Raw genomic sequence first — 113,010 nt, forward strand, 5'->3', positions numbered from 1 at the left:
GCGGCCAACCAGCCGCGGACCATCGCGGGCGGGACGATCGCCGAGGATTCCTTCCTGGTCACCAAGATCCTGATCGGGATCAATCTGGCCGTCTTTGTCGCGGTGCTGGCGCTCGGGGACCGCTTCGTCGACGAGCTGAGCCTGATCGGTCTGGCGTACAGCCCGCTGCTGGACCAGGTCGTGGGTCTTGCCGACGGTGAGTGGTACCGCCTGCTGACCTCGGTCTTCCTGCACCAGGACCTGTCCCATATCGCGTTCAACATGCTGGCCCTCTGGTTCCTGGGCCGGATGGTCGAACCGGCGCTGGGCCGGAGCCGCTTTCTCGCGGTCTATCTGCTCTCAGGGCTGGGCGGCGACGTCTTCGTCTATCTGCTGAGCGAGCCCAACCAGGCCACGATCGGCGCCTCCGGCGCGATCTTCGGTCTGGTGGGTGCCTTCGCCGTGCTGCTGCGGCGGATGAACCTCGACCTCCGGCCGGTGGGGCTGATCATCGCGATCAGTGTGGTGCTGACGGTGGTACGGCCGGGGGAGATCTCCTGGCAGGCCCATCTCGGCGGACTGCTGACGGGCGGGCTGCTCGCCCTGGCGATGGTCTACGCGCCCCGGGCGCACCGGAACGCGGTGCAGTGGGCCGCGGGTGCCGCGGTGCTGGTGGCGATCGTGGCGGCGCTGGCCGCCCGGACCGCTTTTCTCACCTGAGCCGGTCCGGCCCGGGCAGCGAGCCCGAGCCGCCCGTCCGACCCGGCTGCGGGTCGGGCTGTGGGCCGGGCCGGAGGGCGCGGCCGGCCTTCCGGGGATTCCGCCCGGCGGTGCGGCCGACCCGCTGGGTATTCGGCCGGACCGGGTATCCGGTTGGACCGCTGAGCAGGGTTTTCTCCCACACCCCGGATAGTTGTCCACAGCATGTGCCGGATCTTGTGCACGGTGTGGTAAAGCGAACCGCCCCTTGTCCCGGCCGGGCTGCTGCCCAGCGGGGACAAGGGGCGGAGGGTGGTCACCGGGATGGCGGACGCCGACTCGTGCAATCACACCGGCGTCAACATCCGGAAGGTTATCCACAGATCGTCTGACCTTTTCCCCACTGTGGACAACTTTGTGGAAAGGTCTGTGGATAACTTGATGGGTAACTTGTGGAAGTGGCCCTGGAGGGGCTACTTCCACTGGGTCGAGACGGCGAAGCCCGCCGCGATGAACCCGAAGCCCACCACGATGTTCCAGTTCCGGAGGTCCTCGATCGGCAGGCTGCCGTCGGTCACGTAGAACAGAACGATCCAGACAAGACCGATCAGAAACAGTGCAAGCATGACCGGTGCTACCCAGCTCCGGTTGGTCAGCTTGATGGTCGTCGCTTGCTTGCCCGCAGGCGGCGTGAAATCGGCCTTCTTGCGGATACGTGACTTCGGCACGAGGGACTCTCCTGTCGATGCGCTGCGTTACCGCGCAGGGAACGGTGGCTGGCGCCCGGTCCGGAGGAAGCGACGGGGACCACTGCCTCCCCCGGGCGTCCGTTAGCGTAGTGCTTCCGCGGCGCCTGGTGAGATAAGGGTACGCTGAGCAATTCTGCCGGTGGGCAGGGGCGCGGGGACAGGGGGCTGACCGGGATGTGGACGAACGGCGCGGCGTACGGGCCGCCGGGGCCTCCGCCCGTGATCACGTGATGGGGCCCCGCCGGGTCGTGCTGCGGTCGCTGACCGCCGCCGTCTTCGCCCTCGCCGGGCTGATCTTCGTCACCAGCTTCAACACCGCCAAGGGCACCAACCTCCGCACCGACGACTCCCTGCTGAAGCTCTCCGATCTGATCCAGCAGCGCAGCGACCGCAACGGCGAACTCGACGAGTCGACGGCCGAGCTGCGCGACGAGGTCGACTCGATGGCCCGCGGCGACGACGGGTACACCCGTGAGGAGGACGCCCGGCTCGGCGCGCTGAAGCGGGCCTCGGGCACCGAGAAAGCAGCGGGCCGGGCGCTGACCGTCACTCTCGACGACGCTCCGCCGAACGCCCGCGCGGCCCCCGGCTACCCCGAGCCCGGGGCCAATGACCTCGTTATCCACCAGCAGGACCTCCAGGCCGTCGTCAACGCTCTCTGGGCGGGCGGAGCCGAGGGCATCCAGGTCATGGACCAGCGGCTGATCTCCACCAGCGCGGTGCGCTGTGTGGGCAACACCCTGATCCTCCAGGGCCGGGTCTACTCGCCCCCGTACAAGATCACGGCGGTCGGCGACCAGGACGCGCTGCGCCGGGCGCTGGACCGCTCCCGGGCCGTCCAGAACTACCAGCTCTACGTCAAGGCGTACGGGCTCGGCTGGAAAGTGGACGAGCACGACACCGTGACTCTTCCGGGGTACTCCGGCACAGTGGACCTCCATTACGCGAAGCCTGTCGCCCCGTCGAGCTGAGCGGACCGGGCGGAGACCGGGCGGCCGGGCGCCGGAGCGGCCACTCACCCCTGGGGGTCCGCGGTGTCGGTGCGGCTGATCGTCCGCAGCCTGAGCGAGCTGTGCATCACGGCCGGCACGGTCGTCGTGCTGTTCACCGGCTATATCGTCCACTGGACCGGGGTGAAGGCCGCCGGGGCCACCGACGGGCAGATCGCCCAGCTCCAGCGGGAGTGGGCCCGTGGCACGGTCGAACCGCCCGGGCTCCCGGCCGCCCCCGGCGGCGCCTCCCCGGCACCGTCCACCACGGAAGCACCGGCCGCCGGGCCCGCGGAATCCACCGCTCCGGCGCCGGGACCCGGCTATCGGCCCGGTAGACCCTTCGCCGTGATGTACATCCCCCGCTTCGGCCGGGAGTGGGACTGGCCGGTGCTGGAGGGCACCGGGACCGGCACTCTGAAGAAGGGCCTCGGCCACTACCCCCGGACCGCCGCCCTCGGCCGGACCGGGAACTTCTCCGTGGCCGGCCACCGCCGTACGTACGGCGACCCCTTCAAGGACTTCCCGCGGCTGCGGCCCGGGGACGCGGTCGTCCTCACGGACGGTACGACCTGGTACACGTACCGGATCGCCGCAAAGCCCTACCGAACGGTCCCGACCGATATCGGAGTGGTCGATCCCGTTCCGGAGAAGTCACCTTTCGTACAACCGGGGCGCTATCTCACCCTGACCACCTGCGAGCCGGAGTGGGGCAGCAGCCACCGGCTGATCGCCTGGGCGCGGCTGGCCGCCACCCGCCCTGTGACGCACGGCAAACCGGAAGCTTTGCGCGGCTGACCCGCAGCTCCGCGCCGCCCCGTAATCTGGACCGGTACCGAAACGAAAGGGACGGCATGTACGGCTGGATCTGGCGGCATCTGCCGGGCAACGCGTGGGTGCGTGCCCTCATCTCGCTCGTCCTGGTCCTGGGAACCGTCTATCTGCTGTTCCAGTACGTCTTCCCATGGGCCGAGCCGCTGCTTCCGTTCAACGACGTCACGGTCGACGGAGCCGGGTCCGGAACCGGAACCGAAGGGACCGAGGGGGCCACCCGATGAGCGAGCGGCGCGCACGCATCCTGGTCGTCGACAACTACGACAGCTTCGTCTTCAACCTGGTCCAGTACCTGTACCAGCTCGGCGCGGAGTGCGAGGTCGTACGGAACGACGAAGTCGCGCTCTCCCACGCGCAGGACGGCTTCGACGGCGTACTGCTCTCTCCGGGCCCCGGCGCGCCCGAACAGGCCGGTGTCTGTATCGACATGGTCCGCCACTGCGCCGACACCGGCGTGCCCGTCTTCGGCGTCTGTCTGGGGATGCAGTCGATGGCCGTGGCGTACGGCGGAGTGGTCGACCGGGCTCCCGAGCTGCTGCACGGCAAGACATCGCCGGTCGTCCACGAGAGCAAGGGCGTCTTCGCCGGGCTCCCGTCGCCGTTCACCGCCACCCGCTACCACTCCCTGGCCGCCGAGCCCGCGGCGCTGCCGCCGGAGCTGGAGGTCACGGCCTGGACCGCGGACGGCATCATCATGGGGCTGCGCCACCGTGAACTGCCGGTCGAGGGAGTTCAGTTCCACCCCGAGTCGGTGCTCACCGAGCACGGGCATCTGATGCTCGCGAACTGGCTGGAGCAGTGCGGGGACACGGGGGCGATCGGCCGGTCGGCGGGGCTGGCGCCGGTGGTGGGCAAGGCCCTGGTGTGACCGGGCGGGAGCCGGACCGGGGGGAGGGGCTCTCGCCGTGGTTCACGGCCGGTGCCCGGGTGACCAGGGACGCCGCCGACCGGCAGCAGCCCGCCGGGGCCGCCGGACCGTCCGCCGCGGCCCCGCAGTACCAGGAACACCAACAGCAACAAGAGCAGCAGCAGTACGCGCCCGCTCAGCAGCCGTCCGGACCCCCGCAGCCTCAGCCGTACTCTCCGCGGCAGTCCGACCGGGAGCACCCGGGTGCCCCGGACCCGGCGCGGCCCGCGGCCCGGCCGCGGGCGCGTGACGCGGGGGACACCGCGGTCATGCCCGCGATCGGCGACGGGCCCGGTGCCGGCGCTGCCTCCGGTGTACGCGGCGCACCCGGGGGATTCCCGGATCCGGCGCCCGCCGAGCCGCTGCCGCCCGGCCCCGGCCGGGCCGAGCGCCGCCGGGCGGCCGCCGCGGCCGCGCGGAAGGGCCGGGGGCGCGGCCGCCGGCAGCCGTCCGCCGCGGAAGGACCGGCCGCCGGGGAGCCCGGCCGTCCGCTGACCCGGGTCGAGGCCCGCCGGGCCGCCAAAGCGGCCAAGGACAGCCCGGCGGTGATCGCCAGCCGCGCCATGGGCGAACTCTTCATCACCTGCGGTGTGGTGATGCTCCTCTTCGTCACCTACCAGCTGTGGTGGACCAATGTCCGCGCCGGGATGGAGGCGGGCAAGGAGAAGGAGCGCATCCAGCAGAGCTTCACGGACACCGCGCGCGACCCCGGGGCCTTCCGGCCCGGCGAGGGGTTCGCCATCATGTACATCCCCAAGCTGGACGTCGTCGTCCCGGTCGCCGAGGGCATCGACAAGAAGAAGGTCCTCGACCGCGGCATGGTCGGCCGCTATGCGGAAGGCCGCCTCAAGACGGCGATGCCGTCCGACCGTACGGGCAACTTCGGGGTCGCGGGCCACCGCAATACCCACGGCGAACCGTTCCGCTACATCAACCGCCTCAAGCCGGGCGATCCGATCGTCGTCGAGACCCGGGACGCTTACTACACCTACGAGATGGCGAGCATCCTGCCGCAGACCGCGCCGTCCAATGTCGCGGTCCTCGACCCGGTACCCCGTGGCTCGGGCTTCACCGGACCCGGCCGGTACATCACCCTCACCACCTGCACGCCCGAGTTCACCAGTACGTATCGCATGATCGTGTGGGGCAGGATGGTCGAGGAGCGGCCGCGCAGCAAGGGCAAACCCGACGCCCTCGTAGGGTAGTGCCGGACCAGCGGCCCGTCCGGGCCCCGTCCACCGCATCAGGGGCCACAAAGGAAACAGACGGGAACAGGTGCAGCAGTGTCACGTGCACGCAGCCGGATCGCCGGTGCCATCAGTGTCCTCGGGGAGCTGCTGATCACCGCGGGCGTGGTGCTCGGTCTCTTCGTCGTCTACTCGCTCTGGTGGACCAATGTGATCGCCGACCGCGAGGCGGCCCGCCAGGGCGGTGAGGTGCGCGACGGCTGGAAGGCGAACAACGCGCCGCGCGGCCTCGACACCAAGGACGGGATCGGCTTCCTCCATGTACCGGCCATGAAGAACGGCGAGGTGCTGGTGAAACGGGGCACCGACCCCGAGGAGCTGAACGACGGGATCGCCGGGTACTACACCAAGCCGGTCAAGTCGGCGCTGCCGTGGGACGCCAGGGGCAACTTCACCCTGGCCGCCCACCGGGACGGCCACGGGGCCAAGTTCCACAATATCCACAAGATCAGGACGGGCGATCCGATCGTCTTCGAGACCAAGGACACCTGGTACGTCTACAAGGTCTACAAGACGCTGCCGAAGACCTCCAAGTACAACGTGGACGTGCTGGACCCGGTGCCCGCGGAGTCCGGGAAGAAGAAGCCGGGCCGGTACATCACCCTCACCACCTGCACCCCGGTCCTCACCTCCGACTACCGCTATATCGTCTGGGGCGAGCTGGTGCGCGAGGTCAAGGTCGACCGGGACCGCACCAAGCCGGCCGAACTGCGCTGAAACGATCCGCGGACCGTACGTTCCGCGGCCGCCGGTGGGATACGGGGAGGGCCCCGGCACCCTGATGGGTGCCGGGGCCCTCCCCGTACTCCGTACGCTGCCGGTCACTCCGGCCCGGGGTCAGTCGCCGCCGTCGCTGCCGACGATGAGGCCGCCGCCGCCGTTGCCGCCGTTTCCACCGTTCCCGTTGCCGCCGCCGAAGTCCTGGGTCTGCACATTGACCTTGTCGCCCTGGTTCAGCGGGGTCCCGACCTGCGGGTCCTGCTGGACGATCCGCGCGTTGTTGCCCCGCGGGCCGTTGATGTCGCCCAGTTCGAGACCCTGCTGCTGAAGGGCCGCCCGGGCCTGCTCCACGGTCAGCGTCACCAGCATCGGCACCTGCGTCTGCTGCTGCTCCGGACCCTTGGAGACCTTCAGCTTCACGGTCGAGCCCTTGCCGGCCTTGCCGTTGCGCGGACTCTGGTCGACGATCTCGTTGACCGGCTTGTCCGAGTCGACCATCTCGACCTCGACCTTGAAGTCCAGGGTCTCCAGCTGCTGCTGGCCCTGGTTGAGCTGGCGCGTCACGACGTCCGGCACATCGACCCTGGCCTCACGGGCCACGGTGATGGTGACGGTCGAGTTCTTCTCGGCCTCGCTGTTGCCCTCGGGATCCTGGCTGATGACCTTGCCGGCCTCGACCTCTTCGGACTCGGCCGTCTTGACCTCGACCTTGAAGCCCTTGCGGGTCAGCGCCTCCCGGGCGGTCTCCTCGGACTTCTCGGTGACATCGGGCACTTCGATCTTCGGCGCGCCGGCGGAGACCACGACCTGGATGGTGTCGCCCTGGTCCATCTCCCCGGTCTCGGGAGTCTGGCTGCAGATCGTGCCCTTGGGCTGTTCACAGGGCTCGGTCGCGGTCTGGGCGATCTTGACCTTGGCGTTGTCCGCCAGGTTCTGGGCCTTCTCCATGGTCTGGCCCACCAGAACGGGGACCGGTACCTGGGTGGGGCCGCCGTTGTCGTTGTTGAAGACGGTGCGCCCGATCAGAATCGCGCCGACCAGCACCAGAATGGCCGCGACCGCCAGCAGTATGGTCGAGGTGTTCGACTTCTTCCCCCGGCCGCCACGGCGGTCGGGACGGTCGTCGTAGTGGCCGAAACCGCCGTCGTCGGGGTTCATCGGCGGCAGCATCGACGTCTGGGCGGCGGCCGGCTCGGCCTGCCGCAGCGCGGTCGTCGGCTGGTCCTGGGGACCGTAACCGCCGCCGTAGCCGACGGCGCCCAGCGCGGCCGTGGCGGCCACGGGCTGTCCGTCGAGGCAGGCCTCGATGTCCGCGCGCATTTCGTCGGCGGACTGGTAGCGGTAGTCCGGGTCCTTGACCAGGGCCCGCAGGACGATGGCGTCCATCTCGGGCGTGATCTCGGGGTCGAAGACGGACGGCGGCTGGGGCTCCTCCCGGACGTGCTGGTACGCCACGGCCACCGGCGAGTCGCCGATGAACGGCGGCCGTACGGCCAGCAGCTCGTACAGCAGGCAGCCGGTGGAGTAGAGGTCGGAGCGGGCGTCGACCTGCTCGCCCTTGGCCTGCTCGGGGGAGAGGTACTGCGCGGTGCCGATGACGGCCGCGGTCTGGGTCATCGTCATCCCCGCGTCGCCCATGGCGCGCGCGATGCCGAAGTCCATCACCTTGACCTGGCCGCTCCGGTTCAGCATGACGTTCGCGGGCTTGATGTCCCGGTGGACGATGCCGTTCCGGTGGGAGTACTCCAGCGCCTGGAGAATCCCGGTCGTCATCTCCAGCGTGCGCTCGGGCAGCAGCCTGCGCCCGGAGTGCAGCAGCTCACGGAGGGTGGAGCCGTCGACGTACTCCATGACGATGTACGGGATCGACACCCCGTCGACATAGTCCTCGCCCGTGTCGTACACGGCGACGATCGCCGGGTGGTTGAGGGAGGCGGCGGACTGGGCCTCACGGCGGAACCGGGCCTGGAAGGACGGGTCACGGGCGAGATCCGCCCGGAGCGTCTTCACGGCGACAGTGCGGCCGAGCCGGGTGTCGTGGGCGAGGTAGACCTCGGCCATGCCACCACGGCCGAGCACCGAGCCCAGTTCGTACCGGCCGCCGAGGCGACGCGGCTCTTCCATACTGTTCCAGCCCTCTCCGTCAGTCCCCACCGCACTCGCTTGGCTGCCGCACCCGTGTCACCGGTCCGGCGGATGTGCCGCTCCGGCATACGCTACCGGGCCCATACCACCCGATCGGCCCGCTGCCGCCACCTGATACCCGACCGGTATCGCAATGTGCAGGTATCGGGGCCGGACGTGAGATGCGTCACCGGTTGGTGTCCAGCACCGCCTTCATCACGTCCTTGGCGATCGGCGCGGCCAGACCACCACCGGAGATGTCCTCCCGGCTGGCGGAGCTGTCCTCGACGACCACGGCGACCGCGACCGGGGAACCTTCGTCGGTCATGGCGTACGAGATGAACCAGGCGTAGGGGCGCTTGGAATTCTTCTCACCGTGCTGGGCGGTACCGGTCTTGCCGCCGACCTTGACGCCGCCGCCGATCGCCGCCTTCTTGCCGCCGCCGTTCTCGACGACGTTCTCCATCATGTCCCGCACCAGCTGGGCGTTCTCGGAGGAGAGCGGGCGGCTCATCTCCTGCGGCTTGGTCTGGGAGATCACATCGAGATTCGGCGCCACCAGCTGGTCGACCATGTACGGCTTCATCAGCTTGCCGTCGTTGGCGATCGCCGCCGCCACCATCGCCATCTGGAGCGGGGTGGTCGCGGTGTCGAACTGGCCGATGGAGGAGAGCGCGTTGCCCGGCCGGTCCATGGTCTCGTTGTAGCGCGACCCGGCCGCACGGACCGGGATGTCCAGCTCGTCGTTGTTGAAGCCGAACTTCTTCACCGTCTCCAGCATCTTGTCCCTGCCGACCTCGTCACCGAGCTTGGCGAAGACCGAGTTGCAGGAGATCTGGAGGGCGAACTTCAGGGTCGCGTCCTCGCAGCCCCGGACCATGTTCTTCATCTGCGTCCGGGTGTTGGGCAGGATGTACGGCTCTTCGGTCTCGGTCTTGGCGTTGATGTCCTCGACCTTGCCGTGCTCCAGCGCCGCCGCCGCGGTGACCACCTTGAACACCGAACCGGGCGGGTAGACCTCCCGCAGCGCCCGGTTCAGCATCGGCTTCTCCTTGTTGTCCTTCGAGGAGAGCGTGGCCCAGGCCTTCTCGTCCGCCGCGGCGCTGCCGGCGAAGGCGGCGGGGTTGTACGACGGGGTGGAGGCGAGCGCCAGGACCTTGCCGGTCTTGGGGTCGAGCGCGGCGACCGCGCCCTTCTTGGAGCCGAGCCCCTCGAAGGCGGCTTTCTGCGCCGCCCCGTTCAGGGTCGTGACGACATTGCCGCCCTTCTTCTTGTCGCCGGTGAACATGGCCATCGTGCGGTCGAAGAAGAGCTGGTCGGAGTTGCCGGTGAGGATGCCGTCCTCCAGCTTCTCCAGCTGGTTGGCGCCGAACACCTGCGATGCGTAGCCGGTCACCGGGGCCCACATGGGCCCGTTGACATAGGTCCGCTTGTACGCGAAGTCCGCGCTGTCCGTCTTGACGGAGCCGGTGATGGGCTTGCCGTCGACGATGATGTTGCCGCGCTCGTTGGCGTACCGCTCGATCAGCACCCGGCGGTTCTTGTCGTGCGTGTTGAGATTCTCCGCCTCGACGTACTGGAGCCAGTTGGACCGGACGAGCAGGGCGAGGACGAGCAGTCCGCAGAAGACGGCGATCCGGCGCAGGGGTTTGTTCACGGTCGGACCACCTGGGTCATCTCGGCGTCGGGGGAGGGAGCGGGCGCGGGGGCCGGGCGGCGCGCGGTATCGCTGATCCGGATCAGAATGGCGATCAGCGCCCAGTTGGCGATCACGGAGGAGCCGCCGGCCGCGACGAACGGCATCGTCATACCGGTCAGCGGGATCAGGCCCATCACACCGCCGGCGACCACGAAGACCTGGATGGCGAAGGCGCCGGAGAGGCCGACCGCCAGCAGCTTGCCGAAGGGGTCGCGGGCGGCCAGCGCCGTACGGATACCGCGTTCCACGATCAGCCCGTAGATCATCAGGAACGCCATCATCCCGGCGAGGCCGAACTCCTCGCCGACGGTCGAGAGGATGAAGTCGGAGTTGGCTGCGAAGCCGATCAGATCCGAATTGCCCTGACCCAGGCCGGTGCCGAGGGTGCCGCCGGCCCCGAAGGACATGATCGCGTTGGAGACCTGCTCGCAGGCGCCGCTGGTCTCGAAGCAGCCGAAGGGGTCCAGCCAGGCGTCGACCCGGGCGCCGACGTGCGGCGAGATGGATGCCACGCCGACCGCGCCGGCCGCGGACATCAGCAGACCGAAGACGATCCAGCTGGTCCGCTCCGTGGCCACGTAAAGCATGATCACGAACATGCCGAAGAACAGCAGGGAGGTGCCGAGGTCGGTCTCGAAGACCAGGATCAGGATCGACATCGCCCAGACCACGAGGATCGGGCCCAGGTCGCGGCCGCGCGGCAGATAGAGACCGAGGAACCGCCGGCTGGCCAGGGCCAGGGCGTCCCGCTTCACCATCAGATAGCCGGAGAAGAAGACCGCGATGATGATCTTCGCGAACTCGCCGGGCTGGATGTTGATCGGGCCGAGGCTGATCCAGATCCGGGCGCCGTTACGGGCCGGGAAGAACATCGGCAGCATCAGCAGCACCAGGGCCACGGCCATCGAGATGTACGTGTACCGCTGGAGGATGCGGTGGTCCTTCAGCAGCAGCAGCACCCCGACGAAGAGCGCGATCCCGATCGCCGAGTACATCATCTGCTTGGGGGCGTCCGGGGAGAACGAGCCCCAGGCCGCCTCGGCCCGCTGGATCAGCCGCTTGGACTGGTCCAGCCGCCAGATCATCACCAGCCCCAGCCCGTTGAGGACCACGGCCAGCGGCAGCAGCAGGGGATCGGCGTACTTGGCGAACTTGCGCACCACCAGATGGGCGACGGCCGCCAGCAGGGTGATCCCCGCGGTGTAGCCGAAGACGCCCGCGGGCAGCTTGCCGTCGAGGGCGAGCCCCACGTTGACGTACGCGAAGACCGCGATGGCCACCGCGATCCCGAGCAGCATCAGCTCGGTGTTGCGGCGGCTCGGCGCGTCGATCGCGCCGATCGTGGTGGTGTTGGTGACAACGCTCATGGTCGAGAAGGCCCCCTACGGCTGAGTTACTGCTTTCCGCAGTTCGAGGCCAGCTTCTGCTCCTCCTCCGAGAGGGTGGGACCCGGAGCGGGAGAAGTGGTGGTCGGCGGCTTTTCGGTGGTCTTGCTGTCGCCCTTCGGGGGCTTGTTCTTCGCGGCCGCGGCGGCCTTCGCCGCCTCCTGCCTGGCGAGTTCGACCGCCTTGCTGCGCTCTTCGTCCTTCCGGCAGGCGGTCGCCTGGACGGAGAGCTCGGAGATCTTCGCCCGGGCCCGGCCCAGGCTGTCCTGGGCGATGGTGCCCTCGACCTGCTTCTGCTGGTAGGCCGGTAGGTACTTGAGTTCGATCTCGGGGTGGTCGGTCTTCACCTTCGAGAGCGAGATCCAGCCCAGGTCCTGGTCGATGCCCTGGTAGAGGGCGACATGACCGTCCTTGGTGCCGACGTAGTACTGCGTCTGCGTCCAGCGGTAGCCGCCGTAGAGCGCGCCGCCCACCACCGCGAGCGCCAGGGCGGTGCCCAGCGTGCGGGTCAGCCACTTGCGGCCCGCCGAACGCTGCTTCTCGTCCAGCGGGTCGTAGGCGTATCCGCCGTCGTACGCGTCCTGGCTGCCGTCGGGGGCGCTGCCCCGGTAGCCGCCGTTCCCGCCGGCCGGGCCGAAGCCGCCCGCCGGGGGGGCCGGGCGGCCCAGGCCGGACGCGCGGCCCGCCGGGGTCTGCATGGCGCCGCCGTCGTTCAGCGGGTACTGGTTCTCGGCGACCGCGCCGACGACCACCGGGGTGTCGCTCAGCCGGCCCGCGAGCCCGTCGTCGGCCTCGGTGTCGAGGACGTCCGCGACGATGCAGGTGATGTTGTCCGGTCCGCCGCCGCGGAGCGCCAGCTGGATCAGGTTCTGGATGGTCTCCTGGGGACCCTGGTAGCCCGCGAGGGTGTCCTCCAGGGTCTGGTGGGACACCACGCCCGACAGTCCGTCGGAGCAGACCAGATAGCGGTCGCCGGCCCGCACCTCGCGGATCGACAGGTCCGGCTCGACATGGTCGCCGCTGCCCAGCGCGCGCATCAGCAGCGAGCGCTGCGGATGGGTGGTGGCTTCCTCCTCGGTGATCCGGCCCTCGTCGACCAGCCGCTGGACCCAGGTGTGGTCCTGGGTGATCTGGGTGAGCACACCGTCGCGCAGCAGATATGCGCGGGAGTCGCCGACATGCACCAGACCGAGCCGCTGGCCGGTCCAGAGCAGGGCGGTCAGGGTGGTGCCCATGCCTTCGAGCTGGGGGTCCTCCTCGACCATGACGCGCAGCTGCTCGTTGGCGCGCTGCACCGCCGTGCCGAGGGCGGTGATGATGTCGGAGCCGGGGACGTCGTCGTCCAGCCCGACGAGGGAGGAGATGACCTCGGAGGAGGCGACCTCGCCGGCCGCCTGGCCGCCCATGCCGTCGGCGATCGCGAGCAGCCGGGGACCGGCGTAGCCGGAGTCCTCGTTGCCCTCGCGGATCATGCCCTTGTGGGATCCGGCGGCGAAGTGCAGAGACAGACTCATACGCACCTGCCCCGGTGAACCTGGATCGGGGTACAGCCGGTCTCTCGCCACACTGCCCACCCTCCGGTCGGGAGCCCGTGCCCGCCCCGGTCCGCCGAGGGGTCCGCGGCTCGCTCGCTCCGCTCGCGCGATGTCATTGGTCCTACTACTTCCGCAGCTCGATGACGGTCTTGCCGATACGGATCGGCGCGCCCGGCGGAATCGGGGTCGGGGTGGTGAGACGGGTCCGGTCGAGATAGGTGCCGTTGGTGGACCCGAGGTCCTCGACGATCCACTGGCCGTCACGGTCCGGGTAGATCCTGGCATGCCGGCTCGACGCGTAGTCGTCGTCCAGCACGATCGTGGAATCGTGCGCCCGGCCGAGGGTGATCGTCTGGCCCTGGAGGGCGACGGTCGTCCCGGTGAGGGTGCCCTCGGTGACGATCAGCTTGGTCGGGGCGCCGCGCCGCTGGCGGCCGCCGGATGCCGGCTGCTGCTGGCGCTGCGGCGGTGGGGCCGCCGCGGCCTGGCGCTGCTGGGGCCGCGGTTCGGCGCCGCGGCGCGCACCGCGCTGGGTGACCCGCGTACCGAAGAGGTCACTGCGGATGACCTGTACGGCCACGATGACGAACAGCCACAGAACGGCCAGGAAACCCAGCCGCATGACCGTCAGGGTCAGCTCTGACATTGCCCCCGCTTCACCCTTCGGCTTGCCGGTAAACGATGGTGGTGCTGCCCACGACGATCCGCGAGCCGTCGCGGAGCGTAGCGCGGGTGGTGTGCTGCCCGTCCACCACGATGCCGTTGGTGGACCCGAGATCCTGGATCGTCGGGGGCGTTCCGGTCCGGATCTCACAGTGCCGGCGGGAGACGCCGGGGTCGTCGATCCGCACATCGGCGTCGGTGCTGCGGCCCAGCACCAGCGTCGCGCGGGAGATCTGGTGGCGGGTGCCGTTGATCTCGACCCAGCATCTGGCCTGGGCTCCCGGCAGCGGGCCGGGTCCGCCCGGCCGGCGGTCGGAGCCCACGGCCGCGAGGCCGGGGCGCCCGCCGCCCGGAGGCGGCGCGGACGGCATCGGAGGGGCGCCGGGCGGGCCGCCCGCGGGCCCGGCGGAGCGGGGCGGATAGCCCGCGGCACCCCGGTCCGGGCCGCCGCCCGACGACTGCGACGTGCTCGACGCCAGGGTGCGGCTGCGCACCCGGTAGAGCCCGGTGTCGAGGTCGTCGGCCTTCTCCAGATGGACCTTGATGGGGCCCATGAAGGTGTAGCGCTGCTGCTTGGCGTAGTCCCGCACCAGACCCGCCAGCTCGTCGCCGAGCTGCCCCGAGTACGGGCTCAGCCGCTCGTAGTCGGGGGTGCTCAGTTCGACGATGAAGTCATTGGGTACGACCGTGCGGTCGCGGTTCCAGATCGTGGCGTTGTTGTCGCACTCGCGCTGGAGCGCACCGGCGATCTCCACGGGCTGGACCTCGGACTTGAACACCTTGGCGAAGGTGCCGTTGACCAGACCTTCGAGACGCTGCTCGAAACGCTTCAGAACTCCCATCGGGCACCTCCTCCGGCGCTGCCGTCCTCATACTGCTTACTGATCGTATCCACGCGTCGGGAAATCGGCTGGTTCCCCTTGTCTGCCCCGTCTATGAGTGTCACCTCTCACACGGATCGTAGAGGCGGCTCGATGCCAGTGTCCCGCACCCGGGGGAGACCGTGCGGGAGCGGGGCGAACGCCCGCCCCGGAGCACCGTCCGGCGGCCCGGTCCCCGGCGGCTCCGGTGTCCGGCTCCGGGCCCCGGGGGTTCCTTCCGCTTGGACGTCGGGGCGGTGTCCCGGGGCGGCCGGGGCGGGGCCGGTGCCCGCGGTGTCCTCCACCGGGCTCGTGCCCCGTTCCCGGCCCCGCATTCCCGGGACGGCGGCGGGGCCCTGCCCGGGTGCTGTTTCCGGCCGGGTTCCGGGCACGCTCCGGTGCCGTCCCGGGCCGGGCCCGGCGGCGCCGGAAAGGAGTGTGAAGACACCCTCTCCAGCGTGCTAATCTTCTGATGTCGCCAGGCGGACGCACCGGAAGGAGCCGAAGCCGAACGGCAACACCCAATGCGCGGGTGGCGGAATAGGCAGACGCGCTGGATTCAGGTTCCAGTGCCCGAAAGGGCGTGGGGGTTCAACTCCCCCCTCGCGCACAACGACGAAACGGTCGTCATCGGATCCCGGTGGCGGCCGTTTCGCTTTGCCGTACCTCTTTCTCTCTTTCCCGGGCTTTCCCGTGCTGCCGGTTTCCTCCGCGCCTCCCGGCGCGGGGCCCCGTCTTCCTTCCGGTTCCGGCTGCCCGGCGGTTCTGCCCCGCCCGCGGTTCCGGCCTCCCCACGGCGACGTTCGTCGCTGCCGGGCGGGACGAAAGTGGGACTCCGGTCGCGATGGCGGATGCCTAGGGTGCCCTGGTGGAGGTGGCGATGAAGGACTGGGCGGGACGGCTGCGGCAGGGCTGGGACTGGTTGATGGCGCCTGATCCGTGGTCCCGCCGCTCGCCCTGGAAAGAGACGGGATACGCACTGCTCATAGCGGTGACGGCCACCGCGGCCGGGCTGCTGCTGAGCGAGCTGTCGCTGCTCGGGGCGGTCTTCTTCTGGCTCGGTGCCGTATCGCTGGTGCTGTTGAGGCGGCGGTATCCCGCCACTGTGTTCCTGGTCACGAGCGCCTGTGCCGGGCCGCTGGCCGCCGGGGTCTTCGTTCTGATGCCGATGGCCTGGTCGGCCGGGCGCCGGATCGAGTCGTCCGGCCGGGCGCTGGCCGCGTTCGTCGGCTCGTATGTGCTGATCAGTGTCACCGGGCTGCTGCTGGGCGGCGAAACCGGACTGTCGACGGCCTGGGGCATGGCGCTGAGTGCCCTGCTCCATCTCGCCCTGGTCATCGTGCCGGGGCTCGCGGGCCGCTATCTCGCCCAGCGGCAGACGCTGCTGAACACGCTCCGGGAGCGCAATGCCCAGCTGCTCCGGGAGAGCCGGATGGCGGCGGGCCAGGCCCGGCTGCTGGAGCGGCAGCGGATCGCCCAGGACATGCACGACAGCCTCGGGCACCAGCTGGCGCTGATCGCCGTGCACACGGGGGCGCTGGAGGTGGATCCCGAGCTGACCGGCAGGCAGCGGGAGGCCGTGGGGGTGCTGCGGCAGGCGTCCGTGGGGGCGATGCACGAGCTGCGGGAGGTCGTGGGCATTCTGCGGCAGGACGAGGTGCCAGAAACGGTGCCCGCCGACGAGTCGGGGCGGGCCGTACGGGGCACGGCCGGGGTGGCGGCGCTGGCGGCGGCCGCCCGGGGCGCGGGCCGGGACGTCGCCCTGCGGCACACCGGGGAGCAGCGCCCGCTGGCCGCCGCGGCGGATCACGCGGCGTACCGGATCGTCCAGGAGGCGCTCACCAACGCGTACAAGCACGCGCCGGGCGCGGCGATCGTGGTGGAGCTGCGCTACGAGCCCGATTCGCTGGTGGTGGAGATCGTCAACGGCCCGGCGGAGCCGGGGCGGGCGGGGGACGCCGTCAGCGGTGGACAGGGCCTGACCGGGCTGCGGGAACGGGCCCGGCTGGTCGGCGGGATCGTCCATGCCGGGGCCGTGGACGGCGGTGGCTTCCGGGTGGCCGGGGTGCTGCCGTACGGCACGGGGGAGAAGGCGCCTTTCGTCGCCCCCGGGGACGACTTTCCGCGGCAGCCCGTACCCGCCTCTCCGGGCGACGGTGTTCCGGCGATGAACTGGAGCGTGTCGGGACAGGAGCCGGTGATGAACGAGATGTACGGGGCCGGGGGCGGGCGCCGGAGCACGATGGGCGGGGTCGGGCTGGGGTGCGGTATCGCGGTGGGGCTGGTGCTGTTGATCGGGGCCGCGGTCGGGGTCGGCGGGTATTTCCTGGTCAAGTCGGCCGGAGACAACCTGGTGAGCAAGAAGCGGTACGACGCGATCGAGATAGGTACGGCCGAGCAGGACGTACGGAAGGAGATGCCGTCCGGGGACTCCTTCTGGTCTTCCGGGGTGGGCGATGCCACGGGTCATCCCCGGCAGCCCGCGGACTCCGACTGTCTGGTGGTGATGTCGGAGGAGGCGGGCAGCACCTTCAAGAAGGAGCCGGTTTTCCGGTTCTGCTTCCGGGACGGCAAGCTGGTCGAGAAGACGTCGTACGAGGTGGAGATGGACTTCTGAGGGTCCTGCGGGCGCACACCGGCGGGGTGCACACCGGACGGACCGGTGCCGGGCGGGGCCGGGCAGACTGAGGGGCGGCCGGGGTGTACCGGCGGACGAGTGCGAGGGTGAGGACGGGACGTATGGCGGGGGAACGGATCCGTGTGGTCATCGCGGATGACGAGCCGCTGATCAGGGCCGGTATCCGGATGATTCTCACCTCGGACCGGCAGATCGATGTGGTGGCCGAGGCGGCCGACGGCCGGGAGGCCGTGGAGGCCGTGCGCTCGCACGGCGCGGATGTGGTGCTGCTGGACATCCGGATGCCGGTGATGGACGGGCTGACCGCCATGGCGGAGCTGCGGCGGGTGGTGCCCGGTACCAGGGTGATCATTCTGACCACCTTCGGGGAGCGGGAGAACGTGCTGAGGGCCCTGGAGTCCGGCGGCGCGGGTTTTCTGCTGAAGGACACCGCGCCCGCGGAGCTGATCGCGGCGGTACGGGCCGCGGTGGCCGGTGACGCCTATCTCTCCCCCGCCGCCACCCGCCATGTGATCGACCAGCTGGCGACGGGCCGGGCGGCCGGCCGGGCCGAACAGGCCCGGTCGCGGATCGCCCAGCTGAGCGCCCGGGAACGGGATGTCCTGGCGCTGCTCGGCGAGGGGCTCTCCAATGCCGACGCCGGGCGGCGGCTGCATATGAGCGAGGCCACCGTGAAGACCTATGTCAGCCGGATCCTGGCGAAGCTGGAGTGCGAGAACCGGGTGCAGGCGGCGCTGCTGGCGCGGGACGCGGGGCTCGGCCCGCAGGAGTGACGGCGGGCGCCGCCTTTCCGGTGGCTTCCGGGTGGGCCTCCCAGTGGTGCTTCAGGCGGTACTTCAGATGCTGCTTCCGGGTGGGGCGGATCGCCCGGCGGTCCGTGGCCGGTCGCCGGGCCCGGTGTTTCACGTGAAACACGGCCCCGGCCCCGGGAAGGGACCGGGCCCGGGACGGAACCGGTGCCGGGGCGGGAGACATGACCCGGGCCCGGCCGGTGGCCCGGAGCTGTGACCCGGGCCGCGCCGGGGGCTGGGGGCGGAAGGGACAGGGCGGTACGGTCGGGGCGCCGGGAGACCGATCCCGGCCATGGATTCCAGCCGGGGTTCCGGCGTCCGGCGGTACGGAGCGGGGGAGGCGGCGCGTGATGGGCGGGGCTGAGACGGTGGCGACGGAGACGGGGGCGCCCGTGGTGGGCGGGGCGCGCGGACCGGCGGGGGTGTCGCCGGGCGGCGGTGTCCCGGCGTCCGCGGGGGCCGTGGGCGGGGAACCGGGCGGCGGTATACGCATACCGGCCGTACCCGGGTTCGCCCCGCGTGGAGCCACGGCGGCCTACGGCGCGGTGAGCGGGGCGGCGGCGAGCCCGAAGCAGCGGGGCAAGGCGCTGCGCGACCGGGTTCCGCGCTCCTCCCATGCGGCCCTGGTGCTGCCCGCGGGCCGTCCCGGTGCCGTGGAGGCCGTGGAGCAGTCCGGTCTGGGCCGGGTGCCGGAGCTGACGCCCATCCGGGTCGGGCGGATGGCGGCGTCGCCGTTCGCCTTCCTCCGGGGCGCGGCCGGGCTGATGGCGCACGATCTGGTGGGCACGCCGATGACGGGTATCGGTGCCCAGCTGTGCGGCGACGCCCATGCGGCGAACTTCGGCCTCTACGGGGATGCCCGCGGCCAGCTGGTCATGGACCTGAACGACTTCGACGAGACCGTGCCCGGGCCGTGGGAGTGGGATCTGAAGCGGCTGGCCGCGTCCCTGGTGCTCGCGGGCCGGGCGGCCGGGGCGGACGAGACAGTCTGCCGCAGTGCCGCCTTCGACGCCGTGGGTGCCTACCGGCGGACCCTGCGGCTGCTGGCCAGGATGCCCGCGCTGGACGCGTGGAACGCGATCGCGGACGAGGAACTGGTCTCGCACACCGACGCCCGTGACCTGATGGGCACGCTGGAGCGGGTGTCGGAGAAGGCCCGCAACAACACCAGCGCCCGGTTCGCGGCGAAGTCGACGGAGGCCGTACCGGACGGTGAGGGCGGTGGCCGGCGGTTCGTCGACGCTCCCCCGGTGCTGCGCCGGGTCCCGGACGCGGAGGCCGCGGTGGTGGCCGGCGCGCTGGCGGAGTATCTGACGACGGTGGCGCCGGACCGGCGGCCGTTGCTGGCGCGGTACGCGATCCACGATGTGGCGTTCCGGGTGGTGGGCACGGGGAGCGTCGGCACCCGCTCGTACGTGGTGCTGCTGCTGGACCACCGCGGGGACGCACTGGTGCTCCAGGTGAAGGAGGCCCGGCCCTCGGCCCTGCTGCCGTATCTGCCTGCCGCCGGGTTTCCGGTGCCGGAGGCGGAGCACGAGGGGCGGCGGGTCGTCCTCGGGCAGAAGCGGATGCAGGTCGTCAGCGATCAGCTGCTGGGCTGGACCACGGTGGGCGGACGGCCCTTCCAGGTCAGGCAGTTCCGGAACCGGAAGGGCAGCGTGGATCCGGCCGAGCTCTCGCCGGGGCAGCTCGACGACTACGGCCGGATGACGGGTGCCCTGCTGGCGCGGGCCCATACGCACAGCGCGGACCCCCGGCTGCTCGCCGGGTACTGCGGCCGCAGCGAGGAGCTGGACGAGGCGGTGGCGGCCTTCGCGGTGCTCTACGCGGACCGTACGGAGGCGGACCACGCGGCTCTGGCGGCGGCGGTCAGGGACGGGCGCATCGCGGCCGAGCAGGGAGTGTGACGGGAGGGGGCGGCTCGCCCGTAGGCTGGGCGGGTGACCCAGGAAGCGCCCGGCGGGCCGGTGGCCCGTGACACCGGCCAGAACGCCGAACAGAACGCCGATCAGCAGGGTGCCCGGAACGAGTCCCCGGACCACGGCTCCGACGCGGTGGCGGAGAGTGCCGCCGGTGGCGGGCGGGAGACCGGTTCCGGGCCGGTGCCCGGTGCCCGCCCGGCCGGTGAGGAGCCCGGCTCCGGAGCCGGTACCGGGGGCGGTGCGGAGGACGCCGGGGCCGGTGAGCGGCCGGAGGCGCGGCTGGAGAAGGCCGTACGCGCCGCCGAGCAGGCGCTGATCGAGTTCGAGATCGCGGTGGAGACCTTCCGGGTGGAGGTGGAGAACTTCTCCCGGCTGCACCACCAGAAGCTCGGCCCCATGTACACGCGGCTGGACGAGCTGGAGGCGGAGATCGCGGAGGCCCGGGCGGCGCGCACGGGTGACCCCGGGGATCTGCTGAAGGCCCGGGAGGCCCGCGCGGCGGTGCTGCCGATGCCGGGCGTGGACGAGCTGTTCCACGGATGGATGGACGACAGCGGGATCTCGCCCGAGGCCGCCGCGATGCTGACCGGGCGGCAGGTGCGGGCGCCGCAGCGGGTGCGGCCGAGCGAGGAGGCCCGCCGCCTCTACCGTGAGCTGGCCCGTAAGGCGCATCCGGATCTGGCGCAGGACGAGTCCGAGCGGACCCGGCGCGAGGAGTTCCTCACCCGGGGCAACGCCGCCTACGCCCTGGGGGACGCGGAGGAACTGCGGCAGCTGATCGCCGAGTGGGACGCCGGTCCGCTGCCCGCCGATGCCGGCCTGGGCGGGGCCGAGGAGCTGTACGCCCGGCTGGAGTGGCTGGCCGAGCGCAAGGAACTGCTGGTCGTGATCGCCCGGGAGCTGGAGGACGGTGCCATTGGCTCGATGCTGCGGATGGCGCCGGACGACCCCGACCGGCTGCTGGACGAGATCGCCGATCAGTTGCTGGCCCAGGTCGCCGAGCGGGAGCGGGAGCTGGCCGCGCTCCTCGGTTAGGTTGGCCGGGGCCGTGAGTGTCCGGGTGCCGTCCGCGGGAGCGGTCGGACCGTTTGTGTACGAGAAGAGGCTTGATCCATGAATTTCGCCCCGCTGCCCACGGTGACGGTTGCCGAGGTGCCGGACGACGGGCTGATGCTGGACGTCCGCGAGGCGGACGAATGGCAGGCCGGCCATGTCGAGGGCGCACTGCATGTGCCGACGAGCGGCTTTGTGGCGCGCTTCGGTGAGGTGACCGAGGCTGCCGAGGACGGGCGGCGCCTCTATGTGATGTGCCGGTCCGGCGGCCGGTCCGCGCAGGTCACGGCCTATCTGGTCCAGCAGGGTATCGACGCGGTGAACATCGACGGCGGAATGTTCGCCTGGGAGGCCGCGGGCCGCCCGATGGTGACGGACGACGGCAGCCCCGCGATCGTGATCTGACCCCGGCGGCCGCCGCGGCACGGCTCCGGCCCGCCGTGGGCCCCGTGTCGGTCCGGGCCGGCCCGTGTTCAGTCCAGGGCGTGCGCGGCCAGCAGATCGCCGAGGGCCTCCTCATGGGAGGCTGCGGGGCCCAGGGACAGTTCGAGCTGTTTGGCCCAGGCGTGGTAGCGGTGGAGGGCGTATTCGGTGTCGGTGCCGAAGCCGCCGTGCAGATGCTGGGCCGTCTGGACGACCCTGCGTACGCCCTCGGAAGCCCAGATCTTGGCCACGGCAACATCTCCCGCGACCGGCAGCGGGCCGCCGGCCCCACTGCCGTCCGGGGTGGGGGTGAGCCGCCAGGCGGCCTGCCAGAGTGTGGCTTCCATCGCCCGCAGATCGATGAAGCGGTCCGCGGCCTGGACCGCGACCGCCTGGAAGGTGGCCACGGGGAAGCCGAACTGCTCGCGTTGCGCGGTGTAGTCGGCGGTCATCGCCAGTACCCGTTCGCCGATGCCGAGCGCGAGGGCGCAGACGCCGGTGGTGAGCAGCAGCCGCAGCCACTCCCAGGCCGCGCCGTCGTCGATCACGCGGTCCGCCGGTACCCGGACCGCGTCGAGGGTCACCTCGGCATGGCGCTCGCCGCTGGTGGAGAACTGGTCGGCGAGGCGGACGCCCGGCCGGCCGGGTTCGACCAGGGCGAGCACGGCATGTCCCCCGCCGGTGTGCGCCGGGATCGCGATCAGCTTGGCCGAATGGGCCCAGGGCACCGCGGTATGGAGTCCGTCGAGAACCCAGCCGGCCGCCTCGCCGCCCGTGCCGTCCCCTCCGTCCCCGCGGCCTCCGCCGTCCTTGCCGTCCTTGCCGTCGGTCGTCCGCCGTGCGGTGACGGCCAGTTCGGCGGGGTCGTGGCCGGTACGGCCGCCGGTGGCGGCGGTGAGCACGCAGTCGCCCCGGCCCACCCGGGGCAGCAGCTCCGCCCGCAGTCCGGGGGAGCCGTAGCGCTCGACGGTCATGGCCACCGCGCAGGTCTCCAGCAGGGGCACCCGGGCGAGCACTTTCGCCGCCTCACGCAGCACCAGCGCGAGCGCGACCGGGTCGGGCCCGGCGCCGCCGTACTCCTCGGACAGCACCAGGCTCAGCAGATCGGCCGATGCGAGGCCCGCCCAGAGCGGCCGGTCGAAGGTCTCGGCGACCGCCCCCGGAGTGAGTGCCGGGCTGGGCACACCGTCCGGGGCGGTCTTCGAGAACACCGCCTTCGCCGCCTCGGCGGCGGCCTGCTGCTCCTCGGTGAAGGTGAAGTCCACAGCACTGCCCTCCCGTGCGCCGGGCCGGCCCGGCAGCGGATCTGACGGACCGTCAAGATAGGGCAGTGCTGCGGAAATGACCACAGGCGGGACGGCTCGGTGCGGACCCGCGGTGGGAAGGCCGACGATGAGGAGACGACAGTGACGGGCCGACGGTGACGCTCCGACAGTGAACGGGGCTCGCGGTCAGCGGTCGAAGTCCAGCTCGACCTCCGGTGTCACCGGGTGGGACTGGCAGGCCAGCACATAGCCCGCCTCCGTCTCCTCGGGCTCCAGGGCGAAGTTCCGGTCCATCCGGACCTCGCCGGAGACCAGGAACGCCCGACAGGTGCCGCAGACACCGCCCTTGCAGGCAAACGGTGCGTCCGCCCGGCTGCGCAGCACCGTCTCCAGAAGGGACTCCCGCTCGCGGACGGCCCAGTTGCCGGAGCGGCCGTGGAGGGTCGCCGTGAGCACGGCCCGGTCCGGCGCGGGCAGCGGCGCGGGGGCGGGCGCCGAACCGTCGTCGACATGGAAGATCTCCTGGTGGATCCGGGACCGGTCGACACCGAGCCCGCGCAGGGCCCGCTCGGTCTCCGTCACCAGTCCGAGGGGGCCGCACAGGAACCAGCCGTCTATCCCGGACACCGGCAGCAGCGAGGGCAGCAGGGACGTCAGCCGCTCGCGGTCCAGCCGGCCGGACGGCAGACCGGCGGACTGTTCCTCCCGGGAGAGCGCCGTGACCAGGTGGAAACGGTCCGGATAGCGGTCCTTGAGATCGGCCACTTCGTCCAGGAACATCGTCGACGCCACGGTCCGGTCGCTGCGGATCAGACAGAACCGGGCCGCCGGTTCCCGGGCGAGCAGCGTTGTGGCCATGGAGAGCACGGGAGTGATACCGCTGCCGCCGACGACCGCCGCGAAGTAGCCGGGCCGGGGGACCAGCCGGAACCGTCCGGTCGGCGGCATCACCTCCACCACATCGCCGACGGAAAGCTCCTTCAGGGCCCAGGTGGAGAACGCGCCGCCGTCGACCAGCCGGATGCCCACCCGGAGCACGGGCGGGGCGGAGTCCTCCGCACCGGCCGCCGGGGTGCAGACCGAGTAGGTCCGCCGCAATTCCTCGCCGTCGACCGTACGGCGCAGGGCGAGGTGCTGGCCGGGGGTGTGCCGGAACTCGGCGGCCAGTTCGGGCGGGACCTCGAAACCGACGGCGACCGCGTCGTCCGTGAGCCGTTCGACCTCGCGGACCCGGAGCGGATGGAACATCTACAACTCCTTGAAGTGGTCGAAGGGTTCACGGCAGGAGACACAGCGGCGCAGCGCCTTGCAGGCGGTGGAGGAGAACCTGCTGAGCAGCTCCGTCCCGGTCGAGCCGCAGTGGGGACAGCGGACCGAGAGTCCCACCGGGACCGGCCCGGACGCCGCGTGCGGACGGGGCGGGGCGATACCCGACTCCGCCAGCTTGCGCCGCCCTTCGGCGGTGATGTCGTCCGTCGACCAGGCGGGCGAGAGCACGGTGACCACCGATACCTCGGCCATCCCGTGCGCGAGCAGCGCCTGTTCGATGTCGGTGCTCATGGTCTCGACGGCGGGACAGCCCGTATATGTCGGGGTCAGGGCCACCTTCACCCGGCCGGGGCCGAGGATCTGGACATCGCGCAGCACGCCCAGCTCGGCCAGGGAGAGCACCGGAAGCTCCGGATCGGGCACGGCTCCGGCGATCAGGCGCAGCTCGGCTTCCAGGCCGGTATCGCCGCCGGCCGGGCCGCCCGCGCCGCTCACGGCGGGCGGGGCGGGTGGTGCGGCGGGTGCCCGCACCGGTTCCCGGAGTGTGTCGCTCACCATGACGCCCCCGGGTGGCTGCGGTGGAGGTGCTGCATTTCGGCGAGCATCCGGCCGAAGGGTTCGGTGTGGATGCCCTGCCGGCCTTCGCCGGCCGTCCAGCCGCCGGTCCTGGGACCCTCGGGGACGGTGAGCGTGGCCCGGGTCAGTACGGCGGTCACGGAGGCCAGCCAGTCGGCCTCCAGCGCTGCCCCGTCGACCTCGGTTCCGGTGCCGGGCTCCGCCCCGGCCGCATGCACCAGGCCGGGGAAGGGCCGGAACGGCTCACCGGTGAACCGCCACAGCGTGTCGCAGGCGCGCCGCATCCGCCGTCGGCTCTCCTCGGTGCCGTCGCCCAGCCGGAGCGTCCACTGCTCGGCGTGGTCGCGGTGGTAGGCGACTTCCTTGACCGCCTTGGCCGCGAGCGGGGTGAACGGTCCGGCCGTGGCGGCCAGCCGCTGGTAGAGAAGGTGCTGGTAGGTGGAGAAGAACAGCTGGCGGGCGATGGTGTGAGCGAAGTCGCCGTTCGGCTGCTCGGCCAGCTGGAGGTTCCGGAAGGCGCGCTCCTCCCGGAGATAGGCGAGTTCGTCCTCGTCGCCGACGAGGGAGAGCAGGACCCGGGCCTGGCCCAGCAGGTCGAGGGCGATATTGGCGAGGGCGACCTCCTCCTCCAGCACGGGAGCGTGCCCCGCCCACTCCCCCAGCCGGTGCGAGAGCACGAGGGCGTCGTCGCCGAGGGCGAGGGCTGCCTCGCGCAGCGGACCCGCCACGGGCGCCGTGGGCGCTCCTTCCGCGGTGGCTGTCACAGGTGCTTCACCCCCTCGGGGATCTCGTAGAAGGTGGGATGGCGGTAGGGCTTGTCGGCGGAGGGCTCGAAGAAGGAGTCCCGCTCGTCGGGTGAGGATGCGGTGACTGCGGTCGAGGGCACCACCCAGATCGACACGCCCTCGTTGCGCCGGGTGTAGAGGTCGCGGGCATTGCGCAGGGCCATCTCCGCGTCCGGCGCGTGCAGGCTGCCGGCGTGGGTGTGGGAGAGGCCGCGCCGGGACCGGACGAAGACCTCCCACAGGGGCCAGTCACTCGAACTGCTCATGCCGTCGCCTCCCGGGGGGCCGTGCTGTCGTGGCCGGTGCTCTCTGCGGAGCTGTCTGCGGATGCCGTGTGCCGACGGGCGGCGGGGGCCTCCGGCGCGGCGGCGGGTGCGTGCCCGGCGGCATGGGCCGCCGCGGCGGCCCGCACCCAGGCGCCTTCTTCATGGGCCCGGCGCCGCTGCGCGAGCCGCTCCTCGTTGCAGGGGCCGTTGCCCCGGAGGACGGCCTGGAACTCCGCCCAGTCGATCGCGCCGAAGTCGTGGTGCCCGCGCTCCTCGTTCCACCGGAGGTCCGGGTCGGGGAGGGTCAGACCGAGGCTCTCGGCCTGGGGGACGCAGATGTCCACGAAGCGCTGCCGCAACTCGTCGTTGGAGTGGCGTTTGATCTTCCAGGCCATGGACTGCGCGGAGTGCGCCGACTCGTCGTCGGGCGGGCCGAACATCATCAGGGACGGCCACCACCAGCGGTCCACCGCGTCCTGCGCCATGGCGTGCTGGGCGGGGGTGCCGCGGGAGAGGGCGAGCAGCAGCTCGTACCCCTGGCGCTGGTGGAACGACTCCTCCTTGCAGATCCGGACCATCGCGCGGGCGTACGGACCGTAGGAGCAGCGGCAGAGCGGCACCTGGTTGGTGATGGCGGCGCCGTCGACGAGCCAGCCGATGGCGCCGACGTCGGCCCAGGTCAGCGTCGGATAGTTGAAGATCGACGAATAGCGCTGGCGGCCGGAGTGGAGCTTGTCGAGCAGTTCGTCCCGGCCGACGCCCAGGGTCTCCGCCGCGCTGTACAGATAGAGCCCGTGGCCCGCCTCGTCCTGCACCTTCGCCATGAGGATCGCCTTGCGGCGCAGCGAGGGCGCCCGGCTGATCCAGTTGGCCTCGGGCTGCATGCCGATGATCTCGGAGTGCGCGTGCTGGGCCATCTGGCGGACCAGGGTGGCCCGGTACGCCTCGGGCATCCAGTCGCGCGGCTCGATGCGCTCGTCCGCGGCCACGGCCGCGTCGAAGACCTCCTGCGGGGTCCCGCCGCCGGAGCCGTCACCGGGCGGCGACCCGTACATCTCCGGCGTATCCGCCGTCACTGACGTCATCCGAACCCCCTACCGACCGATCGTTCGGTTCATTGACTTCAATGGTGAGTCGGCGGCCCTTAAGGTGTCAACCCTGTGGATAACCGAGGTGGTACCGGCGGGATCGGGGCGGGATGGACTCCTACGAGCACGAAGGCGCACAGGAACCGGGCGGCCGTCGGCCGGATTCACCGCCGGACACCGCGCCCCAATCGTCCGACGCCCGGGCCGGCCGCCGCTTCGGCCTGCGGAAACGGGAGACGGCACCGGCGGGCGGGCCATCGGCGGCCGACCCTGCCGCCGATCGGGTGACCGCCTCCCCGGACGGCATCGACGGCCCGGCGGCCGTCCGGCCCACCGAGCCCACCAAGCCCGCCGAGGCGACTGAGCCCACCGAGCACACCGGGACGGACACCGGCGCGGAAGGTGACGCGGAAGGCGGGACGGCCGCCGGGGAGGGCGGTCCGGACGGAGGGGGCACCGCGGGCGCGGCGCCCCGGACCGGGATAGCCGCGCTCTCGCTTCCGTACCAGATCACCGCCGCCGTCGCCCTCGGGCTGGTCGCCCTGGTCGCCGGTGTGCATCTGCTGCTGGTCTTTCTGCACGTCGCCCCCTCCAACACCGCGACCAAGCAGTACAGCGAGGCGATCGACTCCTGGGTCTATCCCGAGTTCGAGCAGAACTGGAAGCTCTTCGCACCCAATCCGCTCCAGCAGAACATCCGGATCCAGGTGAAGGCGGAGCTGACCACCGGTGACGGCGGCAAGAAGACCACGGAGTGGATCGATCTGACCGCCGGCGACATCGCCGAGATCCGCGGCAATCTGCTCCCCGGCCACACCCTGCAGAATCTGCTCCGCCGCTCCTGGGACTTCTACACCGGTTCGCACGACGACAAGAACCGCGCCACCGGCCCCAGGGGGGCGCTCGCCCAGTCCTATCTGAAGCGCGTCGTGATGTTCCGGCTGGACAAGTACCACGGCCTCGGCGCCGAGGTGGAGCGGATACAGGTCCGTTCCGAGACGGAGCTGGTGGAGCCCCCGTCGTGGTCGAAGGAGAAGAACGACACCCGGCCCGTCCACCGGACGCTGCCGTGGTGGAACATCACGGCCGAGGACCGGCCGCTGGGCGCCGGGGTCCGCGCGGCGGGCCCCGCCTTCCCGGGGACCGGCCCCGCGGCGGGCATACGGATCGGCGAGCGCACGGAGGCGGCCCGATGAGCGGCACGGCAGGCGGCCAGGCCGCGCAGCGGACCGGCACCCCCGGGGACAGCGGTACCCCCGATACTCCCAATACCCAGGGTTCCCCCGGCGGCGAAGGCACCAGCAGGACCGCCGAGGTGCTCCAGAAGATCACCTCCACCACCCTCGGCCCCTACCAGAGCGCCGTCGTCCGGATCGGGTTCTCGGCGACCTGGCTGTTCTATCTGCTCTGGGAGATCCCCACCCGCCATGAGCTGTACGGCCCGGACGGGCCGTGGAGCTGGCAGATGGCGGACCGGTTCATCGCGACCAACGACGCCTTCACCGTCCTGATGTGGTCGGACAGCGAATTCTGGTTCGAGATCGTCTACTTCGCGGCCGTACTGGCGAGCCTGCTGCTCTGTCTCGGCTGGCGCACCCGCACCATGTCGGCGCTCTTCATGGTCGGGGTGCTGTCCCTCCAGAACCGGTCGATCTTCGTGGGCGACGGCGGCGACAACGTCATCCATCTGATGGCGATCTACCTCCTGGTCACCCGCTGCGGACAGGTGTGGTCGCTGGACGCCCGCCGGGCCGCGCGGAGCGCGCCGGACGCTCCCGACCGGGTGGGGCCGGTGCTCTGGGTGATCACCGGAACCCTGCTGGTCATCGCCTCCCTGGAGAACCGGACGGGTCTGTTCATCCTGCTTGTGCTCTGGGGTGTCTGGGTCGGGGTGGCCCTGTGGGCACTGGCGAACCGGCTCGGAGCGCACAGCCAGCCCAGGATCCTGCTCGACTGTCTGGCCAATCTGGGCCATAACGCCGGACTCGTCGTGATCATGGCCGAGGTCTGTCTGATCTACGCCACGGCCGGCTGGTACAAGATCCAGGGCTCCCGCTGGCAGGACGGAACCGCGCTCTACTACCCCCTCAACCTGGACTACTTCACCCCCTGGCCCGCGCTCTCCGATCTGCTGGCCGCCAACGGGCTGATGGTGCTGGCGCTGACCTACGGCACCGTGATCGTGCAGGTCGCCTTCCCCTTCACCCTCTTCAACCGGCGGGTGAAGAACGTCCTGCTCGTGGTGATGATCGCGGAGCATGCCGGGATCGCGATCATCCTCGGACTGCCGTTCTTCTCGCTGGCGATGATCGCCGCCGACGCCGTCTTCCTGCCGACCGCCTTCCTGGTCTGGCTGGGTGCCCGGGCGGCCGGTGGCCGCAACCGGCTGCTCTCCCGGTTCGGACGGAAGCCGGCCGCGGACCCCGGAACCCCCGGCGACACCGCGGACACCGGGCCCGGGGAAGCGCCCGGAGTGCCCGGGCAGCGGACCGGCGACACCGGACAGCCCCGTACGCTCGTGGGGTGAGCACCACCCGAGACACCAGCCCCGAAGCCGCCCCGGCCACCTCCTCCGGTCCTGATGCCGGAGCCGCCGGGGCGGCCGGGATACCGGCCGCCGGTGAGCCGGTGCAGTACGACGAGGGCTACGGGCCGGAGATCGGTGTCGGACCGCATCCGCTGCCGTGGCCCGAGGACGAACGGTACGACCCGGAGCTGCTGGCCGCGGGCGACCGCCGCAATGTGACCGACCGCTACCGCTACTGGACGCGGGAGGCCGTCGTCGCGGACCTGGACACCCGGCGGCACGATTTCCATATCGCCGTGGAGAACTGGAGCCACGACTTCAACATCGGCTCCGTGGTCCGCACGGCCAACGCCTTCCTCGCCCGCGAGGTGCATATCGTCGGCCGCCGCCGCTGGAACCGCCGCGGCGCCATGGTCACCGACCGCTACCAGCATGTCCGCCACCACCCGGACACCGAGTCCCTGACCCGCTGGGCGGCGGACGAGGGACTGCCGGTCATCGGGATCGACAACCTCCCCGGCGCCGTACCGCTGGAGCGGACCGTGCTGCCGCGCCGCTGTGTGCTGCTCTTCGGCCAGGAGGGGCCCGGACTGACGGAAGAGGCCCGGAAGCACGCCGCCATGGTCTGCTCCATCGCGCAGTTCGGTTCGACCCGGTCGATCAACGCGGGGGCCGCCGCCGCGATCGCCATGCACGCCTGGGTACAGCGGTACGCGGAGATCCCCGGCCCCTCCTGACGGCACCCGCCCCGCCCCGCGCCCCGGAAGGGTGCCGGACGGCGGACCGGGGCCGCGGGGCCGGGCAGTGGCGGAACCGCCGCCACCCCGGCCCGGCGTGAGACCCGGCGTCACGCCTGGCGGCGGACCTCCACCACCCGGAACCGGTTGGCGACGAACGCCCCGTCGCACAGGGCCGCGTTCGCCGCGGGGTTGCCGCCGGAGCCGTGGAAGTCGGAGAACGCGGCGGTCTGGTTCACATACACCCCGCCCGTCAGATTCAGCGAGAGCTGCGCCGACTCCTCCAGACACACCTCCTCGACCGCCCGCTCGGTCTTCTCGGACGTCGTGTACGCGCCGACCGTCATGGCGCCCCGGTCGCGGATCGTGCGCCGCAGCAGCTCGACCGCCGCGGCCGTCGAGTCGACCGCCACCGCGAAGGAGACCGGGCCGAAGCACTCGTCGAGAAAGACGGACTCCGCGTCCGGCCCGGAGGCGTCCAGCCGGACGATGACCGGGGTGCGGACAACGGCGTCCGGGAAGTCCGGATGGGCGACGCTCCGCGAGGGCAGCGCGACCTCGCCCAGCTCCGCGGCGGCCTCCAGCCGGGCCCTGACATCCGGATTGACCAGCGCGCCCAGGACGGCATGGGCCCGCGCGTCGTCACCGAGGAGACCGCCTACCGCGGCCGCGAGGTCGTTCACCACGTCGTCGTAGGACTTGTGGCCCGCGTCGGTGGCGATGCCGTCGCGCGGGATCAGCAGATTCTGCGGGGTGGTGCACATCTGGCCGCTGTAGAGGGAGAGGGAGAAGGCCAGATTGGAGAGCATGCCCCGGTAGTCGTCGGTGGAGTCGACGACGACCGTGTTCACCCCGGCCTTCTCGGTGTAGACCTGGGCCTGGCGGGCGTGGGTCTCCAGCCAGTCTCCGAAGGCGCTGGAGCCCGTGTAGTCGATGATCCGGACCTCGGGGCGCAGGGCGAGGGTCTTGGCGATGCCCTCACCGGGGTGCTCGGCGGCCAGGGCCACCAGATTCGGGTCGAACCCCGATTCGGCGAGCACCTCGCGGGCGGCCCGGACGGTCAGCGCCAGCGGGAGGACCGCGCGGGGATGCGGCTTGACCAGCACCGGATTGCCGGTGGCCAGGGAGGCGAAAAGCCCCGGATAGCCGTTCCAGGTGGGGAAGGTGTTGCAGCCGATGACCAGGGCGATACCGCGCCCCGCCGTGGTGAACGACTTGTGCAGCTTCAGGGGGTCGCGCTTGCCCTGCGGCTTGGACCAGTCGGCGGTCTCCGGGGTGCGGGTCTGTTCCAGATAGGCGTACGCCGCCGCTTCCAGCCCGCGGTCCTGCGCATGCGGCCCGCCCGCCTGGAACGCCATCATGAACGCCTGGCCGGTGGTGTGCATCACGGCATGGGCGAACTCGTGCGTCCGGGCGCTGATCCGCGCGAGGATCTCCAGACAGACCAGGGCGCGCCGCTCCGGACCGGCCTCGCGCCAGGCGGGGACGGCCTCGCGCATGGCGGGCAGCAGGACGTCCGGGTCGGCATGGGGGTATTCGATGCGCAGCTCGGGGCCGTACGGGGAGACTTCGCCGCCCGCCCAGCCGTCGGTGCCGGGCTGGTCCAGGTCGAAGCGGGTGCCCTGGAGCGCTTCGAAGGCCGCCAGGCCGTCCGCGGGGGCGCTCTCCCCGTATGCCTTGGGGTGCTCGGGATGGGGGGACCAGTAGGCCCGGGTGCGAATCGCTTCGAGGGCCTGGTCGAGCGTCGCCCGGTGGCCGGTCAGCTGGGCGGTATCGGTCAGCGTCATGACGGACCAACTCCTCGTCGAGCTGGGCGGGGATGAGTGGACAGAGTTAGAGTAACCGAACGATCGGTCGGTACAAGGGGGCCTGTCGAAGCTGTGGAAAACTCATCGGGGAGGATCACCTCCATGACCGCCATCGAGCACGGGACCGCCGGCGCCCAGTGCGCCGCGGCAGGCCGGGAGACCGGTGTTTCCGGCGTTCCCGCCGCTTCCGTGGCCTCTCCCGGCCGGAGCCGTACGGTCGTGATGCCGGCCGATGCCCCCGCCGGTGCGGTCGTCCGCGGCACGGCCGCCGAGGAGGACGCCGACACCGTGATAGGCGGCGGCGCCCGGCACCACCCGGGGCCGTTCGGCGGCTGGGAACGGAGGCTGCCCGCGGGCCGGGCCCGGCGGTTGCCGGAGAACCTCCACTCGTACGTGCCCACGGGGCGTTGCGCGCCGGGGCAGGCGCTCTGCCGGCGGACTTTCGAAGACGAGGGAGCGGACCGATGACCACCGCGAAGCGGGACACCTACACCCCGGAGACGCTGCTGACCGTCGCGGTCCGCATCTTCAACGAACGCGGTTACGACGGCACCTCCATGGAGCATCTGTCGCAGGCGGCGGGTATCTCCAAATCGTCCATCTACCACCATGTGGCGGGCAAGGAGGAGCTGCTGCGGCGGGCGGTGAGCCGGGCGATCGACGCGCTGTTCGCGATCCTGGAGGAGACCGGGGCGCAGCGCGGCCGGGCCGTGGAACGGGTCGAGTACGTGGTCCGGCGGACGGTTCAGGTGCTGGTCGCCGACCTGCCCTATGTGACGCTGCTGCTGCGGGTGCGGGGCAACACCAAGACGGAGCGGTGGGCCATGGAGCGCCGCCGGGAGTTCGACCAGCGGGTGGTGGACCTGCTGCGGGCGGCGGCGGCCGAGGGCGATCTGCGCGCCGATGTGGACATCCGGCTCGCCACCAGGCTGCTCTTCGGCATGGTGAACTCGCTGGTCGAGTGGTACCGGCCGCATCCGGGCGGCGGCTGGGAGGGCGACCAGGTGGCCGACGCGGTGGTACGGATGGCCTTCGACGGGCTGCGGACGGTGGAGGGGCCGCGTACGGCGTGAGCCGTGGCGGTGCCCGGCCGGTGGCGGGCGCGGGCGGTTCCTGGGCGGGCCCGGTCGCGGGTGGTTCTCGGGCGGTTCTCGGGCGGGCCCGGGCGCGAGCGGGCCCGGGTGGTTCCTGGGTGGTTTGGGTGGCCGGGGGGTGGTCCGGGCGGTCCGGGTGGCCGCGGGCGGTGTCAGAAGCCGTCTTCGTCCGGCGCTACGGCGGGCCCCGGCAGCCCCGGGCCCTGGTCCAGATCGGTCTCCTCGAAGACCAGCAGGGTGCGGGTGGAGAGCACCTCCGGCATGGACTGGAGACGGGTGAGCACCAACTCGCGCAGGGTCCGGTTGTCCCGGGTGTGGACCAGGAGCAGTACGTCGAAATCGCCGCTGACCAGTGCGATGTGGGTGGCGCCCGGCAGCTTTTCGAGCTGTTCGCGGACCGTGCGCCAGGAATTCTGGACGATCTTGAGGGTGATGTAGGCCGAGGCGCCCTGACCGGCCCGCTCATGGTCGATCCGGGCGCTGAAGCCGCGGATCACGCCGTCGTCGAGGAGGCGGTTGATCCGGGCGTACGCATTGGCGCGGGAAACATGGACCCGTTCGGCCACGGAGCGTATCGACGCCCGTCCGTCGGCCCGGAGGATCCGCAGGATGTCCCGGTCGACGGCGTCGAGCGGGCGGGCGGCGGGCCCCTGTCCGGTTCGGACCCCGTCGGCGGCCATTTGTTCAGCTTCCATGTCCCCCCGCTCTGCCGGTATGGACGACCTGTGCCCATCACAGGCTGTGGAGAACCGTTTGTCCACAGGCTGAGGCCGCCTGTAGCCAAATTGCGCCGACGACCGAACAATCGGTAGGTGAGGCGGACCACAGCCGGCCGTCTCCTTCACCGCCCCCTCGAGGAGGTGCTCGCGTTGCGAAAGAGCAGCAGCACGACCGTGCAGGAGCTGCCCGGGTCCGCCGCCTACCGGCCCACCCCGCCCCCGGCGTGGCGGCCCCGCACCGACCCCGCGCCCCTGCTCCCCGACCCCGAGCCGTTCCGGGTGCTCGGCACGGACGCGGCGGCCTCGGCGGACCCCGAGCTTCTGCTGACGCTCTACGCCCAGCTCGTCCGCGGCCGCCGGTACAACACCCAGGCGACGGCCCTCACCAAACAGGGCAGGCTCGCCGTCTACCCCTCCAGCACCGGCCAGGAGGCGTGCGAGGTGGCGGCCGCGCTGGTGCTGCGCGAGCAGGACTGGCTGTTCCCGAGCTACCGGGACACCCTCGCGGCCGTTGCCCGCGGCCTCGACCCGGTCCAGGCGCTGACCCTGCTCCGCGGTGACTGGCACACCGGCTACGACCCGTACGAACACCGCATCGCCCCGCTGTGCACCCCGCTCGCCACCCAGCTGCCGCATGCCGTCGGCCTGGCGCACGCGGCCCGGCTCAAGGGCGACGACGTGGTCGCGCTCGCCCTGGTCGGCGACGGCGGCACCAGCGAGGGCGACTTCCACGAGGCGCTGAACTTCGCGGCGGTGTGGCGGGCGCCGGTGGTCTTCTTCGTCCAGAACAACGGCTTTGCGATCTCCGTGCCGCTGGCCAAGCAGACCGCCGCGCCCTCCCTGGCCCACAAGGCCGTCGGCTACGGCATGCCGGGCCGCCTCGTCGACGGGAACGACGCGCCCGCGGTCCACCAGGTGCTCTCCGAGGCCGTGGAGCGGGCCCGGTCCGGCGGCGGCCCGACGCTGGTGGAGGCGGTGACCTACCGGATGGAAGCCCATACGAACGCCGACGACGCCACGCGCTACCGGGTGGACGACGAGGTCGAGACCTGGCGTGAGCACGACCCGATCCTCCTGCTGGAGCGGGAGCTGACCGCCCGCGGGCTGCTCGACGACGGGCACCGGCGGACCGTGGCCGACGCCGCCGAGGCGATGGCCGCACTGCTGCGGGAGCGGATGAACACCGATCCGGCGCTCGATCCGATGGACCTGTTCGACCAGGTGTACGCGGAGCGCACCGGCCAGCTCGCGGAGCAGGCGGAACTGCTCCGCGCCGAGCTGGCGGCGGAGGGCCCCGAAGAGCCGGGTGCGGCCGCCGGCCGCGGGACGGGCGGCGGACACCGCGGCGGCGAAGGAGGAGCGCGATGACGACGGCGGCAGCAGCGGCCGCGGGGGCGCCCGGGGCGGCGGCCCCGGCCAAACCGGCCACCATGGCCCAGGCCCTCCGGCGTGCCATGCGGGACGCGATGAACGAGGACCCGGCGGTCCATGTCCTCGGCGAGGACGTCGGCACCCTCGGCGGTGTCTTCCGGATCACCGACGGGCTGGCCGCCGAGTTCGGCGACGCCCGCTGTACGGACACCCCGCTCGCCGAGGCGGGCATCCTGGGCACCGCCGTGGGCATGGCGATGTACGGACTGCGGCCCGTGGTCGAGATGCAGTTCGACGCCTTCGCCTACCCCGCTTTCGAGCAGCTCTTCAGCCATGTCGCCCGGACGCGCAACCGCACCCGGGGCGCGATGCCGCTGCCGATCACCATCCGGGTGCCGTACGGCGGCGGTATCGGCGGTGTCGAGCACCACAGCGACTCCTCCGAGGCGTACTACATGGCCACCCCGGGCCTCAAGGTCGTCACCCCCGCGACCGTCGACGACGCCTACGGCCTGCTCAGGGCAGCCATCGCCAGCGACGATCCGGTGGTCTTCCTCGAACCCAAACGGCTGTACTGGTCCAAGGCCGACTGGTCGCCGGACGCCCCGGCCCCGGTGGCGCCGCTGGGCCGGGCCGTCGTCCGGCGCCGGGGGACCAGCGCCACCCTGATCACCTACGGCCCCTCGGTCCCGGTCTGTCTGGAGGCCGCCGAGGCGGCCACGGCGGAGGGCTGGGATCTGGAGGTCGTCGACCTGCGCTCCCTCGTGCCCTTCGACGACGAGACGGTCTGCGCGTCGGTGCGGCGCACCGGGCGGGCCGTGGTGGTCCACGAGGCCACCGGCTTCGGCGGACCCGGCGGAGAGATCGCGGCCCGGGTCACCGAGCGCTGCTTCCACCGGCTGGAGGCCCCGGTGCTGAGGGTCGCCGGATTCGACATTCCCTACCCGCCGCCCATGCTGGAGCGGCACCATCTGCCCGGGGTCGACCGGGTCCTGGACGCGGTGGCGCGGTTGCAGTGGGAGGCGGCGAGCTGATGGCCCAGGTGCTGGAGTTCAGGCTTCCCGACCTCGGCGAGGGGCTGACCGAGGCGGAGATCGTGCGCTGGCTGGTCGCCGTGGGCGATGTGGTCGCCGTCGACCAGCCCGTGGTCGAGGTCGAGACGGCGAAGGCCATGGTGGAGGTGCCCTGCCCGTACGGCGGTGTGGTCACCGCCCGGTTCGGCGACGAGGGCACCGAACTGCCGGTGGGCGCACCCCTGCTGACGGTCGCGGTGGGCGCGGTGGACGGCGGGCCGGACACCGGGCGGGACGGCGGGCCTGCGGCCGGAGCGGGCGGCCCCGAGGGCGACGGGGGCGCGCACCGGGGCGGTACCCGCTCCGCCGGTACCGACGGTGGCCGCACGGGCGGTGCGGCACCGGGGGAGACGTCCGGCAATGTGCTCGTGGGGTACGGGACGGCCGCGCCGGCCGCCCGCAGGCGCCGGGTCGGCCCCGGCTCGGTACGGCCCGCGGCCGGGACCCCGGTGCTGCGCGAGCCGGGAGTGGTCACCCCCGATCCGGTGGCCGAGGCCCCGGCGGAGGCCGCCGGGCGGCTTCCGGAGGGACCCGTTCCCGTGATCTCGCCCCTGGTGCGGAAGCTGGCCCGGCAGAGCGGGGTGGAGCTGCGGGGACTGGCCGGGTCGGGACCGGAGGGGCTGATCCTGCGGGCCGATGTGGAGCGGGCGATCCGGGCCGCGGCCGCCGGATCCGTACCGTCGGCGCCGGTGGTGCCCGTGCCGTCCACTGCCACCGCACCGGTGCCGCTGTCCGCGGTGGCGGAAGCTCCGGGGCAGGAGATCCGGATCCCGCTGCGCGGAGTGCGCGGAGCGGTCGCCGACAAGCTCTCCCGCAGCCGTTCCGAAATCCCCGACGCCACCTGCTGGGTGGACGCCGACGCGACGGAGCTGATGGCGGCCCGGGCGGCGATGAACGCGGGGGGCGCGCCGAAGATATCCCTTCTCGCGCTGCTCGCCCGGATCTGTACGGCCGCGCTCGCCCGCCATCCCGAGCTGAACTCCCGGGTGGACACGGACCGGCGGGAGGTCGTGCTGCTACCGGAGGTGCATCTGGGGTTCGCCGCCCAGACCGAACGGGGCCTGGTGGTGCCGGTGGTCCGCGGTGCCCACCGCCGGACGGCCGAATCGCTCACCGAGGAGTTCGCCCGGCTGACGGATGCCGCCCGGCGGTCCGCGCTCACTCCCGCCGAGCTGACCGGGGGGACTTTCACCCTCAACAACTACGGGGTCTTCGGGGTGGACGGCTCGACCCCGATCGTCAACCATCCGGAGGCGGCGATGCTCGGCGTCGGCCGGATCGTGCCGAAGCCCTGGGTGCACGGGGGCGAGCTGGCCGTCCGTCAGGTCGTACAGCTCTCCCTCACCTTCGACCACCGGGTGTGCGACGGGGGTACGGCGGGCGGGTTCCTGCGGTACGTCGCCGACTGTGTGGAGCAGCCCGCGCTGCTGCTGCGCACTCTCTGACCGCCGCACCAGGGGCGAGATCAGGGGGGCCCTACGGGAGCCGTCCGGCGCCCTCCGCCGGGCCTCGGCCACCGGATGGGGGCCGGGCGCCCGGCCGCTGCCGCGGCGGCCGGGTGGACCGTGGTCCCCGTGCGCGCGGTGTGCGTTGCGCCGCTGAGCCGCCGGGTCCTGCTCCGACCCCGCGGTCCCCCGTGCGCGCGGTGCGTGGGTGTGTTCTGTACGCGTGCTCCGTCCGTGTGGTCCGTGCGGTGCGGGCGCGGACCATACTGCCGTTATGACTGCGACCTCGGGATCACGGCCACCGGCGGGTACGACTGCGGCCCCGGGACCACGGCCGTGACCACGGCGGCCGGGCCCGGTCCGGATCCGGACGGCGTTCCGTACGACGCCGTGGTGCTGGCGGGAGGCGCGGCGAACCGCCTCGGCGGGGCCGACAAGCCGGGTATCGCGGTGGGTGGCCGGCCGCTGCTCGACCGGGTGCTGGCCGCCTGCCGGGAAGCGGGGCGGACCGTGGTCGTCGGCGGGCGCAGGCCCACCGCGCGGCCCGTCGTCTGGGCCCGTGAGGACCCGCCGGGCGGGGGACCGCTCGCCGCCCTCGACGCCGGGGTGCGTCAGCTCGCCACCCCGGAGGACGGCGCGGTGGTGGTGCTCTCCGCGGATCTGCCGTTCCTGGACCGGCGGACCGTACGGCGGCTGGCGGCCGCCCTCGGCTCCGGCGGGCGGGAGGGCGCCGTCCTCACCGATGCCGGGGGCCGGGACCAGTTCCTCGTCGCCGCATACCGCGCCGAGCCGCTCCGCCGCGAACTGGCCCTGCTGGCGACGGAGTACGGCTCCCTGGCCGGGCTTCCGCTGAAACTGCTGGTCCAGGAGCTGGACCTGGAGCGGATCGCGGCGGAGCCGTACACCGCCTTCGACTGCGACACCTGGGAGGACATCGCCGCCGCCAGGGCCCGGATCAGGGAGCATGGGACCGTGCTGGAGGAATGGATTACCGCCGTCAAGGACGATCTCGGTATCGACCTCGACGTGGACACCGGACTACTGCTCGACCTGGCCCGCGACGCCGCACACGGTGTGGCCCGGCCCGCCGCGCCGCTGACCACCTTCCTGGTGGGATACGCGGCCGCGTCGGCGGCCGGTGGGGGCCCCGAGGCGGTCGCGGAGGCCGTCCGCAGGGCCACCGCGCTCGCCCGCCGCTGGGCGGAGGAGACACCCGGCCCCGACGGTCCCCCTACGCCCGGGGGGCGTGGGAGGGACCCCCATCCTCCGCCCGGGGGGCGTCGGGGCGACCCCCACCCTGCGCCCGGGGGGCGTGAGGGGGATTCCCCGCCTGCGCCCGGGGGGCGTGAGGGCGACCTCCGCTCTGTGCCCGGGGGGCGTGGGACGGAGACCCGTTCCGCGCCCGAAGGGCCCGGGAGTGATCCCCGCCGCGGGAGCGATCCGCTTCCCGGGGCCGGGGAGCGGGGCGGTTCCGGTGGTTCCGGCGGGGGTGGTGCGTGATGGGTGCCGGGAGCGGTCCCGGTCCCGGTACGGACCGCCGCAGCCAGGAAGGCCGGACGGACGCCGGGGACGGTCAGGAGCAGGACGACCGGGACTGGTACGCCGCCTGGGACCAGGTGCTCGCCCGCGACCCGGTCGCCGAGCCCGCCCCGCCCGCCGCCCGGCCCGGTGGACCGGGATACGGGCCCGACGACGCGCACAGCCCCGGGCGGGTGGCTGACGGGAGTCCGTCCGCCGGCCCCGCCCACGGGCCCGGCCGGGGTTCATCCGCGGGACCGGGGACCGGGGCCGGACCGGCCGACGGTCCTGACCGCGCCCGCGGTACCGCCGCCCGTGGTTCCGGTCCCGGCCATGGGTCCCGGAGCGACGCCCAGGCCCCTTCGGCAGGCTCCCGGGCCGACCTGGACGCGGAGTCCGGGCCCGGCCCCGACGCATTCGTCGACTTCGCCGAGGGGCTGGACGACGAGCCCGTCCGGACCGGTGGCGGAACGGACAGCGGCGGAACGGACGGCGGTGACGGGGTCGAGGAGGCCCTCGCCCTGGTCGGACGCCGCCCCGCCGCGCCCCAGGACGGCGAAGGACCACCCCCGGAGCCCGATTCGGCCGCTCCCCCGCCCGGGCGCGCCGCCGCGGAGCCCGGCGCCCGGCACCGCGCAGTGCCCTGGCCCGAGGCCCGCGAGCGGGCAGCCCGGGCCGGACGGGAGACCGGCCGCCGGACCGGGACCGGCGGTGACCGGGTCCTCCGGGCACCTCTGGACGGCGCCCTGGGACTGGTGCTCGCCGAGGACCTGCCCGCCCTCTGCGATCTGCCCTCCTTCGACACCTCCGCCATGGACGGCTGGGTGGTGGCCGGGCCCGGCCCCTGGACCGTCGACGGCGACGCCCCGGTACTCGCCGGACGGGCCGATCCGCCCCCGCTGCCCGACGGCACCGCCATCCGCATCGCCACCGGCGCCCGGATCCCCCCGGAGACCACGGCGGTCATCCGCAGCGAACACGCCCGCACCGACCCCGCCCGAGGACTGCTCACCGCCGACCGCACGGTGACACCCGGCCAGGACATCCGCCCCCGCGCCCAGGAGTGCCGCTCCGGGGAGCAACTGCTGCCCGCCGGGGCCCTGGTGACCCCCGCGGTCCTCGGCCTGGCCGCCGCCGCGGGCTACGACGCCCTGGCGGTCGTCGCCCGTCCCACGGTCGAAGTCCTTGTCCTCGGGGACGAACTGCTCGACCGGGGGCTCCCCCGCGACGGACTGATCCGGGACGCCCTCGGCCCGATGGCCGCTCCCTGGCTGCGGGCGCTCGGCGCCGATGTCCTCGCCACCCACCGGATCGGTGACGACGAGACGGCGCTGCACAACGCCGTGACCTCGTCCGCCGCCGACCTGCTCGTCACCACCGGCGGTACCGCCGCCGGACCCGTCGACCATGTCCACCCCGTGCTGCGGAAGGCCGGTGCCGGACTGCTGGTCGACGGGGTCGCCGTCCGCCCCGGGCATCCGATGCTGCTGGCCGGGCTGCCCGCCGGAAAGGGGCCCCGGCTGCTCGTGGGGCTGCCGGGCAATCCGCTGGCCGCGGTCGCCGCGCTGCTCACCCTCGCCGCCCCGCTGCTCCGGGGTCTGGCCGGGCTTCCCGAGCCGGTCCCGTACACCGTGCCCGTACGGGACGAGGTGCCCGGACATCCGCAGGACACCAGGCTGGTGCCGGTGGTTCACCACGGCCCGGTGCTGGTGCCGCTGCGCTACAACGGGCCCGCCATGCTGCGCGGTATCGCCGCCGCCGACGGACTGGCCGTCGTCCCTCCGGGAGGGGCCCGTCCCGGGGACGAACTCGAAGTGCTGGACCTACCGCTGGGCCGGTGAGAGAACCGGACACCCGGATAAGGCCGGACAAGGGACGAGGGGGTGTTTCACGTGAAACACCCCCTCCGTCATGGGACGGGTGCCCGGCCGCCCGGGACCCGGCTCAGTAGTCCATCTCCTCCCGGCTGATCGTGATCAGCCGGTCCCCGAACTTCAGCGTGGCCGACTCCGGGTCGGTGTAGTCCAGCATGCGCTTCCGCCGTACGACGGCGACCACCAGATCGTTCGCCTCGCGCGGCGATCTACCGATCTCGTCCTGGCGCACCGGCCGCTCCGTGAGGCTCAGCCCGCGGCCATGGGTCATCAGATCCTCCAGGGTGTCCGCCACATGGGGACTGGCCGTCGACACCCCCAGCAGACGGCCGGCCGAGCTGGAGCTGGTGACCACGGTGTCCGCGCCGCTCTGCTTCAGCAGGGGTACGTTCTCGTCCTCCCGGACCGCGACCACGATCTTGGCCTGACGGTTCAACTGCCGGGCCGTCAGGGTGACCAGGGTCGCCGTGTCGTCGCGCTGGAGGGAGACGATCACCCGGGTGGCCCGGTCCAGCTCCGCTTTCAGCAGGGTGCGGGAGCGGGTGGCGTCGCCCTGTACGGCCACCAGACCGTCGTTGTTCGCCGAGTCGATCCCCTTCTGCTGGGAGTCGACCACGACGATCTTCTCCTTGGGCAGGCCCTGGCCGAGCAGGGTCTCCACGGCGTGCCGCCCCTTGGTGCCGTAGCCGACGATCACCACATGGTCCCGCATCCGGGAGCGCCAGCGGTGGACGCGCACCTGCTGCCGGGTGCGTTCGGTGAGGACTTCCAGGGTGGTGCCGACCAGGATGATCAGGAAGACCACACGCAGCGGGGTGATGACGAAGATGTTGGTCAGCCGGGCCCCGTCGCTGACCGGGGCGATATCGCCGTATCCCGTGGTGGAGAGGGTGACGGTGGTGTAGTAGGCGGCGTCGAGGAGATCGACCTTGCCGTCGGCGTTGTCGTTGTAGCCCGCACGGTCCAGCCAGACCAGCAGGGTGGTGACGGTGAGGACCAGTATCGCCATGGCGAGACGGCGCAGTACCTGCTGGAGCGGCGGGACGGCGGACTGCGCGGGCATGGTGATGGACCGGCCGGCCTCGGCGTCGTCCCGGGCCTCGGCCCGGGGCCGGGACCAGATGGTCCGCAGGATGGGGAACCTTCCCTCCTTGGGCGGCGGACGTTCCTCGTCCTTCATCGGGTGTCTCCTCCGGCATTGGCCGTCGTGCGGGGCATGGGTGACCATGGTCGCGGATCCGTCCGGGTAAGTCTCGCCGGGTTCGATCGGATGTGCCGGAACCACCGGGAACGGTGTATGCGGTACGACATACGGCAGGACACCGGACGGGACTGGGAGGAGGAGGCCGGACATGCGCGATCACACGATCATCGTCGGCTTCGGAACGAAGGGCCGTTCGGCCTTGCAGACGCTGATGGCGACGGGGCTGCGGAAGGACCAGATCGTGGTGGTCGACCCCAGCGGCAAGGTCGTCGAGGCAGCCGCCGCCGAGGGCATCGAGGGGGTCGTGGGCGATGCCACCCGCAGCGGGGTCCTGCTCCGCGCCGAGGTCCAGCGGGCGCGGCAGATCGTCATCGCGACCCAGCGGGACGACACGGCCGTGCTGGTGACCCTGACGGCCCGGCAGTTGAACCGTCAGGCCAAGATCGTGGCGGCGGTCCGTGAGGAGGAGAACGGACCGCTGTTGCGCCAGTCGGGCGCCGATACGGTGATCACCAGCGCCAGCGCCGCCGGACGGCTGCTGGGCCTCTCCGTTCTCAGCCCCAGCGCGGGCGCGGTGATGGAGGACCTGATCCACCAGGGCAGTGGCCTCGATCTCGTCGAGCGGCCGGTGATAAAGGCAGAGGTGGGACGGGATGTGCGGGATACCGGCGATCTGGTGGTGAGCGTGCTGCGGGGGCACCGGCTGATCGGCTACGACGACCCGGCGGCCAGCCCACTCCAGTTGACGGACCGTCTGATCACGATCGTCCGTGCGGAGAACTCGCCGGGCGGCGACGCATAGCCGGATGACGCATGGCCGGGGGGCGGGCCCGCCGGACGGCGGACTGCCGGGTGCCGCCCGCACGGTCCGGGCCGCCGGGTGATGCCCGGCCGGGTCGCCCGACCCGGCGCGGCCGGACGCGGCGCTGGGCGCCGCCCGGACTGTCCGGGGCGTCCCGGGCGGGGCGGCGGAGGCGCGGGAGTAGCCTCGCGGCCATGCATGCGATCACGATTCCGGAACCCGGTGGCCCCGAGGCGTTGGTCTGGGCCGAGGTGCCCGACCCCGTGCCCGGCCCGGGTGAGCTGCTCGTCGAGGTGGTGGCGAGCGGAGTCAACCGTGCCGATGTGCTCCAGCGGCAGGGCTTCTACGACCCCCCGGCGGGAGCCTCGCCCTACCCCGGGCTGGAGTGCGCAGGCCGGATCACCGGCATCGGACCCGGGGTGTCGGGATGGACCCTCGGCGACGAGGTGTGCGCCCTGCTCGCGGGCGGCGGATACGCGGAGAAGGTGGTGGTGCCCGCCGGTCAGGTGCTGCCGGTGCCGAAGGGGGTGGACCTCGCGGTCGCCGCGGCCCTCCCGGAGGTCACCGCCACGGTCTGGTCGAATGTCTTCATGGTTGCCCATCTCCGGCCCGGGGAGACCGTGCTGGTCCACGGCGGGGCGAGCGGTATCGGCACGATGGCCGTCCAGTTGGCGAAGGCGGTCGGGGCCCGGGTGGCGGTCACCGCGGGCAGCCCGGAGAAGCTGGCGCGCTGCGCCGAGCTGGGTGCGGACATCCTCATCGACTACCGGCAGCAGGACTTCGTCGACGAACTGCGCCGGGCCACCAACGGCGACGGCGCGGACGTGATCCTCGACATCATGGGCGCCAAGTACCTGGACCGGAACGTTCGGGCGCTGGCGGTCAACGGACGGCTCGCCGTGATCGGGCTCCAGGGCGGGGTGAAGGGCGAGCTGAACCTGTCGACGCTGCTCGGGAAGCGGGCGGCGATCACCGCCACCTCGCTGCGGGCCCGGCCGGTCGAGGAGAAGACCGCCATCGTCGCGGCGGTACGGGAGCACGTCTGGCCGCTGATCGAAGGCGGCCGGGTCCGGGCCGTCGTCGACCGGGAGTTCCCGCTGAGCGAAGCGGCGGCGGCGCATGAGGCACTGGAGTCCGGCACGCACGTGGGCAAGCTGCTGCTCCGCACGGGCGGCTGAGACCGGCCCGGGGGTGGGCGGCGGCCATTGCCGTCGCCCGGTCCGGGCCGGTACCGGTCCGGCGGCGGGACCGAGCCCGGCCCTCGGGGCGATCGGTCCCGCCGCCGGACGGGGTCAGTTGCCGGAGCCCTTGCGCCGTATCTGGGTGGAGACCGCGCCCGGGGAGGGCAGGTTTCTGAAGAAGCGCTGGGACTCGTGCTCGCGGATTCGGAGGACCTGGCCGACCAGCTTGTGCGCGGCCTCGGGGTCGGGCCGGCCGCTCGTGGAGTGCTTGGCGGCGGCATAGGTGGCGTAGGCCCGGGTGAGATCGGTCTCCGTCTGGCGGAGCAGCACCCAGGAGGTGTCCCAGCGGTAGAACTCCTTGAGCGCGGTGCTGACCGCCACCAGACAGCCGACGGCGGAGATGACGATGCTCTTGTAGTGCAGGTCCAGGATGGTGAGCAGGGGCAGTGCCGCGGCGCTGAGGATCGTGATCACGCCGCTGGCACGGTAGTAGCGCCGATTCCGGTGGGCGCGCTGGTCATAGAAGTCGATCAGTTCGCGTACGTACGCCTCGACGCTCGTCGCGAAGTCGGTGTCCGTTGCGTCGAGCAGGCGCGGTGTCGTGAAGGCGGTACGGCGGCGGGTGACGGTATCGCGCACGATGTCTCCTGGTACGGGGTGGGAAGTCCTGCCGGACGCGCCGGATGGACGGACGGACGGGTGATCGGCTTCCTCGGCTTCCTCGTGTGCCCCGGGCCGGACCGGCCTCGGACACGGCCTATGGCGGTGGCGTCCCGCCCCGCAGCCGTTGCAGGGCGGACAGCATGGTGGATTCGGCTGCGGCGAGGTTCCGGCGGCGGAGCAGCAGATTCTCGGTCTCACCGAAGCGCGCCGCGGCATCCCGGTAGCCGAGTCTCCGCAGCGCACCGACGCGTTCGGGGGAGAAGGACATCAGCGCGCTCAGCGACCCGAGCGGGCCGGGCGGAGTGATCGGGACGCTGGGCCGGATGTCGATCCGTACGAGCCCGGTCACCGCGCCCGGCACCACCCGGGCGTCGGGGTGCAGATGCACGACGACGAGGACATCGCAGTGCTCCGCCTCGGCGAAGGCCCGTACCGGGGTGCGGTCGCCGCGGCCCAGTCCGCCGTCGAGATAGGCGGATCCGTCGATCACCCGGCTCGGGAAGACGAACGGCAGTGCCGCGCTGGCCAGCACCGCCTCCCGGATCTCGGACGGCGCGAGGTCGTTCAGCCGGATGATGCTTGCCCGGGCGCCGCCCATCCAGCGGGCGAACTCCACCAGTTGCCGCAGTCTCTCGGGCACCGCCTCCCGGTCCATCAGCGGATAGGCCGTGACCCAGAGGGGTCGGCCGGCGGCCTTGATGTGCTCGGTGTCGACCGCCTGGTCGACCAGCTCTTCGAGCAGCGCCAGCCGGCTCTTCAGGGCCGCCAGCCGCCCGCGGAACATCCGTATCTGCCGGGCCGTGCTCTCCACGGCGGCTCCCGCGTCGTCCAGCGGCAGCCCCTGGTCCTCGGACGGCGAGACCCCCATCCGGGTGGAGAAGCGCTCCCAGAACGCGGCCAGCCGCTCGACGCCCCGGAAGAGCGAGTCCTCACCGGCCAGCACCGCACCGTTGAGGGCGCCGATGCTGGTCCCGGCGATGGCGGAGATCCGGGTGTCCCGCTCCGCCAGATAGTCCAGTACGCCCAGTTCATAGGCGCCCTTGGCACCGCCCCCGGCCAGCACCAGCCCGACTCTCAGGGGGAGGTACGGGCCCGCTGCCGCCGGGTGCCGGGCGGCAGGAGCGGCCGGCGGGTCCTGCGGCGGATACCCGGAGGCCCCCGCCGTCTCCAATGCCTGCCGCGCGATACGGCTGAACTCCTCCTGCCCCGTCATCGGGGCTTCCCGAGGGCAAGCAGCCGCATCCGCCGCGAATCCGCCTCGGCGAACTGCTCGGCGATGATGTGCCGTACCAACTCCTCGACGCTCAGACTTGCGGCGACATAGTCCGGGCCGCTTCCCAGGGTGGCGCGCAGCGCCGCTTCCGCCGCGGCGTCCGGGTCGACGCCCGCCACCGTGGTCGCCAGGGCCGCCTTCCGCAGCGCGGAACTCAGCGGACCCCGCGCACCCGTCAGCTCCGCCGGTACGCCTTCGCCCAGCAGCTCGGCCAGCATCGTCCGGTGCTCGTCGCCCGGCAGCCCGCGGACGGCCTCGGCCAGCAGGCCCGTGAGGGGTCTGATGCCGTCGTACCAGGGCACCGGCGGATCCTGGAGCATGCGCTCGGCCAGCTCCTGCTGGATGCCCGCGCCGGGATTCGACGCGGCGAACTCCCCCGCCGGCCCGCCGGCCACCTCGCGGGCCAGCAGGACCGCTCCGGCCAGGAGGCCCAGGTCCGGGTCGGGACGCGGATACCGCCACCGGCGTACCGCACGGTCGATCGCCAGACTGCTCTCCACTTTGCGCAGCCGCTCGTCGTGTTCGGCCAGCCCCCGCCCGGTCTGCTCGGCGAGCTGCGCCAGCAGGACCGTCAGCCGGCGGACTCCGCCTTCGGCCCACTGGAGCCGGACATCGAGCCGGTCCACCCGTTCGTTGACCCGGGTGACCTCGTCGATGACCTCGGCGACCACGAGATCGGTGGCCGTCAGCCGCTCCGTCAGCTCGGAGAGCCAGGCCAGGGTAGAGCGCTGGGCACCGACCAGGGCACCGGTGACGGCGAGGTCCTGGCGGCGGCCATGGCCGGTGATCTGGGCGAGCAGCCGGGCGAAGAAGCCCTCGCGGGCCCTGGCCCGCACCAGGTCGTCCGCGGTGTGCAGGTCGTTGAGCAGTTCGAGCAGCAGCCGGTCGTCGACCAGCGGAACACCACGGGCGACGTCCGACAGGTTCACCGGCCCGCTCCCGGGCGGGAGGCCGGGGCGACGAAGACGATCGGCTGAGTGAGGGGCTGCGGCTTGTCGGCCACCATGACGTACGCGGGACCGATCAGGAACTCCGGGTGCCCGCCACCGGTCTGCCCCGGGTCCCATACCTCGTAGTGGTCCGCGGGCAGCGCGGTCGGATCGGCCCGGAAGTCCAGGCGTGCGCTGTGCGGCAGGGCCCCGACGGTGTCACGCAGCGCCGCCGCCCTGCGGTACGCGGTGGCGAACAGCGCGGGGAAGCCGGGGTCCCCGGTCGCCAGGTTCAGCTTCCGCAGTTCGGCGGTGAACTGCTCCGGTGTCCGGTCCATCGGCCGGTCGAGGGGATCGAAGAGCATCTTCACGACTTCGCGGGCCGCTTCCGCCCGCCGCCGCCTCAGGTCTGCTTCGGTGCTGCCGGCCTGCGGGGGGCAGAGCATCCGCCCCAGGAACAGCACTTCTTGCAGTACCAGCCTGCGGTAGTCCTGGGAGAGTCCGTGATGGCGGCGATGGCTGTCGGAGGTGGCGCGGCCGTCCTCGATGGCGCGACGGAGCCCCTCGTTGCGCGCGGCATCGAAAAGCACCTGGATGTCGCGCTTAACCGTGTCGTGACGTTCGTCCTGGTCGGTGAGGCGCTGGAATACTCGGCTCCGAAGCTTTTCCAGGGCTTGGATATGCCGGTTGTCCTGCCGGGCGAGTTCGGCCCTGAACTCCTGGCGCAGTTCTTTGATGCTCGCTGCCAGATCGCTCTGTGAAGCCGGGGTCTTCTCCGGCGACGAGGATTCTCCGCCCTTTCGGTTTCGGCCAACGATCCTCATGTCCTCAGGCTCCGATGTTTCGTCCTGCTCGTCGTCGTGCTCGTCGTATCTCCAGTCACCTTCGCCCCGCATGGATCAGCCACCCGCCTTGCCGGGGCCCCGGCGCCCGTACAACTCGGTGAACTCGATGGCCGCCTTGCGGCGTACGCCACTGTTCCGGTCCTCGGTCTCGACGGTGATCTCCGAACCGCCGAACGTGAAGTAGATGTCGAGGTATCGCTTGGAGAACTCCACCTGCTTCGAACCGCTCGCGTCGGCGTTCACTGTCCCCACGCGCTCACAGCCCGCCTCGTTGACGTACTGCGGATCGTCGCTGTAGGTCGCGAACAGCCCGATCTCGAAGAGGGTGGTGCCTGACTGGACCCTCAGCGAGTCCTTCACCACCTCACCGGTCACCACCTGATCACCGCGCTTGATCATGACGCTGAAGCGGTCGTCGCACATGTCCCTGCCCAGCTCGTCATGGAAGTGCATGCCTCCCGGATCGGTTCCGTGGCGGAAGGGCATCGCGCACTCGAAGCCGTACGTGTACTTCGAGCGCCGCCCCCAGACGACGGCCGGGTCGTAGGCGAAGTGCACGGCACCTGCGAGGACGGCGAACGCCGCGTCCTGCGGCAGCACCACCTTGACCTCGTGGCCGAACCGCTGGGCGATCCGGTCACGCAGATAGGTGGAGCGGGCGAAGCCGCCGACCAGGACGATCTGGTCAACGCCTTTCTCCGGACCGTTGTCGAGCACGATCCGCCGCTGTTCCTCGATCACTTCCAGAATCCGCCCCACCACCGATTCATGAAGGTCCGCGATCTCGTCCGGAACGATGACGAGGTGGTACGAGGCGCCGTAGGCCAGCTCGGTCAGCCGCGCCTTGGTGGCCGGTGCCAGGGTTTCCCAGAGCCCTCCGGGCACGGCGATATCGCACGGGGTGGTGAACACCGGAGTGCCGTCGGGCCCGGTCTCCGAGGCGAGACCGACCTTCCACCCCTCCCAGCTCTCCTCCAGTGCGGCGATCTCCTGTGGGTGGGAGACCAGCAGGGCCTTCAGCTCCTCGGCTCCGAAGCGGTCCGCGAGCACCGTGTCCACGAAGTGCTGGTTGATGTACGCCGACCCCAGCGGGCCGCCGTCGGCGATACCGATCTCGGACAGCCGGTCGTCACCGACGCCTGCGGGGCGGATCTGGTAGCTGGTGATGTCGACGGTGCCGCCGCCGCAGTCCACCACCATGAAACGGCTGCCGGGCGTTTCGAGGTCGAGACGCCCTTCCGGCCGGTCCGGTGCGAGCAGGGTGCCGGGGGTGAGCGCACAGTAGACGGCTGCTGCCTCCGGTTCGCTGACGAGGAGCAGCCGCTCCTGGTCGGACGGGATCCCGGCCGCCTTCGCGGCATCGCGCATCGCGCCTTTCTCCGGGTCCTTCCAGATCGCGGGCACGGTGATGCACCAGCGGATGTCTTCCGCGCCGAAGCCGAGACCGCCGTAACTGGTTGCCTGGATTTCTTTGAGGGCCGTGGTGTACAGCCTGCGGAGGTAGGCGGCGATCAGCTTCGGCACCACCAGGGCGGGATCCGCATTCTCCAGGTTGCCGAAGAAGCGCGGCACATCGCCGGCCGGGGCATCGGATCGCAGCGCCATCTTGAACCGGGCCGCGTATCCGAATCCGCTGGGATTGCCCCGACTGCTCTCGGTCCGCCAGCGCCGACGGGCCTCATGTCCGAAGGCCACCGCTTCGCCGTGCACATCCACCAGGACGGTCGTCAGGTCCTTCGGGTAGGCGGGGCCACCGTCCTGTGCTGTGAAGTTCTGGTAGGTGATGGCACGACGATTGGCAAGGTCCTGAAGGTTGGAAACCGTCGTCCAGGCAAAACCCGAACCATGGGTTCCGAAATCGATGGCGACGACGATCTTCGGTACGAACGGCTTGCTCATGCTCCCCCTTCCGCGCGGGAGCACGACGGACCCCACACCCGTCGTCTCAAGGCCCCCGCGGCGAAACAATGATCAACGCAGCCCGGAGTGCCGCACCGGTGCGTATGCGCTTTCGCGCTTCGACGCTATCCGAGCAAGGGCAAAAGCGGATACCCCTTTTCCATTTCGGAAAGGGTTCCTGGAGCAGGTAAACAGTGCCCGTGCGGCTCAGAAGTCACAGGGGGCTCAGGGGTAAAAGGCCGCCCTGGTAAAAGTGCTGATGGGAGGCCCGTCCCAGGAATTCGGCGGATATACGCGCGGCGGCCTTACCCGGGCTTCGGGTAAGGCCGCCGCGGGGGTCGGACGGATTACAGGTACGGGCCCGAGCGAAGGGCGCCGTGGGCCGGGTCGTCGTCGTGCGGGGCGCCGGGAGGCAGGGCGCGGCGCATCTGCTCCAACTGGGCGCGGGCGGCCATCTGCTGGGCGAAGAGCGCCGTCTGGATACCGTGGAAGAGGCCTTCGAGCCAGCCCACCAACTGGGCCTGGGCGATGCGCAGCTCGGCCTCGGAGGGCACGGCGTCATTGGTGAACGGCAGCGAGAGCCGCTCCAGCTCCTCGACCAGCTCGGGCGCCAGCCCGTCCTCCAGCTCCTTCACGGAGCTGGCGTGGATCTCCTTCAGGCGGACCCGGCTCGCCTCGTCGAGAGGAGCCGCCCTGACCTCCTCCAGCAGTTGCTTGATCATGCTGCCGATCCGCATGACCTTCGCCGGCTGTTCCACCATGTCCGTCACGGGGACCTCACGCGCCACGTCGTCGCCGCTACCGTCACCGCCGCCGAGAGCCATACCGTCCTGCCCCACGACGAGGACGTGGGGACTCTCCTGCGAGCGTTCGTTCCTCGGCATATCCATGCCGCCATTCTCGCGCACACGCGCGTCATCACGCGGTGTGCCCCCGTGCGGGAGTGATCACTCCCGCACGGGGGCACGAATGTGCAGGTGGCCGCTGGTCGACCCGGACCGGAGGCCGGTATTCCGGTATTCGGGCCGGATCCGGTGGTCACTCCGGGTCGACCAGTGGGTCCGTCTCCGTCACATGCCGGCCCGGAGGTCAGGCGGCTCCGTCCGGTGTTGGCCCGGAGCCCCCGGTGTCCCCGTCACGTGGTCGCCCGGCGGGCCACCGCGCCCCGCGAGCGGGTCATCAGCGCCGCCAGGAGCGCCGCGCCCAGCGGGACCACGACCAGCAGGGCGCCGAGGGTCTCCCACGGCATGATGATCGGGACATAGGGCGCGGCCATCTCGTACCCCTGGTTCAGCGAGTCCTCGTACCAGGACTGGTCGCTCCGCCGCTCGGTGAGCAGCAGCCCCACCGCGGGCAGTACACCCGCCGCCGAGCCCAGGACCACACCCATGGTGGCCACCACCCCGCACTGGAAGCCGCTGAGCGTCCTGCGCACCCTCGGCGGGGCGCCCACCGCGGTCAGCGTCTTGAGATCCGCTTCGGCGTCCGCCTGGGAGAGGCCGGTGGCGATACCGGCCGCACCGACGGTGATCAGCGTGGCGAAGGCGGCCAGCGCCAGCAGCACGATGCTGGTGTCGGACTCGAAGCCCTTCTCGATCCTGAGGCTGACGCTGGTGCTGATCCGCGACAGCTCGTCGTCGAGCTTCTGCTTCTCCGTGCTGTTGGTCATCCGGTCGGTGGAGAAGTAGGCGCCGTACGGCACCGCCAGCACACCGAGCGACTTCGCCGCGGCGGGCGGGAGCACGGTCTGGAAGCCGTACGCCTTGTCCCTCGCGCCGTCGGCCACCAGATGGGTCGGGACGGACCGGACGGTGCCTGGCTCCTCCTTGCCGGCCTCCATGGCCTTGTCGGCGGCCTTGGTGTCGGTGATGACCTTGATGGTCACCTTGCCGTCGGGACCGATGTGCTGCTTGTTGAAGGTGATGGCCTTGCCCGCCTTCAGAGCCCGCTCCGCCGCCGGGTCCTTCGCGCCCAGAACCTTCAGCAGCTTCTCGTCGGCGACGAGCACATCGCCCAGGTAGGGGCCTTCGGTGCTCTTGCAGCGCCAGTCCTTGGCCAGGGCGCGCCGCTGCTGGACGGTGTACTTGGCCCCGGGGTCCTCCGCACCGCGTGCGTTCGAGTACGTGTGCAGCGGGCACTGGTTCGCCTTGGGCACGACGATCGAATAACGGCCGCATCCCGGGTCGCTGTCCCACATTCCGCAGGACTTCTTGCCGATGACGATCCGGTCCACATCGGCCCGCACCTCGACCGGTGCGTTGCGCTGGACGGCGGAGCGGATCGCCGGTATCTCACGGCTGTTGTTCTCGTCGGTGACGAGCAGCGAGCCGTGCGGGGCCTCCGCGACGTACGACGCCTTCTGCTGGGCCTCGTCGCTTGCCGCGTAGGTGGCCACCGCCACGGTGCCCGCGACGGCCGCCAGGACCGCCGCAACCGCCGGAGCCGTACGGCCGCGGTTGCGGACGGCGTCCCGCAGCGCCAGCCGCGGCGACAGCGGCAGAAAGCCGCCGAGCCGACCGAAGAGGCCGACCAGGGCCGGGGTGAGCGCCACGATGCCCAGCTCGGCGATGATCGCGCCGATGCCGACGATCGCGAAGCTCTGGAAGAGCATCGAACCGGCCAGGGCGATGGCGGCACCGAAACCGACCGCGATCAGCCCGATCACCGGCAGCACCCGGCTGCTGCGCCGGACGCCGCGGCGTCCGGTCAGCGACACCAGGACGGACTGCCGGGAGGAGGTGATGGCGGGCACGAGCGCCGCCATCGTGCCGGTGAAGACCGCCAGCAGGGCGATGGCCAGCAGCTCCAGCGGCCGGGCGTCGAAGGCGCCGAACCTCTCGCCCATATACGTCTCGAAGGTGCCCTGGAGCGCGATGCTGAGGAGCACGCCCAGTGTCGTACCGATCACGGCCGCCGCCGCGCCGATCACCAGTCCGCCGGCGAGCACGATGGCACGGATATGGCTGCGCTCACCGCCGTTGGCCCCGACCAGACCGAGCTGGCGGCGCGAGCGCCGGGCGCCCACGGCGAACGCCGGTCCGGCCAGCAGGCAGATCTCCAGCAGCGCCAGGCTGACGACCGTGGCCAGCGCGGTCAGCTCCTCGGCCTGGAGCCCCGGGTTCATGGCGTAGTTGTGGAAGTTGGGCTTCTGGTAGAGCGGGACCTGCGAGTCCGCGGGCTCCGAGAGGGCCACCGCGCGGGACTGGACCACACCACCCTTGGCGTTGGTCTCCTTCACCATGTTCCACGTGAAACCACCGTCGACAGCGACCAGATAGGTCGTCGAGCCGTAGTCGGTGCCCAGTTCCAGCTTCTTCAGCGCCTCGTTGAGCGGCTTGATAAAGGCCCCGGGCAGGGCGTTGACCTGGTCCGTCTTCAGCGAGCTGGGCAGCTCGTAGGCGCCGACGATCTTGTAATCGCGGTTGAGATGGCGGGCGTTGAGCTTGCCGCCGACCTTCAGACCGCTCTTCTTCAGGAAGGAGGTCGTCGCGGCGACCTCGCCGTCCTGCGCGGGGAACCGGCCCTCGGTGACATCCATGATGCCCTTGGCCATCGGGTCCGACGCCTTCAGCTCACGGACCTCGGTGTCCAGGAGGCCGTGCTCCGTCTCCACCTTGGCCCGGCCGTTGGTGTCCGGCAGCAGCCTGGCGCCCTGGGGCGCGGCCTTGCGGACGTCCATCGACCCGTCCGGGTACGACTCGTTCTCCTTGAGTACCCGCGCGGTTTCGTACATGTCTCCCGAGGGGTCCTGGAAGACCGCCTCGCCCTGCATGTTCGGGTCCTTGAGCCGGGCGTCCGCCGCGCCCATCTCGCGCTCCAGCCGCTCCGAGGTGGAGAGCTGGGCGCTGCGGAGGGTCAGATCGGCGGCACTGACGCCGACGATCGGCAGCGCGATCATCGCCAGGACGAGGAAGCTGCGCCCCTTGGAGCGCCAGGCGTCACGACGGGCGATGCGGAGGGCCGCCCGCCAGGAATGGAGCCATTTCTTCACAGTGCTTCCCCCGAGCGGATCACGGCAGTGCCGGTGTACGTGTGCGGTGCGGTCTTCACCGGTCGGCCACCTGGCCCGTCAGCAGCGAGTCGGCGTCGCTGCGCACGGTCTGGTCGACGACGGAGCCGTCGCGTACGAAGACGACCCGGTCCGCCCAGGCCGCGAAGCGCGGCTCGTGGGTGACCAGGACGGCGGCCGCGCCCGCGTCGCAGCGGGCCCGCAGCAGGGCGAGGACCGATTCGCCGGTCTCGGAGTCCAGGGCGCCGGTCGGTTCGTCGGCGAGGACGAGTCTGCGGTCGCCGACCAGGGCGCGGGCGATGGCCACCCGCTGCTGCTGACCGCCGGACATCTCGTCGGGGAAGCGGTCGGCGAGATGACCGAGGTCCATCTCCTCCAGAGCCGCCTGCGCCTCGGTCTTGGCCTTGCGCGCGCTGATGCCGTCCAGCTCCCGGGGGAGCGCGACGTTCTCGGCGGCGGTCAGGGCCGGGATCAGGTTGTAGTCCTGGAAGACATAGCCGATGCTGCGGCGGCGGAGGGCGGCGAGCGTTTTGCGGCTCGCGGTGGTGATGTCCGTGCCCTCGACGATCACCTGTCCCGAGGTGGGGAGGTCCAGCCCGCCCGCGAGGGTGAGCAGAGTGGATTTGCCGGAGCCGGACGGGCCCATGACGGCGACGAGTTCACCGGGGAAGACGTCCAGATTGACCCCGCGCAGGGCGTGCACCTCGGTGGCGCCGCTGCCGTGGACACGGGTGAGCTGGACCAGCTGGAGCACCGGCTGGTTCGCCTGGGATGCATGGGGCTGGTGTGACTTCTGGGGACTGGCTGTGGACATGGTGGGTTCCCCCCTTGGGCGGGCAGATACGAGCGGTTGGCCCGGTGCCGCCGGCTCCGCCGGACCATCGGGCCGGTGGGCCCACGGGCCCGGAGGAAGTGGCGGGCCACGGGTGATGGAACGGCGGATCGGCCGGCGGGCGGCACGGGCCGCGGTCGGGTGACGACCCGGTGGAGCGGTCGGTTCGGATCCGTACGGCCGCCGTCGCCGTAGCCGTCGCTGTCGCGGCTGTGGTGCGGGTGTACGGATCCGGGGACGGGCGTGCGCGGGGCGCGGTGGTGCGGTTGGCTCAGGTGGTGCGGGTCATGCAGGCAGTGCGGGTGGTACAGGCAGCGCCGGTGGTGCAGACAGCACTGGTGGTGCGGGTGGTGAGGATGTGTCAGGTGGCTCTATGGGCGGCGGGTGTACCGGGGGCCTTCTCCCCCTCCACCCACCCGGCGGCCTTGGGGGTGTTCACCGCTCTCCGATCGGCCGTGGCGGAGAGCCGGATCAGCCGGGACTCGGAGTGGTCCAGCCAGCGGGCCTCGGCCTCCGTCTGGTAGATCAGCTGCTCCAGTACGAGCAGCCAGGCGATGTCGTCCCGCTCCCCCGGACCCTCCCCGCTCTCGATGGCGGCCAGGGCCTGCCTCTTGAGCCGGGTGTAGTCCTGCATGGCCTTCACCGTGTGGTGGCGCTGGGACTGGATCACTCTGCTGATGTCCACACCGGGCGCGCCGATCGCCATCGCCAGCTTGATGGCCAGCTCGTCCCGGGGCGGGCTGGTGCGGTCCACCGGGGCCTCGAACCAGGTTTTCAGCTCGGTGCGTCCGGCGTCGGTGATGGTGTAGAGCGCGTGCCCGGCCTCGTCCTCACCGCTTTGCGCGACCATGCCGTCGCGTTCGAGCCGGTTCAGCGTCGTATAGACCTGGCCGACGTTGAGCGGCCAGGTCGACCCCGTACGGGCCTCGAACTCCGTACGGAGCTGAGAGCCGTACCTGGGGCCGTGCTCGAGAAGGGCGAGCAGCCCGTGGCGGATGGACATACTGAGTATGTATACCGGGTATGCAGGCCGTCTCCAACCGTCTGCCGACGGATGTGACGAGTCCTTCTCAAGGGGGACCCCGGACGGGCCGGTCCGGTACGGGCGACGGACCCCGCCGCCCTCAGCGGTGCCGGAGCCGGAGGCCGAGGAAGCCGATACCGAGTCCCATCAGGGCCAGCCCGACACCCAGCGACAGCGGCGAGACTTCCTGCGCGGCCGGGCTGCCCGCGGCGCGTGCCCGCCGCTGACCTGCGGCGGAGTGAGCGTTCCCGGTCGCGTAGGGCAGTGGTTCGGCCGCGGGGCCGACGGTGCCCGCCCCGGTGTCCGGCCCATCCGGAAGGAGGATGCCGCCGTCGGCGGAGGGAGCGTCCGGATCCTGTCGTACGGGTGCGACGGAGGGATTCCCCGAGCCGGTGACCGCCGCCGGACCGCTCGGGCTTCCGGTACCGGACTGTGACACGGACGCCCCGGAGGGCCGCCGGGCGTCCTCCCGGGGGACCGGGTCGAGATGGTGCGGGGGCCGTCCAGGCCGGATCCGACCCTCCCCCGCGGGGTGCCCGGCGAGGGACTCGCGGGGCTCGGGGGCGGCCGCGGCACCCGCCCCGGGGCCGGAGCCGGAGCCGGAGACAGGGCCGGAGCCGGGGCCGGGGACCGGGCCGGGGGCGGAGGTGTCCGGTGCGGGGCCGCCCGTACCCGGTTCGCCCGCTCCGCCCGGTTCGCCCGTGCCGGGCGGTGCGGGCCCGGCGGGACCGCCGGGATCCGCCGGAGCGGCGGCCGCGGCGACGGCCGTACCCGTCAGGGGACCCGGTTCGTCCGCGTACGCGACGGGCGTGGCGAACACGGCCAGCGCGGCGAAGGTGACCGCACAGCGCGAGCGGAGTGTGGGATGCACCGGGGAGAGCCCCCTCCCGTGCGGGCCGCGAGGCGGCGGCGGACGGCCGTGATCACGGAGTCAGCGTCACACGGCACGGGCCGTCCGGCATCTCGGACGGCCCGCTTCCACACCTGAGAGGGACCGCGGGCACCCCTGGGGGGCTTACGGATCAGGCCGCTCCGGCGGGGGCCTTTCCGGATCAGGCCGGTCCGGCGCCCGGAGGAAAGCGAAGGGGCCGGTCCGGCGGGATCCCGAAGGCCCGGCCGGCCCGGCGTCAGCCCGCCTTGCCGGTGGAGATCGTCAGCTCGAACTGCTGGCTCTCGGGGGTCACCGGGCTGCCCGAGCTGGGGAACTGTTCGACGACCGCGTCCTTCGGGTACTGCGGGTTGTCGACCTCGGTGACCTTCCAGGTCCAGCCCGCGGCCCGCAGACAGTCCTTCACCGAGAGCAGGTCCTTGTAGAGCAGGTCCGGGGCCCTGACCTTGTCCGGGTCGGAGGAGTCCTCGGACGCTTCCGAGCACTTCTCGCTCTTGAGGGTGCGGGTGCGGTCCGGCGGGATTCCGTCCGCGGCCTTCGTGGCGCCGCCGCCGCTGTCCGGGGTCGCATCCGTATCCCTGCCGGAGTCCGTCCCGGAGTCCGTTCCGGTATCGGTGCCGGAGTCCGTGCCGCGGCCGCCGGATCCGGTGGCGGGGGACCCGGCCGGAGTGTCCACGATCTTCACATCGACCGGATCCTTGTCCGTCAGGGATCCGATGAAGCCGATGCTGAAGGGGATCGCCAGAATCGCGAAGAAGATACAGATCAGGACGAGCACCAGCTTGCGGCCCCGGCCCATGCCCTTGGGCGCGGGCGCCCCGGGCCGGTGCGGCACGGTGGGACGCGGCGTGGGCGCCGTGGCGTACGGCGGCGGCACATGGCCGCCCATGGCGGCCCCGCCCCGCTGCTGCTGCGGATAGCCGTAGGACGGCGGTGCCATGCCCTGCTGCGGCGGCGGGGTTCCCGGGCCGTGTCCCCCGGGGCCGTACGGAGTGGGCGGACCGGGCGGACCGGCCTGCGGATACGGCGTCCGGGCGATGCCGTGCGCCGGGGAGTGCGGGTGCGGCGGCCGCGCCGGGGCATGGGGGCCCGTGGCCTGCCCCTGGAGGTGCTGCCCCTGAAGATGCTGTCCCTGGAGATGCTGCGGCGGTGTGTGCGGCGCTGTATGAGGCGGTGTGTGAGGCGAGGCGTGCGGCGGGAAGACCGCGGAGCCGACCCCGGCTCCGCTGCCCGTACCGATGCCACCGCCGGTCACGGAGGGCGCCGCGGTCTGCCCCCCGGCGGCCACCCGCAGACACTCGTTCCGCATGGCGTCGGCGCCGGGGAACCGCTCGTTCGGGTTCTTCTTCAGCGCCCGCAGCACCAGGGCGTCGATCGCCGGGGTGAGCGAGCGGTTGACCGTGGAGGGCGCGACCGGCTCCTCCTGGACATGGGCGTACGCGATGGCCAGCGGGGAGTCCGCGTCGAACGGCAGCCGTCCGGTCAGCAACTGGAAGAGCATGATGCCGACCGAGTAGAGGTCGGCGCGGGCGTCGACGGCCCGCCCCAGCGCCTGCTCGGGCGAGAGGTACTGCGGGGTGCCGACGACCATGCCGGTCTGCGTCATGGACGTCACGCCCGACTGCATGGCCCGGGCGATGCCGAAGTCCATGACCTTGACGACCCCGCGCGGGGTCAGCATGACGTTGCCGGGCTTGATGTCCCGGTGGACCAGCCCGTTCTCGTGGGAGGACTCCAGGGCGGCCAGGACGTCGGCCGCGACCCGCAGCGCCCGGTCGGCGGGCATCGCCCCGTACCGCTGGATGTCCTCCTGGAGGACGGCGCCGAGCGGGCGGCCCTCCACGTACTCCATGACGATGTACGGCACCAGGGCGCCGCCCAGTTCGTCCTCTCCGGTGTCGAAGACGGAGACGATGTTGGTGTGGGAGAGCCTGGCGACGGCCTGGGCCTCGCGGCGGAAGCGCTCCCGGAACGACTGCTCGCGCCCCAGCTCCGTATGGAGTGTCTTGATGGCGACCCGCCGGTCGAGGACGGAGTCGTGCGCCAGATGCACCGACGCCATCCCGCCCTGGCCGAGCAGATCGAGAAGCCGGTACCGGCCGTTCGCCACCGAGCCGCCCGCATGGTGGCCCTGCGCGCCGTCCTGGCTCATGTTCTGCTTCCCCCCTGGCGTGCGCGTCCGCCGCCGGCCGGCTGCCGCCGCGCGGACCCGCGGTGTGCGGCACGGACCGGCCCACCGGGACAACGGGTCCGGCGGTGCGCCGCCGGCGGCCCGGCGGCTCCGGTGCCCACGCGATGCTCCGTGTTATACGGGGCAAGTCTGCCGCAGGTGACGGGCACGTCAAGCCGGGTGCCCGTTCCGTGACCCTGTGCACGGGTAGCGTCCCGGAAGCGTTACAGGAACGCCACGGTATTTGCGTGGCCGTGCTCACAGCGGGTTGGACGACCGGTCCGTCCCGCACGGTGGTGTCGGTGGGAGGCTGTAGCGTGAGGCAACGGAACGCCTGTCCCGGGCGTTAGGCATAGGACGGATGCGGACCCCGCGGTTGGTATCGGACGCCCTGCGTGCGGCCCACCGCCGCCCCGGGAGCCCGCCCGGCCCGGTTGACGGCTCCACCGAATAGACGACGGCGAGGACTGATGGCACCCGAACCCGAAGCAGGCGTCGGCGGCGTGCCGGGATCCGGGGACCACTGGGGCCCCGGCGGACTCGTCGGCGGCGGCCGCTATCGGATGACGTACCGTCTGGGCCGCGGTGGTATGGCCGAGGTGTATGCGGCGGAGGACGTCCGGCTGGGCCGTGAGGTCGCGGTGAAGCTGCTCCGGGCCGATCTTGCCGAGGACCCGGTCTCCAAGGCCCGCTTCACCCGCGAGGCACAGTCCGTCGCCGGGCTGAACCACCATGCCATCGTCGCGGTCTACGACTCCGGCGAGGACGCCGTGGGCGACCAGGCCGTCCCCTACATCGTCATGGAGAAGGTCGAAGGGCGGACGATCCGCGATCTGCTGATCAACGCCGAGGCGCCGCCGGTCGAGCAGGCGCTGATCATCGTCTCCGGGGTGCTGGAGGCCCTGGCCTACTCCCACCAGCACGGCATCGTGCACCGGGACATCAAGCCGGCCAATGTCATCATCACCAACTCCGGCGCGGTCAAGGTGATGGACTTCGGCATCGCCCGCGCGCTGCACGGCGCGTCCACCACCATGACGCAGACCGGCATGGTGATGGGCACCCCGCAGTACCTCTCGCCCGAGCAGGCGCTGGGCAAGGCCGTCGACCACCGTTCCGATCTGTACGCGACGGGCTGTCTGCTCTACGAACTGCTGGCGCTGCGGCCCCCGTTCACCGGCGAGACCCCGCTCTCCGTGGTCTACCAGCACGTCCAGGACGTGCCCGTACCGCCGTCCGAGGTGCTTGACACGGTCCCGCCGGAGCTGGACGGCCTGGTGATGCGGTCGCTGGCGAAGGACCCGGACGACCGGTTCCAGAGCTCCGAGGAGATGCGCGGACTGGTGCAGTACGCGCTCCAGATGCTCCAGCAGCAGGGCGGTCACACCGGGGCCTGGAACACCGGTCCGGTCGACACCTACGGCGGGACCACCCGGGTCATGGGCGCTCCCGGCGCCACCGCGGTCGGTGCCGCGGTCCACGGCGAGACCTCGGCGGGCCCGATACTGCCCCCGGTCAACCCGGACGACGGCGGATTCTCCGGCTACGGACCGCAGTCCGGCGGGAAGCGGCCCGGCCGGGGCCGGATGGTGCTGTTCGCCGCGCTCGCGGTCATCGCCGTCGTCATGGGCGTGGCGATGGCACTGCGGGCGGCGGACGCCGACAAGGGCAACCCCTCGGACGACACCAAGGTGTCCGACTCGCCGTCGGTGCAGGACTCGCCGTCGCCGAGCGCGGAGTCCAAGCCCTCCGAGAAGGAGTCCGAGGACGACGGCCGGCAGTGGTCGGAGAAGCCCAAGTACCCCAAGAACAGCAAGACCTGGCAGCCCTCGCAGTCCACGAAGCCGTCCGACGACGTCAAGCCGTCGGACGACACCAGCAAGGAGCCGCCGGTCCAGTCGGAGAACCCGGGCTCGGAGGGACCGCAGCAGCCCGGGCAGCCGGGCGGCGGCGAGAACGGCGGCCAGCAGGGCGGCGCGGACAGCGGCGGGCAGCAGGGCGCCGCCGACAGCGGCGGGCAGCAGGGTGGTCAGCCGGGCGGTGCCAACGGTCAGCCGGGCGGTCAGGCCGCGGGCGGCGGCAGCCAGCCGGGCGGTCAGGGCACCACCAGCTGATCCGGAGCCGGTGAGTCCGGCGGGGTGCGCCCGTCCCCGGAGCCGGTGGGTCCGGCCTCTCCGTTCGACCCCGGCCGACCCCGGCCGGTCTTAGTTCGCCCCCGTCCGGTCTGCGGCCGGGGGCGGCGCCGTTCCAGGGCCTTCTCCCGTACGGCTCCGTTGCACGGCCCCTTGGACGGTGCCCCTTGTACGGCTGCTTGTACGGCCCCTTGTACGGTACGGCTGTTTCAGGTGGCGAATGCCTCCCGTACCGCCTCGTACTCCCGGGTCCACCACACCGCCAGGGCCGACACCGCGGCGAACTGCGGGTCGGCCCTCCGGTCCTGGCGCTGATAGCGCCACCGCAGTATCCAGAAGTCGTTGAGCCGCTCCCACCACACGCGGTGTACGGCCGCGGCGAGTTCGGAGGTGTCGGCACCGACGGCCCGCCGGTACGCCCGCGCGTACGCCCGGACCTTCGTCAGCTCCAGCGCGCCTTCGGGCCGTACGAAGAAGATGGCGGCCGCCCGGACCGCCTCCTCGGCCCGCGGCTGGACGCCCAGCCGGTCCCAGTCGACGATCGCGGCGGGTTCGGCGCCCCGGTAGAGGAGGTTGAGGGGGTGGAAGTCCCCGTGCACCCAGGCTCCGGCGGGCGCGGGTGGCGGCCGCAGATCGGCGTGCAGCTCCAGCAGGGTCCGGCGTTCGACGAGCCGGTGCTCGGCGAGCACGTCGAAGGAGTCGCGGGGGCCGCCCGCGGACCGGATCAGCGAGAGCAACTCGTCGATCAGGGAGAACGTCTCCCGGGGGTCGGCGCTCTCGCGGCCGTCCAGCGGGCCGGGCTCCCGCCCGGCGGCCGGGCCGGGCGGACCGTCCATCACCTGTTCCAGACAGGTGTGCACCAGACCGAGCAGGGCGCCCAGCCGGCGGCATTCGACGGTGGAGAGATGGGCGCCGTCGCGGTGGCGGCCGTCCACCCAGGGGTGCAGGGCATAGCAGTGGCCGCCGATGACGGCGACGGTGTCGCCGCGGGTGTCCTCGACGGGCGGGGCGACCGGCACCCCGAGGGGTTCCAGCCGCCGGATGGCCCGGTGCTGGCGGACGATGACCTCGGGATCGTCGTCCAGATGGTGCTTGAGGAAGTAGGCGCCCCGGGTGGTGGAGAGCCGGTAGCCACGGTTGAGCAGGCCCTCGGAGACCGGCTCGCAGGACAGGGGTTCGCCGGGGTTGTCGTAGCGGCGCAGCAGGGCGCCGACGGGAGGGACGGCGGTGTCATATGAGCGCGGCACTCGCCAGATGCTAGATCACGCAGCGTGTCCGTTGGGCTGCTCTTCGCAATAGTCCAGCGTATGCAGCGTGACGAACTGAGGTTCGACGCGCATGAATACGGGCTCGAAGGGTTCGCCGTCGGCCTGCTCCGGTTCGGCACCGAAGAGGCGCTGTTCCTCGGCGGTCGGGCAGACGATCCGGGCGGTGCCGATGAACTGGACGGACCAGACGGAACGGCCGCCGTGGTGGAAGGAGTCCGCGCCGTAGGCGACGACGCTGCCGTTGCAGGCGCGGTGGTAGCCGAAGCCGCGGTGGATGCGGATGAGGACCGCGCCGTCGTGGACGATATGCCGGGCGGGCGCGACGAAGGGCATCGCCCGCATGCTGGTCGCGAGCCGGCCGAAGGAGACCCGGCCGAGCAGTTCGATGGCGCGGGCGGTGTCCGTATCGGTGTCCGTATCGCCCGTATCGCCCGTATGGAAGTCCGTACCGAAGCCCGTACCGAAGTCCGTACCGGCGGGGCTGCCCACCGCACCGGCGCTGATTCCGGCGAAGCCGCCCGGGTCGCCGAAGCCACCGGTGCCGCCGGAGCCCGCGGGGTCACCGGGGCCCGCGGGGTCACCGGAGCCGCCCGGGCCGCCGGGACCGGCGGTGCGGCCCGGTGCGGCCGGGGCGCCGAGAGTGCCGAGGGAACCGACCGTGCCGGGGTGGCCGGGAACACCGGATACGCCGGGGCCGCTCGGGGCGCCGGAGGTGCCGGATGCGCCCGGGGGGCCGCCGGGGCGGCCCGCGGAGGCGGGGGACTCGGGGGGCATGACCTCCACTCTCGGCCCGGGAAGCGGTGCGCGGAAGGGGCCGCCGCCCCTGCTCGGCGGGGACGTTAGTCCCGCCCGGGCGGTGCCGGGCGGGCCGGAAGGTTCTGGTGAATACGTCACGGAGAGTGATACCCCCTGGTGCGGCGTGGTACGCCTGCTGATGTGCTCCGTACGCCGCCGTCGCCGTACGCCTGCTGTTCCGCCGCTGCTCCGCCCGCGGCGGGCGCCCGGCCCCCGCGGGCCCGCGGGTCCCTGCCCCCGGGCCGGACCGCCCCCCGATCCCGCCCCGTAAGCCCTGGTCAGGGCCCCGGTCGGAGCCCTGCTCGGGGCCCTGACCAGGACCCCGGTGAGGCCCTAGTGACTCCCCGAAGGGGAAGAGGAGCGCCCCTCCGCCTGGAGGCGGGCGACATAGGCCGCCGCCTGGGAGCGCCGTTCCATGCCCAGCTTGCTGAGCAGGCTCGACACATAGTTCTTGATGGTCTTCTCGGCGAGGTGCAGCCGCTCGCCGATCGCCCGGTTGGTCATGCCCTCCCCGATCAGGTCGAGGATCCGCCGCTCCTGGTCGGTCAGCGAGGCGATCTTGTCGTCCCGCTTGGGGCCGCCGTCCCGGAGCCGGGCGAGGACCCTTGCGGTGGCGACCGGGTCCAGCAGGGAGCGCCCCGCCGCGACATCGCGGACCGCCGACAGCAGTTCATTGCCCCGGATCGCCTTCAGGACATATCCGGACGCGCCGGCCATGATGGCGTCGAAAAGGGCCTCGTCGTCCGCGAAGGACGTCAGCATCAGGCATTTGATGGACTCGTCCCGGGAACGGATCTCCCGGCAGACCTCCACTCCGCTGCCGTCCGGAAGCCGGACGTCGAGCACGGCGACATCGGGTCGGGTCGCCGGAATCCGGGCAAGGGCGTCCTCCGCCGTCCCGGCCTCGCCGACGACCACGATGTCCTCCTCGACGGAGAGCAGTTCATGGACGCCCCGGCGGACGACTTCATGATCATCGAGCAGGAATACGGTGATTTTTCCTTCTTCGCGCACGCTTGCAGTCTCACACATCGACTCTTCCCGTGCCCCGGGTGGCCGGGATACCGTGCGGTTGTTCCCGGCGGTTCACCAGGCCGCCACCAATGGCCGCGTCCAAGGCCCTGACCAGTGATTGTTCCCCCGGCGGCACCCCTTTAGCGGATTTACTTGGAAATCCAAGCAAAAATGCAGGTCAAATGGGGTTTCGCAGGAATGAGGGACACTGGGTAACGTGCTGAGGACAGGGCGCTCGCCGGGGCAACTGTCACGTCTTGTCCCGGCGCCGCACCCACCCCGTGCGGACAGCGGGATCAGGCGAGCCTCCCCGGCCCTCCGAGGCCGGGGCGACCCCAGGCTCCCGGCGAACCCGGGAGACCGGACAGACGGAGGAGCACGCACGTGACCGTGGAGAGCACTGCCGCCCGCAAACCGCGACGGACGAGCGGCAGCAAGCGCGTGAGCGCGGCGAAGAAACCACAGCGTTCCGAGCCCGAGCTGGTACAGCTGCTGAATCCCGAGGGCGACCGCGTACCGCACCCCGACTTCGCCCTCGACCCGACCCCCGAAGAGCTGCGCGGCTACTACCGGGACATGGTCCTCACCCGCCGTTTCGACGCGGAGGCCACGGCTCTCCAGCGCCAGGGTGAACTGGGTCTCTGGGCCTCCCTGCTGGGCCAGGAGGCGGCGCAGATCGGTTCCGGCCGGGCCCTGCGGGACGACGACTACGTCTTCCCGACCTACCGGGAGCACGGTGTGGCCTGGTGCCGCGGCGTCGACCCCACCAATCTGCTGGGCATGTTCCGCGGCGTCAACAACGGCGGCTGGGACCCCAGGAGCAACAACTTCCACCTCTACACCATCGTCATCGGCGCGCAGACGCTGCACGCCACCGGCTATGCGATGGGTATCGCCAAGGACGGCGCCGATTCCGCCGTGATCGCCTACTTCGGCGACGGCGCCTCCAGCCAGGGCGACGTGGCCGAGTCGTTCACCTTCTCCGCGGTCTACAACGCGCCCGTCGTCTTCTTCTGCCAGAACAACCAGTGGGCCATCTCCGAGCCGACCGAGCGCCAGACCCGGGTACCGCTCTACCAGCGCGCCCAGGGCTTCGGCTTCCCCGGTGTCCGCGTCGACGGCAACGACGTCCTCGCCTGTCTGGCCGTCACCCGCTGGGCGCTGGAGCGCGCCCGCCGCGGCGAGGGCCCCACCCTGGTCGAGGCGTTCACCTACCGGATGGGCGCGCACACCACCTCCGACGACCCCACCAAGTACCGCGCCGACGACGAGCGGGTGGCCTGGGAGGCCAAGGACCCGATCCTGCGGCTGCGCCGGCATCTGGAGAAGGAGGGCCACGCGGACGAGGCCTTCTTCGCCGCTCTGGAGGAGGAGAGCGACGCGCTGGCCAAGCGGGTGCGGGAGGCGGTCCGGTCGATGCCCGACCCCGACCCGATGGCGATGTTCGACAACGTCTACGCCGACGGGCACGCGCTCGTCGACGAGGAGCGCGCGCAGTTCGCCGCGTACCAGGCGTCCTTCGCGGACACCCCCGGCACCCCCGGCGCTCATGGCACTTCCGGCACTCCCGGCACTCACGGAGAGGGGCACTGACCGTGGCCGCCCAGAAACTTCCCCTCGCCAAGGCGCTCAACGAGTCGCTGCGCAAGGCGCTGGAGACCGACCCCAAGGTCCTCGTCATGGGTGAGGACGTCGGCAAGCTCGGCGGGGTCTTCCGGATCACCGACGGCCTCCAGAAGGACTTCGGCGAGGACCGGGTGATCGACACCCCGCTCGCCGAGTCCGGGATCATCGGCACCGCCATCGGGCTCGCCCTGCGCGGCTACCGGCCGGTCGCCGAGATCCAGTTCGACGGCTTCGTCTTCCCCGCGTACGACCAGATCGTCACCCAGCTGGCGAAGATGCACGCCCGCGCGCTCGGCGCGGTCAAGCTGCCGGTCGTGGTGCGTATTCCGTACGGCGGCGGCATCGGCGCGGTGGAGCACCACAGCGAGTCGCCGGAGTCGCTGTTCGCCCATGTCGCCGGGTTGAAGATCGTCTCCCCGTCGAACGCGTCCGACGCGTACTGGATGCTCCAGCAGGCCATCCAGAGCGACGACCCGGTCATCTTCTTCGAGCCCAAGCGGCGCTACTGGGACAAGGGCGAGGTCGACACCGAGGCGATTCCCGGCCCCCTGCACACCGCCCGGGTGGTGCGCGAGGGCGACCGGATCACGCTGGCGGCGTACGGGCCGATGGTGAAGGTCTGTACGGAGGCGGCCGCGGCGGCCGCGGAGGACGGCGTCTCCGTCGAGGTGCTCGACCTGCGCTCCGTCTCGCCGCTCGACTTCGACACCGTCCAGCGGTCGGTGGAGAAGACCGGCAGGCTGGTGGTGGTCCACGAGGCCCCGGTGTTCTACGGTTCGGGCGCGGAGATCGCCGCCCGGATCACCGAGCGGTGCTTCTACCACCTGGAGGCACCGGTGCTGAGGGTCGGCGGCTTCCACGCCCCCTACCCGCCGGCGCGGCTGGAGGAGGAGTACCTGCCGGGTCTGGACCGGGTGCTCGACGCAGTCGACCGTGCGCTGGCGTACTGAGGAACGAGGGAGTGCCGAGATCATGACGGAGAACGCTTCGCGCTTCCGTGAGTTCAAGATGCCCGATGTGGGCGAGGGACTCACCGAGGCGGAGATCCTCAAGTGGTACGTACAGCCGGGTGACACGGTCACCGACGGCCAGGTCGTCTGCGAGGTCGAGACGGCGAAGGCGGCGGTCGAGCTGCCCATCCCGTACGACGGTGTGGTGCACGAGCTGCGCTTCCCGGAGGGCACGACGGTCGACGTCGGCCAGGTGATCATTTCGGTGGATGTGGCGCCCGGCACGGCCGCGGCAGCGGGCGGGGCCGCCTCGGGGGAGGCCCCCGCAACCGCCGCCGCGAACGCGCCCGCAACCGCCCCCGCCGCCGCGCCGGAGACCGCCGCCGAGGAGGCGCCGAAGGGGCGTACCCCGGTGCTCGTCGGGTACGGCGTGGCCGAGACGTCCACCCGGCGCAGGCCCCGCAGGACCACGGCCGCCGCGCCCGCCGCGCAGGTACCGGTGCAGCAGGCCGCCGCCGCGCTCCAGCCCGAGCTGAACGGCGCCGGTCCGGCGGGCGGGAACGGCGGCGGTGAGCTGAACGGCAGCCGGTCCGGCCTCCCGGACCTCGCCGATGCCGCTCCGGCGGCCCCCGGCTCCCGGCCGCTGGCCAAGCCGCCGGTCCGGAAGCTGGCCAAGGACCTGGGCGTCGACCTGACGCGGGTGGTCCCCACCGGCCCGGACGGCATCATCACCCGGGACGACGTCCGCGCGGTCCTCGAAGCCTCGGCGGCCGCCGAGGCCCCGGCGACGGCCCCGGCGGAGAGCGCCCCCGAGCCCGCCGCCGTACCGCAGGCCGGGGTCCGGGAGACCCGTATCCCGGTCAAGGGAGTACGGAAGGCGACCGCGGCGGCCATGGTGGGCAGTGCCTTCACCGCGCCGCACGTCACCGAGTTCGTCACCTTCGACATCAGCCGTACGGTGAAGCTGGTCGAGGAGCTGAAGGACGATCCGGACCTGGCCGGACTGCGGGTCAACCCGCTGCTGCTGATCGCCCGGGCGGTGCTGGTCGCGCTCCGGCGCAACCCCGGGATCAACGCCTCCTGGGACGAGGCCAACCAGGAGATCGTCCAGAAGCACTACGTCAATCTGGGCATCGCCGCGGCCACCCCGCGCGGTCTGATCGTGCCGAACATCAAGGACGCGCAGGACCGGACCCTGCCCGAGCTGGCCGCCGCGCTCGGCGAGCTGGTCTCGGTGGCCCGGGAGGGGAAGACCACGCCCGCCGCGATGCAGGGCGGCACGATCACCATCACCAATGTCGGTGTCTTCGGCATCGACAGCGGTACCCCGATCCTGAACCCGGGCGAGTCCGCGATCCTCGCGGTCGGCGCCATCAAGCTCCGGCCCTGGGTCCACAAGGGGAAGGTGAAGCCGCGTCAGGTCACCACGCTGGGGCTCTCCTTCGACCACCGGCTGATCGACGGTGAGCTGGGCTCCCGCTTCCTGGCGGATATCGCGGCGATCCTGGAGCAGCCGAAGAAGCTGATCACCTGGGTCTGAGCACCCGCCGCCCGCACAACAGCCCGGGGCCCGTGACACGGCACAGTGTCACGGGCCCCGGGCTGTTGTACCGGTACCGCCGTGGTGAGCGGCGGCCGTCCGCGGTACGGATCAGTCGCGCTGGGCGCCGGCCGGCAGGGACCGGAGCTGCATGCTCTTCGCGGTGGTCGACTTGAAGCCGTAGTCCAGCATCTTGGCGGCGTCCTTGAAGCGGTCCGGGCCGTTCAGGGCGACACCGATGTACGTCTTGCCGTTACGGGTGGCGGCGAACACCAGGCAGGGGCCCGCGGCCGTACCGGTACCGGTCTTCACACCGGCCGCGCCCGAGTAGGAGCCGAGCAGCTTGTTGGTGTTGTACCAGGTGTACGTGCGCTTCTTGCCGTTGGAGGCGGTGGCGACGGCCACGTACTTCTGCGCCTTGACGACCTCGCGGAAGGTCGGGTTGCTGAAGGCGTGACGGGCCATCTTCGCCATGTCGTTGGCGGAGGTGTAGTTCTGCCCGGCCGCGGAGATGCCGTCGAAGGAGTCGAACTTGGTGTTCTTCAGACCGAGCGCGGCGGCCTTGCGGTTCATGCTCGCGATGAACGACTTGGTCCGGGCGGCGGTGGTGCTGCCGGTGCCGAAGGCGTCGGCGAGGGCGTAGGCGGCGTCGCAGCCGGACGGCAGCATCAGGCCCGACAGCAGCTGCCGGACCGTCAGCACGTCGCCGACCTTGAGCTGGGCGGAGCTGCCGCCCTTCTTGACCACGTAGTCGGTGTACGTCTTCGAGATGGTGATCTTGCGGTTCAGGTTGAGCTTCGGCGTGGTGAGGACCGTGGCCGCGGTGACGAGCTTCGTCGTGCTCGCCATCTGGCGGCGGGTGTCCGCGCCCTTGCGGTAGACCGGCTTGCCCGTGGCGTAGTCGATCATGGCGGCGCTCTTGGCGCTGACGGTCGGCACCGCAGGCGCGGCGGCCTGCGCGGTGGGCGCGGCGAAGGGGGAAGCGGCGAGCAGCAGGCCGCTGGAGAGGACGACGGTGGCGGCGCGGCGGGCGCGCACGCTGCTGAGTATCAAAAGAAACGCTCCGATAGGGACGAATGCGTCAATTGCCGTAATGCGTAAGGAAATGCAAAGAGTGGGGACCCGGGTGGCCGTGGGCCACAAGGGGTCGAAGGGGTAGACGATCGAACGCCTCGAATGGATGCACGATGCAGTGGCGTTTCTGCGAAAAGGATGCGGATCCGGGGTGTTCTGCGTCACGGCCGGTCCGGCCGTGGGCGCGGGCGCCGGTCCGTTCCGGGCCGCGGGTGCGGGTGCGGGTGCGGCTGTGGACCGGGTGCGGGTGCGGGCGGTCCGGCCCGTACCACCGGTCGGACACCCCCTGGGCATGCACCTCTGTTGTATCTAAGCTGTGCCCATGCCTGCCGCCGCGCCCGCCACCCCCGCCGCCGAACGTGTCTACGTCCACATCAAGCAGGCCGTTCTCGACCGCCGTTACGCCGGCGGGACCCTGCTCACCGAAGGCGAACTCGCCGACGCGGTGGGCGTCTCCCGCACTCCCGTCCGGGAGGCGCTGCTCAAATTGGAGGTCGAGGGGCTGATCAAGCTCTACCCCAAGAAGGGCGCGCTGGTCCTCGCCGTATCGGCCCAGGAGATCGCCGATGTCGTCGAGACCCGGCTGCTGGTCGAGGAGCATGCCGCCCGTAAGGCGGTCCCCGCGTCGCCGCAGTTGCTGGCGAGGCTGGAGGAGCTGCTGGAGCAGCAGAAGCGCCAGGGCGAGGAGGGCGATCTGGCGGCCGTCGCCGTCACCGACCGGAACTTTCATCTGGAGATCGTCCGCAGCGGCGGCAACGCCATCCTCTCCAAGCTGTACGAGCAGCTCCGCGACCGCCAGCTCCGGATGGGCGTCGCCGTGATGCATGCCCACCCCGACCGGATCGCCAAGAACGTGGTGGAGCACGGCGAGATTCTGGAAGCGCTCCGGGCGGGCGATCCGGAGGCCGCCGCCGCCACCATCCACCGGCATGTCGGCTGGGTCAGCAGTCTGGCGCGGGGCGATGTCCGATGAGCCCGCGGTCCGCCGCGGGCGTACCCGGTCCGATATCCCTGCCCGGTGACCCCCCAGGCGGCCGCCGCGCCGCTCTGATCTGGGGCATCGGGGTCTCCGTCTACTGCGTCGCCGTCGTCTTCCGGACCTCGCTGGGCGTCGCCGGTCTCGATGCCGCGGACCGCTTCGGGGTGGGCGCCTCCGCCCTCTCCACCTTCTCCATCCTCCAACTGCTGGTCTACGCGGGAATGCAGATCCCCGTGGGCGTCCTCGTCGACCGGCTCGGCACCAAGAAGGTGCTGTCCATCGGGGCGGCCCTGTTCACCCTCGGCCAGCTGGGCTTCGCGCTCTTCCCGACCTACGAAACGGCTCTCGCCGCCCGGGTCCTCCTCGGCTGCGGCGACGCGATGACCTTCATCAGCGTGCTCCGGCTGGGCGGGCGCTGGTTCCCCGCCCGGCGCGGTCCGCTGATCGGCCAGATCGCCGCGCTCTTCGGGATGGCCGGGAACCTGGTCTCCACGGTCGTGCTCTCCCGGGTGCTCGACGACGCCGGATGGGTCGTCGCCTTCGGCGGCAGCTCGGTGGCCGGGGCGGTCGTCCTGGTCCTGGTGCTCTGTTTCCTCAAGGACCATCCGGAGGGCCACGAGCCCGCGCCCGTCCGGCACCGGGGGCGGGGCTTCGTCCGCCGTCAGATCGCCGACTCCTGGCGGGAGCCGGGCACCCGGCTCGGGATGTGGGTCCACTTCACCACGCAGTTCCCGGCGATGGTCTTCATGCTGCTCTGGGGGATGCCGTTCCTGGTGGAGGCGGAGGGGCTGAGCCGGGAGACCGCCGGTGCCCTGCTCACCCTGGTGGTGCTGGTGAGCATGGTGGTGGGGCTGGTGTACGGGCAGATCATCGCGCGCCACCATGCCGCGCGGCTGCCGCTGGCCCTGGGGACGGTCCTGGCCACGGCCGTGGTCTGGGGCGCGGTGCTGGCGTATCCGGGCGGCCGGGCTCCGTTCTGGCTGCTGATCACCCTCTGTACGGTCCTCGGCGCCTGCGGACCGGCCTCCATGATCGGTTTCGACTTCGCGCGGCCCGCGAATCCGCCGGAGCGCCAGGGCACGGCCTCGGGCATCGTCAATGTCGGCGGCTTCACCGCGTCCATGACCACCCTGCTGGCGATCGGACTGCTGCTGGACCTGAGCGGCGGCGACTACCGGACCGCCTTCTCCAGCGTCTTCGTACTGGAGGCGCTGGGCGTCGTCCAGATGCTCCGGCTGCGCGGCCGGACGGTCCGCCGGGAGCGGGAACGGCTGGTGGCGAGCCGGGTGGAGGCGGTGCACGTACCGGCGAAGGCATGACCGGAAGGGCAGCTCCGGGCAGGGCAGCTCCGGGCAAGGTGTGACGGGCAGGCACGACCGGCAGGGCGTGACCGGGCAGCCCTGGCCGGGTAGGCGTGGCCGGACAGGTCACGGCCGGGCACCGGGCCGCTTCCCGCGGTGCGGGGCGGTGCCGTAGGGCCGGGCAGTCGGTACCGTATCGCCGGGATTGTCCCGATATCTCGGGGCGGGCGGTGCAGTGCGGGGCGGACCGCGGCCGGTCGTTGCCCGCGCGGGAGGGTCCCGCCGGCGGCGGGCACGCGCGTGCAGCGGCCCCGGGCGTCCCGGACCTGCCGGGGCGTCCTGACGGGTCAGGGGGTGACCGCGAACTCCCGCAGGATGACGGCGCCCAGCTCCTGGTCGCCGTCCACCTTGACCCGGTCGGCCACCGCCGCCGGGCGCACCCGGCCGCAGGCCAGCCGGTAGTACGTCTCCCAGTCGGTGGCGAGGGTGACCACGGGGCCCAGGGAGGGCGAGCCGTCGACCGTGCCGCGTCCGTCCGGGCCGATCCGGACCGTACGGAGGAACTCCACCGGCCCGTGGACATCGATGACCACCGCGGAGTTCGGCGGGGCGCCCGCGTCCTTGGCGATCACCTTGGGCAGCGCTTCCAGCAGCACGTCCCGGGTGATGTGCGCGCCCGGGGAGTCCAGGTTCCCCGGCCGGCCCAGCGCATGGCGCAGGTCCTGCTCGTGGACCCAGGAGTCGAAGGCCCGCATCCGCATCGCCAGTTCGAGGGTCTGCTCGGCCCCGAGCGGCGCCCGTACCACGGTGTCCGGGGTGCGGTTCTCGTTCCGCAGCTGCCGGGCCCGCCGGATCAGCACGTACTCCAGCTCGCCCACCATCTCCGGTGCGGTGTGGTGCCGCCGCACGTCCACCTGCATCTCCATGTACCGCGCGAAGTCGCTCTTCACGTGGTAGAGGTCACGGGGCAGGGTGTGGATCGGCCGAGGGTCGCCGAGGAACTCGGTCTCCATGCCGATGACATGGGAGACGATGTCCCGGACGGACCAGGAGGGGCAGGGGGTTGCCCGGTTCCACTCGCCTTCGACGAGGGGTGTCACCAGCTCCGTTATTGCTTCGAGGGAGTGGGTCCAGGCATCGGCGTAGGTCTGGAGGCTGGGATGGACGGTCACGGGACCCCTCGACGATTCTGCGGGTGGCTGGCGGTGGCTAGGACGGTGGCGGAAGGTGCGGCGGGCCGGTTGCGGTGGGAGTGGGAGGCTCGACAGTAAGTTACGCCGCCGGAGCGCGGCCCGGCAGGGCTTTCGTCTCACGATCGTAGGCCCGGGGGCAAGGCCGGAGCACCGGAGCGGTGGGGGTTCGCCGGGTTCACCGGCATTCTCCTGCGGAGTACCGCACCGCCCGGGCGGTGCTACCCGATGGCGGATCGGGTAGTAATGATAGTGCTACTCGGGTAGCCTTGATGGTATGAAGATCAGTGTCAGCCTCCCCGAGAGCGATGTCGCGTTCCTCGACGACTACGCGGCGGCGACATCGGCCGATTCCCGGTCCGCCGTGATCCAGGCCGCCATCGGCCTGCTCCGCGCCTCCGAGCTGGAGGCCGAGTATGCGCAGGCATGGCAGGAATGGGGGCTGGACGAGGTCGCCGGAGCCTGGGACGGCACGACGGGAGACGGCCTTACCGATGCAGCGCGGTGACATCTATCTGATCGACTTCGACCCGGTCCGCGGCAGCGAGGCGAGCAAGGCACGGCCCGCCGTCATCGTCTCCAACGACGCGGCCAACCGCTCCGTCTCCCGGCACGGCCGTGGTGTGCTGACGGTGGTGCCGGTCACCTCCAACACCACCCGGGTGTTCCCCTTCCAGGTCCTGCTCCCGGCGGGTACCGCCGGCCTCACCCGTGATTCCAAGGCCCAGGCCGAGCAGGTTCGCGCCGTCTCGGTCGACCGTCTCTCGCACCGGATCGGTACGCTCCCCGGCGACCGGCTCGCCCGGCTGGACGCGGCACTCCGGCTCCATCTCGGCCTGTAACGGAAGCCCCTTCTCCCCGGTCCGCCGCTCCCGCGCCCCGGAATGCGGGGGTCCGCCCATGCTGTTGGATGGAGGCATGGCTACTCGTGCACGTGTTCGCGCCCCCGAGCTGGTCGGCGGGGGCGGCTGGCTCAACACCGGCGGCAGGGAACTGAAGCTCGCCGATCTCCGCGGCAAGATCGTCGTCCTCGACTTCTGGACCTTCTGCTGTATCAACTGCCTGCATGTCCTGGACGAACTCCGGGAGCTGGAGGAGCAGCACCGCGACACCCTGGTGATCATCGGGGTGCACTCGCCGAAGTTCGTGCACGAGGCGGACCACCGGGCGGTCGTGGACGCCGTCGAGCGGTACCAGGTGGCGCACCCGGTGCTCGACGACCCGGAGCTGGTGACCTGGAAGCAGTACGCGGTACGGGCCTGGCCGACGCTCGTGGTCATCGACCCCGAGGGATATGTGGTCGCCCAGCACGCGGGCGAGGGGCACGCCCATGCCATCGCCCGGCTGGTGGCCGGTCTTGAGGAGGAGCACGCGGCCAAGGGGACGCTGCGGCGCGGGGACGGGCCGTATGTAGCGCCCGAACCCGTCGCGACCGAACTGCGCTTCCCCGGCAAGGCACTGCCGCTGCCCTCCGGGAATCTGCTGGTCTCCGACTCCACCCGGCACCAGTTGGTGGAGCTGGCGCCCGACGGCGAGACGGCCGTCCGGCGGATCGGCGGGGAGAAGGAGTTCAACGAGCCGCAGGGGCTGGCCCTGCTCCCCGACGGACGGGTGGCCGTCGCCGATACGGTCAACCACCGGATCCGGGCCTGGGACCCGTCGAGCGGGGCCGTCGAGACCCTGGCGGGCACCGGGAAGCAGTGGTGGCAGGGTTCGCCCACCGAGGGGCCCGCCCTGGCGGTCGACCTGTCGTCGCCGTGGGATCTGGCCTGGTGGGACGGGCTGCTGTGGATCGCCATGGCCGGGACGCACCAGCTCTGGACGTACGACCCGGAGGCGGGCACGGTCCGCCGGGCGGCGGGCACCACCAACGAGGGCCTGGTCGACGGGCCCGCGGACGAGGCCTGGTTCGCCCAGCCGTCGGGGCTCGCGGTCGCCACGGCGGGCGACCGGCTGTGGATCGCGGACTCGGAGACCTCGGCGCTGCGGTGGATCGACCGGGACGGGGCCGTGCACACGGCCGTCGGCACCGGGCTCTTCGACTTCGGGCACCGGGACGGCGACGCGGAGCAGGCGCTGTTCCAGCATCCGCTGGGGGTGACGGCGCTGCCGGACGGCTCGGTCGCCGTCTGCGACACCTACAACCACGCGCTGCGCCGCTACGATCCGGCGACCGGGCAGGTGACGACGCTCGCGACGGATCTTCGGGAGCCCTCCGGCGCGGTGCTGGTGGACGGCGACATCGTGGTCGTGGAGTCCGCGGCGCACCGGCTGACCCGGCTGCGGCTGCCGGAGGAGGCGGTCCGGGTGGCAGCGGTGGCCCACCGTACGCAGCGGGCGGCGACGCCCGTCGCGGGCGGGGAGGTGCTGCTCGATGTGGTCTTCGAGGCCCCCGAGGGGCAGAAGCTGGACACCCGGTACGGCCCGTCGACCCGGCTGCTGGTCTCGGCGACCCCGCCGGAGCTGCTGACGGCCGGGGCGGGCACCGGCACCGAGCTGTCGCGGCGGCTGGAGATCGACCCGGCGGTCGGGGAGGGCGTGCTGCACGTCTCGGCGATGGCGGCGTCCTGCGACGACGATCCGGCCAACGAGTACCCGGCGTGCCATGTGCACCAGCAGGACTGGGGCGTTCCGGTCCGGGTGACCGCGGACGGCGAGACCCGGCTGCCGCTGATCCTGGCGGGCATGGCCTGACGGCCCGGCCCGGGCGCGGGGCCGCTTGCCCGCCCGGTCCGGCCGGCCATTTGCCCGGTGGTCCGCCTGGCCGCTTGTCCGGCAGCTCATCAGGACGTCTGCTCGTCCCGCCGCCCGGGCCCGCGGGCGGCAGGGTGCGGGGCGGTCGGCCGCTTGACCCGCAGCCCGGTCCGGCCGGGTTCGGCCGGCCGCTTGACCTGGGGTCGCCTGACCGCGGGGCGGCCCGGCTGCCCGGCCCGGCCACCTGACCGGCCGGGAAGCGGACGACCGGGCCCGGGGCGATGCCCCGCGCCCGCCCGCTCGCCCCGGCCGGAAGCCGGGATCAGGGATCAGGGAATCTTGTTGGCGGCGATCGGGGAGACCGCGATGCACGGGCTGATCGCCGCGGCGCCGCTGCTCTTCTTCTCGACCAGGACCTTGCCCTCGTGGGTCACCTTGCAGGTGATGTCGGCGGCCGCGCCCGCGTCCAGGGCGGAGGGGATGACGGTGGGCGCCATGACGCCGCGCAGCGTGACCGTCTTCGTCCACGGGAGCTGCGGCTTGTTCACCGTCTCCAGAGTGGGGTTGAGGGCGTCGCCCTTCCCGTTGGCGAACTCGATGGAATCGACGTTCTTGCCGGTGACCTCGTAGGTCACCTGGTACTCCTTGTTGACCGTCTCGTCGACGGCCTTGGACGCCTCCTCCTTGACCTTGTCCTTCACGGCGTCCTCGGCGGCGGAGCAGCCGGTGACGGCGAGAACGAGGCCCGCGGCGAGCGCGGCGGCGGCGGTGGTGTGGCGCAGGGTACGGCGCATGGAGAATCCCCCCGGGTCGTGATCGGCAGAGCCGCAGATAATCGTAAAGCGCAGGTAAAGTCAAACTTGGCGGGGCCGGGACGGGCCGGCCGGCGGGCCGCGACTGTGCCGCGGCCCGGCCGGTGGATCAGCCCTCCAGGAACGCCACCAGTGCGTTCGCCAGCAGATACGGGTCCCGGGCCCCGCACAGTTCCCGTGCGCTGTGCATCGAGAGGATCGCCACACCGATGTCGACGGTCCGGATGCCGTGCCGGGCGGCCGTGATCGGGCCGATGGTGGTGCCGCACGGCATCGCGTTGTTGGAGACGAAGGTCTGCCAGGGCACGCCCGCCCGCTCGCACGCCGCGGCGAACACGGCCCGCCCGGAGCCGTCGGTGGCGTACCGCTGATTGACATTGACCTTGAGGATCGGGCCGCCGTTGGCCCGGGGGTGGTGCGTCGGGTCGTGGCGCTCCGGGTAGTTGGGGTGGACGGCGTGGCCGGTGTCGGAGGAGAGGCAGACCGTCCCGGCGAAGGCGCGCGCCCGGTCCTCGTAGCTCCCGCCGCGGGCGTACACCGAGCGCTCCAGCACCGAGCCGAGCAGCGGGCCCTCGGCGCCGGTGTCGGACTGGGAGCCGTTCTCCTCGTGGTCGAAGGCGGCGAGCACGGGGATGTACGGCAGGGCGGCGCCGCGCGCGGAGACCGCGGCGAGCGCGGCGGTGCCCGCGTGCACCGAGAGCAGGTTGTCCATCCGGGGGCCGGCCACCAGCTCCCGGTCCCGGCCGAGATAGGCGGGCGGCTCCACCGGGTGCACCATCAGGTCCCAGCCGGTCACCGAACCCTCCGGCAGCCCGGCCTCCTCCTCCAGGAAGCGGATCAGGTCCCCTTCCAGGACCTCCCCGAGACCCCAGACGGGCTGCATATGGCGCTGCTTGTCGAGCTTCAGCCCCTCGGTGTTGACCGAGCGGTCCAGGTGGACGGCGAGCTGCGGCACCCGCAGCAGCGCCCGGTCCACATTGACCAGCCGCTCGGAGCCGTCCCGCAGGGTCAGCCGCCCGGCGAGGCCGAGGTCCCGGTCCAGCCAGGTGTTGAGCAGGGTCCCGCCGTACAGCTCGACGGCGACCTGGCGCCAGCCCGCGGAGCCGGCGTCGGGATGGGGCTTGACCCGCAGGTTCGGCGAGTCGGTGTGCGCGCCGACGATCCGGAACGGGGTGTGCGGCGCGGCGCCCTCGGGCACGAACCAGGCGATGATCGCCCCGCCGCGGATCACATAGCGCCCGCCCGCCTCGCCGTCCCAGGCATCGGCCTCCCGCACCTCGCGGAACCCGGCCTTCTCCAGCCTCTCGGCGGTGTTGGCCACGGCGTGGTACGGCGAGGGCGACGCGGCCAGGAACGACATCATCTCGTCGGTGTGACCGGGGCCGAAGGGCCCGGCCGCGCTGCTGGTGCTCTGCGGACTGCTGCTCATGAGCCCACTGTAACGACCACGCGTCGGCGGCCCGGGGGCCCTGTGGAAAACCCGGGTGACGGCCGTACGCACAGCCCGCGGCGGGCTCAGAGCCGGTGGTACTCGGCCAGGTCGATGTCTACCCCGAAGGGCTCGTCCGTCTTCAGCCGGTCGCGGTGCACCCCGGTGGGCTCGTAGACCCCGGTGACCCCGGAGCGCACATGCGTACGGACCACGGGCAGCCTGGTGCGGGGGTCCATCTCGACGAGCCAGAAGTGGGGGATGCCCGCGGCGGCGTACTTGTGGGGCTTGGTGTCGCGGTCCCGGGACTCGGAATCGGGGGAGACGACCTCGATGGCGAGTACGACGTCCTCGGCCTGGTAGCGGGTCTGCTCGTCCACGCCGTCGCTCTCGGCCGTCACGACCACCAGATCGGGCTCCGGGACGGTCTTGGGGGTCAGCACCACCGCCATTTCCCGACGCACCCGCAGATGCGCGGGAATGGTCTGCCGCAGGCCCAGCTCCAGCAGGAACATCACCAGCGAGTGGAACTTGCGCTGTGGACTCACGAAAACCAGGCTCCCGTCGATCATCTCGGTGTGCGGCGGGAGATCGAGGGCGAAGTAGTCGTCCGCGGTGTAGCCGTCCTGCGGGGGCATCGGCCACGCGGAGCCGTCAGGCTGTCGGTGCTGCGCGTGGTCCTTGGCCTGGGCAGTCATGGTGATTCCTCCCATGGACGGGATCCTGGACCCTGACGTCAGCGTACCCAGTTGATACGAGGAAACCGTCACCTGAAGGGGCGGTGTGCGCGCCTGCGGTTGACGAAGGTGCCTGGAAGCCGCTGCTCAGTGGCCTGGGTGCTCACGGCTTCTTCCCGTCCGTCAGCGCGTCGTCCGCCAGTGCGTCGTCCGGGAGTTCCAGGGTTGCCGGGTTGCCCTTCTGGACCTGGCGGGAGCGGTCGGCGACCAGGGTGCCGAGGGCGGCGAGTTCCTGCGGGGAGTAGTTCTTCGTCAGGGTCCCCAGGCCGCCGGTGCGGACCGTCACCACCGTGGTGCCGACGGTCGCCGAGAGCAGGGTGCCGGGGCTGTTGAGGCGGGTGGTGCCCTTCTGCGCGAGGGCGGCGTCGCCGACGCGGGTCGGGAGGGTGACCGGGGTGATGCCCTTGGGGAGCAGCTCCGTGGCTGCCAGACGCGCCATGACCAGCGGGTGCGCCGTGGTCGCCGCCTTCCCGGACTCGTAGGCGTACACCGTGAACTCGATATGCCCGGCGTCCCGGTTGGTGAAGAAGGCGCTGCTCATCCGCAGGGCGCCCGCGCACCAGGCGGAGGCGCCGGTGCACCCGGCGGCCTTCCCGGTGAGGTCCTCCGCGGTGGGGCGGGTGTTGAGGGCCCAGTCGAGGATGTCGTCGGCGCGCGGGAGGACCGCGACCGTCTGCTCCGGGGTGAGCCGGACGGCGGCCCGCTTCTCCTCGTCGACATGGGTCCAGCGCGGCTCCGGGCCGCCGGACTTCTCCTCCGCGCCCGGGTCCGAGCAGCCGGTGAGGAGGACCGCCGCGGCCGTCAGCGCCGCCGCGAGGCCGGTGAAGCGTGCGTTACCGGTGAAGCGCGCATTGCCCGTGATGCGTGCGTTGCGCGTGATGCGTGCCTTGCCCGTGAAGTCCATGGTCCCCCGTCCCGTTGGCGCGATCATACGAACGGTCCGGGCCCTCGGGAATCCCCGAAGGCCCGGACCGGCGTACGCGTTCGGCTGCAGAACCGCCACGGGACGGAAACCCGGCGGCTCAGCGGCGGCGCGGGCTCAGAAGGCCGCCTCGTCCAGCTCCATCAGCGAGCCGTCGACCGACTCCGCCAGCGCGCGCTCCACCGAGACACCCGGCAGGACATTGGCGGCGAAGAACTTCGCCGCGGCGATCTTGCCCTGGTAGAACGGCACGTCCTTCGCGGAGGCCGAGCCCGTCCGGAGCTTCTCGGCCGCGACGGCCGCGCCGCGCAGCAGCAGATATCCGACGACGACGTCCCCGGACGCGTACAGCAGACGCGTCGTGTTGAGGCCGACCTTGTAGATGTTCCGGACGTCCTCGCCGGTGGCGATCAGGTCCTTCGTCATCGCGTTGACGATGGCCTCCAGGCCCACGGCCGCCTTGGCGAGCGCGTCCCTGGCCGGGGCCAGCTCCTCGCCGCCCTCGGCGAGCGCGAGGAACTTCTTGATCTCCTCGGCCAGCCCGTTCAGCGCCTGCCCCTGGTCGCGGACGATCTTCCGGAAGAAGTAGTCCTGGCCCTGGATGGCCGTGGTGCCCTCGTAGAGGGTGTCGATCTTGGCGTCGCGGATGTACTGCTCCAGCGGGTACTCCTGGAGGTAGCCGGAGCCGCCGAAGATCTGGAGCGCCTGGGCCAGCTGCTCGTACGACTTCTCGGAGCCGTAGCCCTTGACGATCGGCAGCAGCAGGTCGTTCAGCGCGACCAGGGCCGCCGGGTCCTCGCCCGCCGCCTCCTTGACCGCGATGTCGTCCTGGACGGACGCGGTGTAGAGGACGAGGGCGCGCATGCCCTCGGCGTACGCCTTCTGCGTCATCAGGGAGCGGCGGACGTCCGGGTGGTGGGTGATGGTGACCTTGGGCGCGGTCTTGTCCATGAAGTTGACCAGGTCCTGGCCCTGGACGCGCTCCTTGGCGTACTCCAGCGCGTTCAGATAGCCGCTGGAGAGCGTCGCGATCGCCTTGGTGCCGACCATCATCCGGGCGAACTCGATGATCATGAACATCTGGCGGATGCCGTCGTGCTTGTCGCCGATCAGCCAGCCCTTGGCGGGGTGCCGGTCGCCGAACGTCATCTCGCAGGTGTTGGAGGCCTTCAGGCCCATCTTGTGCTCGACGTTGGTCGCGTAGACGCCGTTGCGCTCGCCCAGCTCGCCGGTCTCCCAGTCGAACTCGTACTTCGGTACGAGGAAGAGGGAGAGGCCCTTGGTGCCGGGTCCGGCGCCCTCGGGGCGGGCCAGCACATAGTGGAAGATGTTCTCCGCCATATCGTGCTCGCCCGAGGTGATGAACCGCTTCACGCCCTCGATGTGCCAGGTGCCGTCGTCCTGCCGCACGGCCTTCGTCCGGCCCGCGCCCACGTCCGAGCCGGCGTCCGGCTCGGTGAGGACCATGGTGGAGCCCCACTGCTTCTCGACGGCGAGGGCAGCGACCTTCTTCTGGGCCTCGTTGCCCTCGGCGTAGAGGATTCCGGCGAAGGCCGGTCCCGACGCGTACATCCAGATCGCGGGGTTCGCGCCGAGCAGCAGCTCCGCGTACGACCAGATCAGGGAGCGGGGCGCGGTGGTGCCGCCGATCTCCTCGGGCAGGCCGAGCCGCCAGTACTCCGAGTCCATGAAGGCCTGGTAGCTCTTCCTGAAGGTCTCGGGCACCGGGGCGGTGCTGGTGGCGGGGTCGAAGACCGGCGGATTGCGGTCGGCGTCCGCGAACGACGCGGCGAGGTCGTTCTCGGCGAGCCTGGCCAGCTCTTCGAGGATGCTCCGTGCGGTATCGGCGTCCATCTCGGCGAACGGACCCGTGCCGTACAGCTTGTCGCGCCCGAGGACCTCGAAGAGGTTGAACTCGATGTCGCGGAGATTCGACTTGTAGTGCCCCATGGCGACGGCTCCGTAAAGATCGAAACACAGTACCGGTGAGTAGCTACCGCCATGATGCTACCCATCGGTAATAAGGCACAACCCCGAAGCCGTCATCTGTGACTCGTTACTCTTACGGGCATGTACGGCTATGACCAGAGTCAGGGCGCTCAGCAGCAGCAGTACGCACCCCAGCAGCCCTACGGGGCCCAGCCGCACGGCCAGCCGTCCCACGGGCAGCATGCGTCGGTGCCGGGTCAGCCGCTCTACCCCGAGCCGTCCCCGCCGTCCCTCGCCGACGCCGTCCGGGCCTTCACCACCGGCTCGCTCGCCGCGGAGGACTTCCAGCAGATCTTCGCCACCTCCAAGGTCTACTGCCCGCGCGGCGACAATCCGGGCTTCCTCGCGCTGCACAACACCCAGCAGCCGGTGATCCCGATGTTCACCTCGCTGAAGGAGCTGCGGCGGTACGCGGGCAAGGAGTCGAAGTACTTCGTGATCACCGGCGCCGAGGTGATCGACCTGCTCCCCACCGGCTACGGCTTCGTCCTCGACATGGAGGGGCAGCACCGGATGGTGTTCGACGCGAAGGCGGTCGAGCAGATGGTCGACTTCGCGATGCGCCGGATGTACGGCTGACCGCGGATGCGGCTGAGCGCCGCGCCGCACCGCACTGCACGGCACCGCACGAGGGTCCGGGGGGAATACGCTCCGGGCCCTCCGGCGTTCCCGGTGGCAGAAAGTTCAGCATTCAACTAAAGTGGGACCCGGTAGCCCGAGGAGGTACCCCATGCCCGCAGTGACCGTAGAGAACCCGCTGACCCTGCCGCGCGTCGCCGCACCCGCCGATGCCGTCGCCCGCCCCGTGCTGGCCGTCTCCACGGCCCCCACCGGGTTCGAGGGCGAGGGCTTCCCGGTGCGCCGCGCGTTCGCCGGGATCAACTACCGCTACCTCGACCCGTTCATCATGATGGACCAGATGGGCGAGGTGGAGTACGCGCCGGGCGAGCCCAAGGGCACGCCCTGGCACCCCCACCGCGGCTTCGAGACCGTCACGTACATCATCGACGGGATCTTCGACCACCACGACAGCCAGGGCGGCGGCGGCACCATCACCAACGGCGACACCCAGTGGATGACGGCCGGCTCGGGCCTTCTCCACATCGAGGCGCCGCCGGAGCACCTGGTCATGTCGGGCGGCCTCTTCCACGGCGTCCAGCTGTGGGTGAACCTCCCGGCCAAGGACAAGATGATGGCCCCCCGCTACCAGGACATCCGCGGCGGCCAGGTCCAGCTCCTCACCTCCCCCGACGGGGGTGCGCTGCTCCGGGTCATCGCCGGTGAGCTGGACGGACACGCCGGTCCCGGGATCACCCACACCCCGATCACCATGATCCACGCCACCCTGCGGCCGGGCGCCGAGATCACCCTGCCGTGGCAGCAGGACTTCAACGGTCTGGCGTACGTCCTGGCGGGCCGGGGCGCTGTCGGCGCCGAGCGGCGGCCGGTCGTCTCCGGCCAGACCGTGGTCTTCGGCGACGGCGGCTCGCTGACCGTCCGTGCGGACGAGAAGCAGGACGCGCACACCCCCGACCTGGAGGTCGTGCTGCTGGGCGGACGGCCGATCCGGGAGCCGATGGCGCACTACGGGCCGTTCGTGATGAACACCCGCGAGGAGCTCCAGCAGGCGTTCGACGACTTCCAGAAGGGCCGGCTGGGCACGATCCCCGCGGTCCACGGCATGAAGGCGTCGGGTCCGGGTAACGGCGAGTAAGAGCCGGTCCCCACCGGGGCCCGCGCCCCGACCGCACCAACCGGGGCCCGCGCCCCGACAGGACAAGCCGGGGCCCCTGGGCCCCGGCAAGACCCCGCCGGACCGTTCCCCCGACGGCCCGGCGGCCCGCCGCCCACCCGTTCCCCCGACGGGTGGGCGGCCTTTTTCCGTTGTTCCGGGCGGTACGGGGGCGGGTGGGCCGGGCGTGCGCTCTCCCTGTGCGGTCCGGCCCGCCCGTACCCTCGCGCCCCGGGGGAACGCTCTCCTCGTGCGCCCTGCGCCCCGGGGGCGCGCGACCCCGCCCAGCAAGGCCCGGCCTCACCCACAAGGCCCCGCCCCTCCCGCAAGGCCCCCGTGTCACCCGTACGGGCGGCACCGGCGCGCCCGCCGGGGCCCGGTGTGATCGCGTGGGAGCGTGCACACCCTCCTGCCCGAACCGGTACGGCGGCTCGCCGCCTGGTGCGCCGTCCTCCTGCTGGTCGCCGGGGTCGGCGCGGTGGGGGTCTGGCTGGTCATCACCTTCCGTATCGCCGTCACCCCTCTTCTGCTGGCGATCCTCGGCACGGCCCTGCTCGGCCCGCTCCACCGCAGGCTGGTGCGGATGAAGGTCCACCCGTCGCTGGCGGCCGGGCTGACCTGCGTCGCCGTCGTCGCGGTCGTCGGCGGGGCGATGTACATCGTCGTGGGCGCGCTGGTCGACAACGGCACCCAGATCATCTCGTCGCTCCGCAGCGCCGCGGAGGGCATCACCCGGCACTTCGGCGCCGCGGGCACCTCCCTCGCCGATGTCGCCCGCAATGCCAAGGACCTGCTGGCCAAGTTCGGCGGGACCGCCGCGTCCGGGGTGATCAGCGGGCTGAGCGTGGCCGGACAGGCCATCGCCACCGCCGTACTGGCCCTGCTGCTGATCTTCTTCTTCCTCCGGGACTCCGGGAAGGCCGCCGGGTTCGCCCGCTCGGTGATCCCCGGACCGGCCGGGGAGACCGTGGAGGCCATGGGCCGCCGGGCCTTCGAGGCCGTCGAGGGCTTTATGCGCGGTACGACGTTCATCGCCCTCATCGACGCCGTGCTGATCACCGTCGGACTGCTGGTCCTCCGGGTCCCGGGCGCGGTCGGGCTGGGCGCCCTGGTCTTCGTCGGCGCCTACATCCCGTACCTCGGCGCCTTTCTCTCCGGCGCCGTCGCCGTCCTGGTGGCGCTGGCCGACCGGGGCTGGGTGATCGCGCTCTGGGTGCTGGGCGTGGTGCTGGCGGTGCAGGTGATCGAAGGCCATCTGCTCCAGCCGATGATCCAGAGCCGGACCGTCCAGATGCACCCGGCGGTGGTGATGCTGGCGATCACGGCGGGCGCGGGGGTGGCGGGAATCCTCGGGATGCTGCTGGCCGTGCCGGTGACGGCGGCGGCCTTCGGGATCATCGGCGAGCTGCGGACCCGGTACGGGCGGGCGGACGAGGCGCCGCCGGGCGCGGGAGATCCGGCGCCGGAGCCGTAGCCGGGCGGGCGCCCGGCCGGCCGGGGGTGCCGTAGCCGGCCGGGCTCCGGGGCATGGCCGGAGGCCCGGAGGCGGTCAGGGCCCCGGGAAACGGCCGGGGGCCCCGTACGCCCGCTTTCGCGGTGGTACGGGACCCCTGGGCCCTGCTCCGAGTACGGTTACTCCGCCGCGGCCGACGGCTTCGCGACCGGCTTGCGGAGCTGGAGGTTCAGCTCCCGCAGCCGGGTCTCGTCCAGCTCCGTCGGCGCGCCCATCATCAGGTCCTGGGCGTTGCCGTTCAGCGGGAAGGCGATGGTCTCGCGGATGTTCGGCTCGTCGGCCAGCAGCATCACGATGCGGTCGATGCCGGGGGCGATACCGCCGTGCGGCGGGGCGCCCAGGCGGAACGCGCGCAGCATGCCCGCGAACGCCTCCTCGGTGGTCTCCCGCTCGTAACCGGCGATCTCGAAGGCCTTCAGCATGACCTCGGGCTCGTGGTTGCGGATCGCGCCGGACGACAGCTCGATGCCGTTGCAGACGATGTCGTACTGCCACGCCAGGATGTCCAGCGGGTCCTTCTCCTCCAGGTCCCGCATGCCGCCCTGGGGCATCGAGAAGGGGTTGTGGGAGAAGTCGATCTTGCCGGTCTCCTCGTCCTTCTCGTACATCGGGAAGTCGACGATCCAGCAGAAGCGGAAGACGCCGTCCTCGAACTGGCCGGCCCGCTTGGCGGCCTCGACCCGGACCGCGCCCATGATCTTGGCGACCTCGTCGGTGTCACCGGCGCCGAAGAAGACGGCGTGCCCGGCGGCCAGGCCGAGGCGCTCGGTGAGGACCTTGACGTTCTCCTCGGTGAGGAACTTGGCGATCGGGCCGGTCAGCGAACCGTCCTCGGCGACGCGGACCCAGGCCAGGCCCTTGGCGCCCTGCTCCACCGCGTACTCGCCGAGCTGGTCGAAGAACTTCCGCGGCTGGGCGGCGACGTCCGGCACGGGCAGCGCGCGGACGTGCTTGCCCGCGAACGCCTTGAACTCCGAGCCCTCGAAGACGTCGGTGATGTCCACCAGCTCCAGCTTGGCGCGGAGGTCCGGCTTGTCGGAGCCGTACTTCAGCATCGCCTCGCGGAACGGGATCCGCGGGAACGGGGACGTGACATGGCGGCCGCCGCCGAACTCCTCGAAGATCTCCGTCATCAGCTTCTCGACGGGCTGGAAGACGTCCTCCTGCTCGACGAAGCTCATCTCCAGGTCGAGCTGGTAGAACTCGCCGGGGGAGCGGTCGGCGCGGGCGTCCTCGTCGCGGAAACAGGGCGCGATCTGGAAGTACCGGTCGAAGCCGGAGATCATCAGCAGCTGCTTGAACTGCTGCGGGGCCTGCGGCAGCGCGTAGAACTTGCCCGGGTTCAGCCGGGACGGCACCACGAAGTCGCGGGCGCCCTCGGGGGAGGTCGCGGCGAGGATCGGCGTCGCCATCTCGTTGAAGCCCAGCGCGGTCATCTTGTGCCGGATGGCCGAGATGACGGCCGTACGCAGCATGATGTTGCGGTGCATGCGCTCACGGCGCAGGTCGAGGAAGCGGTACTCCAGCCGGCGCTCCTCGTTGACCCCGTCCTCCGCGTTGATCGTGAAGGGGATCTGGGCGGCGGCGCCCAGCACCTCGACCTCGGCGACCTCGACCTCGACCTCGCCGGTGGCCAGCTCGGGGTTGATGTTGTCGGTGCCCCGGCTGACGACCTTGCCGTCGATCCGGACGACGGTCTCCTTGGTGAGGTGGCTCAGTGCCTCGTTCGCGGCGGTGCCGGGGCGGGCCACGAGCTGGGTGATGCCGTAGTGGTCGCGGAGATCGATGAAGAGGATGCCGCCCAGGTCTCGGCGATTGTGCAGCCAGCCGCTCAGCCGGACGTCCGTGGAGACGTCAGAGGCGCGGAGCTCGCCGCAGGTGTGGGACCTGTACCGATGCATCGTCGTTCATCCAGTCTTGTGGTGGTCGGGGCGGGGTGCGCCGGGCCCGGAGGCCGTGGCCGGTCGCGGGGCCGGGCCGGTTGCCGGGTGGCGCCGGGCCGTGGTGCGGACCCCATACACATGCACGGGGCTCTAAAGAGGTTACCGCCCGCCCCTCCCGTCCCCCATTGGCTTATACATGCCAGGGATGTCCCGGGGCCGCCCCGGTGCCGTGCGCCCGGCGCACTACCGGGCCCGCGCTCCGCCCCGTACCCCGGGGGCCGGGGGACGCCGGATCGGAATAAAGTGAGCAAATGCGCACTGAGGACGTCCTGGCCGCCATCGCCACCGGCCTGTGGCGATGGGACAACGCGGGCGGGACCGTCACCCTCGACGCGGAGGCCGCCCGGCTGCTGGGACTGCCGGCCGAGGCATCGCCGCACCCCGAGAACGCCGTCCGCGCCCGGATCCACCCCGTCGACTGGAACGAGATCAACGGGGTCGTGTCGCTGGCCATCGCCGAGGGCACGGTCGCCGAGGGCCGGCTGCGGGTCGTCGACACCGAGGGCCGGGTGGTGCGGACCGTACGCAGCCGCTCCAAGCCCGTCGCGCTCGACGGCGGCTTCGAGATGATCGGCATGCTCCAGGAAGTCGCCGAGCCCGCCGAGGGAACCGCCGCGAAGACCCCCATCACCGGCGACTGGCGCCGCTCCCGGGAGGCGTTCCTGCTGGACGCGGGCCGCGCCCTGGCCGAGGCCCGGTCCACGGCCGAGGTGCTGCGGGTCGCCGCGTCCCTGTCCATGCCGGGCTTCTCCCCCGACGGCCTCGCGGTCTTCGGCGCGGCCGGGGAGCGGCTGACGATCATCGGCCACCACGGGCACCAGAGCGCGGGCGGCGACCCCTTCTCCGATATGCGGCTGGACACCGACCACCCGGCGGCCGAGGTCGTCCGCAGCGGCCGGGCGGTCTACCTCCCCAGCCCCGACGACTACGCCCGCCGCTACCCCACGAGCTGGCCCCTCGCGCAGAAGCTGGGCCGCCGCTCCTGGGCGTACCTGCCGCTGATCGTCGCCGGGCGCACGATGGGCGCCTGGATGGCGGCCTTCCGCCACCAGGTCGTCTTCACGCCCGACGAGCGGTCCGTACTGACGACCGTTGCCCGGATGCTCGCCCAGGCGCTGACCAGGGCGGGCGTCGCCGAGACCGAACGCGAGCTGTCCGAGGGCCTCCAGCGGTCGATGATGCCGGTCATCGGCCCGGCGATCCCCGGCACCGCGGTCGCCGCGCGCTATGTACCCACCGGCGGCGGGCTCCAGGTCGGCGGCGACTGGTACGACATGATCCCGCTGCCGTCGGGCCGGATCGCGCTGGTCATCGGGGATGTCCAGGGCCATGACGTCCGCGCCGCCGGGCTGATGGGCCAGCTCCGGATCGCACTGCGGGCATACGCCTCCGAGGGCCACCGCCCGGACGCCGTCCTCTCCCGCGCGTCCCGCTTCCTGCACGGCATCACCGAGGCGTCCGGGGCCTCGGACCATCTCGCCTCCCGCTTCGCGACCTGTCTCTATCTGGAGTACGACCCGGCGAACGGCGGGGTCGAGATCGCCCGCGCCGGGCATCCGGAGCCCGCGGTCCGGATGGCCGACGGCACGGTGATCATCCGCCCCACGGAGGGCGGCCTGCCGCTGGGCATCGACCCGGACTCCGACTATCCGACCACCCGGCTGGAGCTGGCGCCGGGCGAGACCATGATGATCTGCACCGACGGCCTGCTGGAGACCGGCGGCCACGACCTGGACACCGGCTGGGCCCGGCTCCGGGAGGTGCTGGAACGCCACCCCTCGGCGGGCTCCCTGGAGGAGCTGGCCGACTCCCTGGTGTCGGCGGTCCACGGACCCGTGTCGCACTACACGGTCGGCCCGCTCGCCGACCGCCGCGAGGACGACGTCGCGCTGGTGCTGCTCTCCCGTGAGGGCGAACCCGGCCCGGTCGAGGAGGCTCCGCGCCGTACCGCGATGACCATCGCCCAGGCCCAGCCCGAACGGATCGCCGCCGCCCGCCAGACCGTCCGCGAACTGCTCCACGACTGGGCGGACCCGGAGCAGGTCGACGCGGCGGTGCTGATGGTCTCCGAGATGGTCACCAACGTCCTGGTCCACACGGACGGCAACGCGCTCCTCGCGGCCAGCGTCACCACCGCGACGGCCCCCGCCCCCCGGGTCCTGAGGGTCGAGGTCGCCGACACCAGCGACGAACTCCCCCACAAGCGCCGCCCCGGCGAACTGGCCTCCTCCGGCCGCGGCCTGGTCCTGATGGAGATGCTGGCGGACGCGTGGGGGGTCGACCCGCGGGGCGAGGGCAAGTGCATCTGGTTCGAACTGCACGAGTCGGAGCCGGTCGGATAAAGCCCTGCCCCGCCCTTCCCCGGGGGGTTAGGGTCCGGCCATGACTTCCCCGGCTGTCTCCCTGCGTCCCGTCCACCCCGGCGACCTGCCCCTGTTCTTCGTGCACACGAGCGACCCCGAGGCGAACCGGATGGCCGCCTTCACCGCCGAGGACCCGACGGACCGGGCCCATTTCGACGCGCACTGGAAGCGCATCCTCGAATCGCCCGGCATCGTCACCCGCACCGTCCTCGCGGACGGCGAAGTCGTCGGCCACGCGGCCGTGTACGGCGAGCCGGACGAACGGGAGGTCACGTATTTCGTCGACCGCTCCCACTGGGGCCGCGGCATCGCGACCGCCGCCCTGCGGGAACTCCTCGCCGAGGTCCCCGAACGCCCCCTGCTGGCCCGCGCCGCGGCGGACAACACGGGATCCCTGCGGGTCCTGGAGAAGTGCGGCTTCAAGGTCGTCGGCGAGGACCGGGGCTTCGCGAACGCGCGGGGCGCGGAGATCGACGAGCTGGTGCTGCGGCTGGACGGCTGACTCTCCCCACCGGGCCGGTACGCCGCCGGGATCCGTGGCCCGGGTCCGGAGGCCCCGGTCCGGGCGCGGGAAACTGATCCCGGACGCCGGGACCGGCGCCGGTGGGAGGTGCAGGGAATGAGTTTCCGGCTGGCGGCGTACGCCGTGTGCATTGAGGACGGGCGGGTGCTGCTCGCCCGTCACGCGCCGCCGGGGGCCGTGAGCAACTGGACCCTCCCGGGCGGCAGGGTCGAGCACGCGGAGGATCCGTACGACGCGGTGATCCGGGAGTTCGCTGAGGAGACCGGCTGCGATGCCGTGGTCGAACGCCTGCTGGGCGTCGACTCCCGGGTGATCCCCGCGGCCGAACGTGCCGTCCCCGGCGGGCCGGAGCATCAGAACGTCGGTATCTTCTACCGGGTCCGTCCCACCGGCGGCCGGCTGCGCCCGGAGCCGGACGGCGATATCGCCGAGTCCGTCTGGACCCCGATTCCCGATGTCGCCCGCCTGCGCCGGTCGTCGCTGGTCGACATCGGCCTCGCCCTGGCCGGGACGCTTCCGCCGACCGGCCATGTCGCCGCGGTCCCGGTCGGCGGCCTGATCCAGCACTGAGACGTGGCCGCGGCCGATATCCGCACCGGCTGCTCCGGAACCGGCTGTTCGGAAGCCCGCGGCCGTACGGGCGCTGCGGCACGTACCGCCGGTGCGAGCCGCACGAGCCGGAGCCGGGCGGGGCGCCCCCGATCAGAGGGTGAGGCCGGACAGTTTCGCCAGTTTGAGCAGTTGTGGATTGCTTCGACGGTGCAGGGACGCCACCACGCGGAGGACCTCCCAGCCCATGGGGTTCAGCTTCGCCATCTGAGGTGCTGCCGCGTAGGCGGCGGCCAGGCTCTCCAGTGCCCCGTCACGGTCGCCGACATCCACCTGGGCCCGGGCGATGTTGATGCGTGTGGCGGCGGTACGTGTGGGGGTCAGGCCAGCCAGAACAGGGTCGATGCCGTCGGCGAGAGACAGCGCTTCGCGCGGTGTGCCCAGGTCCAAGCGGGTGGCCAGGACATGGGTCGCGGTGTTCATCGAGCCGAACAGCATCGCGGAGCGGTTCCACTCGGCTCCCAGTTCCTCCGAGACGCGCCAGGCGGAAGCGATATGGCGCTCCGCCTCGCGCCTGCCTTCCTGCTTGTCGGCCAGCCGTCCGGCGAGCGTCATGCCGCGGAGATTGAGAACTCCGACGGCGAAGGCGCGTTCCTGGCCTGACAGCCCTGCTTCCGCATCGGCCACGGCCCGGTCGACCAAGGCCAGTCCGCCTTCGTAGTCACCGCCGTTGAGATACGCCCCGGCCCGGTCCCGCGCGGCGACGGCGACACCGAGCGGGGTCGCCTTCTGCTCGACGGCCCAGCGCTGGCGCGTGACGGCAAGCTCCGCCATATCCATCCAGCGATGGCGGGCCGCAACCCAGTAGACAGCGCTGTAGACCTCGGCCAGTGCCATCCACCCCTGCGCAGAGTTCACTCCGTAGGCGTGGGTTGTCGTGTCCCGGAGCAGCTCCGGCAGCATGCGCATCAGCGCACGGACTTCGAAGCCGTCGCGGTGGTGACCGACTTGCTCCAGACGGGCGCCGATATTCGCCTCGACCACCGTGTTCCGACCCGGAACGTCGTAGTCCCGCAGCGCCGACCGGAGGGCGGACAGGGATTCTTCGTCGTCCTGCTGAACGCGGGCCCTGCCCAGCACCTCGGCCACGGTCAGCCCCATGGCTCTGGCCACTGCTGCGGCGGTCGCGTGGGTGAGGGCGCGATCCCCCACCTCCACCTTCGACAGCAAGGAGACGGAGACGTTGGCTTTGTGGGCCAGCCTGATCTGAGACCAACCACGCTCCTTCCGGAGCGCGGCCACATTAGCTCCAGGTGGCCGTTCACTGGTGCTCATAGGTTCCAGTCTGCCCTAAGTCGCCCCGTTCGACCCTGCGGTCACAGCCCATCCGGGCGCCCGGCACCCGAACGTGCATGAGATGTGCAAGGTCCCCTATGCCCACCGGCGTTGACTCAAGAGACGGCGGAGTTACCCCACTTTGCTTGGACTTGGGACGGGAGCCTGATGAACGCAGCCGAGACCACACAGGAGCCGGAACCGGACCGCCTCCGCAGTGCGCTGGACGTGCTGGTGTGCTGGCGGGTGCGGGAGTGGCCGGTGGTGGCCCGGCTGGCCGGGGAGGTGGTGCCCCTGGTGGGGGAGTGTCTCAAGGTGTCCGGGGTGTGGGAGTCGTTGCCCGCGCACTCTCGCGCCGCTCTGCACTGGGCGGTCGCGGACGGGCGGGCGCTGCGGCGGGCGTGGCCCGTGGATCAGGGGGCGGAGGAGTACGGGCCGCGGATCACCGCCCTGGTGATGGATGTGGCCTACTTCGCGGTGCTCTGCGATCCCGACGCGGCCGCCTGGTGGCCCGAGGCCGACCCCGCCCGGAGCCGGGACGCGCTGCTCGCGGTCGAGCTGCTCCGGCAGTTCGGGAAGCTCCCGGTCGTCTGGCGGGCGGCCGTGCTGCGGGAGCTGCACCACGCGGCCCGGACCCGGGACCCCGCGCGCCGCGCCCTCGCGGAGGTGCTGGCGGAGGCGAGGGCCTGCGCCATCAAGGGCGAGCGGCCGCCCGGGCCGGAGTACGTGGACTTCCGGAGCATCGACGCGCCCGAACTCGTACAACGGCTCGCCCGCTTACCCCGCGGCTGGCGGGGCGAGGCGTTCCGGCGCATCGCGGCCGGGGCCGACCCCATGATCGTCGAGGCGGCGGCGCGCGACGCCATCAGGGCCGTCTGCACGACTCCGTAGCGACATCAAACGCCCCGCCCGAGCCTTTGCGGCGGACCCAACGGGGCTTGCCGACCAGCTTCCGAGGAGCTGAGCGACCGTGTTCGACCTTGTCGTCCGGGCCGTCGAGTGGGTGCGGTTCCTGCTGGTCCCGCTCGACCTCGTCCCCGTACCCCGCCCGCCGGTGCGAACCGACCCCTGGCGGCGCCCGTGGACCAGCCCCACCCGGCAGGAGGCACAGGCGATCCTCCGCGCCCGCGAGGAGGCCGCCCGCAGCAGGCGGAAGGTGTACTACCTGCCGCCGGGCGTGTTCCTCCCCCTGACGGGAGCCCGCCGGTAAGAGGCGGCCTAAGGGGCCCCGTCGGAGGTCCCGCCGGGCGTCGTGTGGAGGATCTCGCGGGCCTGGTCGGCGGCGCGGGCGATGCTCTCGGAGACGAAGTCCACGTAGCGGGCGATGTTCTCCAGGCGCGTGGCGGCCGGGGTGTCGGGGCCGAGGACGCCGACGCCCTGCCGGGCGATGTCGCCCAGGTGGGCGGTGGCCCGGGCGCTGGCCATCGTGGACTGGTACATGACGTCGTCGTCGACGACGTAGCGCTCACGGCGGTGGTCGTCGCGTTCGCGGCGGATCAGGCCCTGGCTGCCGAGGAACGTGACCGCTTTGGAGACGGACGCGGGGCTGATCCGGAGGCGTCCGGCGAGTTCGGAGGCGGTGAGGCTGCCCGCGTCGGTGGTGTAGAGGCTGGCCAGGACCCGGGCCGTCATCCTGGGCAGGCCCGACTGCATGAAGACGGTGGCGAACGCCTCCTCGTACTCGCGCACCGCTTCGGCGTCGCGCCCGTGGGTCTGCGGGGGCGTGCCGGGGTCCGGGGCCGTCGTGCTCTTCTTGCGGCGGTGGGCGCGGCGTTCGGTGGCGCGGTGGGCGAGGTCCGCGCGGTAGGCGGCGATGCCGCCGTTGCGCATGACCTCGCGGGTGACGGTCGAGGTCGGGCGGTCCAGCCCTCTGGCGATCTCCGCGTAGGAGAGGTCGTCGGCCAGTCCCAGTGCGATCCGCTGGCGTTCCTGCCGGGTGAGTCGGCCTCCTGGCATCGCATTCTCCTCCGTGATCGTCCGTGGGCTCCCCACAGTAGCGTTCACTTTAGTCCATTGCAACGCGCTGCAACTTGATCATTGCGTTGAAACTTCCCCCATTGCAATGATTTCACTGCTCTGAAGTGCAGTTATGTCAATCCATCGCAACGATGTCATTGCCGAATCTAGAAATGCAACGTAGCTTTTGCTTCATCGGAAACAGCAACGGAAGGGCAGTACGATGCAGAAGTTCGACACCCCCACCCCGGTCACCGTCATCCTGGACGTCCCCGCCGGCGACATCCGTCTCATCGCCGCCGACCGGGCCGACACCACCGTCGAGGTCCTCCCCAAGAACCCGTCCACGGGCCGCGACGCGAAGGCCGCGGAGCGCACGGAGGTCGTCTACGGCGACAATGTCCTGCGGATCACCGCCCCGCAGGCGGACAACCAGGTCTTCGGCCCCTCCGGATCCGTCGAGGTCACGGTCCAGCTGCCCGCGGGATCCCATGTCGAGGCGAACGCGGCCCTCGCCGGGCTGCGGGGCGTCGGACGGCTCGGTGACGTCACCTTCGAGACCGCTCAGGGCACGGTCAAGCTCGACGAGGCCGCGAGCGTCCGGCTGACCCTCCAGTCGGGCGACGTCACGGTCGGCCGTCTGGGCGGCGACGCGGACATCAGCACCCAGAAGGGCGACCTCCGCGTCGACGAGGCCGTGCGCGGCACGGTCATGCTGCGCACCGAGCACGGCGAGATCTCCGTCGCCGCCGCCCGTGGGGTCTCCGCCTCCCTGGACGCCGGCACCTCCTACGGCCGGATCCACAACACGCTCCGGAACGCCGACGGCGCCGACGCCGCCCTCACCGTCCACGCCACCACCGCCTACGGCGACATCAGCGCGCGCAGCCTCTGACGCGGACACACACCCCGCGCCGGTCCGGCCCGTTCACCCGCACTCTCCCCACCGCACTCCCCCCTCAGACCTGAAGGAGCACCCACCATGTCCCTCACCCATGGCGACCAGGACCGTCCCGAGCTGCGGAAGCTCATCGAGGGGATGATCGAGTCCGGCTTCACCGGTGTGACGATGCGCCTGCACGACGAACAGGGCGAATGGGTCGGCAGCGCCGGGGCGCGCGAGCTGGGCGGGACCGAGGAGCCCCCGGTGGACGGGTACGTCCGGATAGGCAGCAACACCAAGACCTTCACCGCGGCCCTGGTGCTGCGGCTGGTGGCCGAAGGCGCGATCGAGCTGGACGCCCCGGCCGCCGACCACCTGCCCGGGTTCGGGCTGGACCCGCGGATCACGGTGCGGATGCTGCTGCGGCACACCAGCGGGGTGTTCAACTTCACCGGCGAGTACCACGCCGACGGGACCTTCACCCCGGGGATCCCCGCCACGAACACGGGCCGGGAGTGGGTGGACAAGCGGTTCACGGCCTACCAGCCGGAGGAACTGGTGCGACTGGCCCTGTCCCGGCCCGCGCGGTTCGAGCCGGGAACGGGCTGGAGCTACTCCAACACCAACTACGTCCTGCTCAGGCTGCTGGTCGAGAAGGCCACCGGCCGCTCCTTCGCCGGGGAGATGCGGCGACTGGTCCTGGAGCCGCTCGGACTGTCGGACACCCTGGTGCCGGACGGTGACCCGGAGCTGCCCGAGCCGCACGCCCGCGCCTACTACCGGTACGAGGACGCCGGGCGGACGGAGACCGTCGACGTCACCCGGCACGACCCCTCCTGGATCTCGACCGGCGGAGACATGATCTCCACCACCCGGGACCTCCACACGTTCATCTCCTCGCTGCTGAGCGGCAAGCTGCTGCCCGCCCCGCTGCTGGCCGAGATGTGCGAGCCGCACCCCGAGACCGGTTACGGCCTGGGCCTGTTCGTCCAGCAGGCGAGCGGGAACGGCGGCACCATCATCACCCACAACGGCGGCGTGGCGGGCCACGGAGCGCTGATGTACAGCACGGCCGACGGCAGCAAGACCCTGATCGCCGCGCTGAACTACGTGGACGACGCCGCGCTGTCCCTCGCCGAGGCGTTCCAGAAGGCCGTGGCGCAGCTCGTCGAGGAGGTGTTCGGCGGCCAGGACACCCCGGCGGCCGAGCGGTGATCCTCGTCCGGCCGGGCCCCGGGCGCGGGTCGGCTGAGGGGGGTGTTCAGCAGCGCCTCTTCGACGTGGTCGGCGGCGTTGCGGTGGCCGAGGGCGTTGGGGTGCACGAGGGACAGCCGGTCAGGAAGGGTGATGAAGCTTTCGACCCCCTAACGCCTTGTCTTCTCCCGGTACCCCGCTGTCCGGTCGCGTTCCGGCCGCCGCACCGGCTCGCTGGACTATACGGAGGCGTATAACTAGGCTGATGCCGTTCTATACGCTTCCGTATAAACAGGTGGGGGACACATCATGCCTTCGTTCACGTGGGAGCCGGGAACGGCCGATCCGCAGACGGGTGCCGTAGCAGGCGCGGTGGGGGTGGACCGGATCCCCGCGGCCGTACGCGGGCTCAGCACGCTGCCCGTGCTCGATTACGCCGACCACTTCGCCCTGACCACGGACACCACCGCCGCACCCGAGCGCTGGGCCCGGGCCATGTTCGGGGACGAGCCCGACCTCGCCGCACGGTTCATCTGGCGGGGGCTGCTGGGGCTGCGGCTCAGCCGGGGCGTCTCGCCGGAGACCGTGGCGGGGTGGCGGATCGCGGCCCGCGGCGAGGACTGGATCCGGCTGGAGGCCCGCTCCTGGTTCCTGGACGGCGAACTCGTCGTCCGGGCCGCGGGCGGAACGGTCTCCCTGGGCACGCTGCTGCGCTACCGGCGCCCGCTCGGGCGGGTGGTCTGGCCCCCGCTCTCCGCCGTCCACCGGCGGCTGATCCCGACCGTGCTCCGTACCGCCGAAGCGCGGGTGAGCGGGGGCTGAGTCAGGGTGCGGCTGGGGCGCGCAGCAGTGAACTGGCCGGAGTGGGCGTGGTCGCCCTCCCCACGCCGATGGCGGCTGGTTAGTTCTCGTGGGTGGTGGGGCGTGTCACCGGGACCACGGTGAGAAGCTCGTCCAGCCCTTTGAAGTCGTCCGGGTTGGTTGTGAACAGGGGCAGGCCTTCAGCGATTGCGATGGAGGCGATCATCAGATCGGCGGTGCGGCGTCGAGGTGTGCGTCCGGCACCGGCAACCGCCGCGCACACCCTGCCGTAGATGCGGGCAGCCTCCGCATCGAAGGGGATGGGGTCGAACTCGTTCTCGGCGCGTTGCAGCACGTCCGTGCGCCGTGCACGCTCTGCGTGCTCGTCGTAGTCGTTCTGTTCGGCGTTGCTGCGTACGTAGTGAGGCCCTGCAGACAGCTCGGCCAGGGTGATGGCACTGATCGCCATCTCGGCAGGGAGTTCCTCCGGGTCCACCCACTTGCGCAGGATCAGGATGTTGGTGTCGAGCAGGCCCTGCTCGTGTTCAGCGGGCATAGGGGTCGTCCGGCTCCTGCTGGGCAGTGGCTTCTTGGTCGAAGCGGAAGGCATTCAGGCGGATGTCCGGCGCCGTACGGGACATGGCCGCGAACTCGCTGCGAGGCACGAAACGTCTCCGCCGACGCAGTGGAATCAGCTCACCGATCCGATGGCCGTCCCGTGTGACGGTGAATGTCTGGCCGTTCTGAACGGCGTCCATGATCTCTCTGGACCTTGTGCGCAGATCGCGCTGCGTGATCTCGGGCTGCGCTGTCATGGGGCCACGGTATCGCGCCATGGCACGCGGTGCTACCTGGTGCCACATGCGTTCGAGCGGTGATTGGCTGCGCGGAGTCCGCGGCATGAGCCGCCGATACACATGCGGCGGCCCCGGGCGCACTCCTGTCCCGGCCGGATCCCCGCCCGCTTGGCGACGGCAGTACCCATCACCCGGAAATTCTTTCCCGGGCAAGGCAACCCGATGGGCTGTTCGTCCCCTTTCTTCAGACAGAACGCATGTGACGAGCACGGGGGACAGCAGGGTGGGGGCCTTGAACAGCGATGGCCGTTTCCCGGCCGGGCCGCCGCGGTTCACGACGAGCGCTCGTACACATCCGCCCTTCACACCCTCTGGAGCCACCGTGCGCCCGATATCCGACCGTCCGACGCCCGCCGGGAAGCGCGCCCTCGCGCGGCACTGGTCCACCTGCCTGGTCGCCGCGCTCGGTCCGCTGGTGCTGGTCGCCTGTTCCGGGGGGAGTACGGAGAAGGCGGACGGGAAGGCGCCGGCGGGGGCCGTGAAGGCCGAAGGGCCCGCCGCGGTGGTCGCCGTGACGCCCAGTGGGACGGGGATACGGGCCGGGGAGCCGGTGAAGGTCACCGCGAGCGGGGGGACCCTGACCTCCGTCACCGTCACTGACGGCAAGGGCGCCGCCCTCGCCGGGGCGCTGTCGGCGGGGGGCACGGTGTGGACCTCCGAGCGGCCGGCCGCGCCCGGGGCGACGTACCGGGTGAGCGCCAAGAGCCGTGGCACGGGCGGCACCACGGGGACGAAGGACGCGTCGTTCACCACCGCCGAGGCCGAGAAGGTCAATACGGTCGTCCTGGCGCCCATCGGGCGGACCATCGGTATCGCCCACCCGGTCTCCATCGCCTTCACCAAGCCGGTGAAGAACAAGGCCGCCGTGGAGAAGGCCCTCAAGGTCACCACGGACAACAACACCGAAGGCGCCTGGGGCTGGGTCAAGGACTACCACGGCCTGGACCGGATCGACTGGCGTCCCAAGAACTACTGGAAGCCCGGTACCAAGGTCACCCTCGACGCCCGGCTCAAGGGCGTCGACTCCGGTCCGTCGGGCGGCTTCCTGGTCAAGGACTACCAGCACTCCTTCACCATTGGCCGCGCCCAGGAGGTCAAGGTCGACCTCGACCGCAAGCAGCTCGCGTTCCAGCGCGACGGGAAGACGGTCCGCACGATCCCCGTCTCCGGCGGCGACCCCAACCACGGCGACAAGGCGTCCTGGCGCGGTGTCCAGGTCCTGATGAGCAAGGAGGGCACGGTGCGGATGCGGTCCAGCAGCGTGGGCCTGGGCGACGCCTACGACAAGATGGTCGGCTACTCGATGCGCCTGACCTGGTCGGGGGCGTACGCCCATGCCGCGCCCTGGAACGCCGCCTACTTCGGCAAGGCCAACAAGAGCTCCGGCTGCATCGGGATGAGCACCGCGAACGCCCAGACCTTCTACCGGGACATCCAGGTCGGCGACCCCTTCACGGTGACCGGCAAGGACACCAAGGGCCTGCCGCCGCAGGGCAACGGCTTCAGCAACTGGAACCTGTCCTGGGCGGAGTGGCAGAAGCGCAGCGCCCTGAACTGACCCGGTCGTCGGGGCGGGAGGCGGGCCGGGAGCCGGGCCGGGGCAGCGGAGGTCGAGCCGCATCAGGGCCCGGGGGTGACCGGCCAGCACCGTCACGGTGGCCGGGACGATTCCGTGAGCCCGGCGGGGCCGGGACCGAGCGGTCTAGAAGCAGAAGGGGAACTGGGCCTCGCGCTCGCCGTCGAAGCAGTGGGCCGCGTGCCGGCGCATCCGCGGGCCGTAGACTCGGTCGTCGGCCAGTGCCGAGTACGTCTCGAACTCGATGCCCAGCAGGCCCGCGGTGTCCGCCGCGTACACGTCGAAGCCCGGGTACATCAGGCTCACGCACGGCAGGTCGTCGAAGTCCAGCGCCAGCACCGGGTACTCGCCCAGCCCGTCGGGCTCGGTGACGGCGAGGAAGCGGCGGGAGTCCGAGCCGCCGGGCAGCAGGAAGCACTCCGGGAAACGCTCGTCGAAGAGGGCGAACTCCGGGGCCCACATCTCGCCGTACTCGTCGCCGACCAGCTCGGAGAGCGGACGGGGGTCGAAAGCCGGGCTCCCGTCGTTGTCCCCGGTGAACCAGTCGTAGCGGTCGAAGAGGCTGCTGTCGTACGCCAGCCAGGCCGCCAGGCTCGGGGAGAGCGGCCGGCCCGAGGGGAAGTTCAGTCCGGTGAGCCAACCGGCTGCCAGGGGTGACGGTATGCCGTCGGTGACCCATGGCACCGGCTGGTACGCCAGGGCCGAGGCGCCCGGATCGCGCCGGACCTTCGCCAGGACCCGCTCCGTCAGGGCGACGCCGTGCGCCGCGGTCTCTTCGGTTCCGTTGGTCGGCATGCGCCGCAATGTAGCGGCTGCTACCGACAGCGGTGGCCGGTCAGACCGCCGGGGGACGGTCCAGGATCAGATCCCCCGCCCGCTGGAGGACTTCGAGACGGGTACGGCCGTTGTGGTCGGCGGCCAGGGTGTGGCGGCCCACCGTCATGCAGAAGGCGAGCAGGCTGCGTGCCTCGACCTCGTCCGGGTCGGCGCAGAAGGTGCCGATCATCTCGCGCAGCAGGTCCATCCGCCGGTTGTCGACGCGGCGCAGCCGCTCGGCGACGGACGGGTCGCGGCGGGCCCAGTCCCGTACCGCCAGGTCGACCGGGAGCAGTTCGTCGGAGAAGGTCAGCAGGCCCGCGCGCTGGATTTTGGTCCTGGGGTCGCCGCCCTCCCGTTCGATCTGGGCGATCACCTCGTCGGTGCTCTCGCGCTCCCAGGTGTCCAGCATGGCCGTCAGCAGGGCGTCGCGGTCCGCGAAGTACCCGTAGAAACCGCCCTTGGTGACACCCAGCCGTTTGGCCAGCACCTCGACCCGGACGGCATCCGGGCCGCCGCCTTCGCCGAGCGCCCGCAGGCCCTCCGCCACCCAGCGGTCGCGCGGTGTGCGAGCTGCGCCCACGATGTGCTCCACCTCACTCGGTGCGTCGATATACGGTGCCGTATATCGCGCCTAGGGTTGTTCTGTACGCCAGCGTATAAGAGGGAGAGGGCGGACAGTGTCATGAGACTTCCCCGTACGGCCCATACCGAACGGCCGTGGCGTATCCACGCCATCGCCCCCGACTTCCGGGTCGAGGACGTGTGGTCCTTCCGCACCCCCGGCGCCGGTCCGGCCGACTTCCCCGTGATGCTCGGCGCCATGCGCGCGGACGGCGGTTTCGACTCGCAGCCGCCCGCCGTCCGGTTCCTCTTCGCCGTCCGCTGGAAGCTGGGCGCCCTGCTGGGCTGGGACCGGTCCGAGGCGGGCCTCGGCAGCCGCGTACGGTCCCTGCGCGAGCGGCTGCCGGACGACCTGCGGGACACGGCCGCCGTGCCGGAGCCCGGGGGCAGCCCGTTCACCCCCCTCTACGACCTGCCGGACGAGTCCGTCCGCGAGCTGGCGAACGGCACCGGCCACTCGCTGATGCATCTGGGGTGGGCCCCGGCGGCGGACGGCAGCGGCGAGTACGAGCTGCGGATGGCGGTCCTGGTGAAGCCCAACGGGCCCGCCGGGCGCTTCTACATGGCCCTGATCGCGCCGTTCCGGTACCTGGTCGTCTATCCGGCGCTGACCCGCAAGTGGGAGCGCGCCTGGCGGGAGCACGGGCGGGTGGACACGAGTGGGTGAGCACGGGCCGGCGGGCCCTCGGCGGCCGTAGGGTCGGAACAGACTCCGAGGAGGCCCCGATGCGCAGTGTCACCTACTCCGTGGGCATGTCCCTCGACGGCTACGCCGTCGGCCCCGACGGCGCATTCGACTGGACGGCACCGGACGAGGAGCTGTTCCGTTTCATCACCGACGAGTTCCGGGGGACCGGCGTCCAGCTGATGGGCCGGCGGCTCTACGAGACGATGCTGGTCTGGGAGACCGCCGACCAGGAACCTTCCCTCGACTTCTCCACCCGGGAGTGGGCCGCGCTCTGGAAGCGGGTGCCGAAAGTGGTGTTCTCCCGCACGCTGACGGAGGTCCGGGGCAACGCCCGCCTCGCCACCGGCGGTCTGGCGGAGGAGATCGGGCGGCTGCGGGCCGGGCCGGGGGAGGGCGAGATCGCCATCGGCGGTCCGACGCTCGCCGCCGAGGCGGCCGCCCTGGGGCTCATCGACGAGTACCGGATCAGAATCCATCCGGTCCTGGTCGGCGGCGGCCTGCCGTCCTTCCCCCGGCACGAGGACCGGGCGGACCTCGAACTCGTCGACTCCCGCACCTTCGGCTCCGGGGTCGTCCAGCTCCGCCACCGGGTGGTGCGGACGGGCGGCTGACGGGCGGCCTTGGCGAGTGGTGGTGCGCCGGGCCTTCAGGCGGGCCGGGCCGCCGGGACCACGTCCGCGACCACACACGACACATTGTCCGGCGCACCGCCGGCCAGCGCCCGGTCGATCAGGGCGGCGACCGCCTCCTCCGGGCCGGGCGCCCCGGTCAGCACCGTACGGACGGCGTCCTCCGGGACCACCGCCGCGAGCCCGTCGGAGGAGAGCAGCCAGCGGTCGCCGGGCCTGGCCTCCCGCAGCCGTACGTCCGGGGCCGCCGTGCTCCCGTCGAGGGCCTTCAGCAGCAGCCCGCGCGCGGGGTGGGAGGCCGCCTCCTCCTCGGTCAGGCCGCCCTCGTCGATCATCGACTGGACGATGGTGTGGTCGTGGGTGAGCCGGAACAGCGTGCCGTCGCGCAGCAGATGGGCCCGGGTGTCGCCGATATGGACCAGCGCGAGATACGAGCCCGCCAGGGCCATGGCGGTCAGGGTGGTGCCCGAGGGGCCGGTGCCGGGGCCGGTCTCGTCGCCGGTGCCGGTGCCGGTGCCGTCGTCGGTGAGGGTGCTGGTGCCGTCGTCGGTGCCGTCGTCGGTGAGGGTGCCCACCACCGCGTCGGCCCGGCGGACGGCGTCCTCCAGGGCGTTGAGCAACTGCCCGGCGTCCGGGGCGTCCACCGTGCCCGGTGCGCGCAGGGCCCGGACAGCCGCGGCGCTGGCGGGCGCGCCCCGGGAGCCGTAACCGTCGGCGACGGCCACCAGGCCCCCGGCGGCGTACACCGCGTCCTGATTGGCGGTACGGACCGGGCCGCGTTCGGTGGCCGCGGCATGGCGGATGGCCAGGGGTACGGCGCCGGGACGGGGGCTACGGGAATCCGGCGCGCCGCCGGGGGGCGTCCCGGGCCGGGCCTCCAGTTCGGCGGCGAGGAAGAGCGCCAGCTCGCCGCGGGCCGCGGTCTCCGCCTCCACCCGGGCCCAGTGGGCGCGTACGGCCCGGCCGGCCGCTGGCGGGTCGGATTCGTACAGCCCGCACACCTCCCGGATCCGGGCTCCCGGCATCCCGATCCGGCGCAGCCACGCCACCAGCCGGGCCGGTTCCACCTGGGAGGGGGCGTAGTAGCGGTAGCCGCTGTACGGATCGGTACGGGCCGGGCGCAGCAGCCCGAGGTCGTCGTAGCGGCGCAGGGCCCTCGGGGTGAGCCGGGTGGCGCGGGCGAACGCGCCGATCGTCAGCTCGCCGGGTGCGGGTGCTGGTGCTGGGGCCGGGTTCGAGGTCCGGGCCGGGGTTGCACCGGGGTTCGGGGCCGGGGCCGGGTTCCGGGCCGCGTCCGTCATGGTCGCCTCCTGATGCCGGGGGTGCCCGGGCTGCCCGGGTGTGCCGCGGATGCTGGTCCCTCCCCCCGGGGGAAGGTCAACCGGGGACGACGGCCGGGGCCTCGGGTGCGGGCGGCCCGGACGCGAGTGAGCGGTGGTGCGTCCTCGACCCCCGTACGAGGACGAACCACCGCTCACTCCCGTTCCTCCGGCTCCCGTCCTCCGGATTCGCGAGGGGCTGGATTCCCGGATCCCCCGTCCGCCCGGGACCCCCTGCTCCCCGTTCCTCCGGAGGACGGGGCGGACCGGAAGCCCGGATCCCCCGAGATCCTCGCGGACCCGTATTCCGGACTTCCGGCTTCCTGTTCCCCCGTTTCCCCCGTGCTCCCCCGTACTCCGGGACGCCCCACCTCTACGACCACCGGTCTACTTGCGGTTGTAGAGCCGCATCGTGATCGTCCCGAAGACTGTGATCAGCACTACCGCCCAGCCCAGCGACCAGGCGATGTCCGCCGCCGGCCATTCGCCCGCCATCAGTTCGCGCACCGCCGTGGCGACATGGGTCACCGGGCTGTTGTTCACGAACGCCTGGAGCCAGCCCGGCATGGTCTTCGGGTCGACGAAGACGTTGCTCAGGAAGGTCAGCGGGAAGATGACCATCATGCTGACGCCCATGACGGACTTCTCGGTGCGCAGCAGCAGCCCGAACATCGTCCACACCCAGGAGAAGGCGAACGCGAAGACGAGCAGCAGCGCCACCCCGAGGACCACTCCGACGAACCCGCCGTCCGGCCGGTAGCCGATCAGCATGCCGACGGCCAGCATGACGACGGACCCCAGGACATAGCGGACGAGGTCGCCGAGGAGATAGCCGACCATCGGAGCCGGCCGCCAGATCGGCAGGGTGCGGAAGCGGTCGAAGACGCCCTTGCTGATGTCGGTGTTGACCGCGACGCCCGTGTACATCGTGATCATCACAATGCTCATGGTCAGAATGCCGGGGAGCAGGAACTGGATGTACTCCTGCGTGGACCCGGCCAGCGCCCCTCCGAAGAGGTACGTGTACATCACGACCATCATGATCGGGAACGCCGTGACGTCGAACAGCTGCTCCGGCACATGTTTGATCTTGAGCATCGCGCGCCAGCCGAAGGTGACGGACGCCGATAGCGCCGATGGTCTCTGCGGGCGTTCCTGTCCTACCAGCAGAGCCGCCAGGTCCTCCGCCCTCGGGGTGTCCAGGACCAGGTCGTCGAGGTCCTTGGCGGTCGCGGTCTTCGTCGTCGCGGTGGTCATGCCGCTGCCCCCTTCGTGCCCGCAGCGGTGGTGCCGGCGTTCGTGTCACCGGCGGCGGTCCCGCCGGTGGTGGTGGTCCTGTCGGTCAGGGCGAGGAAGACCTCGTCCAGGCTGGGCTGGCCCAGCGAGAAGTTGTCGACGGTGATCCCGGCCCGGGACAGCTCCGCGAGCGCCCGGCCGGCGTGCTCGGCGGCGTCACCGCCCTCGTCGAGACCGCCCACCCGGGCGGTCAGCGCGACCGGGTCGGCATCGAGCTGGACCTCGCCGCCCAGCGCGGCGGCGAGCACCTTCTCCGCCTCGGGGCGCTGGTCCGCGTGGCGCAGGCGCAGATGGACGGTGCCGGAGCCGACGGACGCCTTCAGCTCGCCCTTGGTGCCCTCGGCGATCACTTTGCCGTGGTCGATGACGGCGATCCGGGACGCGAGCTGGTCGGCCTCGTCCAGATACTGCGTGGTCAGCAGGACGGTGGTGCCCTGGGCGACCACCGCGCGCACGATGTCCCACACCTGGCTGCGGCTGCGCGGGTCGAGACCGGTGGTGGGCTCGTCCAGGAAGAGCAGGTCCGGGGTGTTGAGGATGGACGCGGCGATGTCGATCCGCCGCCGCATGCCGCCGGAGTAGTTCTTGATCTGCCGGTCCGCGGCCTCGGAGAGGCCGAAGGCCTGGAGGAGTTGCTCGGCGCGGCCGCGGGCGGCCGCCTTGGAGTGGCCCAGCAGACGGGCCAGCAGCAGCAGGTTCTCCGTGCCCGTGAGGTCCTCGTCGACCGACGCGTACTGGCCGGTGAGGCTGACCCGGCTGCGTACCGTGTCCGCGTCCTTGACGACGTCCTTGCCGAAGATCCGGGCCTCTCCGTCGTCCGGCCGCAGCAGGGTGGCCAGCATCTTGACCGTGGTGGTCTTGCCGGCGCCGTTGGGTCCGAGGACGCCGTAGACCGTGCCGGCGGGGACGGTGAGATCCACGCCGTCGACGGCACGGTTCTCACCGAAGACCTTCACCAGGCCCCGGGTCTCGATGGCCAGTTCTGTACTCATTCGTTAGTCCTTGTATTCCTTGATGAATCGAAAACTTCTTCGGTGCCGCTGTGGAGGATTCGACTCATCCGGTGCGGGAAACTCATCGCCGCCGGGGTGTCCGCCGGGAAGTTTCGGGGGATCCGGCGACGGGCGAACGGGTTAAAAACGGTACCAAAGTAAAGAAAACTCTTGGGTGGGCCGGGGAAATCGGAGGTGCGGCGGCGTCGGGGGCAGGGGAATCGCGGTCCATCGCGGTCTACCGCGGTCAGGAATCGCGGTCTGTCGCGGTCAGGAGACGTACGGGCGGGCGGCCCGGGCCTCGCGCAGTGCCGTGCCCCACCAGCCGAGCTGGTCGAGCATCAGGGCGATCGAACGGTCACGGCCCGTCAGCGGCTCGTCGAGGAGGTTGATGGCCACCCCGTTGCGCAGGGTCACGGTGTGCAGCTCCGTGAAGACGGAGCGCAGATGCTCCACCGCATGGAGTCCGCACGAACCGTGCCCGTAGCTGACGAACGCGACCGGTTTGGCCTGCCACTCGTCGTACGCGAAGTCGATCGCCTGCTTCAGCGACGCCGGGTAGGAACGGTTGTACTCGGGAGTGACGACGACGAACGCCTCGGCGTCCGCGATCAGGCCCGTGAACGTCTGCATGGGCTTCGTCGTCCGGTCCGGATAGTGCGCCGGAAAGTCGAAGTCCAGCAGGTCGACGACGGTCAGCGCCAGATCCGCGCGGCCGGCGGCCCGCTCGGTGAACCACTGCGCGATCCGCCCGCCGATCCGGCCCTCACGCGTACTGCCGATGATCACGGCAACCCGCAGCGGAACCACGGTCTCCGCGGCCTCCTTCCCCGGTGGCGGGGCCTGCCGCTCACCCTCGTGCCAGGCCTCGGGGGTGTCCCAGTCCCACTCGCCCGGCGCCACCCACCAGCCGTCGGCCGTTTCGTGCGGCCCGTCCGTCCCGGGCTGCTGCGCGGCGTCCTGCCGGTCCTGTACCTGTTGCCGCGGCCGGTACGGGTCCGGCAACAGGTACGGGTGGTGGTGCCGCCGTCCTGCCCGGCTGGTCCCCCTGCTCATCCCCCGCTCGCCTCCTCTCCGCCGTCCCGCCGTTCCCGTTGACGCCCTTCACCCGGGAGGCGCGAGACGCGGTCGCGCGGCCGCCAGATCGGATCTGGCGGCCGCGGGCAAGGCCCTGGCGGGTGGCGGTGCCGGGCCGGTCAGGGCTCCCTGGTGTGGAAGACGTAGAACGCGGACACGCCCACCACCAGCGCGATGATCAGGCCCAGCCCGGAAGAGCTGAGGACGCTGTCGCCGGTCAGGCTGTGCAGAAAACCGACGGCGATACCGGCCAGCGCGCCGTACGCGGCGGCCCGCACCTCCTGGATCAGCGCGCCCTGGATCCGGCCGAGGCCGAAGGCCAGTCCGGTGAAGACGATGCCCGCGACCACGCCGTAGAGGACGTCCCACCAGGTCACGGGCGATCCGGTGCGGTGCAGAAAGCCCGCGTAGAAGCCGAAGAGGGCGCCGAAGGCGAGCGGGATCGCCCAGGAGAGCGAGCCGTGGTGGCGGGCGGGCAGTGCTGCTGGTGCGGCCATGGCGGACGCTCCTTCCGGCCCGGGGCCTGGCGCGGTTCCCGGCACGCCCGTCCTGGCGCGGGCTCGTCCTGGCACGGGTTCTCGGGCCCCGGCCTGCCGGTCCTGCTTCCCGGTCCTGCTCCCAGGGCACACCCGTGGATCCCGCCCGGCAACTCGTACGGGCGGCTCCGGCGACTTGTACGGGCGGTGGCCGCCGGGCAACTCGTACGGGCGGTCACCGGTCGCGCCCGGGGCCCGGGGCGCTTTCCCTGGAGAGGTGCGGAGCCTTCTGTCGACCGTCCTGATCGCCCTTGTCGCCGTACTGACCCCGCTGAGCGCGCTCGCCGTGTGGGCCGACCGGGAGATCGGCGACACCGACGGCTATGTCGCCGCGATGGCCCCGCTGGCCGGGGACCCGCGGGTGACGGAGGCGGTCGCGGACCGGATCACGGACGAGGTGGCGGCCGGGCTGGCGAGCCGGGCGGGAGCGTCCGGCGAGGGCGGCGGCGGGGACGACGGCGGGGCGGCGGGGGAGGGCGACGGCGGGGACGATAGCGGGGCGGCGGGGGACGCGGAGCTACGGGACCTGGTGCACGACGCCGTGCTCTCGTTCGCCGCGACCGGTGCGTACCGCACCGCCTGGAACACCGTGAACCAGGCCGCGCACACCGCCGTGGAGAACGCGCTGACCGGCTCCGACGGCAGAACGGCCAGTGTCGACCTGGCGCCGGTGGCGGAGGAGCTGAAGGCCCGGCTGAGTGCGGACGGCGTGCCGTACGCGGACCGGATCCCGGTCGGCGACACCAGGACGGTGGTCCTGGAGTCCGCGCAACTGGGTGCGGCACGCGGAGTGTTCGAAGCCCTTCAGCGCAGGAGTGCGGCGCTGCCGCTGCTGACGCTGTCGCTGGTGGTCTCGGCCCTGCTGCTGGCACCGCGCGGCGGGCCGCGCGGGGTGCCGGAAACGGCGCTGGCCCTGGCGGTGGGCGGGGCACTGCTGCTGGCCGCCGTCGCCCTCGCCCGCCATCTGGCGCTGGGGGACCCGCCGCTGAGGCTGAACCGGCCGGCCGCCGGGGCCGCCTTCGACGCGCTGACCGCGTCGCTGCGGCTGACGGCATGGGCGCTGATGGGGGGCGGGGTGCTGGTGGCGGCCCTGGCCGTCCGGAACCGCCGCCGGAGGCTGAGGGAGGCGCACGAAGTGCAGGTAGCGAGCGAGGCGAAGGAAGCGAACGAGGCGAACGGAGCCGACGGAGCGACCGCGGCGGCGGGGGCGGGGGCGGGGGCGGAAACGGAGGGAGGGACTCAAGAAGTGGCTACTTGATGCCACGGGCGACCGGGCGGGCCGGATGTCGCGGACACTGGTGTTCGACATCGCGGACGACCGAAGGGCTTCGTTACATGGACAGCGCCAGCGCCAGCGCCACCTCGACGGCGGCTGATGCCGCGGGGGACCAGGAGGAGCCGCTCCGCGACGATCCCGCCCGGCCCCGCCGCGGGGCCGGGCGCCGGGTCGCGGTGTGGCTCGCGGTGCTGCTGCTGATCGTGCCGACGGCCGTCGTCTCCTTCCGTGCCGCGGACACCGATGCGGTGACCCCGGTTCCGCAGCTCCTCGCCTTCCTGCCCTGGCTGCTGGTGCCCGCGGGCGCGGCGCTGCTGCTGGCGGCGCTGGCCCGCTGGATCCCGGGGCTGATCTGGGCCGCCGTGGTCCTCGCGATCACCGGCTGGTTCGTCCGGCCGTACGACATCGGGCTGGCGGACAAGCCGTCCGGCAAGGCGATCGCCAAGCTCGAAGTGCTCACCTCGAACGTCGAGTTCGGCAACGGCACCGAGGGCCTGCTGAAGCTGATCGAGAAGGAGCAGCCCGATCTGGTCTTTGTGACGGAGTGCGCCGAGGCCTGCTCGCAGGGCCTGGCGACCCGGATCCCGATGTCCGACTACCCCCACCGGAACGTGGTGGAGGGCAAGCTGGCCTTCGGCTCCGCGATCCTCAGCAAGTACCCGCTGAAGAAGGGCGCCGGTATCGAGTCCACCCTGGCGATGCCGGGCTCCGTCGCCACCATCGCGGGCCAGGAGGTCCAGGTCCAGCTTGCGCACCCGCTGCCGCCGGTGCCGAGCGGTATGGACGACTGGCATCGGGAGCTGGGCCGGATGAAGGAGTATGCGACGGGAGTGAAGGACGTTCCGACGATCTTCGCCGGAGACTTCAACGCGGGCCAGGACCATGCCGCCTTCCGGCGCATATTGGACGCGGGGAAGCTGCGCTCGGCCGCCGCGCTCGGCGGCGCGTCCCGGACGCCGTCCTGGCCGACGATGGTCGGCCGCCCGCTGGGCACTCAGATCGACCATGTGCTGATCAGCAAGGAGTTCTCGGTCCGCAAGGCCCGGTTCGTGGAGCTGGACAACACCGACCACCGTGCGCTGCTGACCGAGCTGGAGCTGCACGAGAAGAAGTAGGGGGAGGCGGCGGCCCGTTCCGTCCCGGCAGCCCGGCCGGTGCCTTGGGCATGGTTCCGGCCGGTGTACCAGCAGGCGGCTCAGTCGGTACCGGGCGGGGTGCGGCCACCGTGGGTGTCCAGATGGCGCTGGGCCAGCCGCTCCATCTCGCGGCGGTCCCGCTTGGTGGGGCGGCCCGCGCCCCGGTCGCGGACGGCCACCGGCGCCGTGAACTCCCTCGGCGGGGGCGGCGGGCTGTTGTCCTCGTAGCACGTGACCGCCACGGGCGCGCCCACCCGCTTGCGGATGATCTTCGAGACGGTGACCAGCCGCTCACGGCCCTCGTGGAAGAGGCGGACCCGGTCCCCCGGCTTGATGGCGGTCGCGGGCTTCACCCGCTCGCCGTTGATCCGGACGTGTCCGGCCTTGCAGGCGGCCGCCGCCTGGGACCGGGTCTTCGTCAGCCGCACCGACCAGATCCACACATCGACGCGTGCGGACTCGCCGGCCGGCGGCGGTGCGGTGGACTGACCCTGGGATGCCATGCCTCCGACCCTACGCCCGGGGAGGGCAGGAGCGGCGAGGGGTTTTCGCCCGCGGCGCACCGGGCGGCGCAGCGGGCGACGGGGCAGTGGCGCCCCGGGCGGCCGGGCCGTGCGCGCCGCCGGTGTCTGCGGTGGCTGGGTGTGCGGTGGCGGCGTACGGGAGCGGACCACCCGGTACGAGAGGTACGGGGTCCGGGCGCGGCTCCGGACCCCGTACCGCGCGGCGGGTCAGACGCCGATGTCCCGGCCGTCCTTGCGCCAGACCGCCACCACCGCCGGGCGGACCATCCGGCCCGGGCCGTCCGGCCAGACGCTCGCGGGCCGCTCGACCGAGGCACCGTCCACCTCGCCCGGGTGCTGTACCGCGACCAGGACCCGGCGGTCCTGGATCACCGGGCCGCAGGTCTCCGCGCCCTTCGGCACCGTCAGGAACTGCTTCAGCTCACCGCGCCGGTCACCGTGCACGGCGACCCCGAACAGGCCGTCGTGCGAGCCGAGCTGGTTGCCGTCCGTGGAGATCCACAGATTGCCGTGCGGGTCGAACGCCACATTGTCCGGGCAGGAGATCGGGCTGACCTTCTCCTTCGGGAAGCCCGCGTAGTAGGTCGCCGGGTCCTTCGGGTCGCCCGCCACCAGGAACAGCCGCCAGGCGAAACCGTCGCTCGCCGGATCGTCCCAGTGCTCGGCCAGTTCGAGGATCTGGCCGTGCTTGTTGAGGTTGCGCGGATTGGCCTCGTCCGCACCGGGCTTGCCCGCCTTGCCGCGGTCCGTGTTGTTGGTCAGCGCCAGATAGACCCGGCCGCTGCGCGGCGACGGCTCCACATCCTCCGGCCGGTCCATCTTGGTGGCGCCGACCTTGTCACCGGCGATCCGGGTGAAGACGTACACCTCCTCGGCGGTCATTCCCGGCACATGGGAGGTGTTGCCGGTCGCCAGGGGGATCCAGACACCCGAGCCGTCGAACTCGCCGTCGTTCGGCAGCTTTCCCGTGCCGTCGATCTCGGCCGCCGGGCTGTCGCCGGACAGCTTCGCCACATAGAGCGTGCCCTCGTCGAGGAGGGTGCGGTTGTGCTCGCGGGCCGCCCGCGAGCCGCCCTTCATCATCCGCTTCGAGGAGACGAACTTGTAGAAGTAGTCGAACCGCTCGTCGTCGCCCATGTAGACCACCGGACGGCCGTCGTCCGTCAGCCGGGGCTGCGCCGCCTCGTGCTTGAAGCGGCCCAGCGCGGTCCGCTTGCGGGGCGTGAAGTCCGGGTCGTACGGGTCCAGCTCGACGACCCAGCCGAAGCGGTGCGACTCGTTCGGCTCCTGCCGTACGTCGAAGCGCTTGTCGAACCGCTCCCACTTGCGCTCGGAGGCGCCGCCGCCGAGGCCGTACCGCTTGTCTGTGGTGCTGGAGGCGTTGGCGAAGTACTGGTTGAAGTTCTCCTCGCCGTGCAGCGTCGTTCCCCAGGGGGTCTCGCCGCCCGCGCAGTTGTTGAGCGTGCCGAGCACCCGCCGGCCGCTCGGGTCGGCCGAGGTCCGCAGCAGTGTGCCGCCCGCGGCCGGGCCGGTCATCTCGAACCGGTCGGTCGCCGTGAGCCGCCGGTTGAGCCGGTGCCGGGCGACCGGGGTCAGCCCGCCGGACTTCCGCTGCTCCTCGACCACGACGACCGACAGGCCGTGCGCGGCCCAGGCGATCTCCACCTGCTCGCGGGTCGGGTTCTCCGGGTCGTACCCCCGGAACATCAGCATCTCGTCCGTGTACTCGTGGTTGGCGACCAGCACCTGGCGGTCGCGCTCGCCCGGCAGCGGCAGCAGGGAGAGGAAGTCGTTGTTGTAGCCGAACTGCCCCGCCTGGGCCTTCGCCGACTGCCGCCGCTCGTCGAACTTCGGCGCCCCCCGCAGGATCGGGTCGCCCCAGCGGATCACCAGGCCCTGGGTATAGCCGTCGGGGACGGTGACCTTGTCGTCCTTGTTGGGCGCGACGGGCTCGAAGCGCAGCCCCCGGGCCCCGTCCCCGCCGCTTCCGGGTTTCCTTCCGTGTCCGTGTCGGTGGCCCCGGTGGTCCGCCGGGGCGGCCACCGCCCCGGCGCCCCCGCCGGACCCGGTGACGGTCGCCACCCCGGCCGCGGTGGCGACCGTCACCACGGCCGCGGCCCGCACCATCGAGCGGCGCGACAGGGCGCCCGCGATGATGTCACCGGCGTACTCGTTGCCGCTGGTGTTCGGGATCTCCTGGAAGCAGGCATCCCCGCAGCGGTAGCGGCAGGTCAGGGCGGACCGGCCACCCGCGTGCGGAGTGGCGCTCAACAACGGCAGCAGCTTGCGCACTTCGTCCTCCTCCGGCGCGCACCGCGCCGACAGCGTGTCGGAATATCTCCGGGCGTGACGTTAGGGGGGAACGTGTGCAAAGTGGCGGACGTCGGGTGAACGGCGGATGAATCCGGAACGTGCGTACGTCGCGTATCGGCCAGCCGGAACGGGGGCGGGAGGCGCGGGTCGCGCCGTACCGTACGGAGGGAATCGGCGGGTCCGGGTGGGGCCATGGGTGGCCGCTAACCTTACGTGTCCGCCCTGACCAGGACACCACCGGGACAGCCTGGCCCAAGCGCGGACAATCACCGCACTCGACTGATGCGAAAGGGCTCACCCATGGGCATTCGGAGTTTGCTGCGCAAGGTGTTCGGCCGTGACCGCTCGGAGCCCGGCGGTTCGGCGACGGTTCCGCCGCAGGCGGACCGGGCGGATTCGGCCACGGCGGCCACGGCGGCCACGGTGCCCGCCGCGGCGGCGCCCGCGGCCGAGGCGGGGGCCGAAGCGGCGGAGCGGCCCGCCGCGGACGCGGCCCCCGGGACCGGCGGGAACGGGACGGAATCCCCGGAGGAGCGGGCGGCGGACCTGGTGTCGGCGGCCTTCGACAAGCCGCGCCCGGCAACCGCCGCGGTCCCGGCGCAGACCCGCACCGAGCCGGTCGTTCCGGCGGTTGTTCCGACGGCGGCGGAGGGGGAACCGGCTGCGGTTGTTCCGGCCGCGGCGGAGGCGGCTGCCGTTCCGGAGGCGGATGCTGGTGAGTCGGCGGAGCCGGTGACCGCCGAGGCCGCCGCCGCTCCGGAGGAAGGTGCCGGTGAGTCCGGTGAGTCCGGTGAGCCGGTGACCGCCGAGGTTGCTGCCGCTCCGGAGGCGGAGGCGCCGTCCGAGCCCGAGCAGGAGCCCGTGGCCGAGGCTGTGGCGGCTACAGAGGCTCCGGAGGCTCCGGTGGCGGAGAGCGCTCCGGAGGAGACCGGTGCCGCTGTGGACGGTGAGCCCGCGGCCGAGGTTGCGGAGCCCGAGTCCGCACCTGCCGCGGTGGACGTGCCGGAGCCGGTCGTCACTGAGCCGGTCGTCACTGAGCCGGTCGCCGCCGAGCCCGAGCCCGTCGTGGCCGCCGTCGAGGAGACGGTGGTGGAGGCGGCTCCGGAGGCCGCGCCTGCCGCTGAGGAGCCGGAGCCCGAGCCCGAGTCGGAGCCGGAGGCTGCTGTCGAGGTTGCCGGGTCCGAGCCTGTTGCTGAGGCGTCCGTCCCGGTGGAGGCTGCGGAGGTTGCTCCGGCGGCTGCCGAGCCGGTGGTGGAGGCCGTCGAGGAGGCGGCCGAGGTTGCGGCTGCCGACGCCGGTGAACTCGCCCCGGTGGTGGAGGTGGCTCCGGAGGCCGCGCCTGCCGCTGAGGAGCCGGAGCCCGAGCCCGAGTCGGAGCCGGAGGCTGCTGTCGAGGTTGCCGGGTCCGAGCCTGTTGCTGAGGTGTCCGCCCCGGTGGAGACCGAGGAGGTTGCACCGGCCGCTGCCGAGCCGGTGGTGGCGGAAGCCGTTGCCGAGGAGGCCGTGGCGGTGGAGAGCGAGTCCGCCTCCGTCGTCGTGGCGGCCGAGGCGGCGCCCGAAGCCGCCGCGGACGAGCCGTCCGGCGATGAGCCGCAGGCCGCCGCAGAGGTCGTCGGCGAGAGCGCCGACGACGCCGGGGACCCCGTTCCCGTGGCGGTGGCGGCCGAGCCCGAGTCGGCCGCTGCCGAGCCCGAGCCCGAGCCCGAGACGGACACCGACACCGACACTGCCGTCGAGACGCCCGCGGCGCCCGCG

The 113,010-nt window shown here is 71.8% G+C and carries 98 protein-coding genes, 1 tRNA gene and 3 pseudogenes (1 of these 102 only partly in view); 51 read left to right on the forward strand and 51 right to left on the reverse strand.

Annotation, left to right across the window (positions count from 1 at the left end; translation table 11 throughout):
• A partial coding sequence (locus ACWDR0_RS02120) for a rhomboid family intramembrane serine protease (RefSeq protein ID WP_456349675.1) occupies nt 1-699 on the forward strand: 699 nt, incomplete at its 5' end.
• Nucleotides 700-1,151: 452 nt separating this feature from the next.
• Here the strand turns inward: ACWDR0_RS02120 and crgA are convergent.
• Entirely contained in the window at nt 1,152-1,406 is a 255-nt protein-coding gene (gene crgA, locus ACWDR0_RS02125) for a cell division protein CrgA (RefSeq protein ID WP_456349676.1), read from the reverse strand.
• Between the two features lie 251 nt (nt 1,407-1,657).
• Here crgA and ACWDR0_RS02130 point away from each other — a divergent pair, with 251 nt between their 5' ends.
• From ACWDR0_RS02130 to ACWDR0_RS02155, 6 genes are all read left to right on the forward strand, one after another.
• Nucleotides 1,658-2,398: a DUF881 domain-containing protein gene (locus ACWDR0_RS02130; protein WP_456349851.1), complete on the forward strand. Its 741-nt coding sequence runs from the start codon at nt 1,658-1,660 to the stop codon at nt 2,396-2,398.
• Nucleotides 2,399-2,461: 63 nt separating this feature from the next.
• Complete coding sequence (locus ACWDR0_RS02135; protein ID WP_456349677.1) at nt 2,462-3,214, forward strand: class E sortase; 753 nt, start codon at nt 2,462-2,464, stop codon at nt 3,212-3,214.
• 56 nt (nt 3,215-3,270) lie between these two features.
• Nucleotides 3,271-3,474, forward strand: a complete 204-nt coding sequence (locus ACWDR0_RS02140) for a hypothetical protein (RefSeq protein ID WP_456349678.1) — start codon at nt 3,271-3,273, stop codon at nt 3,472-3,474.
• Nucleotides 3,471-4,118 carry an aminodeoxychorismate/anthranilate synthase component II gene (locus ACWDR0_RS02145; RefSeq protein ID WP_456349679.1) on the forward strand — a complete coding sequence of 216 codons (648 nt, stop codon included), beginning with the start codon at nt 3,471-3,473 and terminating at the stop codon, nt 4,116-4,118. Before ACWDR0_RS02140 ends, ACWDR0_RS02145 begins: the two co-directional genes overlap by 4 nt.
• Nucleotides 4,115-5,362, forward strand: coding sequence for a class E sortase (locus ACWDR0_RS02150; RefSeq protein ID WP_456349680.1), 1,248 nt, complete (start codon nt 4,115-4,117; stop codon nt 5,360-5,362). The genes ACWDR0_RS02145 and ACWDR0_RS02150 overlap by 4 nt, the downstream gene beginning before the upstream one ends.
• Nucleotides 5,363-5,440: 78 nt before the next feature.
• A complete protein-coding gene (locus ACWDR0_RS02155) occupies nt 5,441-6,121 on the forward strand; it encodes a class E sortase (protein WP_456349681.1) in 681 nt (226 codons plus the stop codon).
• A 120-nt stretch (nt 6,122-6,241) separates the two neighbouring features.
• On the opposite strand, the gene pknB is transcribed toward ACWDR0_RS02155, so the two are convergent.
• From pknB to ACWDR0_RS02185, 6 genes are all read right to left on the reverse strand, one after another.
• Entirely contained in the window at nt 6,242-8,248 is a 2,007-nt protein-coding gene (gene pknB / locus ACWDR0_RS02160; RefSeq protein WP_456349682.1) for a Stk1 family PASTA domain-containing Ser/Thr kinase, read from the reverse strand.
• 187 nt (nt 8,249-8,435) lie between these two features.
• A complete protein-coding gene (locus tag ACWDR0_RS02165) occupies nt 8,436-9,905 on the reverse strand; it encodes a penicillin-binding transpeptidase domain-containing protein (protein ID WP_456349683.1) in 1,470 nt (489 codons plus the stop codon).
• On the reverse strand, nt 9,902-11,314 hold the full coding sequence (locus tag ACWDR0_RS02170; RefSeq protein WP_456349684.1) for an FtsW/RodA/SpoVE family cell cycle protein: 1,413 nt from the start codon (nt 11,312-11,314) through the stop codon (nt 9,902-9,904). The genes ACWDR0_RS02165 and ACWDR0_RS02170 overlap by 4 nt, the downstream gene beginning before the upstream one ends.
• Before the next feature lie 26 nt (nt 11,315-11,340).
• A complete protein-coding gene (locus tag ACWDR0_RS02175; protein WP_456349685.1) occupies nt 11,341-12,846 on the reverse strand; it encodes a PP2C family protein-serine/threonine phosphatase in 1,506 nt (501 codons plus the stop codon).
• A gap of 145 nt (nt 12,847-12,991) precedes the next feature.
• The gene (locus tag ACWDR0_RS02180; RefSeq protein ID WP_456349686.1) at nt 12,992-13,513 is read right to left on the reverse strand and encodes an FHA domain-containing protein FhaB/FipA; all 522 of its coding nucleotides are present in this window, start codon (nt 13,511-13,513) and stop codon (nt 12,992-12,994) included.
• 10 nt (nt 13,514-13,523) lie between these two features.
• Nucleotides 13,524-14,372, reverse strand: coding sequence for an FhaA domain-containing protein (locus ACWDR0_RS02185; RefSeq protein ID WP_456349687.1), 849 nt, complete (start codon nt 14,370-14,372; stop codon nt 13,524-13,526).
• Nucleotides 14,373-14,916: 544 nt separating this feature from the next.
• On the opposite strand from ACWDR0_RS02185, the gene ACWDR0_RS02190 reads away from it, so the two are divergent.
• From ACWDR0_RS02190 to ACWDR0_RS02215, 6 genes are all read left to right on the forward strand, one after another.
• Nucleotides 14,917-15,000 (forward strand) — tRNA-Leu (locus ACWDR0_RS02190).
• A 270-nt stretch (nt 15,001-15,270) separates the two neighbouring features.
• Nucleotides 15,271-17,007 carry a sensor histidine kinase gene (locus tag ACWDR0_RS02195; protein ID WP_456349852.1) on the forward strand — a complete coding sequence of 579 codons (1,737 nt, stop codon included), beginning with the start codon at nt 15,271-15,273 and terminating at the stop codon, nt 17,005-17,007.
• 122 nt (nt 17,008-17,129) lie between these two features.
• Nucleotides 17,130-17,801 carry a response regulator gene (locus ACWDR0_RS02200; RefSeq protein ID WP_456349688.1) on the forward strand — a complete coding sequence of 224 codons (672 nt, stop codon included), beginning with the start codon at nt 17,130-17,132 and terminating at the stop codon, nt 17,799-17,801.
• Between the two features lie 368 nt (nt 17,802-18,169).
• A complete protein-coding gene (locus tag ACWDR0_RS02205) occupies nt 18,170-19,726 on the forward strand; it encodes a DUF2252 domain-containing protein (RefSeq protein WP_456349689.1) in 1,557 nt (518 codons plus the stop codon).
• A 33-nt stretch (nt 19,727-19,759) separates the two neighbouring features.
• On the forward strand, nt 19,760-20,776 hold the full coding sequence (locus ACWDR0_RS02210; RefSeq protein WP_456349690.1) for a hypothetical protein: 1,017 nt from the start codon (nt 19,760-19,762) through the stop codon (nt 20,774-20,776).
• Between the two features lie 78 nt (nt 20,777-20,854).
• A complete protein-coding gene (locus ACWDR0_RS02215; protein ID WP_456349691.1) occupies nt 20,855-21,199 on the forward strand; it encodes a rhodanese-like domain-containing protein in 345 nt (114 codons plus the stop codon).
• 68 nt (nt 21,200-21,267) lie between these two features.
• Here the strand turns inward: ACWDR0_RS02215 and ACWDR0_RS02220 are convergent, their stop codons facing one another.
• The 6 genes from ACWDR0_RS02220 to paaA form a co-directional block, all read right to left on the reverse strand.
• Nucleotides 21,268-22,482, reverse strand: a complete 1,215-nt coding sequence (locus ACWDR0_RS02220; protein ID WP_456349692.1) for an acyl-CoA dehydrogenase family protein — start codon at nt 22,480-22,482, stop codon at nt 21,268-21,270.
• Between the two features lie 186 nt (nt 22,483-22,668).
• Entirely contained in the window at nt 22,669-23,730 is a 1,062-nt protein-coding gene (locus ACWDR0_RS02225) for a 2Fe-2S iron-sulfur cluster-binding protein (RefSeq protein WP_456349693.1), read from the reverse strand.
• Nucleotides 23,731-24,309 carry a 1,2-phenylacetyl-CoA epoxidase subunit PaaD gene (gene paaD, locus ACWDR0_RS02230; protein WP_456349694.1) on the reverse strand — a complete coding sequence of 193 codons (579 nt, stop codon included), beginning with the start codon at nt 24,307-24,309 and terminating at the stop codon, nt 23,731-23,733. It lies immediately after the preceding gene.
• Nucleotides 24,303-25,091, reverse strand: coding sequence for a 1,2-phenylacetyl-CoA epoxidase subunit PaaC (gene paaC / locus ACWDR0_RS02235; RefSeq protein ID WP_456349695.1), 789 nt, complete (start codon nt 25,089-25,091; stop codon nt 24,303-24,305). The genes paaD and paaC overlap by 7 nt, the downstream gene beginning before the upstream one ends.
• Nucleotides 25,088-25,378, reverse strand: coding sequence for a 1,2-phenylacetyl-CoA epoxidase subunit PaaB (paaB, locus tag ACWDR0_RS02240; protein WP_456349696.1), 291 nt, complete (start codon nt 25,376-25,378; stop codon nt 25,088-25,090). The genes paaC and paaB overlap by 4 nt, the downstream gene beginning before the upstream one ends.
• Entirely contained in the window at nt 25,375-26,463 is a 1,089-nt protein-coding gene (gene paaA / locus ACWDR0_RS02245; protein WP_456349697.1) for a 1,2-phenylacetyl-CoA epoxidase subunit PaaA, read from the reverse strand. Before paaA ends, paaB begins: the two co-directional genes overlap by 4 nt.
• A 287-nt stretch (nt 26,464-26,750) precedes the next feature.
• Here paaA and ACWDR0_RS02250 point away from each other — a divergent pair, with 287 nt between their 5' ends.
• The 3 genes from ACWDR0_RS02250 to ACWDR0_RS02260 all read left to right on the forward strand — a co-directional run bounded on the left by ACWDR0_RS02250 (nt 26,751) and on the right by ACWDR0_RS02260 (nt 29,730).
• Nucleotides 26,751-27,662, forward strand: coding sequence for a DUF5819 family protein (locus ACWDR0_RS02250; protein ID WP_456349698.1), 912 nt, complete (start codon nt 26,751-26,753; stop codon nt 27,660-27,662).
• Nucleotides 27,659-28,993 carry an HTTM domain-containing protein gene (locus ACWDR0_RS02255; protein WP_456349699.1) on the forward strand — a complete coding sequence of 445 codons (1,335 nt, stop codon included), beginning with the start codon at nt 27,659-27,661 and terminating at the stop codon, nt 28,991-28,993. Before ACWDR0_RS02250 ends, ACWDR0_RS02255 begins: the two co-directional genes overlap by 4 nt.
• 80 nt (nt 28,994-29,073) lie before the next feature.
• Entirely contained in the window at nt 29,074-29,730 is a 657-nt protein-coding gene (locus ACWDR0_RS02260) for a TrmH family RNA methyltransferase (RefSeq protein ID WP_456349853.1), read from the forward strand.
• A gap of 110 nt (nt 29,731-29,840) precedes the next feature.
• On the opposite strand, the gene paaN is transcribed toward ACWDR0_RS02260, so the two are convergent.
• Nucleotides 29,841-31,517 (reverse strand): phenylacetic acid degradation protein PaaN, encoded by a 1,677-nt coding sequence (paaN, locus tag ACWDR0_RS02265; protein WP_456349700.1) that lies wholly within the window; start codon nt 31,515-31,517, stop codon nt 29,841-29,843.
• A 123-nt stretch (nt 31,518-31,640) separates the two neighbouring features.
• On the opposite strand from paaN, the gene ACWDR0_RS02270 reads away from it, so the two are divergent.
• Nucleotides 31,641-32,006 (forward strand): hypothetical protein, encoded by a 366-nt coding sequence (locus ACWDR0_RS02270; protein ID WP_456349701.1) that lies wholly within the window; start codon nt 31,641-31,643, stop codon nt 32,004-32,006.
• Nucleotides 32,003-32,611 carry a TetR/AcrR family transcriptional regulator gene (locus tag ACWDR0_RS02275; RefSeq protein WP_456349702.1) on the forward strand — a complete coding sequence of 203 codons (609 nt, stop codon included), beginning with the start codon at nt 32,003-32,005 and terminating at the stop codon, nt 32,609-32,611. Before ACWDR0_RS02270 ends, ACWDR0_RS02275 begins: the two co-directional genes overlap by 4 nt.
• Before the next feature lie 173 nt (nt 32,612-32,784).
• On the opposite strand, the gene ACWDR0_RS02280 is transcribed toward ACWDR0_RS02275, so the two are convergent.
• On the reverse strand, nt 32,785-33,327 hold the full coding sequence (locus ACWDR0_RS02280; RefSeq protein WP_456349703.1) for an Lrp/AsnC family transcriptional regulator: 543 nt from the start codon (nt 33,325-33,327) through the stop codon (nt 32,785-32,787).
• A 174-nt stretch (nt 33,328-33,501) separates the two neighbouring features.
• Between ACWDR0_RS02280 and pdhA (ACWDR0_RS02285) the strand changes: the two genes are divergently transcribed.
• From pdhA (ACWDR0_RS02285) to ACWDR0_RS02305, 5 genes and pseudogenes are all read left to right on the forward strand, one after another.
• Entirely contained in the window at nt 33,502-34,719 is a 1,218-nt protein-coding gene (gene pdhA / locus ACWDR0_RS02285) for a pyruvate dehydrogenase (acetyl-transferring) E1 component subunit alpha (RefSeq protein ID WP_456349704.1), read from the forward strand.
• Nucleotides 34,716-35,756, forward strand: a complete 1,041-nt coding sequence (locus ACWDR0_RS02290; protein ID WP_456349705.1) for an alpha-ketoacid dehydrogenase subunit beta — start codon at nt 34,716-34,718, stop codon at nt 35,754-35,756. Before pdhA (ACWDR0_RS02285) ends, ACWDR0_RS02290 begins: the two co-directional genes overlap by 4 nt.
• Nucleotides 35,756-37,240, forward strand: coding sequence for a dihydrolipoamide acetyltransferase family protein (locus ACWDR0_RS02295; RefSeq protein ID WP_456349706.1), 1,485 nt, complete (start codon nt 35,756-35,758; stop codon nt 37,238-37,240). The genes ACWDR0_RS02290 and ACWDR0_RS02295 overlap by 1 nt, the downstream gene beginning before the upstream one ends.
• Before the next feature lie 336 nt (nt 37,241-37,576).
• Nucleotides 37,577-38,476 (forward strand): annotated as a pseudogene (locus ACWDR0_RS02300) (NTP transferase domain-containing protein); the annotation flags it as partial.
• Between the two features lie 719 nt (nt 38,477-39,195).
• Nucleotides 39,196-40,654: pseudogene (locus ACWDR0_RS02305) on the forward strand (molybdopterin molybdotransferase MoeA).
• Between the two features lie 48 nt (nt 40,655-40,702).
• Here ACWDR0_RS02305 and ACWDR0_RS02310 read toward each other — a convergent pair.
• Nucleotides 40,703-41,812: a potassium channel family protein gene (locus ACWDR0_RS02310; RefSeq protein ID WP_456349707.1), complete on the reverse strand. Its 1,110-nt coding sequence runs from the start codon at nt 41,810-41,812 to the stop codon at nt 40,703-40,705.
• A 157-nt stretch (nt 41,813-41,969) separates the two neighbouring features.
• Between ACWDR0_RS02310 and ACWDR0_RS02315 the strand changes: the two are divergent.
• A pseudogene (locus ACWDR0_RS02315) lies at nt 41,970-42,638 on the forward strand (potassium channel family protein); the annotation flags it as partial.
• 194 nt (nt 42,639-42,832) lie between these two features.
• Nucleotides 42,833-43,816, forward strand: a complete 984-nt coding sequence (locus ACWDR0_RS02320) for an NAD(P)H-quinone oxidoreductase (RefSeq protein WP_456349708.1) — start codon at nt 42,833-42,835, stop codon at nt 43,814-43,816.
• Between the two features lie 114 nt (nt 43,817-43,930).
• Here ACWDR0_RS02320 and ACWDR0_RS02325 read toward each other — a convergent pair whose 3' ends face one another.
• The 11 genes from ACWDR0_RS02325 to ACWDR0_RS02375 form a co-directional block, all read right to left on the reverse strand.
• On the reverse strand, nt 43,931-44,458 hold the full coding sequence (locus tag ACWDR0_RS02325; RefSeq protein WP_456349709.1) for a DUF4231 domain-containing protein: 528 nt from the start codon (nt 44,456-44,458) through the stop codon (nt 43,931-43,933).
• Between the two features lie 118 nt (nt 44,459-44,576).
• Entirely contained in the window at nt 44,577-45,695 is a 1,119-nt protein-coding gene (locus tag ACWDR0_RS02330) for a patatin-like phospholipase family protein (protein ID WP_456349710.1), read from the reverse strand.
• Nucleotides 45,692-46,684: a hypothetical protein gene (locus ACWDR0_RS02335; RefSeq protein ID WP_456349711.1), complete on the reverse strand. Its 993-nt coding sequence runs from the start codon at nt 46,682-46,684 to the stop codon at nt 45,692-45,694. The genes ACWDR0_RS02330 and ACWDR0_RS02335 overlap by 4 nt, the downstream gene beginning before the upstream one ends.
• A complete protein-coding gene (locus tag ACWDR0_RS02340; RefSeq protein WP_456349712.1) occupies nt 46,681-47,580 on the reverse strand; it encodes a hypothetical protein in 900 nt (299 codons plus the stop codon). Before ACWDR0_RS02340 ends, ACWDR0_RS02335 begins: the two co-directional genes overlap by 4 nt.
• 3 nt (nt 47,581-47,583) lie before the next feature.
• On the reverse strand, nt 47,584-49,428 hold the full coding sequence (locus ACWDR0_RS02345) for an Hsp70 family protein (protein ID WP_456349713.1): 1,845 nt from the start codon (nt 49,426-49,428) through the stop codon (nt 47,584-47,586).
• 347 nt (nt 49,429-49,775) lie between these two features.
• On the reverse strand, nt 49,776-50,318 hold the full coding sequence (locus ACWDR0_RS02350; protein WP_456349714.1) for a bacterial proteasome activator family protein: 543 nt from the start codon (nt 50,316-50,318) through the stop codon (nt 49,776-49,778).
• A 245-nt stretch (nt 50,319-50,563) separates the two neighbouring features.
• The gene (locus ACWDR0_RS02355; protein WP_456349715.1) at nt 50,564-53,419 is read right to left on the reverse strand and encodes an FtsX-like permease family protein; all 2,856 of its coding nucleotides are present in this window, start codon (nt 53,417-53,419) and stop codon (nt 50,564-50,566) included.
• A gap of 55 nt (nt 53,420-53,474) precedes the next feature.
• Nucleotides 53,475-54,251 carry an ABC transporter ATP-binding protein gene (locus ACWDR0_RS02360; protein WP_456349716.1) on the reverse strand — a complete coding sequence of 259 codons (777 nt, stop codon included), beginning with the start codon at nt 54,249-54,251 and terminating at the stop codon, nt 53,475-53,477.
• A gap of 379 nt (nt 54,252-54,630) precedes the next feature.
• Nucleotides 54,631-55,272 (reverse strand): PadR family transcriptional regulator, encoded by a 642-nt coding sequence (locus tag ACWDR0_RS02365; protein WP_456349717.1) that lies wholly within the window; start codon nt 55,270-55,272, stop codon nt 54,631-54,633.
• A 121-nt stretch (nt 55,273-55,393) separates the two neighbouring features.
• Nucleotides 55,394-56,164: a hypothetical protein gene (locus ACWDR0_RS02370; protein ID WP_456349718.1), complete on the reverse strand. Its 771-nt coding sequence runs from the start codon at nt 56,162-56,164 to the stop codon at nt 55,394-55,396.
• A 256-nt stretch (nt 56,165-56,420) separates the two neighbouring features.
• Nucleotides 56,421-58,334, reverse strand: a complete 1,914-nt coding sequence (locus ACWDR0_RS02375) for a protein kinase domain-containing protein (RefSeq protein ID WP_456349719.1) — start codon at nt 58,332-58,334, stop codon at nt 56,421-56,423.
• Between the two features lie 488 nt (nt 58,335-58,822).
• On the opposite strand from ACWDR0_RS02375, the gene ACWDR0_RS02380 reads away from it, so the two are divergent.
• A complete protein-coding gene (locus tag ACWDR0_RS02380) occupies nt 58,823-60,466 on the forward strand; it encodes a protein kinase domain-containing protein (RefSeq protein WP_456349720.1) in 1,644 nt (547 codons plus the stop codon).
• A 227-nt stretch (nt 60,467-60,693) separates the two neighbouring features.
• Here the strand turns inward: ACWDR0_RS02380 and ACWDR0_RS02385 are convergent, their stop codons facing one another.
• The 3 genes from ACWDR0_RS02385 to ACWDR0_RS02395 all read right to left on the reverse strand — a co-directional run bounded on the left by ACWDR0_RS02385 (nt 60,694) and on the right by ACWDR0_RS02395 (nt 63,561).
• Nucleotides 60,694-61,731 (reverse strand): phosphotransferase, encoded by a 1,038-nt coding sequence (locus ACWDR0_RS02385; RefSeq protein WP_456349721.1) that lies wholly within the window; start codon nt 61,729-61,731, stop codon nt 60,694-60,696.
• A 15-nt stretch (nt 61,732-61,746) separates the two neighbouring features.
• Nucleotides 61,747-62,526, reverse strand: a complete 780-nt coding sequence (locus ACWDR0_RS02390; RefSeq protein ID WP_456349722.1) for a pyridoxamine 5'-phosphate oxidase family protein — start codon at nt 62,524-62,526, stop codon at nt 61,747-61,749.
• 354 nt (nt 62,527-62,880) lie between these two features.
• On the reverse strand, nt 62,881-63,561 hold the full coding sequence (locus tag ACWDR0_RS02395) for a response regulator (protein WP_456349723.1): 681 nt from the start codon (nt 63,559-63,561) through the stop codon (nt 62,881-62,883).
• A gap of 384 nt (nt 63,562-63,945) precedes the next feature.
• Between ACWDR0_RS02395 and pdhA (ACWDR0_RS02400) the strand changes: the two genes are divergently transcribed.
• Genes pdhA (ACWDR0_RS02400) through ACWDR0_RS02410 form a run of 3 tightly spaced genes read left to right on the forward strand, consistent with a single transcriptional unit; the run spans nt 63,946 to nt 67,677 of the window.
• Complete coding sequence (pdhA, locus tag ACWDR0_RS02400) at nt 63,946-65,154, forward strand: pyruvate dehydrogenase (acetyl-transferring) E1 component subunit alpha (RefSeq protein ID WP_456349724.1); 1,209 nt, start codon at nt 63,946-63,948, stop codon at nt 65,152-65,154.
• 2 nt (nt 65,155-65,156) lie between these two features.
• Entirely contained in the window at nt 65,157-66,137 is a 981-nt protein-coding gene (locus tag ACWDR0_RS02405) for an alpha-ketoacid dehydrogenase subunit beta (protein WP_456349725.1), read from the forward strand.
• Between the two features lie 22 nt (nt 66,138-66,159).
• On the forward strand, nt 66,160-67,677 hold the full coding sequence (locus ACWDR0_RS02410; protein WP_456349726.1) for a dihydrolipoamide acetyltransferase family protein: 1,518 nt from the start codon (nt 66,160-66,162) through the stop codon (nt 67,675-67,677).
• Nucleotides 67,678-67,788: 111 nt separating this feature from the next.
• On the opposite strand, the gene ACWDR0_RS02415 is transcribed toward ACWDR0_RS02410, so the two are convergent.
• Nucleotides 67,789-68,715 (reverse strand): D-alanyl-D-alanine carboxypeptidase family protein, encoded by a 927-nt coding sequence (locus ACWDR0_RS02415; RefSeq protein WP_456349727.1) that lies wholly within the window; start codon nt 68,713-68,715, stop codon nt 67,789-67,791.
• Nucleotides 68,716-69,073: 358 nt separating this feature from the next.
• Here ACWDR0_RS02415 and ACWDR0_RS02420 point away from each other — a divergent pair, with 358 nt between their 5' ends.
• Together ACWDR0_RS02420 and ACWDR0_RS02425 are read left to right on the forward strand one after the other, a co-directional pair.
• Nucleotides 69,074-69,724, forward strand: a complete 651-nt coding sequence (locus ACWDR0_RS02420; RefSeq protein WP_456349728.1) for a GntR family transcriptional regulator — start codon at nt 69,074-69,076, stop codon at nt 69,722-69,724.
• The gene (locus ACWDR0_RS02425) at nt 69,721-71,049 is read left to right on the forward strand and encodes an MFS transporter (RefSeq protein WP_456349729.1); all 1,329 of its coding nucleotides are present in this window, start codon (nt 69,721-69,723) and stop codon (nt 71,047-71,049) included. The genes ACWDR0_RS02420 and ACWDR0_RS02425 overlap by 4 nt, the downstream gene beginning before the upstream one ends.
• A 329-nt stretch (nt 71,050-71,378) precedes the next feature.
• Here the strand turns inward: ACWDR0_RS02425 and ACWDR0_RS02430 are convergent, their stop codons facing one another.
• Entirely contained in the window at nt 71,379-72,203 is an 825-nt protein-coding gene (locus tag ACWDR0_RS02430; protein WP_456349730.1) for a maleylpyruvate isomerase family mycothiol-dependent enzyme, read from the reverse strand.
• 295 nt (nt 72,204-72,498) lie between these two features.
• Here ACWDR0_RS02430 and ACWDR0_RS02435 point away from each other — a divergent pair, with 295 nt between their 5' ends.
• The 3 genes from ACWDR0_RS02435 to ACWDR0_RS02445 all read left to right on the forward strand — a co-directional run bounded on the left by ACWDR0_RS02435 (nt 72,499) and on the right by ACWDR0_RS02445 (nt 74,915).
• Complete coding sequence (locus ACWDR0_RS02435; RefSeq protein WP_456349731.1) at nt 72,499-72,729, forward strand: ribbon-helix-helix domain-containing protein; 231 nt, start codon at nt 72,499-72,501, stop codon at nt 72,727-72,729.
• Nucleotides 72,716-73,063 carry a type II toxin-antitoxin system PemK/MazF family toxin gene (locus tag ACWDR0_RS02440; protein ID WP_456349732.1) on the forward strand — a complete coding sequence of 116 codons (348 nt, stop codon included), beginning with the start codon at nt 72,716-72,718 and terminating at the stop codon, nt 73,061-73,063. Before ACWDR0_RS02435 ends, ACWDR0_RS02440 begins: the two co-directional genes overlap by 14 nt.
• A gap of 76 nt (nt 73,064-73,139) precedes the next feature.
• Nucleotides 73,140-74,915, forward strand: a complete 1,776-nt coding sequence (locus ACWDR0_RS02445) for an NHL domain-containing thioredoxin family protein (protein WP_456349733.1) — start codon at nt 73,140-73,142, stop codon at nt 74,913-74,915.
• A 329-nt stretch (nt 74,916-75,244) separates the two neighbouring features.
• On the opposite strand, the gene ACWDR0_RS02450 is transcribed toward ACWDR0_RS02445, so the two are convergent.
• The 5 genes from ACWDR0_RS02450 to ACWDR0_RS02470 all read right to left on the reverse strand — a co-directional run bounded on the left by ACWDR0_RS02450 (nt 75,245) and on the right by ACWDR0_RS02470 (nt 80,765).
• The gene (locus ACWDR0_RS02450) at nt 75,245-75,709 is read right to left on the reverse strand and encodes an MmpS family transport accessory protein (RefSeq protein ID WP_456349734.1); all 465 of its coding nucleotides are present in this window, start codon (nt 75,707-75,709) and stop codon (nt 75,245-75,247) included.
• Nucleotides 75,710-75,836: 127 nt separating this feature from the next.
• Entirely contained in the window at nt 75,837-77,156 is a 1,320-nt protein-coding gene (locus tag ACWDR0_RS02455) for a M18 family aminopeptidase (protein ID WP_456349735.1), read from the reverse strand.
• Nucleotides 77,157-77,242: 86 nt separating this feature from the next.
• Entirely contained in the window at nt 77,243-77,869 is a 627-nt protein-coding gene (locus ACWDR0_RS02460; protein WP_456349736.1) for a Uma2 family endonuclease, read from the reverse strand.
• 127 nt (nt 77,870-77,996) lie between these two features.
• Complete coding sequence (locus tag ACWDR0_RS02465) at nt 77,997-78,824, reverse strand: hypothetical protein (protein ID WP_456349737.1); 828 nt, start codon at nt 78,822-78,824, stop codon at nt 77,997-77,999.
• A gap of 108 nt (nt 78,825-78,932) precedes the next feature.
• Nucleotides 78,933-80,765, reverse strand: a complete 1,833-nt coding sequence (locus ACWDR0_RS02470) for an acyl-CoA dehydrogenase (protein ID WP_456349738.1) — start codon at nt 80,763-80,765, stop codon at nt 78,933-78,935.
• Between the two features lie 120 nt (nt 80,766-80,885).
• Between ACWDR0_RS02470 and ACWDR0_RS02475 the strand changes: the two genes are divergently transcribed.
• The 3 genes from ACWDR0_RS02475 to ACWDR0_RS02485 all read left to right on the forward strand — a co-directional run bounded on the left by ACWDR0_RS02475 (nt 80,886) and on the right by ACWDR0_RS02485 (nt 84,010).
• Nucleotides 80,886-81,383: an SseB family protein gene (locus ACWDR0_RS02475; protein ID WP_456349739.1), complete on the forward strand. Its 498-nt coding sequence runs from the start codon at nt 80,886-80,888 to the stop codon at nt 81,381-81,383.
• Nucleotides 81,384-81,534: 151 nt separating this feature from the next.
• Nucleotides 81,535-82,518 (forward strand): pirin family protein, encoded by a 984-nt coding sequence (locus ACWDR0_RS02480; protein WP_456349740.1) that lies wholly within the window; start codon nt 81,535-81,537, stop codon nt 82,516-82,518.
• Nucleotides 82,519-82,933: 415 nt separating this feature from the next.
• Nucleotides 82,934-84,010 carry an AI-2E family transporter gene (locus tag ACWDR0_RS02485; RefSeq protein WP_456349741.1) on the forward strand — a complete coding sequence of 359 codons (1,077 nt, stop codon included), beginning with the start codon at nt 82,934-82,936 and terminating at the stop codon, nt 84,008-84,010.
• A 158-nt stretch (nt 84,011-84,168) separates the two neighbouring features.
• Here ACWDR0_RS02485 and aspS read toward each other — a convergent pair whose 3' ends face one another.
• On the reverse strand, nt 84,169-85,950 hold the full coding sequence (gene aspS, locus ACWDR0_RS02490; protein ID WP_456349742.1) for an aspartate--tRNA ligase: 1,782 nt from the start codon (nt 85,948-85,950) through the stop codon (nt 84,169-84,171).
• A 293-nt stretch (nt 85,951-86,243) separates the two neighbouring features.
• Here aspS and ACWDR0_RS02495 point away from each other — a divergent pair, with 293 nt between their 5' ends.
• From ACWDR0_RS02495 to ACWDR0_RS02505, 3 genes are all read left to right on the forward strand, one after another.
• Entirely contained in the window at nt 86,244-88,334 is a 2,091-nt protein-coding gene (locus ACWDR0_RS02495) for a SpoIIE family protein phosphatase (RefSeq protein ID WP_456349743.1), read from the forward strand.
• Between the two features lie 40 nt (nt 88,335-88,374).
• Entirely contained in the window at nt 88,375-88,857 is a 483-nt protein-coding gene (locus tag ACWDR0_RS02500) for a GNAT family N-acetyltransferase (RefSeq protein ID WP_456349744.1), read from the forward strand.
• Nucleotides 88,858-88,974: 117 nt separating this feature from the next.
• On the forward strand, nt 88,975-89,448 hold the full coding sequence (locus tag ACWDR0_RS02505) for an NUDIX hydrolase (protein ID WP_456349745.1): 474 nt from the start codon (nt 88,975-88,977) through the stop codon (nt 89,446-89,448).
• Nucleotides 89,449-89,580: 132 nt separating this feature from the next.
• Here the strand turns inward: ACWDR0_RS02505 and ACWDR0_RS02510 are convergent, their stop codons facing one another.
• On the reverse strand, nt 89,581-90,762 hold the full coding sequence (locus ACWDR0_RS02510) for a helix-turn-helix domain-containing protein (protein WP_456349746.1): 1,182 nt from the start codon (nt 90,760-90,762) through the stop codon (nt 89,581-89,583).
• Between the two features lie 168 nt (nt 90,763-90,930).
• Between ACWDR0_RS02510 and ACWDR0_RS02515 the strand changes: the two genes are divergently transcribed.
• Both ACWDR0_RS02515 and ACWDR0_RS02520 read left to right on the forward strand, forming a co-directional pair.
• Nucleotides 90,931-91,653, forward strand: a complete 723-nt coding sequence (locus ACWDR0_RS02515) for a hypothetical protein (RefSeq protein WP_456349747.1) — start codon at nt 90,931-90,933, stop codon at nt 91,651-91,653.
• Between the two features lie 79 nt (nt 91,654-91,732).
• On the forward strand, nt 91,733-91,972 hold the full coding sequence (locus ACWDR0_RS02520; protein ID WP_456349748.1) for a hypothetical protein: 240 nt from the start codon (nt 91,733-91,735) through the stop codon (nt 91,970-91,972).
• A gap of 8 nt (nt 91,973-91,980) precedes the next feature.
• Here the strand turns inward: ACWDR0_RS02520 and ACWDR0_RS02525 are convergent, their stop codons facing one another.
• Nucleotides 91,981-92,718, reverse strand: coding sequence for a helix-turn-helix domain-containing protein (locus ACWDR0_RS02525; RefSeq protein WP_456349749.1), 738 nt, complete (start codon nt 92,716-92,718; stop codon nt 91,981-91,983).
• Between the two features lie 223 nt (nt 92,719-92,941).
• On the opposite strand from ACWDR0_RS02525, the gene ACWDR0_RS02530 reads away from it, so the two are divergent.
• From ACWDR0_RS02530 to ACWDR0_RS02540, 3 genes are all read left to right on the forward strand, one after another.
• The gene (locus ACWDR0_RS02530; RefSeq protein ID WP_456349750.1) at nt 92,942-93,613 is read left to right on the forward strand and encodes a DUF4097 family beta strand repeat-containing protein; all 672 of its coding nucleotides are present in this window, start codon (nt 92,942-92,944) and stop codon (nt 93,611-93,613) included.
• A gap of 87 nt (nt 93,614-93,700) precedes the next feature.
• Nucleotides 93,701-94,816, forward strand: coding sequence for a serine hydrolase domain-containing protein (locus ACWDR0_RS02535; RefSeq protein WP_456349751.1), 1,116 nt, complete (start codon nt 93,701-93,703; stop codon nt 94,814-94,816).
• A 288-nt stretch (nt 94,817-95,104) separates the two neighbouring features.
• Entirely contained in the window at nt 95,105-95,617 is a 513-nt protein-coding gene (locus tag ACWDR0_RS02540) for a hypothetical protein (protein ID WP_456349752.1), read from the forward strand.
• 79 nt (nt 95,618-95,696) lie between these two features.
• Here the strand turns inward: ACWDR0_RS02540 and ACWDR0_RS02545 are convergent, their stop codons facing one another.
• Nucleotides 95,697-96,152: a PIN domain-containing protein gene (locus ACWDR0_RS02545; RefSeq protein ID WP_456349753.1), complete on the reverse strand. Its 456-nt coding sequence runs from the start codon at nt 96,150-96,152 to the stop codon at nt 95,697-95,699.
• Entirely contained in the window at nt 96,142-96,411 is a 270-nt protein-coding gene (locus ACWDR0_RS02550; RefSeq protein WP_456349754.1) for a type II toxin-antitoxin system Phd/YefM family antitoxin, read from the reverse strand. The genes ACWDR0_RS02545 and ACWDR0_RS02550 overlap by 11 nt, the downstream gene beginning before the upstream one ends.
• A gap of 373 nt (nt 96,412-96,784) precedes the next feature.
• Between ACWDR0_RS02550 and ACWDR0_RS02555 the strand changes: the two genes are divergently transcribed.
• Nucleotides 96,785-98,011 carry an Ig-like domain-containing protein gene (locus ACWDR0_RS02555; protein ID WP_456349854.1) on the forward strand — a complete coding sequence of 409 codons (1,227 nt, stop codon included), beginning with the start codon at nt 96,785-96,787 and terminating at the stop codon, nt 98,009-98,011.
• Nucleotides 98,012-98,155: 144 nt separating this feature from the next.
• Here the strand turns inward: ACWDR0_RS02555 and ACWDR0_RS02560 are convergent, their stop codons facing one another.
• Together ACWDR0_RS02560 and ACWDR0_RS02565 are read right to left on the reverse strand one after the other, a co-directional pair.
• Nucleotides 98,156-98,824 (reverse strand): hypothetical protein, encoded by a 669-nt coding sequence (locus tag ACWDR0_RS02560; RefSeq protein WP_456349755.1) that lies wholly within the window; start codon nt 98,822-98,824, stop codon nt 98,156-98,158.
• Nucleotides 98,825-98,864: 40 nt separating this feature from the next.
• The gene (locus ACWDR0_RS02565; protein ID WP_456349756.1) at nt 98,865-99,428 is read right to left on the reverse strand and encodes a TetR/AcrR family transcriptional regulator; all 564 of its coding nucleotides are present in this window, start codon (nt 99,426-99,428) and stop codon (nt 98,865-98,867) included.
• 102 nt (nt 99,429-99,530) lie between these two features.
• Here ACWDR0_RS02565 and ACWDR0_RS02570 point away from each other — a divergent pair, with 102 nt between their 5' ends.
• Nucleotides 99,531-100,136: a DUF2867 domain-containing protein gene (locus ACWDR0_RS02570; protein ID WP_456349757.1), complete on the forward strand. Its 606-nt coding sequence runs from the start codon at nt 99,531-99,533 to the stop codon at nt 100,134-100,136.
• A 59-nt stretch (nt 100,137-100,195) separates the two neighbouring features.
• Nucleotides 100,196-100,768, forward strand: a complete 573-nt coding sequence (locus ACWDR0_RS02575; protein WP_456349758.1) for a dihydrofolate reductase family protein — start codon at nt 100,196-100,198, stop codon at nt 100,766-100,768.
• A gap of 35 nt (nt 100,769-100,803) precedes the next feature.
• Here ACWDR0_RS02575 and ACWDR0_RS02580 read toward each other — a convergent pair whose 3' ends face one another.
• From ACWDR0_RS02580 to ACWDR0_RS02600, 5 genes are all read right to left on the reverse strand, one after another.
• Complete coding sequence (locus ACWDR0_RS02580) at nt 100,804-102,087, reverse strand: MerR family transcriptional regulator (RefSeq protein ID WP_456349759.1); 1,284 nt, start codon at nt 102,085-102,087, stop codon at nt 100,804-100,806.
• Between the two features lie 405 nt (nt 102,088-102,492).
• Complete coding sequence (locus ACWDR0_RS02585; RefSeq protein WP_456349760.1) at nt 102,493-103,362, reverse strand: ABC transporter permease; 870 nt, start codon at nt 103,360-103,362, stop codon at nt 102,493-102,495.
• On the reverse strand, nt 103,359-104,393 hold the full coding sequence (locus ACWDR0_RS02590) for an ATP-binding cassette domain-containing protein (RefSeq protein ID WP_456349761.1): 1,035 nt from the start codon (nt 104,391-104,393) through the stop codon (nt 103,359-103,361). Before ACWDR0_RS02590 ends, ACWDR0_RS02585 begins: the two co-directional genes overlap by 4 nt.
• 270 nt (nt 104,394-104,663) lie before the next feature.
• Nucleotides 104,664-105,203, reverse strand: a complete 540-nt coding sequence (locus tag ACWDR0_RS02595) for an NADPH-dependent FMN reductase (RefSeq protein ID WP_456349855.1) — start codon at nt 105,201-105,203, stop codon at nt 104,664-104,666.
• A gap of 386 nt (nt 105,204-105,589) precedes the next feature.
• Entirely contained in the window at nt 105,590-105,967 is a 378-nt protein-coding gene (locus ACWDR0_RS02600; protein WP_456349762.1) for a hypothetical protein, read from the reverse strand.
• 256 nt (nt 105,968-106,223) lie between these two features.
• Between ACWDR0_RS02600 and ACWDR0_RS02605 the strand changes: the two genes are divergently transcribed.
• A complete protein-coding gene (locus tag ACWDR0_RS02605; RefSeq protein ID WP_456349763.1) occupies nt 106,224-107,264 on the forward strand; it encodes a hypothetical protein in 1,041 nt (346 codons plus the stop codon).
• A 77-nt stretch (nt 107,265-107,341) separates the two neighbouring features.
• On the forward strand, nt 107,342-108,397 hold the full coding sequence (locus ACWDR0_RS02610) for an endonuclease/exonuclease/phosphatase family protein (RefSeq protein ID WP_456349764.1): 1,056 nt from the start codon (nt 107,342-107,344) through the stop codon (nt 108,395-108,397).
• 80 nt (nt 108,398-108,477) lie between these two features.
• On the opposite strand, the gene ACWDR0_RS02615 is transcribed toward ACWDR0_RS02610, so the two are convergent.
• Both ACWDR0_RS02615 and ACWDR0_RS02620 read right to left on the reverse strand, forming a co-directional pair.
• A complete protein-coding gene (locus ACWDR0_RS02615; protein ID WP_456349765.1) occupies nt 108,478-108,921 on the reverse strand; it encodes an RNA-binding S4 domain-containing protein in 444 nt (147 codons plus the stop codon).
• A gap of 228 nt (nt 108,922-109,149) precedes the next feature.
• A complete protein-coding gene (locus ACWDR0_RS02620) occupies nt 109,150-111,234 on the reverse strand; it encodes a PhoX family protein (protein ID WP_456349766.1) in 2,085 nt (694 codons plus the stop codon).
• A 321-nt stretch (nt 111,235-111,555) separates the two neighbouring features.
• Between ACWDR0_RS02620 and ACWDR0_RS02625 the strand changes: the two genes are divergently transcribed.
• Nucleotides 111,556-113,010, forward strand: partial view of a VWA domain-containing protein gene (locus ACWDR0_RS02625; protein WP_456349767.1) — the 5' portion only. 744 nt of this gene lie beyond the right edge of the window; the window shows 1,455 of its 2,199 coding nt (coding positions 1-1,455); its start codon is at nt 111,556-111,558; its stop codon lies off the right edge, out of view.

The organism is Streptomyces sp. NPDC003691, from assembly GCF_053981115.1.

Excerpts from the sequence above, each read along its gene's own strand:
- paaN (WP_456349700.1), bottom strand. The coding sequence starts at position 31,517 with ATGACGCTGACCGATACCGCCCAGCTGACCGGCCACCGGGCGACGCTC.
- ACWDR0_RS02345 (WP_456349713.1), bottom strand. The coding sequence starts at position 49,428 with ATGAGCAAGCCGTTCGTACCGAAGATCGTCGTCGCCATCGATTTCGGA.
- ACWDR0_RS02500 (WP_456349744.1), top strand. The coding sequence starts at position 88,375 with ATGACTTCCCCGGCTGTCTCCCTGCGTCCCGTCCACCCCGGCGACCTG.
- ACWDR0_RS02410 (WP_456349726.1), top strand. The coding sequence starts at position 66,160 with ATGACGGAGAACGCTTCGCGCTTCCGTGAGTTCAAGATGCCCGATGTG.
- ACWDR0_RS02575 (WP_456349758.1), top strand. The coding sequence starts at position 100,196 with ATGCGCAGTGTCACCTACTCCGTGGGCATGTCCCTCGACGGCTACGCC.
- ACWDR0_RS02570 (WP_456349757.1), top strand. The coding sequence starts at position 99,531 with ATGAGACTTCCCCGTACGGCCCATACCGAACGGCCGTGGCGTATCCAC.
- ACWDR0_RS02455 (WP_456349735.1), bottom strand. The coding sequence starts at position 77,156 with ATGAGCAGCAGTCCGCAGAGCACCAGCAGCGCGGCCGGGCCCTTCGGC.
- ACWDR0_RS02350 (WP_456349714.1), bottom strand. The coding sequence starts at position 50,318 with ATGGATATGCCGAGGAACGAACGCTCGCAGGAGAGTCCCCACGTCCTC.
- ACWDR0_RS02205 (WP_456349689.1), top strand. The coding sequence starts at position 18,170 with ATGGGCGGGGCTGAGACGGTGGCGACGGAGACGGGGGCGCCCGTGGTG.
- ACWDR0_RS02280 (WP_456349703.1), bottom strand. The coding sequence starts at position 33,327 with ATGGAAGCTGAACAAATGGCCGCCGACGGGGTCCGAACCGGACAGGGG.
- ACWDR0_RS02140 (WP_456349678.1), top strand. The coding sequence starts at position 3,271 with ATGTACGGCTGGATCTGGCGGCATCTGCCGGGCAACGCGTGGGTGCGT.
- ACWDR0_RS02255 (WP_456349699.1), top strand. The coding sequence starts at position 27,659 with ATGAGCGGCACGGCAGGCGGCCAGGCCGCGCAGCGGACCGGCACCCCC.
- ACWDR0_RS02510 (WP_456349746.1), bottom strand. The coding sequence starts at position 90,762 with ATGAGCACCAGTGAACGGCCACCTGGAGCTAATGTGGCCGCGCTCCGG.
- ACWDR0_RS02310 (WP_456349707.1), bottom strand. The coding sequence starts at position 41,812 with ATGAAGGACGAGGAACGTCCGCCGCCCAAGGAGGGAAGGTTCCCCATC.
- ACWDR0_RS02450 (WP_456349734.1), bottom strand. The coding sequence starts at position 75,709 with ATGCGCCGTACCCTGCGCCACACCACCGCCGCCGCCGCGCTCGCCGCG.
- ACWDR0_RS02275 (WP_456349702.1), top strand. The coding sequence starts at position 32,003 with ATGACCACCGCGAAGCGGGACACCTACACCCCGGAGACGCTGCTGACC.
- ACWDR0_RS02320 (WP_456349708.1), top strand. The coding sequence starts at position 42,833 with ATGCATGCGATCACGATTCCGGAACCCGGTGGCCCCGAGGCGTTGGTC.
- ACWDR0_RS02290 (WP_456349705.1), top strand. The coding sequence starts at position 34,716 with ATGACGACGGCGGCAGCAGCGGCCGCGGGGGCGCCCGGGGCGGCGGCC.
- ACWDR0_RS02170 (WP_456349684.1), bottom strand. The coding sequence starts at position 11,314 with ATGAGCGTTGTCACCAACACCACCACGATCGGCGCGATCGACGCGCCG.
- paaB (WP_456349696.1), bottom strand. The coding sequence starts at position 25,378 with ATGAGCAGTTCGAGTGACTGGCCCCTGTGGGAGGTCTTCGTCCGGTCC.
- ACWDR0_RS02480 (WP_456349740.1), top strand. The coding sequence starts at position 81,535 with ATGCCCGCAGTGACCGTAGAGAACCCGCTGACCCTGCCGCGCGTCGCC.
- ACWDR0_RS02200 (WP_456349688.1), top strand. The coding sequence starts at position 17,130 with ATGGCGGGGGAACGGATCCGTGTGGTCATCGCGGATGACGAGCCGCTG.
- aspS (WP_456349742.1), bottom strand. The coding sequence starts at position 85,950 with ATGCATCGGTACAGGTCCCACACCTGCGGCGAGCTCCGCGCCTCTGAC.
- ACWDR0_RS02445 (WP_456349733.1), top strand. The coding sequence starts at position 73,140 with ATGGCTACTCGTGCACGTGTTCGCGCCCCCGAGCTGGTCGGCGGGGGC.
- ACWDR0_RS02195 (WP_456349852.1), top strand. The coding sequence starts at position 15,271 with ATGAAGGACTGGGCGGGACGGCTGCGGCAGGGCTGGGACTGGTTGATG.
- ACWDR0_RS02420 (WP_456349728.1), top strand. The coding sequence starts at position 69,074 with ATGCCTGCCGCCGCGCCCGCCACCCCCGCCGCCGAACGTGTCTACGTC.
- ACWDR0_RS02550 (WP_456349754.1), bottom strand. The coding sequence starts at position 96,411 with ATGACAGCGCAGCCCGAGATCACGCAGCGCGATCTGCGCACAAGGTCC.
- ACWDR0_RS02560 (WP_456349755.1), bottom strand. The coding sequence starts at position 98,824 with ATGCCGACCAACGGAACCGAAGAGACCGCGGCGCACGGCGTCGCCCTG.
- ACWDR0_RS02535 (WP_456349751.1), top strand. The coding sequence starts at position 93,701 with ATGTCCCTCACCCATGGCGACCAGGACCGTCCCGAGCTGCGGAAGCTC.
- ACWDR0_RS02460 (WP_456349736.1), bottom strand. The coding sequence starts at position 77,869 with ATGGGAGGAATCACCATGACTGCCCAGGCCAAGGACCACGCGCAGCAC.
- ACWDR0_RS02540 (WP_456349752.1), top strand. The coding sequence starts at position 95,105 with ATGCCTTCGTTCACGTGGGAGCCGGGAACGGCCGATCCGCAGACGGGT.
- ACWDR0_RS02515 (WP_456349747.1), top strand. The coding sequence starts at position 90,931 with ATGAACGCAGCCGAGACCACACAGGAGCCGGAACCGGACCGCCTCCGC.
- ACWDR0_RS02175 (WP_456349685.1), bottom strand. The coding sequence starts at position 12,846 with ATGAGTCTGTCTCTGCACTTCGCCGCCGGATCCCACAAGGGCATGATC.
- ACWDR0_RS02180 (WP_456349686.1), bottom strand. The coding sequence starts at position 13,513 with ATGTCAGAGCTGACCCTGACGGTCATGCGGCTGGGTTTCCTGGCCGTT.
- ACWDR0_RS02615 (WP_456349765.1), bottom strand. The coding sequence starts at position 108,921 with ATGGCATCCCAGGGTCAGTCCACCGCACCGCCGCCGGCCGGCGAGTCC.
- pknB (WP_456349682.1), bottom strand. The coding sequence starts at position 8,248 with ATGGAAGAGCCGCGTCGCCTCGGCGGCCGGTACGAACTGGGCTCGGTG.
- ACWDR0_RS02375 (WP_456349719.1), bottom strand. The coding sequence starts at position 58,334 with ATGAGCCAGGACGGCGCGCAGGGCCACCATGCGGGCGGCTCGGTGGCG.
- ACWDR0_RS02270 (WP_456349701.1), top strand. The coding sequence starts at position 31,641 with ATGACCGCCATCGAGCACGGGACCGCCGGCGCCCAGTGCGCCGCGGCA.
- ACWDR0_RS02425 (WP_456349729.1), top strand. The coding sequence starts at position 69,721 with ATGAGCCCGCGGTCCGCCGCGGGCGTACCCGGTCCGATATCCCTGCCC.
- ACWDR0_RS02505 (WP_456349745.1), top strand. The coding sequence starts at position 88,975 with ATGAGTTTCCGGCTGGCGGCGTACGCCGTGTGCATTGAGGACGGGCGG.
- ACWDR0_RS02215 (WP_456349691.1), top strand. The coding sequence starts at position 20,855 with ATGAATTTCGCCCCGCTGCCCACGGTGACGGTTGCCGAGGTGCCGGAC.
- ACWDR0_RS02470 (WP_456349738.1), bottom strand. The coding sequence starts at position 80,765 with ATGGGGCACTACAAGTCGAATCTCCGCGACATCGAGTTCAACCTCTTC.
- paaA (WP_456349697.1), bottom strand. The coding sequence starts at position 26,463 with ATGACGTCAGTGACGGCGGATACGCCGGAGATGTACGGGTCGCCGCCC.
- ACWDR0_RS02475 (WP_456349739.1), top strand. The coding sequence starts at position 80,886 with ATGTACGGCTATGACCAGAGTCAGGGCGCTCAGCAGCAGCAGTACGCA.
- ACWDR0_RS02590 (WP_456349761.1), bottom strand. The coding sequence starts at position 104,393 with ATGAGTACAGAACTGGCCATCGAGACCCGGGGCCTGGTGAAGGTCTTC.
- ACWDR0_RS02340 (WP_456349712.1), bottom strand. The coding sequence starts at position 47,580 with ATGCGGGGCGAAGGTGACTGGAGATACGACGAGCACGACGACGAGCAG.
- ACWDR0_RS02365 (WP_456349717.1), bottom strand. The coding sequence starts at position 55,272 with ATGTCCATCCGCCACGGGCTGCTCGCCCTTCTCGAGCACGGCCCCAGG.
- ACWDR0_RS02145 (WP_456349679.1), top strand. The coding sequence starts at position 3,471 with ATGAGCGAGCGGCGCGCACGCATCCTGGTCGTCGACAACTACGACAGC.
- ACWDR0_RS02330 (WP_456349710.1), bottom strand. The coding sequence starts at position 45,695 with ATGACGGGGCAGGAGGAGTTCAGCCGTATCGCGCGGCAGGCATTGGAG.
- ACWDR0_RS02610 (WP_456349764.1), top strand. The coding sequence starts at position 107,342 with ATGGACAGCGCCAGCGCCAGCGCCACCTCGACGGCGGCTGATGCCGCG.
- ACWDR0_RS02295 (WP_456349706.1), top strand. The coding sequence starts at position 35,756 with ATGGCCCAGGTGCTGGAGTTCAGGCTTCCCGACCTCGGCGAGGGGCTG.
- ACWDR0_RS02440 (WP_456349732.1), top strand. The coding sequence starts at position 72,716 with ATGCAGCGCGGTGACATCTATCTGATCGACTTCGACCCGGTCCGCGGC.
- ACWDR0_RS02545 (WP_456349753.1), bottom strand. The coding sequence starts at position 96,152 with ATGCCCGCTGAACACGAGCAGGGCCTGCTCGACACCAACATCCTGATC.
- ACWDR0_RS02465 (WP_456349737.1), bottom strand. The coding sequence starts at position 78,824 with ATGATCGCGCCAACGGGACGGGGGACCATGGACTTCACGGGCAAGGCA.
- ACWDR0_RS02360 (WP_456349716.1), bottom strand. The coding sequence starts at position 54,251 with ATGTCCACAGCCAGTCCCCAGAAGTCACACCAGCCCCATGCATCCCAG.
- ACWDR0_RS02580 (WP_456349759.1), bottom strand. The coding sequence starts at position 102,087 with ATGACGGACGCGGCCCGGAACCCGGCCCCGGCCCCGAACCCCGGTGCA.
- ACWDR0_RS02390 (WP_456349722.1), bottom strand. The coding sequence starts at position 62,526 with ATGCCCCCCGAGTCCCCCGCCTCCGCGGGCCGCCCCGGCGGCCCCCCG.
- paaD (WP_456349694.1), bottom strand. The coding sequence starts at position 24,309 with ATGGTGAGCGACACACTCCGGGAACCGGTGCGGGCACCCGCCGCACCA.
- ACWDR0_RS02495 (WP_456349743.1), top strand. The coding sequence starts at position 86,244 with ATGCGCACTGAGGACGTCCTGGCCGCCATCGCCACCGGCCTGTGGCGA.
- ACWDR0_RS02585 (WP_456349760.1), bottom strand. The coding sequence starts at position 103,362 with ATGACCACCGCGACGACGAAGACCGCGACCGCCAAGGACCTCGACGAC.
- ACWDR0_RS02435 (WP_456349731.1), top strand. The coding sequence starts at position 72,499 with ATGAAGATCAGTGTCAGCCTCCCCGAGAGCGATGTCGCGTTCCTCGAC.
- ACWDR0_RS02185 (WP_456349687.1), bottom strand. The coding sequence starts at position 14,372 with ATGGGAGTTCTGAAGCGTTTCGAGCAGCGTCTCGAAGGTCTGGTCAAC.
- ACWDR0_RS02530 (WP_456349750.1), top strand. The coding sequence starts at position 92,942 with ATGCAGAAGTTCGACACCCCCACCCCGGTCACCGTCATCCTGGACGTC.
- ACWDR0_RS02525 (WP_456349749.1), bottom strand. The coding sequence starts at position 92,718 with ATGCCAGGAGGCCGACTCACCCGGCAGGAACGCCAGCGGATCGCACTG.
- ACWDR0_RS02225 (WP_456349693.1), bottom strand. The coding sequence starts at position 23,730 with ATGTTCCATCCGCTCCGGGTCCGCGAGGTCGAACGGCTCACGGACGAC.
- ACWDR0_RS02130 (WP_456349851.1), top strand. The coding sequence starts at position 1,658 with ATGGGGCCCCGCCGGGTCGTGCTGCGGTCGCTGACCGCCGCCGTCTTC.
- ACWDR0_RS02380 (WP_456349720.1), top strand. The coding sequence starts at position 58,823 with ATGGCACCCGAACCCGAAGCAGGCGTCGGCGGCGTGCCGGGATCCGGG.
- ACWDR0_RS02600 (WP_456349762.1), bottom strand. The coding sequence starts at position 105,967 with ATGGCCGCACCAGCAGCACTGCCCGCCCGCCACCACGGCTCGCTCTCC.